Below are 115,343 nucleotides of genomic sequence, written 5' to 3' on the forward strand. Positions count from 1 at the left end.
GCTGTCCGGGGTCGCGCCCTCGAACACCCGGTACCAGCCCGGCAGTTCGTGCGCCGCCGCGTACCCGGCCGCACTGGTCAGCAGGGTGCCGCCGCGCCCGGCGAGCGCGGCGGCGAACTCGGCGTAGCGGGCCGAGGGCACCATCCAGCCCCGGTACCAGAGCGGGCCGCTGCCCTCCGGCACCTGCCGGACGGCCTCCCGGGCGTCCCCGCCGAGCAGCGCGTCGTGATCCACCAGGTGGTGCCGCCCGCCCAACTCCCGCAGCAGCCGGGCCTCCCAGGCGAAGTGCGGGTCGGGCCGGCGCGGGTTGAGCGGATCGGCGGGGAAGATGATCGCGGGTACACGCATGGCGGTCAGGGTACGGCCGGCGGGCGGGGCGGGGGAGCGGTCGGCACCGTGCCGGAATCCGCTCGACGCCCCCACCGGCCGCTGCGAGAGTGGTCCGATGCGAAAACTGCTGCGCCGCAAGCGCGTTCCCCGTCAGGCCGCCCGCACGGTGGTGCTGGACGGGGGCGGCTCGGTCTTCCTGCTCCGGTCCGACAACGACGAGGTGGGCGTGCACTGGACCATGCCGGGCGGCGGCCTGGAACCGGGGGAGACACCGCGGGAGGGCGCCCGCCGGGAACTCTGGGAGGAGACCGGCTGGACCGACCTCGAACCGGGCCCGCTGCTCTGCACCTGGGAGCACGACTTCACCTGGCACGGCACCCCGGTGCGCCAGCACGAGCACATCTACCTCACCACCGGCCCGCACCGCGGCCCGGTCGGCGACGTCAGCGCGGTGCACGCCACCGACCGCATCCTCGACTGGCGTTGGTGGACCCGGGCCGACCTCGCCGACGAGAACGCCGACGCGCTCTGGCCGCCCCGACTGCCGGAACTGCTGGACGCCGTGCGGGAGGGCTGGGCCGTCGACGGGCGTGCCCCGGTGCCGGTCGACCTGGGGTACGTCCCGAACGCCCCGGTGGTCCGCTGACGATCCGCTCGGCCGAGTGACGACGACCGGGCCGCCACAGGCGTCGGGGCCGCCACGGACGCTCGGGCCGCCGCGGACGGCGGGGCCGCCGCGGACGTCCGGGCAACCACAGGCGTCCGGCCTGCAGGGGCGGGGTCCGCTAGGGGCGTCCGCCCCGCCGACCCCGTCCGGCCGGGGTGGACTCCCAGCCGTGCAGGTCCAACTCCCGGTCGTGCAGCGCGCCGGGGTTCATCAGCACCGTCAGCCGGGCGGTGCCCAGCCGCTCGATGGTGAGCCCGGTCGCGGACAGCAGTTGCTCGGTCGGCACCGACACGGCGATGGCGGGCCGCCAGGACGGCAGGACGACCAGGCTGGTACCACGTCCGACCCGGACGGTGTGCGCCGCGACCCGGACCGGCGCCCGCTCCTCCGGCCGTCCGGCGGCCTCGGGCTGGCCGGGGCCGGAGCTGATCAGGATGCCCAGCGGCGGCTCGGCACGGCCGAGCCCGGCACCGGGGCCGGCCCCGGCCTCGACGACCCCACCGGCCGCCCAACCCGCACCCGCGCCCGCCCAGCCCGCGCCCGGCGGCACCCAGGCGGCCACCGCATCGGCGGCCGGAGCCGGTTGGAGGTTCGTGGCGCCGTGCGTCGGGGCGCCTTCGTGGGCTGCTCCGGGGCCGGTACGGAGATCGGCTCGGGGTGCCGTCCCGGCCGGGTCGGTCGCGGCCGTCTCCCGTGCGGCCGCCTCCTGCCCGGTCGGGGCCGACTGGGGGTGCATCCGGCGCAGTCGACGTGAGGGCGAGGGCCGCAACGGGCCGAGCCCGTGCGGCCGCTCGCGCACCGGACGCGGCAGCGCCACCGGGACCGGCACGGGCCCCGGCGTCGGCGCCGACTGACCGGAAGGCGCAGGCGCGGCCGCGAGCGCCTGGACGTCCCGCGCCCGACCCTCCTGCGGTGCGACGTCCGGCAGTTCGGCGTCCCGCACCGAGACCTCCCGCACCGCCGCATCCCGCACCGCCGCGTCGCGCGGCCCGCGCGGCTGCGGCACCGAGTCGTGCCGGGCGAGGCCGGACGGCTCCGCGTCGGCCGGGCCGGGGTCGGCGGCCGTCGTGATCGAGCAGCGCGCGGCGGGCGGAGGCGGGGCCCCGGCACCGTCCACCGGCGGGCACGGTCGGGACGGGTCGGTGGCGGTGGGGTGGAGCGAAGTCATCGGCGGGCCCTTCGGGGACGGTCCTGATGATCCTCCCGCACGGCGCGACCAGCTCCAAGCGTCATTTCAGGGCGTGTGCCCGCGGGATTCCGCCGCCCCTACGGGGCGTGGCCGCCCAACTGCCGGGCGCGACGGGTCCGCTGGGTTCCCGGGGTTTGCCGGGCGGAGCGTGCGGCGCCGGTCGCGCGCCTGGCGTGCACGCCTACGCGCCGACGCGCGGCCCCGGCGGAGCCCGTGGACGAATACCAACGAAGTGCAAAGAATCACCAAGAGTTGGTCTATTCAACATTTCGCACCCGCACTTAGAGTGCGCTGGTGTCTGATCAGCAGCTCTCAGAGCGCAGAGGTAGCGGCCGGGCAATGGCGCCCGGTGCTCCGCAGGGTGCCCCGGTCAGTGGCACCAGTGGTGAGCTCCCCGACCGGGGGACGGCGGGGGGAGCGGGGGACAAGGGCCTGCGGGGAGGCTCGGTCGGCCTGCTGGGCAGCGTGGTGCTGGGCGTGTCGACCGTGGCCCCGGTCTACTGCCTGACCGCGACGCTCGGCCCGACCGTCACCGCGGTCGGCGTGCAGATGCCCGCGGTGTTCCTGGCGGGCTTCCTGCCGATGCTGCTCGTGGCGTTCGCGTACAAGGAGCTGAACAAGGACTTCCCGGACTGCGGCACGTCCTTCACCTGGGCGGCCCGGGCGTTCGGCCCCCGGGTCGGCTGGATGGCCGGGTGGGGGCTGACCGTCGCCACCATCGTCGTGCTGTCCAACCTGGCCGGGGTGGCGACGGAGTTCCTCTACCTGATGCTCGGTGAGATGACGGGGAGCGGGTGGATCGCCGAGCTCGACCAGGACAAGGCCGTCCACCTGCTCACCGTGGTCCTGCTGATCGCCGGCGCCACCGCGATGAGCTACCGGGGGATGACGGCCACCAAGTGGTTCCAGTACGGCCTGGTCGGTCTCCAGCTCGCCGTCCTGCTGCTGTTCTCGGGCATCGCGGTCGGCAGGGCCGTCTCCGGCGGCCTGCCCGACTCGATCGGCTTCTCGCCCTCCTGGCTCGACCCGCTCCAGGTCGGCTCCTTCAGCGCGTTCACCGCGGGCCTGTCGCTGTCGATCTTCATGTACTGGGGCTGGGACACCTGCCTCACCATGAACGAGGAGACCCTCGGCAGCGCCAGGACGCCCGGCCGCGCCGCGATGATCTCGATGGTCACCCTGGTCGGCTCGTACCTGCTGGTCGCGGTCGCCGCGCAGATGTTCGCGGGCGTCGGCACCACCGGCACCGGCCTCGGCAACCCGGCGACCGCCGACAACGTCTTCGCCGCGCTCGCCCGTCCGGTGCTGGGCTCGCCGTGGAGCGTCCTGCTGTTCCTGGCCGTGGTCGCCAGCGCCGCCGCCAGCCTGCAGACCACCTTCATCCCGGTGGCCCGCACGCTGCTCGCGATGAGCGCCTACCGCGCGGTCCCGCCGCGCTTCGGCACCGTCCACCCGCGCTTCCGCACCCCCGGCTACGCGACCGTCGCGGCCGGCGTCGCGACCGCGGTGTTCTACGTCGGCATGAGTCTGATCAGCGAGAACGTCGTCCAGGACACCATCCTGGCGCTCGGTCTGATGATCTGCTTCTACTACGCGCTGACCGCCTTCGCCTGCGCCTGGTACTTCCGCCGCACCCTGCGCACCAGCCCGCGCGACCTCCTGCTCAGGGGCATCGCCCCGCTGCTCGGCGGCGTGCTGCTGACCGCCGTCTTCCTGCAGACCCTCACCGACGCCTGGTCCCCCGACTACGGCAGCGGCGCCGTCCTCGGCATCGGCTCGGTGTTCGTCATCGGCGTCGGCATCCTGCTCCTCGGCGCCGCGCTGATGACCTGGTACGGCCGCGTCCGGCCGGAGTTCTTCCGCGGCGAGACGCTGCGCGAGGACGCCTCCGCCCTCGTCGTCGAGGACTGACGCCACCGAGGACTGACGCCACCGAGGACCGGCGCCACCGGGGACCGACGCTACGATGGGCCGCATGAAGCGCTTCACGGGCCTGTGCTGGTGGCCGTCCTAGGACGGCCACCACGCTCGCCTGACCAGGGCCGTCCGGGATTTCGGACGGCCCTGACGCGTTTCTCCGCGGGACGGGCCCCGCGCCCCGGACGGCCGCAGCCACCACCGCAGCCGCACCGAGGAGAAACCCCGATGACCACCCAGGTACCCGCCCCGACCTCGACCTTCGACCCGGCCACCCAGCGCGTCCTGACCGGGGACCGCCCCACCGGGCCGCTCCACCTCGGCCACTACTTCGGCACCCTGCAGAACCGGGTCCGCCTCCAGGACCAGGGCGTCGACCTGTTCGTCCTGGTCGCCGACTACCAGGTGATCACCGACCGGGACGTCGCCGACCGGCTCGCCGAGCACACCGAGAACCTCGTCCTCGACTACCTCGCCGCCGGCGTCGACCCGGACCGCGCCACGATCTTCGCGCACAGCGCCGTCCCCGCCCTCAACCAGCTGATGCTGCCCTTCCTCAGCCTGGTCAGCGTCGCCGAACTGAGCCGCAACCCCACCGTCAAGGACGAGATCGCCCACTCCCGCCAGTCCGCCGTCAGCGGACTGATGTTCACCTACCCCGTCCACCAGGCCGCCGACCTGCTCTCCTGCAAGGCCACCCTCGTCCCGGTCGGCCAGGACCAGGTGCCCCACCTCGAAGTCGCCCGCACCATCGCCCGCCGCTTCAACGAGCGCTACCCGCACGCGGATGGCAGCGGCGTCTTCCCCGCCCCCCGGGCCCTGCTCTCCGACGCCCCGCTGCTCCTCGGCACCGACGGCGGCAAGATGAGCAAGAGCCGCGGCAACGCGATCACCCTCGGCGCCACCGAGGACGAGACCGCCCGACTGATCCGCGGCGCCAAGACCGACGCCGAACGCCGCATCGGCTACGACCCGACCGGCCGCCCGGAGGTCTCCAGCCTCGTCCTGCTCACCGCGCTGTGCCAGGAACGCGACCCCGAGACCGTCGCCGAGGAGATCGGGGACGGCGGCGCCGCCGCCCTCAAGCGCGCCGCCACCGAGGCCGTCAACGAGCACCTGCGCCCGCTGCGCACCCGCCGCGCCGAACTCGCCGCCGACCGCGGCCACCTGCGGCAGGTCCTGCGCGACGGCGCCGAGCGGGCCAACGCCGTCGCCGACGCCACCCTCGCCGAAGTCCGGGAGGTGATGGGCGCGATCGCCTGAAGGGCGCTCACCCCTCGGGCCGGGACGCCGCCGTACCGGACCCCGGTGCGTCAGCGGATCGGAACATCGAGCGGTCGATGCGAGGGCATATCGTCACGGGCGGCCCCGGCGTGTTCGAGGCCGCCCGAACGCTCGCACCCTCCCCACCTTCCCGAAAGGCGGACCGGCCCATGGCCCAGCACCCGACCCCACCCGGCCCGGGGCTGACCCGACCGCCGCACCTGCGCCCCGGCGACCACATCACCGTCGTCGCCACCAGCGGCCCGATCGACCCCGTGCGGCTCACCGCGGGCTGCGAGATCCTCCGTTCCTGGGGCCTGCGCGTCACCGTCGCCCCGCACGTCCTCGACACCCACCCCACCCTCGGCTACCTCGCCGGCACCGACGCCGACCGGGCCGCCGACCTCCAGGCCGCCTGGCTCGACCCCACCGTCGACGCCGTCATCTCCGCCCGTGGCGGCTACGGCGTCCACCGCATGGTCGACCTCCTCGACTGGACGGCCATGGCCGCCGTCCCGCCCAAGGCGTTCATCGGCTTCAGCGACGTCTCCTCCCTGCACGAGGCCTTCGCCCAGCGCCTCGGCCTCGCCACCCTGTACGGGCCGCTGGCCGCCGGCGCCGCCTTCGTCGACGACGGCCCCACCGCCGAGCACCTGCGCCGCACCCTCTTCGACCCGGCCGCCACCACCGTCCTCACCTCGCCCACCGCCACCCCGCTCGTCGGCGGCCGGGCCCGCGGCGTCACGGCCGGCGGGTGCGTCCACGTCCTCGCCGCCGAACGCGGCACCCCCGCCGCCCGGCCGTCCTTCGCGGGCAGCATCCTCGTCCTGGAGGACGTCAACGAGCACCCCTACCAGCTCGACCGCCTGCTCACCCAGTTCCTGCGCTCCGGCGCTCTGGACGGAGTCGCCGGCATCGCCCTCGGCTCCTGGGAGGGCTGCGGACGACCGGACCGGGTGCGGCAGGTGATGCTCGACCGCCTCGGGCCGCTCGGCATACCCGTGCTGTGGGAACTGGGCTTCGGCCACTGCCCGTCCAGCCTCACCGTCCCGCTCGGCGTCCCCGCCCTGCTCGACGCCGACGCCGGCACCCTCACCCTGGACCTGCCCGCCCTCGCCACACCCGCCCCCGCCACCCGCTGAGCGCACTAGGGTGCGGCCATGAACGAGGCCCAGCCCACCGCCCTCGCCCTCGGACTCCTCCGCGGCCCGGGCAGCACCGCCCGCACGATCCTCGGACTTGCCGGCCCGCCCGGCGCCGGCAAGTCCACCCTCGCCCGGCACCTGGTGGCCGAGATCGACCGCATCGAGGGCCCCGGCACCGCCGCCTACGTCCCCCTCGACGGCTTCCACCTCTCCGCCGCCCAGCTCGACCGCCTCGGCCTCGCCCACCGCAAGGGCGCCCCGGCCACCTTCGACGCCCACGGGTACGTCGCCCTGCTGCGCCGCATCGCCGAGGACCGCTTCCAGGACATCTACGTCCCCGACTTCGACCGCACCCTCGACGAACCCGTCGCGGCCCGCCACGTCGTCCACCCGCACACCCGTCTCGTCATCACCGAGGGCAACTACCTCGCCGCCGCCGACGCCCCCTGGCCGGACGCCCGCCGCCGGCTGCGCGAGCTCTGGTACGTCCACACCGACGACGCCGTCCGCGAGCAGCGCCTGCTGAGCCGCCACCGCGACGGCGGGCGCGACGAGACCGCCGCCCGCCGATGGGTCAGCGGCAACGACCACCCCAACGGCGAGTACGTGAAGGCCGGCCGCTCGCTCTGTACCCGGACCGTCTCCGGGAGTGACTTGCCCGCCGTGCCGGACAGGGGTAGTGTTCTCTAGTCGCTCGGCAGGGAGCACCGGACACGCATCTGCGCGGACGGTCCCGGAGCGGCCAATCCTTCGAAACACCACTTCCTGGTTCGCACTGGGTCGCGTTTGCGTTTTCGCGTCGCGGCAGGGTGCTTATTCGGTGTGCGCGTTTTATCGGATTGCGGTCGGACTCGGCTGGATTCGCTTTTCGGAGCGGGGATCGGCTAGAGTTTGAAACGTCGGACAGGGCGTCAAGCCCCGGAAGACACCGGCGAGTTGGATGACGAAGCCCCGGAAACGGAGCGGAAAACATCTGATAAGCTGGAAACACGAAAGAACGAAGCCCGGAGGGCCCGCTGGAAAGCGGCTCGAAGGAAGCGTCCGTTCCTTGAGAACTCAACAGCGTGCCAAAAGTCAACGCCAGATATGTTGACATCCCCGGCCTCAGGTTTCCTGGGGTTGGAGATTCCTTTTGAAATAAACACTAGCGAGGACGCAGTGCGCGGGGCCGCCCTATTCCGGTGGTTGCCGTGCCGCTCAACGCGGGTGTGGACCGGATTACCGGTAAACATTCACGGAGAGTTTGATCCTGGCTCAGGACGAACGCTGGCGGCGTGCTTAACACATGCAAGTCGAACGGTGAAGCCCTTCGGGGTGGATCAGTGGCGAACGGGTGAGTAACACGTGGGCAATCTGCCCTGCACTCTGGGACAAGCCCTGGAAACGGGGTCTAATACCGGATATGACCTGGGAGTGCATGCTCCTGGGTGTAAAGCTCCGGCGGTGCAGGATGAGCCCGCGGCCTATCAGCTTGTTGGTGGGGTAACGGCCCACCAAGGCGACGACGGGTAGCCGGCCTGAGAGGGCGACCGGCCACACTGGGACTGAGACACGGCCCAGACTCCTACGGGAGGCAGCAGTGGGGAATATTGCACAATGGGCGAAAGCCTGATGCAGCGACGCCGCGTGAGGGATGACGGCCTTCGGGTTGTAAACCTCTTTCAGCAGGGAAGAAGCGCAAGTGACGGTACCTGCAGAAGAAGCACCGGCTAACTACGTGCCAGCAGCCGCGGTAATACGTAGGGTGCGAGCGTTGTCCGGAATTATTGGGCGTAAAGAGCTCGTAGGCGGCCTGTCGCGTCGGATGTGAAAGCCCGGGGCTTAACCCCGGGTCTGCATTCGATACGGGCAGGCTGGAGTGTGGTAGGGGAGATCGGAATTCCTGGTGTAGCGGTGAAATGCGCAGATATCAGGAGGAACACCGGTGGCGAAGGCGGATCTCTGGGCCATTACTGACGCTGAGGAGCGAAAGCGTGGGGAGCGAACAGGATTAGATACCCTGGTAGTCCACGCCGTAAACGTTGGGAACTAGGTGTTGGCGACATTCCACGTCGTCGGTGCCGCAGCTAACGCATTAAGTTCCCCGCCTGGGGAGTACGGCCGCAAGGCTAAAACTCAAAGGAATTGACGGGGGCCCGCACAAGCAGCGGAGCATGTGGCTTAATTCGACGCAACGCGAAGAACCTTACCAAGGCTTGACATATGCCGGAAACATCCAGAGATGGGTGCCCCCTTGTGGTCGGTATACAGGTGGTGCATGGTTGTCGTCAGCTCGTGTCGTGAGATGTTGGGTTAAGTCCCGCAACGAGCGCAACCCTTGTTCTGTGTTGCCAGCATGCCTTTCGGGGTGATGGGGACTCACAGGAGACTGCCGGGGTCAACTCGGAGGAAGGTGGGGACGACGTCAAATCATCATGCCCCTTATGTCTTGGGCTGCACACGTGCTACAATGGTCGGTACAAAGGGCTGCGATGCCGCGAGGCGGAGCGAATCCCAAAAAGCCGGCCTCAGTTCGGATTGGGGTCTGCAACTCGACCCCATGAAGTTGGAGTTGCTAGTAATCGCAGATCAGCATGCTGCGGTGAATACGTTCCCGGGCCTTGTACACACCGCCCGTCACGTCACGAAAGTCGGTAACACCCGAAGCCGGTGGCCTAACCCGTAAGGGGAGGAGCCGTCGAAGGTGGGACCAGCGATTGGGACGAAGTCGTAACAAGGTAGCCGTACCGGAAGGTGCGGCTGGATCACCTCCTTTCTAAGGAGCACATAGCAGCTTCGGGCGAATGTCCCGGAGTGCTCGCTCATGGGTGGAACGTTGACTATTCGGCACAGGAAGAGATCGGATCGTTAGTACTGCCTTCGGGCGTGGAACGTGGTCTGGGATTGACTGTGTCGGGCACGTTGTTGGGTCCTGAGGGAACGGAAACGTTGTCTCAGTGGTTGCCGGTCCCATGCTTGTTGAGGTGGGTGACTGGTCGTTGTTTGAGAACTGCACAGTGGACGCGAGCATCTGTGGCCAAGTTTTTAAGGGCGCACGGTGGATGCCTTGGCACTAGGAACCGATGAAGGACGTGGGAGGCCGCGATAGGCCCCGGGGAGCTGTCAACCGAGCTTTGATCCGGGGGTGTCCGAATGGGGAAACCCGGCAGTCGTCATGGGCTGTCACCCGCTGCTGAACACATAGGCAGTGTGGAGGGAACGCGGGGAAGTGAAACATCTCAGTACCCGCAGGAAGAGAAAACAACCGTGATTCCGGGAGTAGTGGCGAGCGAAACTGGATGAGGCTAAACCTTGAGCGTGTGAGACCCGGCAGGGGTTGCGCTCAGGGGGTCGTGGGAATGAGCTTGATCGGTCTGCCGGCCGGTCGGCGAGTCAGAAACCGTATGGGTAGTCGAAGGACATGCGAAAGGTCCGGCGTAGAGGGTAAGACCCCCGTAGACGAAATCTGTACGGCTTGCTTGCTCATCTCCCAAGTAGCACGGGGCCCGAGAAATCCCGTGTGAATCTGGCGGGACCACCCGCTAAGCCTAAATATTCCCTAGTGACCGATAGCGGATAGTACCGTGAGGGAATGGTGAAAAGTACCGCGGGAGCGGAGTGAAATAGTACCTGAAACCGTGTGCCTACAAGCCGTGGGAGCGTCGTCAGTCGGCTTGCCGGCTGGCCGTGACTGCGTGCCTTTTGAAGAATGAGCCTGCGAGTTTGCGGTGTGTAGCGAGGTTAACCCGTGTGGGGTAGCCGTAGCGAAAGCGAGTCCGAATAGGGCGACTGAGTTGCATGCCCAAGACCCGAAGCGGAGTGATCTAGCCATGGGCAGGTTGAAGCGCGGGTAAGACCGTGTGGAGGACCGAACCCACCAGGGTTGAAAACCTGGGGGATGACCTGTGGTTAGGGGTGAAAGGCCAATCAAACTCCGTGATAGCTGGTTCTCCCCGAAATGCATTTAGGTGCAGCGTCACGTGTTTCTTGCCGGAGGTAGAGCACTGGATAGGCGATGGGCCTCACCGGGTTACTGACCTTAGCCAAACTCCGAATGCCGGTAAGTGAGAGCGTGGCAGTGAGACTGTGGGGGATAAGCTCCATGGTCGAGAGGGAAACAGCCCAGAACACCGACTAAGGTCCCTAAGCGTGTGCTAAGTGGGAAAGGATGTGGAGTCGCAGAGACAACCAGGAGGTTGGCTTAGAAGCAGCCACCCTTGAAAGAGTGCGTAATAGCTCACTGGTCAAGTGATTCCGCGCCGACAATGTAGCGGGGCTCAAGCACATCACCGAAGTCGTGTCATTGCAGCGTGAAGACCTAACGGTTGCTGTGATGGGTAGGGGAGCGTCGTGTGCCGGGTGAAGCGGCGGTGGAAACCAGTCGTGGACGGTATACGAGTGAGAATGCAGGCATGAGTAGCGATACAAGAGTGGGAAACTCTTGCGCCGATTGACCAAGGGTTCCTGGGTCAAGCTGATCTGCCCAGGGTAAGTCGGGACCTAAGGCGAGGCCGACAGGCGTAGTCGATGGACAACGGGTTGATATTCCCGTACCCGCTTTGAAGCGCCAACGCTGAACCTTCTGATGCTAAGCCCGTGAAGCCGTCCCGGAGCCTTCGGGCAAAGGGAAGTGGTGGAGCCGGTGACCCAACGGGGTAGTAGGTGAGCGATGGGGTGACGCAGGAAGGTAGTCCAGCCCGGGCGGTGGTTGTCCCGGGGTAAGGGTGTAGGCCGAGTGATAGGCAAATCCGTCACTCATTAAGGCTGAGACCTGATGCCGAGCCGATTGTGGTGAAGTGGATGATCCTATGCTGTCGAGAAAAGCCTCTAGCGAGTTTCATGGCGGCCCGTACCCCAAACCGACTCAGGTGGTCAGGTAGAGAATACCGAGGCGTTCGGGTGAACTATGGTTAAGGAACTCGGCAAAATGCCCCCGTAACTTCGGGAGAAGGGGGGCCATTCCTGGTGACGAGTCTTGCACTCTGAGCTGGGGGTGGCCGCAGAGACCAGCGAGAAGCGACTGTTTACTAAAAACACAGGTCCGTGCGAAGCCGTAAGGCGATGTATACGGACTGACGCCTGCCCGGTGCTGGAACGTTAAGGGGACCGGTTAGCTTTGATTCGTCGAGGCGAAGCTGAGAACTTAAGCGCCAGTAAACGGCGGTGGTAACTATAACCATCCTAAGGTAGCGAAATTCCTTGTCGGGTAAGTTCCGACCTGCACGAATGGCGTAACGACTTCTCGACTGTCTCAACCATAGGCCCGGTGAAATTGCATTACGAGTAAAGATGCTCGTTTCGCGCAGCAGGACGGAAAGACCCCGGGACCTTTACTATAGCTTGATATTGGTGTTCGGTTCGGCTTGTGTAGGATAGGTGGGAGACTGTGAAAGCCCAACGCCAGTTGGGTGGGAGTCGTCGTTGAAATACCACTCTGGTCGTGCTGGATGTCTAACCTGGGTCCGTGATCCGGATCAGGGACAGTGTCTGGTGGGTAGTTTAACTGGGGCGGTTGCCTCCTAAAGGGTAACGGAGGCGCCCAAAGGTTCCCTCAGCCTGGTTGGCAATCAGGTGTTGAGTGTAAGTGCACAAGGGAGCTTGACTGTGAGACTGACGGGTCGAGCAGGTACGAAAGTAGGGACTAGTGATCCGGCGGTGGCTTGTGGAAGCGCCGTCGCTCAACGGATAAAAGGTACCCCGGGGATAACAGGCTGATCTTCCCCAAGAGTCCATATCGACGGGATGGTTTGGCACCTCGATGTCGGCTCGTCGCATCCTGGGGCTGGAGTAGGTCCCAAGGGTTGGGCTGTTCGCCCATTAAAGCGGTACGCGAGCTGGGTTTAGAACGTCGTGAGACAGTTCGGTCCCTATCCGCTGTGCGCGTAGGAGTGTTGAGAAGGGCTGTCCCTAGTACGAGAGGACCGGGACGGACGAACCTCTGGTGTGCCAGTTGTTCTGCCAAGGGCATGGCTGGTTGGCTACGTTCGGGAGGGATAACCGCTGAAAGCATCTAAGCGGGAAGCCTGCTTCGAGATGAGCACTCCCACCTCCTTGAGAGGGTAAGGCTCCCAGTAGACGACTGGGTTGATAGGCCGGGTATGGAAGCCCTGTGAGGGGTGGAGTTGACCGGTACTAATAGGCCGAGGGCTTGTCCTCAGTTGCTCGCGTCCACTGTGTTGTTCTGAAACAACGACCGCCTTGCCGGCGGGTCGACAGTTTCATAGTGTTTCGGTGGTCATAGCGTGAGGGAAACGCCCGGTTACATTCCGAACCCGGAAGCTAAGCCTCACAGCGCCGATGGTACTGCAGGGGGGACCCTGTGGGAGAGTAGGACGCCGCCGAACAATTCTTCAGAAAAGGCCCACCCGGGTTCCCGGGTGGGCCTTTTCGCGTTTCCGGCGGCGAGTGGCGAACCCGCCCGCACCTCCTGAGTGCTGCTGTGACCACCTGCAGGTGGTGCTAGGTCCACCTCGGAACTGGGGTGTCATGGCCAGTGTGCGGACCCGGTGGTTCGTGAACACTGTGAGTCGACGATCGGTACCGGTATCAGGAGCTTCCGTGACGACGACAGAGACGCGAACGAGTGGTGCGCCGATGCGCACGCAGGCCGAGGCGGCGCTGGCTGCGGGCGGCCAGGCCCTGGCGCGGCTGGCGGTGCTGGTGCTGCGGGCGGCGCCCGGGTTCGTGCTGCCGCTGGTGGCCGGCTGGCTCGCGGCGGCGAGCACGGTGGGCATCCTGCAGCGCTTCGCCCTGGTCGTGCCCTGCGCCCTTGCAGCGGGGCTCCTGGGGATCGGTGCGGTGGGTGGCGCCCTGTTCGTCCGCCGGACGGCGGCCGGCACCCGGCGGCAGCTGGAGAACTGGTACGGGATCCGCATACCGGTGGTGTACCAGCCGCGTCCGGAGCTGGAGTCGGACGAGCGCGGGCACTGGTGGACGGGGTACTCCTACCACCGTTCGCGGTCGGTCGCGCAGCTCGCGCAGCTGCTGCACTGGGCGTTCCGGGACCGGGCGACCAGGAGCGAGATGCTCTGGCTGCTCGTCAACCCGGCGGCGGTGTTCGCACTGGCCGGGCCGGTGGCGTTCCTGCTGCTGTTCGGGGCGGCCTACGGCCTGGCCGGGCCGGAGGTCGGCGGCGGCTACGGCCCGTTGAACGGCCGGATGGTGTCGCTGGTGATCAACGGCGGGCTCGGGCTCGGCATGATCGCGGCCGGGGTGCTGCTCGCGCCGCACGCCGTGCGGGCGTACGCCACGGTGGCCCGCCGGGTGCTGGACCAGGACGGTCGGGCGACGCACGCCCAGCTGACCAGGCGGGTGGCCCGGTTGACCGAGACCCGGGCGGACGCGGTGGGCAGCCAGGCGGCCGAGCTCCGGCGGATCGAGCGGGACCTGCACGACGGCGCGCAGGCCCGGCTGGTCGCGATCGGGATGACCCTGAGCACCATCGAGCACCTGATGGACACCGACCAGACCGCCGCGCGTACTCTGCTCGCCGAGGCCCGGCAGTCCTCGGAGCGGGCCCTGCAGGAGCTGCGGGACCTGGTGCGGGGGATCCACCCGCCGGTGCTGGCCGAGCGCGGACTCGGCGACGCCGTCCGGGCGTTGGCGCTGGACAGCGCGCTGCCGACCGAGGTGTGCGTCAGCGTGCCGGAGCGGCTGCCGGCCCCGGTGGAGGCGGCCGTGTACTTCAGCATCTGCGAGCTGCTGGCCAACGCGGCCAAGCACTCGCGGGCGGACCAGGTGTGGGTGGACATCCTGTACCGGGCGGGATCCCTGCGGGTGACCGTGACGGACGACGGCATGGGCGTGGCCGATCCGTCGCGGGGGAGCGGACTGCGCGGCATAGAGCGGCGATTGGGTACCTTCGACGGTGTCCTCGCCATCGACAGTACGTCGGGCGGTCCGACCACCATCACCCTGGAGCTGCCGTGCGAGTTGTCCTCGCCGAGGACCTCTACCTCCTTCGCGAAGGTCTGATCAGGCTGCTGGAAGCGCACGGCTTCACCATCGCCGCGGCCGTCGAGACCGGTCCCGAGCTGCTGGACGCGTTGCTGACCCACCGGCCGGACGTCGCCGTGGTGGACGTGCGGCTGCCTCCGACGCTCACCGACGAGGGGCTGCAGGCCGCCCTCAAGGCGCGCCGGGAGATCCGGGGCCTTCCGGTCCTGGTGCTGTCCCAGCACGTCCAGCAGTTGTACGCGCGGGAGTTGCTGGCGGACGGCACCGGGGGGATCGGCTACCTGCTGAAGGACCGGGTGTTCAACGCGGGGCAGTTCATCGACGCGGTCCGCCGGGTGGCGGCCGGCGGGACGGCGATGGACCCTGACGTGATCGCGAAGCTGATGCACACCACCTCGCGCCGCCCGGGCCCGCTGCTGCGGTTGTCCCCGCGGGAGCGCGAGGTGCTGGAGCTGATGGCCGAGGGCTGCTCCAACTCGGCGATCGCCGCCCGGCTGTCGGTGAGCGACGGTGCGGTGGCCAAGCACATCGCCAACATCTTCACCAAGCTCGAGCTCGCCCCCGCTGAGGATGCCAACCGTCGGGTGCTCGCCGTCCTGACCTACCTCAACGGCACGGCGGGGCACGCCGCCTGACAGCTCGACCGGAAGCCCGCCGGGTGCCGAGGCGGGCGCCGAGTCGGGCGGGCCGCCGCTCGGGAGGCGGCCGGGCGGTGACGGTCCAGGCTGCGGAAACGCTGAAACAGGCGTACGAGTAAACTCCGATGAGCCGAGCCCGGAGGTCGCCCAGCCGTCCCGGAGGCCCGACCACCGACGACCGACCACGGGAGACCGGCGGTCGGCGGTCGGCAGTCGAGGCAGCGTACGGCAGCAGCCGACATCCAGGGGTTGATAGACGTAATGGCACGCCCAACGCTCACCAAGGCCCATCGCGGCCTGCTCGGCCTGGTCGCGGCCGGCGCCTGCATCATCTCGGGCATCGGCTTCGCGGGCTCCTACAACGCGGTGCGCGAGCTGGCGGAAAAGAAAGGTTTCGGCGCTTTCTCCTACGCCTTCCCGATCGGCGTCGACGCCGGCATCGTCGTGCTCCTCGCGCTCGACCTGGTGCTGACCTGGCTGCGGATCCCGTTCCCGATGCTGCGGCAGACCGCCTGGCTGCTGACCGTGGCCACCATCGCGTTCAACGCGGCGGCGTCCTGGGGCGACCCGCTCGGCATGGGGATGCACGCCGTCATCCCGGTGCTCTTCGTCGTCGTGGTCGAGGCCTCCCGGCACGCGGTCGGCCGGATCGCGGCGATCACGGCGGACCGCCACATGGAGTCGGTCCGGGTGATGCGCTGGATCCTCTCCCCGGTGCCGACCTTCCGGCTCTGGCGGCGGATGAAGCTGTGGGAGCTCCGCTCCTACGACGAGGTCATCCGGCTGGAGCAGAACCGCCTGGTCTACCGGGCGCAGCTGCGCTTCCGGTACGGCCGCGGCTGGCGGCGCTCGGCGCCGATCCAGGCGCTGCTGCCGCTCAAGCTCGCCAAGTTCGGCGTGCCGCTCGACCCGTCGCTGCTCGACCGGCTGGACGACGAAGGCCGGGAGCTCGAGGCCAAGGAGGTCGCGACGACGGCCCAGGCCGAGCTGGAGGCCGGGGAGCCGGAGCTCCAGGAGATCCAGGTGGCCGCGGCCATCGCCCCGGCGCAGGCGGCTGTGGTCGCGCAACCGCAGCACGCCCAGCAGGCCGTGCCGCCGCAGCACCCGCAGCACCCGCAGTTCCGCCCGGAACCCGGGCAGCCCCAGGCGCAGGTCCAGCCGCAGCAGCTTCCGCAGCCCCAGATCCAGCCCCAGCCCCAGGTCCAGGTGCAGCCCCAGGCCCAGCAGCCCCAAGCCACGGCCCCCGCCCCGGCGACGGTCCCGCCGGTGCCCGTGGAGGTGGCCGGCCCGGTGCTGGCGAAGCTGGCCGCGGTGCGCCGCCGTGCCGAGAACGAGCCGGCCGACGAGCCGGAGGAGACTCCGCAGCAGCGCGGCGAGGAACTGGACGTCTGGGCCGCACGCCAGGTCCGCCCCGCCGGCCACCGCCCCGACGCCGCCCCGGCGGCGCCCGCCGCGCCCGTGGCCCCCGCCCAGGCGAGCCCCGTTCCTGCGACCCCCGCCCCCGTCGACGTCGTCCCGGTGGCCCCCGCCGTCCGGACGCCCGCCAAGTCCTCGCCGTGGTTCAACGCGGGGGCCCCGGCGCCCGAGGAGTCGGCCGCTGTCCTCGCCGAGGAGCCGGCCGCCGCCGACCAGCCCGTCCCGGTTCCGGCGTCCGCGCACCTGGACCTCGACGTGGCGTACGAGGGCCTGCTCTCGTACATCGACAACAACGGCCACCAGCCCGACGCCCAGCGCCTCGCCGAGTGGCTCACCACGGAGCACGGCGTCACCGGCAAGGGGCCGGACGGCTCGGTCCACCCCAAGGAGGTCGCCGACCTCTACCCGAAGCTGAACGAGCGCTACCAGGCCGCCGGGAGGGACTGACCGACCGCCCATTGACGCCCGATCCGACCGGGACTACCTTCGCCTCAACAAATTGTTGAAGCGAAGGTTCGGCACGGGAGGCCACGATGGCGCAGGTCGAGGTCGGCGGTAACGGTCAGACGGGCGGAGCCTCCTTCTCCGCCGCCGCCCGCGCCGCCGTGGAGGCGCTGCTCGCCCCGGTCGACGCCGATCTGGCGCGCCGCTACCCGGGCGAGCGCGGCACCAGGCAGCCGGTGCACACCGTCTACGTCCCCGCCGACGCCTTCGGCGCCGACACCGTACGGGACTGGGGCCGCCGGGCGCTGGAGGCCTTCGACACCCACGCCGCCACCCCGGCCGAGCTGGCCCGCGCCCTCGGCGTCGCCGACGACGAACTGCTCGCCGACGTGCACGCCCGGGTCCGCGCCAAGCTGGAGCGCGAGCCGGTCGAGGACCTGCGGATCGACTTCGAGGACGGCTACGGCCCCCGCCCGGACGCCGAGGAGGACGCGGCCGCCGTCCGCGCCGCCGAGCTGGTCGCCGCCGCGGTGGCCGAGGGCTCCGCGCCGCCGTACGTCGGGATCCGGATCAAGTGCCTGGAGGCGCCCGTCCGCGCCCGCGGCATCCGCACCCTGGAGCTCTTCCTCGCCACCCTGCTGGCCGGCGGCGGCCTCCCGGACGGCCTGGTGCTCACCCTCCCCAAGGTCACCTACGCCGAGCAGGTCACCGCGCTGGTCCGGCTGCTGGAGGACTTCGAGCGCCGGGCCGCCCTGCCCGCCGGCCGGCTCGGCTTCGAGGTCCAGATCGAGACCACCCAGGCCGTCCTCGGCCCGGACGGCCGGGCCACCGTGGCCCGGATGATCGAGGCCGGCGAGGGCCGGGTCACCGGCCTGCACTACGGCACCTTCGACTACAGCGCCGCCTGCGGCGTCAGCGCGGCCCACCAGAGCATGGACCACCCGGTCGCCGACCACGCCAAGGCGGTCATGCAGGTCGCCGCGGCCGGCACCGGGGTCCGGCTCTCGGACGGCTCCACCAACGTGATCCCGACCGGCCCGACCGCGCAGGTGCACGCGGCCTGGAAGCTCCACCACGGCCTGGTCCGCCGCTCGCTGGCCCGCGCCTACTACCAGGGCTGGGACATGCACCCGGCGCACCTGCCGACCCGCTACGCCGCCGTCTACTCCTTCTACCGCGAGGGCCTGGGGCCCGCCGCCGCCCGGCTGGCCGCCTACGTCGCCAAGGCGGGCGGGGACGTGATGGACGAGCCCGCCACCGCCCGCGCGCTCAGCGGCTACCTGCTGCGCGGTCTGGACTGCGGCGCCGTCGACCCGGCCGAGGTCACCGCGCTGACCGGCCTCGACCGCGCCCGGCTGGACGCCCTGGCGGGTCGCTGATCCCCGGGCCGCTGATCGCCGGGCCGCTGATCGGCCGACCGCTGCTCCGCCCGCCACGCGCCAACTAGGCTGGCGGGGCCGCCCCGCCCACCGGGGCGGCCCCGCCCGCCGTCGCCGTTCCCGGGAGAAGCACCGCGCCATGTCCGCCACGCCGGAACCCACCGCCAGGCCGTACCTCACCATTCGGCGGGCCGGCAGCCACGAGATCGAGATCAAGAAGTCCCGCTTCATCTGCCACCTCGCCCGGGTCCGCGACGAGGACGAGGCGCAGGCCTTCATCGCGGGCATCCGCAAGCAGTACTGGGACGCCCGGCACAACTGCACCGCCTTCGTGGTCGGCGACGAGCAGCGCCGCGAGCGCTCCAACGACGACGGCGAGCCCGGCGGCACGGCCGGGGTGCCGATGCTGGAGGTGCTGCGCCGGCGCGGCCTGACCGACACCGTTGCCGTGGTGACCAGGTACTTCGGCGGGATCAAGCTCGGCGCCGGCGGCCTGGTCCGGGCGTACGGGAGCGCGGTGTCGGAGGCGGTCGACGAGATCGGCCTGCTGGAGCGCCGGCCGGTCGCCCTGCTCGCGGTGGCGGCCGACCACAGGCGCGCCGGGCGGGTGGAGAACGACCTGCGGGCGGCCGGGTACGCGGTGAGTGACCTCGCCTACGAGGTCGCCGGGGTGCGGATCGAGGTGGGCGTGCCGGAGCCGGAGGTGGCGGCGTTCCACACCTGGCTGGCCGAGGCGACCGGCGGCACCTCGGTGGCGGTCCCGGCCGGGCGGACGTACGTCGAGGTGCCGGTCTGACGGAACCGGCCCGGCGGTCGCCCCCCGTAGCCGAGGCGTCGCGCCACGCGGGAGACCGCTTGAACAGATTCACCCGAATGTAGGGACGTGTCCCGGAGTCGGAACTTCGGCTCCGGGTTGTGGCGTTTCCTGGGCAAGGTTCCGGCAGAACCGGACGAATGACCCATCGATGGAGGACACAGGACCCCACGCCGCACCACGGAGGTACGCGCATGACCTCAGCCCGCTTCCCGTCGCAGACCGGCGCCGACCCGGCCGGCCCCCGCGGGGCCGCGACGCCCTACCGGATGACCGTCACCACCGCCCTCCCGCACGCCGAGGCCGTCGCCCTGGCCGACGAGCACCTCGCCTCCTGGCTGAAGCAGGAGGGCTGCGAGGAGCCCCCGCCCGCCCGCCGTGCCGACACCGGCCGGGCCGCCACCGAACCGCGTCCGACCGAACCGCCGCCGACCGAACCATCCGGGGCCGAGCCGCCCGTGGCCGAACGCCTCCGCCTCGGCGACCGCGTCCTGCTCGACCGCGACCAGGGCCCGCTGCGCGGCGGCCGGGGAGCCGGCCGCTACGACCGCCGCCGCCTGCGCACCCCGGCCCCGCACGGCACCCGGCAGCTCACCCTCACCGTGGCCACCGCGGCCGGCGGCCCCACCTGGGTCCGGCTGGAGGCCGAGACGCACAGCACCGGCAGCGGCGTGCGCACCCCCTGCCGGGTGCCGGTGCCCGACCTGGCCTACTCCCTCCTCCCGCTGCTGGACGCCACGGACGGCCCGGCCGCCGTCCACCTCGCCCCGCAGGTGATCACGGCCGCCGGGGTGGACGGGCTGATCGACGAACTCTGCGACCCGGAGCGCCGGCTGCCCACCGTGGTCGCCAGCGTCCCGGCGCACCAGGAGCTCGACCGCTGGGTCGAGCAGGTGGTGCGCCCGCTCTGCCTGCAGCTGCCCGGCCTCGCCACCGCCTACGTGCTGGACGCCGACGCCCGGCTCGGGTTCAACGTCGCGCTGGAGTACCACAGCGTCTACGGCGGGGCGGTGCGCACCTACCTGCCCGAGGTCGACCCGGCCTCCCGGCAGGACGGTGCCCGGCACCCGGTGCTCGTCCGGGGCCGAATAGAGCAGGACGTGCGCCGTGCCGCCGGGCTGCTGGCGCGCGAGCCGCGCCGGCTCGCCGCCGAACTGCCGCTGCCACCGGCGCTCGCCGCCGTCCCGGTGCTGCGCGTCCCCCCGCCATCGGCTCCCGCCGCCCGCACCGGGCCGGCTGCCGCGTCCGGCCCGGCCGATGTCGCCGACGCGGCCGACGTCGCCGAACTGGCCGTGCTGGCGCGGGAGGAGCGGCAGGACCGGGCCGAACAGCAGGCCAGGGCCGACGAGTTGGAGCGCGTCCGGCGCACCCTGCGGCAGGAGCGCCGGGAGCACCGCGAGCGCACGGGCCGGCGCGAGGGCCACGAAGGGCGCCTGCGGTCCGCTGCCCGCGCCCTCACCGGCCGCCACTGCACCGTCCCGGGCGGCCCCGCCGGGCGCCCGGCCGCACCGCCGTCCGGCAGGTCCGCCGACCGCTCCGGCAAGCCCGCGACCTTCACCGAACTCATGGCCAGGCTGGCCGAGTTCCCGCTGCTCACCTTCACCGGCGACCAGAAGGCCGCGCTCGCCCTGGACGGGCTCCAGTGCACCGGCGCCGGCTGGGCCCGGCTCGCCTGGGACGGGCTGACCGCCCTCCAGGAGTACGCCGAGGCGGCCGTGCGCGGCTCGGCCGGCGGCGACTTCAAGCAGTGGTGCGAGCACACCCCGGCCGGCTGCCACCACTTCCCGCCGCGCAAGGCCGTGCGCGGGGAGTCCCGGACGGTGTTCAGCCACACCAAGTGGAAACGCGAACGGATGCTGCCGGTACCCGAGTCGGTGGACGCCTCGCGGCGCGCGTTCATGGGCGCCCACCTGCGGATCGGCGGCGGCCGCACCGCGCCCCGGCTGCACTACCTCGACGACTGCTCCGGCAGCGGCCGGATCTACGTCGGCTACATCGGCCTGCACCTGACCAACACCCGCACCAACTGACGCGCGGGGCCGTCCACCGCGGGGGCCGACCGGCCCGGGGGTCGGCCGGGATCGAGCGGTATCGAGCGGTACCGACCCGGAGACCTGGCTGACCACCGAGCCGGTTCGGTGGACAATGTCCGACAGGGGCGGGGCCGAAGGGCCTCCGGTCGCCCCGGGCAGGTGTCGGACGAGCATGGGGGAACGACGACCGATGCAGTACTCAGCAGACGGCCGGCCCGACGGCACCGCGACCGCGCAGTTCCCCCAACCGGGCTTCCTGGCCTCGGTGTTCCGCGACCTCGGCGTCGACCAGGACGCCGACCCGGACCGGGGCGCCGCCGAGCCGGGCGGCAGTGCCCCCGGCCCGGAGGGCACTGCCCCCGAACCGTACGGCGACGGCGCGCCCGGTGACGGCCCGTCCGGTTCCGAGCAGGAGGCGGTCGCGGCGCACGCCCGGGCCGCGGCCCTGACCCACCACCGCACGCAGACCGTCCGGACCGAGCACGACCGGCTGGCCGACCTGCTGCGCCGGGCCGCCCTGCCCGTCTCGGCCATGGACTTCGAGAGCCAGCTGCGCCACTACGAACCCCGCCCCTTCGCGGCGGACGGCCCCGGCCCGGACACCGAGGCCGAGCCCCGCTGGGAGGACTTCGCCCCCGCCGAGCCGCCCGCCGCCGACCCCGAGAGCGGCCCCTCCCGCCGCCTGCTGGACTCCGGCTACCAGCGCGAACTGGCCCAGGCCCGGCTCACCCACCAGCGCGCCCTGCGCGAGTTCCGCACCCGCCGGGCCGAGGCCGGCAGCCCGGCCGCCGACGACGCCAGGCGCGCCCACGAGGAGGCCGAGGAGGCCCGCGCCCGCGCCGTGCGCGAGTACAACGACAGCCTCGAGGAGTGCCGCCGGGCCTACCGGCAGGCCGAACCGGCCGCCGTCGAGTCGCTGCTGGAGCGGGCGCTGGCCGCGGCCGAGACCGCCACCCAGGACCTCCCGGCCCCGTGCCGGGCGGTCTTCCGGCCGCTCACCCGCACCGCCGTCCTCGACCTCGACCTGCCGCCGCTCGACCTGGTGCCCTCGCTCACCGGCTACCGGCTCGCCCCGGACGGCGAGATCACCCCCGTGCCGCGCCCGCCCGCCGACCGCGCCACCGACTACCTGCGGCTGGTCGCCCGGCTCGCCCTGCGCGCGCTGCAGGCGGCCGACGCCGTCGACACCGACGAGATACTCGCCGGGGTCGTCCTCAACGGCTGGCTGCGCGAGCCCGGTGCCGGCCGGCCCGGCACCGCCGAGCCGCTCTGCCTGGTCAGCGTGGACGCCGACCGCGACGCGCTGGCCCGCACCCGGCTGCTGCCGCCCGCCGCGCCGTACGAGGAACGCGACGACGAGGGCGTCTACGCCGACGCCGAGCAGGACGAGGCGCTCGTACGGCTGCGCCAGCTCGGCGCCGCCGTCACCCCGGACCCGTACGCCCGGACGGCCGTCCAGCCCGCCGCCCGGGCCGGCGCCGCGGTGCCCGCCGCGGCCGACCTGTCCGCCAACGAGTTCGCCCAGCTGGTGCGGGACCTGCTCACCCGGGGCGGTCTGACGGAGTGGAGCGTGCGGCTGCGCGGCCCGGCCGGACTGGTCGCCACCGCCGAAGGCACGCCCGGCAGCGCGCTGCCCGGCCGCTGGCTGGTCTGGGCCTCCCGGGACGCCGAACCGGTCGGCACCGACCACATCGCCACCCTCGCCGAGGGCGTCCGCGAGGAGTCCGTCGAGCGCGGCCTGCGGCTGACCACCGGCCGCTTCACCGACGAGGCCCTGGACCTCACCGCCGAGGAGAGCCACCGGCACATCCACCTGGTCGACGGCGACGGCCTGCGCGAACTCGCCCGCACCCACCTCGGCCTCCCGTTCGGCGCGGGTCACTAGGGCGTCAGGGCGTCAGGGCGTCAGGGCTTCCCCAGGGCTCCTGAGCTCCTGAGTCCCTGAGCTCCTGAGCCTGCCGGACCACCGGGCCCCGGCTCACCCCTACGGCCCGCCCGGCGCGCGCCGCACCACCGCCGACCGGAGGCTGAGGAGCGGGCCCGGCCGGACGGTACCCCGGCCGATCTCCGTCGAACGGCCGTCCGGTACGGTCGGCGGTCGGCCCGGCCACGGGCGGACCCCGGGGGGAGAGGCATGGGCAGAGCGCTCGGCAGACCGTACGACGGCACCAGGCAGACGGTCGGGCAGGCGGTCGGGCAGACGGCGGAGGCGGCCCGATGACCGCCGTGGCCGTCGCGGCCGGGGCCTTCCTGATGACGCTGATCGGCGGCTTCGTCGCCCAGCGCACCGGCGACCGCCGCCACCTGGTGCTCGGCTTCGCGGCCGGCCTGATGCTCGGCGTGGTCGCCTTCGACCTGCTGCCCGAGGCACTGCACCAGGCTCCCGACGAGGTGCACGGCGTCCCGCAGGCACTGCTGATGTTCGCGGCCGGCTTCCTCGCCATCCACGTCGTCGAGCGCGCCGTCGCCATCCACCGCGGTCACGAGGGCGAGTACGCCGAGCACAGCCACGGCGGCCACCAGCACGGGCCGCGCGAAGGGCAGCAGGGCATCGGCCTGACCGCCGCGCTCGCCCTGGTCGGGCACAGCGTGATGGACGGCTTCGCGATCGGCGCCGCCTTCCAGGCCGGCACCACGGTCGGCACCGTCGTCGCCATCGCCGTGGTGGCCCACGACTTCGCGGACGGCTTCAACACGTACACGATCACCCGGCTCTACGGGAACAACCGGCGGCGGGCGCTCACCCTGCTCGCGGCGGACGCCCTCGCGCCGGTCTCCGGCGCCGCGATCACCCTGGCCTTCACCATCCCGGAGCGCCTGCTCGGCCTCTACCTGGGCTTCTTCTCCGGCTTCCTGCTCTACCTGGCGACCTCCGACATCCTCCCCGAGGCGCACAGCCCGCACCCGTCCCGCAGCACCCTGCTCTGCACCCTCGCCGGGGTCGGCTTCATGTGGCTGGTGATCGGCCTCGCCAACTGAGGCGGGCCCCGTGGCCGCCTCCCCGGCGCCCGCCGGGGGCGGGCTCAGCGCGCCGCGCCGCCCGGGTGCGCGGGCCGGCGCGGCGGCCCGGCCGCGAGGAAGCGCGCCTCGGCGGAGCGCAGCACCCGCAGCAGCACCGCCTGGTCGGCGGGGCTGACCTCGCCGAAGTACTCCTGCGCCACCTCGTCCCGGACCCGCCCGATCCGCTCGACCGCCGCCCGTCCGGCCTCGGTGAGCAGGATCCGTACGGCCCGCCGGTCCGCCGGGTCCGGGCTGCGCTCGACCAGGCCGGCCTCCTCCAGCGCGTCGACCACCGTGGTCGCCGAGCGCGGGGCGATGTGCAGTTTGTCGGCGAGGTCGCTCAGCCGCATCGCGCGGTCCGGCAGCTCGCAGCCGGGCGCGTGCGCCAGCGTGCGCAGCGCCCGGGCCTGGCCGGGGGTGATGCCGTACGGGTCCAGGCGCTCGCCGGTGCGGCGGCGGATGCGTTTGATCGCCCTGGTCATCGCGTCGGCCAGCTCGGCGGCGTCCAGCTGCTCGCCGACCTGCTCATCGGCCTGCTCGCCGGCCCGCTCAGCAGCCTGCTCACCGGCCTGTTCACCCGTCCGGTCGTCGGCCCGGTCGACGGCTTCCGGGCGGCCGGCGGCGTGCGCCTGGTCGCCGGTCGGGGCGCCCGCCGGGTCGTCGGTCGGCGTGGTGGTCATGGGCGGTCTCCTCGGCAGGCGTCCGCCCAAGCGTATCGGCGCCGCTCCGGGACCCGTGGCCGGTGGTGGGCGAGCGCCGGGAAAGATGTTGAGCCAAGCTCAGTATCTGCGTTAGCTTGTCCTTCAGTGAGGGGACCCTAAGTTCCCTCCCCGAACCTGGAGGGCCCATGCCCCGCTCCGAGGCGCGCGTCGCCACCGACCGCCCCGCCCGCTACGCCAAGCAGCTCGCCGCCCACATGGGCCGCAAGATCGACGCCACCTTCTCCGAGGAGACCGGCCGCGGCACCCTCGTCTTCGGCGCCGGCACCGCCACCCTGGAGGCCCAGCCGGACGCCCTGCTGCTCGTCGTCGAGGGCGAGCGCGAGAACCTGCCCGGCCTGGAGGACGTCGTCGGCCGCCACCTCGTCCGCTTCGGCGCCCGCGACGAACTCGTCGTCGCCTGGCACCGCGACAACGGCGAGGCCGGCCTCGTTCACCGCAACGACGACCCCGAGGCCTGACGACCCCGGCCGCTCGGCCGGGGCAGCCACCGGTCGAGCGCCCACAGCACCAGCACGGCCAGGCACCAGCTGGCCACCACGTCCAACAGCCAGTGGAAGTCGCTCCACACCAGCCCCGCGCCCACCCCGAGCGCCAGCGCCACCGCGCCCGCCGTCAGCCCCCGGGCCGTCCGCGGCCCCGCCGCCCGGGCCAGCAGCAGCGCCGCCACCCCGTACGAGAGCGTCGCCGTCGCCGTGTGCCCGGACGGGTACCAGCCCCACTGCCCCGGCGTCAGCGGCTCCCCGAGCGGGCCCGGCCGGGCGAACGCCGCCTTCGCCGGCACCACCAGCAGCGGGATCAGCACCGCCGTCGCCGCGGCCGCCGGCAGCGGCCACCACCAGCGCGCCGCCCCCGCCCGCCGCCACCACCAGGACGCCAGCACGCCGCACGCCAGCAGCACCGGCACGGCGGGGACACCGCTGCCCAGGTCCGACAGGGCGTGGCCGAGCGGATCGAGGACGGCGTTCGGGCGGGCCGAGCGCACCGCGCCGCGCACCGCCCGGTCCAGCCCCAGCAACGGCCCGTCCACCACCACCTGCCAGGACACCAGCAGCAGCACCACCGCCGCGACCACCGGCACCGCCACCGAGCGGGCCGCCCGGCCCAGGGCAGCGGACAGCCGCCCCGGAGCAGGGGGGAGAGCTCCGGGGCGGCTTGGATGATCGCCGTTCCGTGCGCCCCGGGGGGTGTGGGTCGGACGGTCGGTCGATCGGTCTTCGGTGTGTGCCGACCCTCCCGGGTCGGCCTGGTTGTCCGTGCGGTGCGCCCGCGGGCCCCCCACCGGGGGCGGCTCCGCGGACGGCTCAGCCAGGGGCTGGGGCTCGCTGTCCATCCGTGATGACACTACGTCACCCGCCGTTCCCGTCCGAGCGCCTTCAGCGATTCCGCACATCATCTTCACCCTGCCCCGGGCAACCCCACGGCCGCCGAACCGGTCTTTTGCGCCGACCACCGGGGCGCCCCTCGCGCCCCTTGAGAAACCGAACGGCCCGCGAGGACCAGAGGTCCCCACGGGCCGTTCAGCGCTGTCCGGACAACCCTCCGGCGGGAGTCACCACCTGGTCGGCGGCGCCGCTCAGACGGCGGCGAACGCGCCCTCCAGGATGTCCAGGCCCTCGTTCAGCAGGTGCTCCGGCATCACCAGCGGCGGCAGGAAGCGCAGCACGTTGCCGTACGTGCCGGCGGTCAGCACCACCAGGCCCTCGGCGTGGCAGGCCTTCGCGATCGCCGCGGTGGCCTCCGGGTTCGGCTCCTTGCCGCCCGGCTTCACCAGCTCGACCGCGACCATCGCGCCGCGGCCGCGGACCTCGCCGACGATCTCGTGCTTCTCCTGGAGCGCCCGCAGACGGCCCAGCATGACCTCGCCGATCCGCTGCGCCTTGCCGTTGAGGTCCTGCTCCTTCATCGTCTCGATCGCGCCCAGCGCGGCCGCACAGGCCACCGGGTTGCCGCCGTAGGTGCCGCCCAGGCCGCCCGCGTGCGCGGCGTCCATGATCTCGGCGCGGCCGGTCACCGCGGCCAGCGGCAGACCGCCGGCGATGCCCTTCGCGGTCGTGATCAGGTCCGGGACGATGCCCTCGTCGTCACAGGCGAACCACTGGCCGGTGCGGCAGAAGCCGGTCTGGATCTCGTCCGCGACGAACACGATGCCGTTCGCCTTCGCGAACTCCACGATCGCCGGCAGGAAGCCCTTGGCCGGCTCGATGAAGCCGCCCTCGCCCTGGATCGGCTCGATGATGATCGCGGCGACGTTCTCCGCGCCGATCTGCTTGGTGATGACGTCGATCGCCTGCGCGGCCGCCTCGGCGGCGCAGTTCTCCGCGCCGGTCAGCCAGCGGTACGGGTAGGCCACCGGCACCCGGTAGATCTCCGGGGCGAACGGGCCGAAGCCCTGCTTGTACGGCATGTTCTTCGCCGTCAGGCCCATGGTCAGGTTGGTGCGGCCGTGGTAGCCGTGGTCGAACACCACGACGGCGGTGCGCTTGGTGTAGGCGCGGGCGATCTTCACCGCGTTCTCCACCGCCTCGGCGCCCGAGTTGAACAGCGCGGTGCGCTTCTCGTGGTCGCCCGGGGTCAGCTCGTTCAGCTGCTCGGCGACGGCCACGTAACCCTCGTACGGGGTCACCATGAAACAGGTGTGCGTGAACGCGGCCAGCTGCTCGCTCGCCCGGGCCACCACGGCCTCGGCGCTGTTGCCGACGTTCGTCACGGCGATGCCGGAACCGAAGTCGATCAGCGAGTTGCCGTCCACGTCCTCCAGCACCCCGCCGTTGGCGCGGGACACGTACACCGGCAGGGTGGTGCCGACACCGGCCGCCACCGCACCCAGCTTGCGGGCCTGCAGTTCCTGCGACTTCGGACCGGGGATCGCGGTGACCAGGCGGCGCTCCTGCGGGAGCGGCGTTGCGGCGCTCATGGGGTTCTCCAGACTTCTCGGCTCGGTGCTTCGCAGGCTACGGCCGCCCTCACCGGCCGGGCATGCGCCACTCGGTAGCACTGCGCCGTCCGACTTGTCCGGCACGGCCAGCACGAGCGGTGCGACTACCCGCAGGCCCGGCTCCACTACCCTGAGCGCGGGCGGGTCGCCGACGCGGCGGCATGGGTATGGCGGCACCGACTGCGGTCGGGCCGGGCGGGCGAGGGAGCGGGGCCGTACACATGGCACAGGACGGGGCACACCACCACCGCGAGCGCACCACCACCAGCCGCCCCCCGACCCCCCTCCCGCACCAGCGGCCGGGCGACCCGTCCACCCCGCCCTTCGACCTCGCCACCTGGGCCTGCGCCCCCCGCCCCGAGGCCGAACCGGGCGTCTTCCGGCTCGGCTACCGCCGGATCGACCCGGAACGGGCGGAGGCGGCGCGCGTCGCGACCTGGCCGCTGCTGCTGCGGGCGGTGCTCAACGCGGTGGTGGGGTGGTTGGCCTATCTCTACGGCACGCAGCTCCTGACTTACGTACTGGTGTGGTTCGGAGGGCAGACCGGCATCGGTCCGCTCGCCTCGCCCTCCGAGGCCGAGGCCATGCTCACGCTCCTTGTGGTCAATGCCCTCGTCATCGGCATCGTCATCAAGGTCTTCGGCCGGATGGGCCGTTGGCCCGAGGTGTGGCGCCGGTACGTGGCTCCGCTGCTGTCGCGGACGGTGACGCAGGAGGCGCCCGACCCGGTGGACGGGGCCGCCGGGGAGGCGGCCCGGCGGCAGGACCCGTGGGACGGGCTGCGGCAGGGCGGGGCGGCCGAGGCGGCGGTGCGGCTGGACGCGGAGCCGGTCGGGGACGTCGACTACGTGCGGATCCAGCGCGCCTGGGAGTCGGCGCAGGCGGACCGGGTGTTCGTGCCCGCGTTCGTCGATCAGGTGGCGGCGCGCGGGGCGGCGGCCTTCGCGCACCCGTCGGAGATGCGGGAGCTGCCCGGCCGCGCCGAGCTGCACGACCTGCTGCTGGGCCAGGTGCGGCTCGGTACCGCCCAGGACGTGCCGAAGAACCCGCTGGACCACCGGGCGGCCGGCTTCGCGCTGGACCCGGCGGTCCTGGGCACCTCGCTGCTGGCGGTCGGCCCGGCGGGCACCGGGAAGACGGCGCGGCTGGCGCGGCCGGTGGCGGAGGCGCTGTGCCTGCAGGCCCTGGCCGGTACCGCCTGTGTCGTCGTGGTCGGGGCGGCGGACGCGGATCTCGGCCCCGACGCCTGGTACGACGTGGTGATCGCGCCCGGAGATCCGGCCTCGGTGTACGGCCTGGACCTGTACGGCGCGGCGCGGGATCCGGACGAGGCGGCCGCCCGGCTGGCCGAGGCGCTGCTCCCGGACGAGCTGACGGCCCGCGCGGAGCACGCCCGCACCGCGCTGCAGCAGGTGGTGGGCCCGTTCCACGCCGCGTACGGCCGCTACCCGGGGGTGCGGGAGCTGCGGGCGCTGCTGGGCGGGGACCCGGACGTGCTGGCGGCCCTGGTGAAGGCGCTCGGGGTGGCCGGCCGGCTGGCCGCGTACGAGCGGGACCTGGAGCACCGGGAGCGCCAGCGCGGGCGGGCGGACGACCCGGGGGCGCTGCTGGCGGACCGGCTGGCACTGCTGGACCGACCCGCCTTCGAGGGCGCGTTCGCGACGGACGGCACCGGTCGGCCCCCCTTCGCGATGCGGGTGCTGGACCACCCGCTGCGGGTGCGGGTGAAGCTGCCGGAGCGCGGCAACCCGGAGGCCGCCCGGATGCTGTCGCGGCTGGTGGTGGGCCAGTTCGTGCAGGCGGCCGGGGTCCGTGAGGACCGTTCGCTGTTCGCCGGGCTGGTGGTGGACGACGCCTCGGCGGCGCTGGACGCGACGGCGGTGCGCGGGCTGCAGCGGATGCGCGGGGCGAACGCGGGGGCGGTGCTGCTGCTGCGCACCCTGGTGGACCTGCCGGAGGCGTTGCGGGCGCCGCTGTTCGGGGCGGTCGGGTGCCGGATGGCGTTCCCGGGGATCGCGCCGTGGGACGGCCGGCTGTTCTCGGAGGCCTGGGGGACGCACCTGGTGCAGGAGACGGCGGTCACCCACACCCCCGACACCTCCGGTGGTGTCATCAGGCGTGCCGGTCGGCTCGGGCGGAAGGCGCTGTCGGGGACGACGGCGCAGACGGAGTCGGTGACGACGCGGGACGTGGAGCGCTTGCGGTGGTCCCCGTCGGATCTGGCGCACGCGTTGCCGGCGGGGCACGCGGTGGTGTCGTTGACGGCGGTGTCGGGCGAGCAGGTGCCGCCGCTGCTGGTGGACCTGCGCGGCTGAACCGGAGCCGACCTCGGGCCCGGTCCGGGCCCGACCCGCCCCCGACCCGGGCCCGGCCCGCCGCGCCGGGCGGAAGTCGCCTTCGAGGTGGATTCGGCAGTGCGCGTTGTCCGGGGCGTCCATAATGAAGGGGAGAGACCCTCACCAGTCCCACGTCCCTCTCCTCGCCCGGCCGCAATGGCGCGGTCAGGTCGATCCTTCGAAGGTGCCATGCCCCCCACACTCGCCTCCGTCGTCCGCAACACCTCGCTCCATCTGACGGTTCTCGCCGGTGCGGACCACCTGGAGCGGCCGGTTCGCTGGGTGCACACCAGTGAGCTGGACGATCCGACGCCGTTCCTGGAGGGTGGCGAGCTGTTGCTCACCACCGGGATCAAGCTGGGCCGTACGGCGGCGCAGTTGCAGGCGTACGTGCACCGGTTGGCCGATGCCGGGGTGGTGGGGCTGGGCCTGGGCGTGGGGCTGTCGCACACGGAGGTGCCGCAGCCGTTGGTGGAGGCGGCGGCGCAGCGGGGGCTGCCGTTGCTGCGGGTGCCGGAGCCGACGCCGTTCATCGCGATCAGCAAGGTGGTGTCGGCGGCGCTGGCCGCGGAGCAGTACGAGGCGGTGACGACGAGCTTCGAGGCGCAGGAGGAGCTGACCCGGGCGGCGCTGGGCAAGGACGGCACGACGGCGGTGGTGCGCCGGTTGGCGGCGCGGCTGGGTGGCTGGGCGGCGCTGTACGACGGGTCGGGTGCGCTGTCGGTGGTGGCGCCGGACTGGGCGGCGCGGCGGGCGGGGCGGCTGGCGGCGGAGGTGGACCGGCTGCGTCGGCGGCCGGCGCCGTCGAGTGCCGCGCTGCAGGGGCGGTCGCCGGGGATAGACACGGCGGACGAGGACTACGTGGTGGTCCAGTCGCTGGGGGCGGACCGGCGGGCGCGGGGCTTCCTGGCGGTGGGGACCGAGGACCGGATCACGCCGACCGAGCGGTACGTGCTGAACGCGGCGGTGGCGCTGCTGACCCTGACGCTGGAGCGTTCGCGCGAGCTGCGGCAGGCGGAGGAGCGGATGGGCGCCGCGCTGCTGCGGATGGTGCTGGCCGGTGAGGTGGCGACGGCGCGCCAGGTGGCGGCGGGGCTGTTCGGGGGCCTGCCGGAGGGGACGGTGCGGGTCCTGGTGGCGGGGGCCGGGGCGGCGGCCGCGGATGCGGCGGAGGCGCTGGGCGAGCTGGGCGACCGGGCGGAGCAGGCGGGCGGCCGGGTCGGCGAGAAGCTGCTGGTGGCCCGGGGGGAGGGGGCGCACGGGCCGCGGCTGGTGGTGCTGGCGCTGGACAACGGTGCGGTGCACCGGGCGTGTCTGGGGGCGGTGGAGGAGCACGAGGGCCTGTCGCTGGGCGTGTCGGCGCCGGCGGCGCTGGAGGACGCGGGGACGGCGCACGCGCAGGCCGAGCGGGCGTTGGCGGTGGCGCTGCGCGGCGGCCGCCGTTCGGTGGACCACGAGGAGGTCGGCGCCGGGTCGCTGCTGCCGCTGTTGGGCGAGGAGGCGGTGACGGCCTTCGCGGAGGGGCTGCTGCGGCCGTTGCGCGAGCACGACCGGACGGCGCGCGGTGACCTGGTGGCCTCGTTGCGGGCGTGGCTGTCACGGCACGGGCAGTGGGACGCGGCGGCGGCCGATCTGGGGGTGCACCGGCACACGCTGCGGTACCGGATGCGCCGGGTCGAGGAGTTGCTGGGGCGTTCGCTGGACGACACGGACGTGCGGATGGAGCTGTGGCTGGCGCTGCGCTCCGGCGAGGAGTGAGCGGGGACCGGCCGCAGTCTGGACGGGATGGAGTGGCCCCGGAGCGGAACGCTCCTCGGCGGCCAATCCGGTCGGCGGACGGTCGCACCTACCCTCGGGTCAGGTCCCACTCCCGTGGGCCGTACGACGACGAGGAGAGGCCGGTACCACGGTGACCACCACGCACGATTTCTGGCTCGCCGGCCGCCGGGCGAGCGGCGACGCCGACTTCGAGGTGCACAACAGCTGGGACGGCCGGCTGGTCGGCCGGGTCAGCGTGCCGACCGCGGCGCAGGTCGAGGAGGCGCTGGACGCCGCCGTCGCCGCGCTGCCGGTGTTCGCCGCCACGCCGGCGCACCAGCGTGCCGCCGCGCTGGACCACGTGGCGAAGCGGCTGGCGGAGCGGACCGAGGAGATCGCCCGGCTGATCACCGCGGAGAACGGCAAGCCGATCAAGTGGGCCCGCGGCGAGGTCGGCCGGGCCGTGTCGGTGTTCCGTTGGGCCGCCGAGGAGGCGCGCCGCACCAACGGCGAGACGATGCGGCTGGACACCGACCCGGGCGGCGTGGGGCGCTTCGCGGTGGTGCGCAAGTTCCCGCGCGGCGTGGTGCTGGGGATCGCCCCGTTCAACTTCCCGCTGAACCTGGTGGCGCACAAGGTCGCCCCGGCGATCGCGGTGGGTGCTCCGATCATCCTGAAGCCGGCTCCGGCGACGCCGCTGTCGGCGCTGGTGCTGGGCGAGATCCTGGCCGAGACGGACCTGCCGGCCGGTTCCTGGTCGGTGCTGACGGTGCCCAACGACCGGATGCCGGCGCTGGTCCAGGACCGGCGCCTGCCGGTGATCTCCTTCACCGGTTCGGACAAGGTCGGCTACCAGATCATGGACTCGGTGCCGCGCAAGCACACCACCCTGGAGCTGGGCGGCAACGCCGCGGCCGTGGTGCTCGCGGACTGGTCCTCGGAGGCGGACCTGGACTGGGCGGCCACCCGGATCGCGATGTTCTCCAACTACCAGGGCGGCCAGTCCTGCATCTCGGTGCAGCGGGTGATCGCCGACGCGTCGGTGTACGACGCGCTGGTGGAGAAGGTGGTGGCCAAGGTGAAGGCGCAGGTCACCGGCGACCCGAACGACGACGCGACGGACGTCGGCCCGCTGGTGGACGAGAACGCCGCGAAGCGGGTCGAGTCCTGGGTGGAGGACGCGGTCGCCAAGGGCGCCAAGGTGCTCACCGGCGGCAGCCGCGAGGGCGCGACGTACGCCCCGACCGTGCTGGCCGAGCTGCCCGCGGACGCGATCCTGGCCAAGGCCGAGGTGTTCGGCCCGGTGCTGTCGCTGCACCGGGTGGACGGCGTGGACGAGGCCTTCGCGGCCGTCAACGACTCGCCGTTCGGCCTGCAGGCGGGCGTGTTCACGCACGACCTGCAGACCGCCTTCCGGGCGCACCGGGAGCTGGAGGTCGGCGGTGTGGTCATCGGTGACGCGCCGTCCTACCGCGCCGACCAGATGCCGTACGGCGGCGTCAAGGACTCCGGCGTCGGCCGCGAGGGCGTCAAGTACGCGATGGACGACTACACCGTCGAGAAGGTCATGGTCCTGACCGGTCTGGACCTCTGACCGGTACGGATCCCCGGAGGGCCCGGTCCACGCGGCGGACCGGGCCCTCCGTCGTGTGCGGGAGCACCCGGCGGTCAGCCGTCGTGGCCGGCGGCGGCCGCCACCGCCTCCTCGACGGTGGCGTTCCCGGCGACCAGTTCCAGGGTCTGCCCGGCGGTGCCCGGTTCGCGCAGCAGGGCGGCCAGGACGGCGGCGACGTCGGCCCGGTCGACGGCGCCGCGGTCGACGGAGGGGGCGAGGCGGACCAGGCCGGTGCCGGGGCCGTCGGTGAGCCGCCCGGGGCGCAGCACCGTCCAGTCCAGCGTGTCGCGGGAGCGGACGGCGTCGTCGGCGGCGCCCTTGGCGCGCAGGTAGGTCTCGAAGACCTCGTCGGTGGGGTGGCGGGCGGCGGCGTCGGCGCCCATCGAGGAGACCATGAGGTAGCGCCGGACTCCGGCGAGTTCGGCGGCGTCGGCGAGCAGGACGGCGGCGTCGCGGTCGACGGTGTTCTTGCGGGCGGCGCCGCTGCCGGGCCCGGCGCCGGCGGCGAAGACCACCGCGTCGGCGCCGGCGAGGAGTTCGGCGAGCTGCGCGGCGGTGGCGGTCTCCAGGTCGAGCAGCAGCGGTTCGGCGCCGGCCGCGGTGAGGTCGTGGGCCTGTTCGGGGCGGCGGATGATCCCGGCGGGGCGGTCGCCGCGGTCGGCGAGCAGCCGTTCCAGTTTCAGGGCGATCTGTCCGTGGCCCCCGGCGATGACGGTACGCATGGCTTCGACAGTAGTTCGGCCGGGCCCGGCCGTCCTGCGGGGTGTCGAGCGCAGGTCACAATGGGCGCATGACTTCGCTCGCCCACCCGCACCTGCGTTTCTCGCCCACCGTGGCGGACCCCTCCGGCCCCCGGGAGCTGGTGATCCTCGGTTCGACCGGGTCGATCGGCACCCAGGCCATCGACGTGGTGCTCCGCAACCCGGACCGTTTCCGGGTGGTCGCCCTGTCGGCGGCCGGCGGCCGGGTGGAGCTGCTCGCCGAGCAGGCGCTGCGGTTGGGCGTGCACACCGTGGCGGTGGCCGATCCGGCGGCCGAGCCGGCGCTGCGCGAGGCGCTGGCGGCGAAGGCCGCGGGTCGGGCGCTGCCGGCCGTGCTGGCGGGTCCGGACGCGGCGACCGAGTTGGCCGCGATGGAGTGCCATTCGGTGCTGAACGGCATCACCGGTTCGATCGGGCTGCGGCCGACGCTGGCCGCGCTGGAGGCGGGCCGGGTGCTGGTGCTGGCGAACAAGGAGTCGCTGATCGTCGGCGGTCCGCTGGTGAAGGCGGTGGCGGGGCCGGGGCAGATCGTGCCGGTGGACTCCGAGCACGCGGCGCTTTTCCAGGCGCTGGCCGGCGGCACCCGGGCCGAGGTCCGCAAGCTGGTGGTGACGGCGAGCGGCGGTCCGTTCCGTACCCGGACCAGGGAGCAGCTGGCCGGGGTGACCCCGCAGGACGCGCTGGCGCACCCGACCTGGGCGATGGGCCCGGTGGTCACGATCAACTCGGCCACCCTGGTCAACAAGGGCCTGGAGGTGATCGAGGCGCACCTGCTGTACGACGTGCCGTTCGACCGGATCGAGGTCGTGGTCCATCCGCAGTCGGTGGTGCATTCGATGGTGGAGTTCACCGACGGGTCGACGCTGGCGCAGGCCAGTCCGCCGGACATGCGGATGCCGATCGCGCTGGGCCTGGGCTGGCCGGACCGGGTGCCGGACGCCGCCCCGGCCTGCGACTGGACCAAGGCCGCGACCTGGGAGTTCTTCCCGCTGGACGACGAGGCGTTCCCGGCGGTGGAGCTGGCCCGCGAGGTGGGCACCCTGGGCGGTACGGCCCCTGCCGTCTTCAACGCGGCCAACGAGGAGTGCGTGGCGGCTTTCCTGAAGGGCGGCCTCCCCTTCACCGGAATCGTGGACACTGTGGCGAAGGTCGTGAGCGAGCACGGCGTGCCGGCGGCGGGAACTTCCCTGACCGTCGAGGACGTCCTGCACGCGGAGGACTGGGCCCGGGCCCGGGCGCGCGAGCTGGCGGCGGGCTGACGGCCCGGCCGAACGGCGGTCCGGCCCTCCCGCCGGGCCGCTGTCGGCGCAAGGCTTGCGGTAGGACGGTATGACGATCGGAGCGGCATGACGGAGGAGCAGCAGTGGTAGCGGTGATGACGGCGATCGGCATCCTGGTCTTCGTGGTGGGGCTGCTCGTCTCGATCGCCTGGCACGAACTCGGCCACCTCTCCACGGCCAAGCTGTTCGGCATCCGGGTGCCGCAGTACATGGTCGGCTTCGGCCCGACCATCTGGTCCCGCAAGAAGGGCGAGACCGAGTACGGGATCAAGGCGATCCCGTTCGGCGGGTACATCCGGATGATCGGCATGTTCCCGCCCGGCGAGGACGGCCGGATCACCAAGCGCAGCAGCTCGCCGTTCCGGACCATGATCGAGGACGCCCGCGAGGCCTCGTACGAGGAGCTGCAGGACGGCGACGAGCACCGGCTCTTCTACACCCGCAAGCCGTGGAAGCGCGTCATCGTCATGTTCGCCGGGCCGTTCATGAACCTGATCCTGGCGTTCGGGCTGTTCCTGACCGTGAACATGGGCTTCGGCGTGCCGAGCACCGTGCCGACCATCGGCTCGGTCTCCCAGTGCATCGTCAAGGCCGGCGAGCCGACCGACACCTGCCCGGTCGGCGCCGAGTTGACCCCGGCCGCCAAGGTCCAGTTGAAGCAGGGCGACAAGGTGCTCTCCTTCGACGGCGACCGCATCCGCGACTACGACCAGCTGCAGGCGGACATCCGCAAGTCGGCCGGCAGGACCGTGGCGATCGTGGTCGAGCGGGACGGGCAGCAGGTCACGCTGAGCCCGACGATCGCCGTCAACCAGGTGCAGAAGTACGACGCGAACGACCGGCCGGTCAAGGGCCAGACCGTCGAGGCCGGGTTCCTCGGATTCACTCCGAAGCGTGAAGTCGTCCAGCAGACCTTCGGGCAGTCCGTCGACCGGATGTACGACATGGCCGAGAACGGGGTGAGGTCGCTGGCCGCCCTGCCCGGCAAGATCCCCGGCCTGTGGAACGCCGTCGTCGGCGACGCCCCGCGCGACCCGGACTCCCCGATCGGCATGGTCGGCGCCGCCCGGGTCAGCGGCGAGGTCTTCTCGCTGGACATCCCCGGCAGCCAGCGGATCGCGTTCTTCGTGAACCTGCTGGCCGGCATCAACCTCTCGTTGTTCCTGTTCAACATGCTGCCGCTGCTCCCGCTGGACGGCGGCCACGTCGCCGGCGCGCTCTGGGAGTCGGTCCGCCGCGGCGTCGCCCGGGTGCTGCGCCGGCCGGACCCGGGCCCGTTCGACGTCGCCAAGCTGATGCCGTTCGCCTACGTGGTGGCGAGCGTCTTCATCGGATTCACCGTCCTGGTGATGATCGCCGACCTGGTGAATCCGGTGAAGATCAGCTAGGAGCTGCGGGTACCGCGGGTGTGCTCGGCCCCGACACCGTGCCGTACCGTGGAGGCCGGGTGCGCGATCCATCGCGTGCCCGGCCTCGGCCGTCCCTGCGGTCGGGCGGTCGACCACACCTCTACCCCGGGGAACCCTGCGCACATGACCGCGATCTCGCTCGGTATTCCGTCCCTGCCGCTCAAGCCGCTCGCCAAGCGCCGCTACTCCCGGCAGATCATGGTCGGCAACGTCCCGGTCGGCGGCGACGCCCCGGTCTCGGTGCAGTCGATGACCACCACGCTCACCTCGGACGTGAACGCGACGCTGCAGCAGATCGCCGAGCTGACCGCGTCCGGCTGCCAGATCGTCCGGGTCGCCGTCCCCTCCCAGGACGACGCCGACGCGCTGCCGATCATCGCCAAGAAGTCGCAGATCCCGGTCATCGCGGACATCCACTTCCAGCCCAAGTACGTCTTCGCCGCGATCGACGCCGGCTGCGCCGCCGTGCGCGTCAACCCGGGCAACATCAAGGCCTTCGACGACAAGGTCGGCGAGATCGCCAAGGCCGCCAAGGGCGCCGGGGTGCCGATCCGGATCGGCGTCAACGCCGGCTCGCTCGACAAGCGGCTGCTGGAGAAGTACGGCAAGGCCACCCCGGAGGCGCTGGTCGAGTCCGCGCTGTGGGAGTGCTCGCTGTTCGAGGAGCACGACTTCCGCGACATCAAGATCTCGGTCAAGCACAACGACCCGGTCGTGATGATCAACGCCTACCGCCAGCTCGCCGCCGCCTGCGACTACCCGCTGCACCTCGGCGTCACCGAGGCCGGCCCCGCCTTCCAGGGCACCATCAAGTCCGCGGTCGCCTTCGGCGCGCTGCTCGCCGAGGGCATCGGCGACACCATCCGGGTCTCGCTGTCGGCGCCGCCGGCCGAGGAGATCAAGGTCGGCAACCAGATCCTGGAGTCGCTCGGCCTGCGCCAGCGCGGCCTGGAGATCGTCTCCTGCCCGTCCTGCGGCCGCGCCCAGGTGGACGTCTACAAGCTCGCCGAGGAGGTCACCGCCGGCCTGGAGGGCATGGAGGTGCCGCTGCGCGTCGCCGTCATGGGCTGCGTGGTGAACGGGCCGGGCGAGGCCCGCGAGGCGGACCTCGGCGTCGCCTCGGGCAACGGCAAGGGGCAGATCTTCGTGAAGGGCGAGGTCATCAAGACCGTGCCGGAGTCGAAGATCGTCGAGACCCTGATCGAGGAGGCGCTCAAGCTCGCCGAGCAGATGCAGGCGGACGGCGTCGAGGCCGGGGCGCCGGTCGTCGTCGCGGGGGAGTGACCCCGTAGGTACGTGAGTTCTTCCGGAAGCGGGGCCGTCCGTTCGCGGACGGCCCCGCAGCCGTAGCCGGGTGGGGACACGGAGTAGGGTGCGGCCAGAGTCGTCTCAGTGAGGTGCTGTCTCGATGCTCGATCGAGGTGTGATGCTCCCCAGCTCGTTCCAGGCCGCGCGCGCCCTGGCGACCACGCGCGTGCTGGAGCCCGCCGATCTCGGGGAGGCCCTGGCCGTCCTGCACCGCGATCCGGTCGCCAACGCCTTCGTCGCGGCCCGGGTCGAGGCGGTCGGGCTCGACCCCTGGCGGCTCGGCGGGGAGATGTGGGGCTGGTACGACGCGGACGGCGTGCTCGACGCCCTCTGCTACGCGGGCGCCAACCTCGTCCTGGTCGACGCCGGGCCGCAGGCCGTCGCCGCCTTCGCCGAGCGGGCCCGCCGGCAGGGCCGGCGCTGCTCCTCGATCGTCGGGCCGGCCGCGGCGACCGCCGCCTTCTGGGCGCTGCTGGAGCGCAGTTGGGGGCCCGCGCGCGAAGTCCGGGCCCACCAGCCGCTGTTGGCCACCTCCTCGCCGTCCGCCGAGATCGCGCCCGATCCGCTGGTGCGCCGGGTGCGGCGGGACGAGGTCGAGACCCTGATGCCGGCCTGCGTGGCGATGTTCATCGAGGAGGTCGGGGTGTCGCCGCTGGCCGGCGACGGCGGGCTGCTCTACCAGGCCAGGGTGGCCGAACTCGTCGCCGCCGGACGGTCGTTCGCGCGGTTCGGGGAGGACGGGCAGGTGGTGTTCAAGGCCGAGGTCGGCGCCGTCACGGCCGGGGCCTGCCAGATCCAGGGCGTGTGGGTCGCGCCCGAGCACCGCGGGCAGGGCCTGTCCGAGACGGGCATGGCGGCGGTGCTGGAGGCCGCGCTGCGCGAGGTGGCGCCGGTGGTCTCGCTGTACGTCAACGACTTCAACCTGCGGGCCCGCGCGGCCTATCGGCGGGTGGGGTTCCGGGAGGTCGGGGCGTTCATGAGCGTGCTGTTCTAGGCCGGACAGGACCTGGCTCGCGAATCCGTCGCCGGGGCGCCCGGTCGGTAGTAACGTCCGGGGCATGGATCAGCTGACCGGGGTGACGATCGAGGCCATCGACCTCGCGGCCTGGGCGCCGCAGGCGCTGGACGTCCAGGCGGTGGCGTTCGGGCTCACGCCGGAGGAGGTCGCCGTCCGGCTGCACATCGTCGGGCGGCACGCCCAGCAGCCCGGGGTGATCGCGCTCGGAGCGATGAGCGGCGGGCGGCTGGTCGGTTTCGGGTACGGGATGCCCAACCAGCGCGAGCACTGGTGGAGCACGGTGATCGAGCCGTACCTGACGGCCAAGGGCCACGGGGACTGGCTGGACGGGGTGTTCGCGATCACCGAGCTGCACGTGCTGCCGGACTACCAGGGGCAGGGCATCGGCTCGCGGCTGATCCGCTCGCTGTGCGAGCGGTCGGGGCTGGACCGCAGCATCCTGTCGGCGATCGACGCCGAGACCCCGGCCCGCCGGCTCTACCGGGCGCTCGGCTACCGGGACTTGGCGCGGGCCGTGCGCTTCCCGGCGACGGACCGGCTGTACGCCGTGATGGGGGCGCCGCTGCCGCTGCGCGAGCCCACCGCCCGGTAGGTACCGCCCGGAGGAACGTCAGAGCGCCCCGGCGAACTCCAGGTACAGCTCGGCGTCCTCGGGGCGGGCCTCGGCGAGCGCGCGCAGCGCGAGGTCCACGGCGCGCAGCAGCGTCCAGCCGCGCAGGCGGTCCCGGTCCACCTCCAGGGCCTCGGAGAGCTGGGTGAGCCGGCGCCGGACGGCGGCGGGGGCGCCGGGGGAGCCGATCAGGGTGTCGGCCCGGTCCAGCGCGAGGCGGGCCAGGTCGTAGGCGCGCTCCCCGGCGAGCGGGCGCGGGTCGATCGCCAGCCAGGGGGCGCGGTCGGCGGCGAGGACGTTGCCGTGGTGGAAGTCGCCGTGCAGCAGGACGGTCTCGGCGCCCGCGTCGGCGGTGAGCTCCCCGGCGGTGGCCAGCGCCTCGGTGACCACCGCCCCGGCCTCGACGACGGCCGGGTGGTCCCGGTGCTCCGCGAGCCGGGCGGCGGTGTCGGCGGCCCGGTCGGCCGGCCCGGGGAGCGCGTGCCCCTCGGGGGGCGCCACCCAGAGCCGGTGGAGCAGGCTGGTCGCCTCCAGCATGGCCTTCGGCTCGGCCAGCGAGCGCAGCGGGACCTCGCCGTGCAGGCGCTCCAGCAGCAGCACGCCCTCGGCCGGGTCGGCGTCCAGCAGCAGGACGGCGCCGCGGCCGGCCCAGTGCGTGAGGGCGGTGTGCTCGTGCACCGTCTCGGGGGTCGGCAGGCCGGTCTTGAGGACGGCGGGGGAGAGGTCGTCCCGGTGGACGTAGGTGACCAGGCTGAGGCTGCCGCCGGGGTCGAGGGTGCGTTCCGGGGTGAGGTCCCAGCGGGCGAGGTGGGCGGCGACCCGCTCGGGGAGCCCGGCCAGCCAGCGGCGGCCGGGCTCCCCGTGGGCCGCGGTGACGGTGCGGGTCAGCCGGCTGGGGACGCTGAGGTGTGGTGTTGCTCCCGACATGCCCGGCCTTCCGGTTGGTGCTCCCCCACGGGTGGTGGTGGGTCCATTGTCGGCGATGACCGTCAGCTCGGGGCGCCCGTCGCCGTGGCGGAGGGTGTGGCGGCGGCGGTCGGCGCCGGTTCGGCGATGCCGGGGAAGGGCTGGCCGGGGGCGCCCCAGCGGCGGGCGCGGACGGCGCACTCGTGCAGGGCGGCGGCGGCGCCGGGCCGGTGCGGGGCGGGCAGCGCGGCGACCAGGTCGGCGTAGACGGTGGTCAGCCGGGTCTCCAGGTGGGCGGCGAGGCGGCCGGCGGCGGCCGGGTCGGTGACCGGGAAGGGCAGCTGGTAGCCGGCGGCGGCGGGCGCGGGGGTGGCGCCGAGACCGGTGACCAGGCGCTGCCAGACGTCGCGGCGGGCCTCGTGGGCGGCCAGGGCGGTACGGGCGTCGGCGCGCTGCTGGTCGTCGGGGAGGCGGGCGCCGACCACGCCGTAGCCGTAGACGGCGGCGTGCTCGGCGCCGAGGGCGCCCTGGAGGGCGGTGAGGGCGGCGGCCGGGGCCGGGCCGGGGGCGGCCGTGGCGCCGGCCGAGGGCGACGGCGACGCGGTGGGCGGGGCGGCCGGCGGGGTGGTGTCGCCGAGGTCGGCGGCCTGCAGCAGGTCGGCGGCGGCGACGGAGGCGAGCAGCCGGGCCAGGTCCGGACCGGCGGCACCGAGCTCGGCGAGGAGGGCCTGGGCGGCCTGCCGGGCCGCGGCGGCCGGGGTGGCGGGTGCGGCCGGGGTGGCGCCCGGGGCCGGGCTGCCGGACGCCGTGGTCGGGCCGGGCGTTCCGGTGGCCGGGCCGGACGACGCCCCGGTGGCGCCGGCGGGGAGCGTGTCGGCGAGCGCGGCGCGGTGCCGGATCGTTTCGCCGTGCAGTCGCTGGATCAGCGCGGTCTGCGGGCCGCCGGCCGCGAGCTGGGCGTCCTGGGCGGCCAGCAGGGCGTCGGTGGCGGCGACGGCGCGCAGCCGGACCGGGGCGTCCGGGTCGGGGGTCGCACCGGCCCCGCCGGGGCGGTCGGAGTCGTCGGTGCCGCTCGTGCAGCCGGTGAGGGTGAGCAGGCCGAGGGCGAGGAAGGTCCGTCGGCTGGGTGGCTGCATCGGGGTCACTCCGGGGGTGGGCACGGCAGGACGGCCTCCCCGCCCCTCGATGGCGTGAATGATTACAGAATCCACACGATTCGGGGCGGGAAAAAGGGGTGGGACGGGCCCGGCGGGCGGGTGTGAGCTTGCTCGCAGTGGGTGGCGAGCCGGCGGCGGGGGGCGGTCCGGAATCGGTGGTTGGGCACAGCACCGGCTAGGCTTTGGGCCGAGCTGCCGTGACCCGAGGGGCGCGGAGCGACCTTCTGACAACAGCAGACGCGGCCGAGGAGTCCACCCGGATGAGCACCACCCACACCGACCGGCTGCGCGCGTTGCTGGAGCCGCTGGCCACGCAGGCCGGACTGGACCTGGAGGACGTCAGGGTCACCAAGGCGGGCAACCGGCGGCAGGTCCAGATCGACGTCGACACCGACGAGGGCGTGGACATGGACGCCGTCGCCGAGTTCAGCCGGGTGGTCGGCGAGGCCCTGGACGCGTCCGACGTGATGGGCGAGGAGCCCTACCTGCTGGAGGTCGGTTCGCCGGGCGCGGAGCGGCCGCTGGCGCTGCCGCGGCACTGGCACCGGGCCGAGGGCCGGCTGGCCGCGATCCACCTGGTGGACGGCGGGGAGCTCGTCGCCCGGGTGCTGGCGGCGGACGAGGACGGCGCGCTGGTCGAGGTGCAGCCGGTGAAGGGGCGCGGCCGCCCCAAGGAGCGCCGGCTGGAGTACACCGAGGTCGCCCGGGCGCGCGTCCAGGTCGAGTTCAACCGCAAGGACGACGACGACCTCCTCGACGAGGAGGACGGCGGTGACGACGGTGCGCAGTGAACCGGGGGCCGGGCACAGCATTCAGAACGTGACGAAAGACGAGGAGGCGTAGCCGTGGACATCGACATGAGTGCCCTGCGCACGCTGGTCAACGAGAAGAACATCCCCTTCGACCTGCTGGTCGAGTCCATCGAGTCGGCCCTCCTCACCGCGTACCACCGCACCGAGGGCTCGCGCCGCCGGGCCCGGGTGCACCTGGACCGCAAGAGCGGCCACGTCACCGTGTGGGCGCTGGAGGACGCGGCCGAGCTGGACGAGGGCGTCGAGCCGAAAGAGTTCGACGACACCCCGAGCGGCTTCGGCCGGATCGCGTCCAGCATCGGCATCCAGGTGATGATGCAGCGCCTGCGCGACGCCGCCGACGACCAGACCTTCGGCGAGTACGCGGGCAAGGAGGGCGACATCGTCACCGGTGTCGTCCAGCAGGGCAACGACCCGAAGAACGTGCTCGTCGACATCGGCAAGCTGGAGGCCATCCTCCCGCCGCAGGAGCAGGTCCCGGGCGAGGACTACCGGCACGGCACCCGGCTGAAGTGCTACGTCGTCGCGGTGCGCCGCGGCGTCCGCGGTCCTTCGGTGACGCTGTCGCGCACCCACCCGAACCTGGTGAAGAAGCTGTTCGCGCTGGAGGTCCCGGAGATCGCGGACGGCAGCGTCGAGATCGCCGCGATCGCCCGCGAGGCCGGCCACCGCACCAAGATCGCGGTCTGGTCGCGCCGGGCCGGCCTGAACGCCAAGGGCGCCTGCATCGGCCCGATGGGCGCCCGGGTGCGCGCCGTGATGGGCGAGCTGCACGGCGAGAAGATCGACATCGTCGACTGGTCGGAGGACCCCCGCGAGATGGTCGCCTCGGCGCTGTCCCCCGCGCGGGTGACCAGCGTGGAGATCGTCGACCTGGCCCAGCGTTCCGCGCGGGTGATCGTGCCGGACTACCAGCTGTCGCTGGCGATCGGCAAGGAGGGGCAGAACGCCCGTCTGGCCGCCCGTCTGACCGGCTGGCGGATCGACATCCGACCGGACACCGAGGGCCAGCCGGAATCGGCGGGCGAGTAGTCGGTGTTGTTCCAGGCGCCCCCGCCGGTCCCCTCGGGATCTGCGGGGCGGCGCCATGTCGCTTCGGAGGGGTAGACTTGCCTTCGTCTGGCCGGACGCATGTCCGAGCACGCCCGGAACGCACCTGCGTGGGCTGCCGCAAGCGCGCGGCCAAGCACCAGCTGTTGCGTGTCACGGCGGTCGAGGGCGTCTGCGTCCCCGATCCCCGTGGCGCACTGCCGGGCCGGGGCGCGCATCTGCACCCCGATCAGGCCTGCCTCGACCTCGCGGTCCGTCGCAGGGCGTTCCCCCGGGCCTTCCGGCTCCAGGGGACGCTCGACACGGAACGGCTCCGCGGGTTCATCGAGGAGCGGGCAGGCGGAGCCGCTTAGGCGCGCTCCCGCGACGGCCGCCGCCCCGCGCGGCGGAGAACCACCGCAACAAGCACAGCGCTCGGGCAGCCGCGCGCCGTGCCACCAGTCAGGTACCTCGCGATGTGGAAGTAGGTCGAGATTGCGATGAGCACTCGATGAGTACGCGATGAGTACGCGATGGGTACGCCCATGAAGTAGCGACAGTCCGGCGGACGAGACCCCCGGACTCATAGACAGGAGTGAAGTGGCTAAGGTCCGGGTTTATGAACTCGCCAAGGAGCTTGGCTTGGAGAGCAAGGCCGTCATGGCCAAGCTCACCGAGCTCGGTGAGTTCGTCCGTTCGGCGTCCTCGACGATCGAGGCGCCGGTCGTGCGCAAGCTGACTGACGCGCTTGGTGTGGCCCCCACCTCTGGTGGAGCTGCCAAGCCTGGCCCGCGGAAGCCCGCGGCGCCCCAGCCCGCGGCAGGCGCCGCGGGTGCACCCAAGCCGGGTGCCCCGACCCCGGGTCCGCGCCCCAGCGCGACCCCCGGTCCCCGTCCGACCCCTGCGGCTGCCGCGGCTCCGGCCGCTCCGGCCGCCCCCGCCGCCGCGCCGCGTCCGGCCGGTGCGCCGACCCCGGGCCCGCGCCCGGCGGCGCGCCCCGCCGCCCCGGCGGCCCCGGCCGCGCCCGCGGCCGAGTTCTCCTCGCCGGCTCCGGCCGGTGACGCCCCGCGTCCGGCCGCCCAGGCCCCGCGTCCGGCGGCGCAGGCCTCCGGCGGTGCCCGTCCGGGCCCGCGTCCGGCCGGTCCGCGTCCGGGCAACAACCCGTTCACCTCGGGCAGCGCCACCGGCATGGCCCGCCCCGGCGACCGCCGTCCGGCCGCGCCGGGTGGCCGTCCGGGTGCCCCGGCCGGGCAGGGCGGCGACCGCCCGCGTCCCGGTGGCGACCGTCCGCGTCCGGCCGGTGCGCCGGGTGCCGGTGCCCCCCGTCCCGGTGGCGACCGTCCGCGTCCGGCCGGTGCGCCGGGTGCCGGTGCTCCCCGTCCCGGTGGCGCCCCGCGTCCGGGTGCCCCGGGTGCCGGTGCGCCGCGTCCGGGTGGCGCTCCGCGTCCTGACGGCATGCCCCGTCCGGCCGCGCCCCGCCCCGGTGGCCCGACCCCGTCCGGCATGCCGCGCCCGAACCCGGGCATGATGCCGCAGCGTCCGGCCGGCCCGCGTCCGGGCCCGGGTGGCCGTGGTCCGGGTGGCCCCGGCGGCCGTCCCGGTGGTCCGGGTGCCGGCGGTGCCCGTCCCGGCTTCCAGGGCCGTCCGGCCGGTCCGGGCTCGCGTCCGGCCGGTGGCGGCTTCGGCGGCCCCCGCCCGGGTGGCGGCGCTCCCGGTGGCGGCGGCGGCTTCGGCGGCCCGCGTCCGGGTGGCTTCGGCGGTCGTCCCGGCGGCCCGGGTGCCCGTGGTGGCACGCAGGGCGCCTTCGGTCGTGGCCCGGGCGGTCGCCCGGCTCGCGGTCGCAAGTCGAAGCGGGCGAAGCGCCAGGAGTACGAGGCCATGCAGGCCCCGTCCGTCGGCGGTGTGATGCTGCCTCGCGGCAACGGCCAGACCGTTCGCCTGTCGAGCGGCGCCTCGCTGATGGACTTCGCGGAGAAGATCAACGCCAACCCGGCCGCGCTCGTCTCCGTCATGTTCAACCTCGGTGAGATGGTCACCGCGACGCAGTCGGTCTCCGACGCCACGCTGCAGCTGCTGGCGGACGAGATGGGCTTCGTCCTGGAGATCGTCAGCCGGGACGACGAGGACCGCGAGCTGCTGGAGTCGTTCGACATCGACTTCGGCGCCGACGAGGGCGACGAGGACCAGCTGGCCCCGCGCCCGCCGGTCGTCACCGTCATGGGTCACGTCGACCACGGTAAGACCCGACTGCTGGACGCGATCCGCAAGTCCAACGTGGTGGCCGGCGAGGCCGGTGGCATCACCCAGCACATCGGTGCCTACCAGGTGGCGACGATGGTGAACGGCGAAGAGCGCCCGATCACCTTCCTCGACACCCCGGGTCACGAGGCGTTCTCCGCCATGCGTGCCCGTGGTGCCAAGTCCACCGACATCGCGATCCTGGTGGTCGCGGCCAACGACGGTGTCATGCCGCAGACGGTCGAGGCGCTGAACCACGCCAAGGCCGCCGGTGTGCCGATCGTGGTCGCCGTCAACAAGATCGACGTCGAGGGCGCCGACCCGACCAAGGTCCGCGGCCAGCTGACCGAGTTCGGCCTGGTGGCCGAGGAGTACGGCGGCGACACCATGTTCGTCGACATCTCCGCGCGCCAGGGTCTGAACATCGACCAGCTGCTGGAGGCCGTGGTCCTGACCGCGGACGCCTCGCTCGACCTGCGGGCCAACCCCGACCAGGACGCGCAGGGTATTGCGATCGAAGCCCACCTGGACAAGGGCCGCGGCGCCATGGCGACCGTCCTGGTCCAGCGCGGAACGCTGCGCGTCGGTGACTCGATCGTCGTGGGCGACGCCTACGGCCGCGTCCGCGCCATGCTGGACGAGAACGGCAACAGCCTCGCCGAGGCCGGCCCGTCCCGCCCGGTGCTGCTGCTCGGTCTGACCTCGGTGCCCCGCGCCGGCGACAGCTTCATCGTCGTCGACGAGGACCGCACCGCCCGCCAGATCGCCGAGAAGCGCTCGGCCCGCGACCGCAACGCCGCCTTCGCGCAGCGTCGGGTCCGGGTGTCCCTGGAGGACCTGGACAAGGCCATCGCCGCCGGCTCCATCGAGCAGCTCAACCTCATCATCAAGGGTGACGTCTCCGGTTCCGTCGAAGCCCTCGAGGACGCCCTCGTCAAGCTGGACGTGGGCGAGGAGGTCGAGCTCCGGGTCCTGCACCGCGGTGTGGGTGCCATCACCGAGTCCGACGTGGACCTGGCGATGGGCTCGGACGCCATCATCATCGGCTTCAACGTGCGCGCCGAAGGCCGTGCGCGCGCCGCGGCCGACAAGGAAGGCGTGGACGTCCGGTACTACTCGGTCATCTACCAGGCGATCGAGGAGATCGAGAACGCCCTCAAGGGCATGCTCAAGCCGGAGTACGAGGAGGTGCGCCTCGGCGCCGCGGAGATCCGCGAGGTCTTCCGCTCCTCCAAGTTCGGCAACATCGCCGGTGTCCTGGTCCGCGACGGCATCATCCGCCGCAACGCCAAGGCCCGCCTCATCCGCGACGGCAAGGTCGTGGCGGAGAACCTCTCCATCGAGGGTCTGCGCCGCTTCAAGGACGACGCGACCGAGGTCCGCGAGGGCTTCGAGGCCGGTGTCACCCTGGGGTCGTTCAACGACATCAAGGTCGAGGACGTCATCGAGACCTACGAGATGCGCGAGAAGCCGCGCGCCTAGTCGGTGTCAACCGGGGCCGGTCGACGGGTGGTATTTCCGTCGACCGGCCCCGGTCTCGCTGTGTAGGGTCCTCGGCGTCGGCCCGGTTCCGGGCCGGCGTCCCCGAGGCCTTCCAGGTCGGCGAGACCTGTCATACATGTTCGTGGGAACACTCACCTTCGACCTGCTGCTGGGCGACGTCCACTCGCTCAAGGAGAAGCGTTCGATCGTGCGGCCCATCGTGGCCGAACTGCAGCGCAAGTACAGCGTGTGCGCTGCCGAGACCGGGAACCAGGACCTGCACCGGCGGGCCGAGATCGGCCTGGCGGTGGTGTCCGGCGATGCCGGGTACGTCACCGAGGTCCTGGACAGCTGTGAGCGGTTGGTCGCCGGCCGCCCCGAGGTGCAGCTCCTCGCCGCGAGGAGGCGCTACCACAACGACGACGACGAATGAGGACCGTGGAGGCGTCGGCGGAAGTCGCCGTTCTCACACGGATCAGGACCGAGAGCGCCCGCAAGGCCGGGCGCGGGCCGGTACTTTGGGGCGTGGGCCCCGAACGGGCGCGCAGCTCGCCCGGGTACCGGGCCCATTGCACGAGGAGGCAACGTGACCGACACCGCTAGGGCGCGCAAGCTCGCCGACCGCATCCAGGTGGTCGTCGCCCAGACCCTGGAGCGGCGGATCAAGGACCCGCGGCTCGGGTTCGTGACCATCACCGACACCCGGGTGACCGGCGACCTGCGCGAGGCCACCGTCTTCTACACCGTCTTCGGTGACGAGACCGAGCGCGAGGCCACCGCGGCCGCGCTGGAGAGCGCCAAGGGCGTGATCCGCTCCGAGGTCGGCAAGATCGGGGTGCGCTTCACCCCGACGCTGACCTTCGTCGCGGACGCGCTGCCGGACAACGCCCGGAACATCGACGACCTGCTCGACCGGGCCAAGGCCATCGACGCGGCGGTGCGCACCACCGCCGCGGGCGCGACCTACGCCGGCGACGCCGACCCGTACCGGGTGCCGGCGTCCGAGCGTGACGACGAGGACGAGTAGTCATGGCGGGTGAGCCGGCGCGGGGCGCCTCGCGAACCGGTTCGACCACGGGGGCGTCCTCCACCAGCACGGTGGAGGGTGCCCTCGCGGCGCTCCCGGGGCCGCGCGCCGAGGAGAGCGGCCGCGAACTGGTCTGGCAGCAGGTGGTGGCGGAGATCGGCCGGGCGCGCTCGATCGACCTGATCTGCCACATCTGCCCGGACGGCGACGCGCTGGGCTCCTCGCTGGCCGCCGGGCTGGCGCTGCGCGCGCTCGGCAAGGAGGTGCGGGTCTCCTTCGGCGACGAGCCGCAGATCGTGCCCGAGTCGCTGGCCTTCCTGCCCGGCCAGGAGCTGATCGTGCCCGCCGCCGAGGTGCCCGAGGTGCCCGAGCTGGTGCTCTGCTTCGACGTGGCCGCGCAGAGCCGGCTCGGCCTGCTGCACGACAAGGCCTTCGCCGCGCCCGTCCTGGCGGTGTTCGACCACCACGCCTCCAACCCGGGCTTCGGCACCCACCAGCTGATCGACCCGGCCGCGCCGGCCACCGCCGTCCTGGTGGACGAGCTGCTGCGCCGGCTCGGCGTCGAGCTCGACCAGGACCTGGCCACCTGCCTCTACACCGGGGTCGCCACCGACACCGGCTCGTTCAAGTACCGGGCGACCACGCCCGCCACCCACGAACTCGCCGGGCGGCTGCTGGCCACCGGCATCCGGCACGACCTGATCTCCCGGCAGCTGTGGGACACCTCCTCCTTCGGCTACCTCAAGGTGCTCGCGGCCGCCCTCGACCGGGCCGTCTACGAGCCGGACGCGGCCGGCGGGCTGGGCCTGGTGTGGACCTGGGTGCCGTACGAGGACCTCGCGCTGTTCAGCGTCACGGTCGAGGAGATCGAAGGACTGATCGACGTGCTGCGCCGCCCCGCCGAGGCCGAGGTGGCGCTGGTGCTCAAGCAGGACCCGGACGGCACGCTGCGGGGCTCTTCGCGCTCCAAGGGCGCGGTGGACGTCGCCGCGGCCTGCACCGAGCTGGGCGGCGGCGGGCACGTCTTCGCGGCCGGGTTCAGCGCCCGGGAGGGCGTGGCCGCGGTGGTGGACCGGTTCCGGGCGGCGCTGCGGCCCGCCCACTGACGGTCCCGCGTTGACTATCCTGCGGTGACCGCACGGAACGGTTGACCGCACGGAGCACCTGACCGCACGGAACAACCGCTGGTTGAGAGAAAGAACTCGATGAAGCGCAAAGGCACCGGCCCGGACGGCCTGGTGATCGTCGACAAGCCCGAGGGCATCACCTCCCACGGGGTGGTCGCCAAGCTGCGGTGGCTGGCCGGGACGCGGAAGGTCGGCCACGCCGGCACGCTGGACCCGATGGCCACGGGCGTCCTGGTGATCGGCGTCGAGCGGGCCACCCGGCTGCTCGGCCACCTGATGCTGACGGCCAAGACGTACGAGGCGACCATCCGGCTCGGCCAGACCACGATCACCGACGACCGGGAGGGCGAGGTGACCGCCTCGACCCCGGCGGACGCCGTCACCCGGGAGGCGATCGACGCCGGGATCGCGGCGCTCACCGGCCCGATCATGCAGGTGCCGTCCAAGGTCAGCGCGATCAAGATCGACGGCAAGCGCTCGTACGCGCGGGTGCGCGAGGGCGAGGACTTCGAACTCGCCGCCCGGCCGACCACGATCCACTCCTTCACCGTGCACGGGCAGCGGGCGGCGGTGGCCGAGGACGGCACGCCGGTGATCGACCTGGACGTGACCGTCGAGTGCTCCTCCGGCACCTACATCCGGGCGCTGGCCCGGGACCTCGGCGCCGGGCTCGGCGTCGGCGGGCACCTGACCGCGCTGCGGCGCACCAAGGTCGGCCCGTACGGGGTGGAGTCGGCGCGCACCCTGGAGCAGCTCGAGGACTCCGTCACCGGCGACTCCGCCACCGGGCTGGAGGTGCTGCCGATCGCGCAGGCCGCGGCCGCCGCCTTCCCGCGCTGGGACCTGGACGAGTCCTCCGCCGAGAAGCTGTCGCACGGCGCCCGGCTGAAGGCGCCCGGGATGGGCGTGGACGGGCCGATCGCGGTGTTCGGGCCGGACGGGCGCTTCCTCGCCCTGGTCGAGGAGAAGGGCGGGCAGGCCAAGCCCGTCGCGGTCTTCGTCGGCTGACCTCCGCTCCCCGGAGGCCCCCCGCCTCCCTGACCCCCGCCCGGGATTCCACCCGGCGGGGGTCTCGGCGTTCCCGGGGGCGCGTTCACCCCTGCGGGGGAGCGCGCGAGGTGAACGCCGGTGGTGAGCGGCGCGGGCGCGGTCGGGCCGCCCCCACGCCGGGCAGGCTCCCCGCGGCGGCCGAACGACCGACAGGGGGAAGCGCCATGCCGGAGTTCCAGGAAGACGATCCGGGGCGGTACCTGCTGCACATCCGCGACCTCGCCGGGCGGCTGCACGGCCTCGGCTTCGTCGCCGACCCGCACGGCACCGTGCTGACCGCCCACCAGTGCGTCGCCGCCCTCGACCGGCTCGTCCTGCACACCCCCGGCGGCGAGACCCGGGTGCTCGGCCCGGACGCCGTCCTGCCGCTGCCCGGGCACGGCCTCGCCCTGCTGCGCACCGACGCGGTCGGCGGCCCGTCCGTCCCGCCGCTGCCGGTGGCCGCCGCCGGCGCCGGGCACGAGCTGCTGCTGCCCGCGCTGGCCGGCGCGGACGGCCGGGCGGTCGCGCTGCGCTGCGGGCTGCTCGGGGCCGCCGACGGCCTGCTGCTGCTCGACGTGCCGGTGGTCGGCGGCGTCGCGGTGCCGGCCGGCTCACCGGTGCTGGACGCCCGCAGCGGCGCCGTGGTCGCCCTGGCCCTGCCCGGGCCGCACGCCGCCCGGTACGGCGGCGCCCTGCCCGCGGTGCCCGCCGGCGGCGGCGCGGCGACGGCCGGGCCGCTGGCCGCCCTGCTGGCGCGCAACGCGGCGGCCGTGCCCGCGTACGGGGCGGCGCTCAACCTCGCCGGGGTCCTGCGGCTGGCCGCCGCGCAGACGGCGGCCGCCGACGCCGGGCCCGGCGGGGTGGCCGGGCTCGCCGCCGACCGGATCGACCGGCCGGACGGCCTGACCGGCGACGAACCCGAGGCCACCGTCACCGCGCTGGTCGGCGCCCCCGGCAGCGGCCGTTCCACCGAACTCGCCGCCCTCGCCGCCCGCCGCGCCGACGCCGCCCACCCGCTGCCCACCCTCTGGCTGCGCGGCGCCGACCTGCGCGCCGGGGACCGCTCGCTCGCCGAGCCCGTCGAACGCGCGCTGGCGGCCGCCGCCGCCGAGCTCGGCACCCCCGCCCCCGCGCCCGAACCCGTGGCGGCCCTGTGCGCCGCCGCCGGCCGTCCGCTGCTGATCGTCCTGGACGGCCCCGAGGAGGCCCCGGCCCCGCTGGACGGGCGGTGGCTGCGCGGCGCCGGGCAGTGGCTCACCGGCTGCGGGGCCCGGCTGCTGACCGCCTGCGGCGACCAGCTCGGGGAACGGCTCGCCGCCGAACCCTGGGGCCGCGGCCCCAGCCCCGCGCCCCGCCCGGACGACCCGGCCCCCGGCGGCGACCTGGCCGGCGCCCCCACCGTACGGATGGACGGCGGCGGCCCCGGCACGCCGACCCTGGCCCGGCACCGCCTCGGCCCGCTGCCCGCCGAGGCCGCCGACCGGCTGCGCCGCCGCCACGGGCTGCCGCCCGGCTGCCCCGGCGGCGCCGACGCCCGGCACCCGCTGGCCGTCCGGCTGGCCGGCGAACTGTGGGCCGAGGGCGTGCGCGGCGAACCGGCCCGCCGCGGCGAGCTCTTCGCCGCCCACCTGGACCTGCGCTGCCTGCGGATCGCCCAGCGGCTGGCCCAGCGGTCGACCCGGCAGACGACGGAGTGCGGCCGGCCGCGCCGCCCGGGCGCCCACCGCCGGGGCGCCGCCCCGCCCGCCGCACCCACCGGGCCGACGCCCGGGCGGGTTCGCCGGCTCGCCGCCGCGGTGGCCGGTCGGGTCCACGAGGCGGCCCGGCGGATGCTCGGCGCAGGGCCCGGCGGGCTCGGCCGCGACGCCTTCGAGGAACTGTTCCCGACCGAGGGCGGCTGGGCCGCGGCGGTGCTCGCCGAGGGCCTGCTCGTGCCCGCCGGGCCCGGATTCCGCTTCGCCCACGGGGAGTTCGCCGACTGGCTGCAGGGCCGGCACCTGGACCTGGACGCGGCACTGCGGCTGCTGCTCGGCGAGGCCGCGGACAGCACGCCGGACGGCGCGGCCAAGGCCGTTCCCCGGCACCGGATCGGCCCGGTCGCCGCCGCGCTGGCCCGGGTGGCCGAGACCTGGGGCGCGAGCGCCCTCGACCCGTGGCTGCACCGGATCGACCGCGCCCTCGACCTGCGCCCGCCCGGCAGCGAACCCGCCTGGTGGGCCGCCGCGTTGTTGGCCGCCGGGCTGGCCGCGAGCCCGGACCCGGCCGAACACCGCGAGCTGCTCGACCGGTTGGCCGGCCGGATCGTCGAACGGTCCGCCGGCGGCCCGGCCGCGCCGAGGACCGGGCCGACCTCGGCGGCGGACGGGCTCGACCGCTTCGGCCCGGCCTTCTGGACCGGACTCGGCCTGCCCCCGGAAACCGAACTCGCCCTGCTGCGCCGCCTGGTGGCCGCCGACCGGCCCGGCCGTCCGGGCTTCCTCGGCGCGGCGGCCGAACGGCTGCGCGCCGACCCCGTCGCGGTCTTCCCGCTGCTGTGCGCATGGTTCGAGGACCGCACCTCGCCCGTCGCCGCCGACCTCGCCCACGACCTGCTGCACGCCCACCGCCGGCTCGCCCTCGACGAGTTGGCCGACGCGCTGGCCGACGCCGCCCACCCCAGGGCGGACGCGCTGCTCACCGTCCTGGCCGCCGAGGAGCCCTCCGCGCTGTGCCGCGCCGTGGACCGCTGGAGCCACGACCGCAGGCCCGAACGGCACGTCGCGGCCGCCGCGCACGCCCTGCGGACGGCCCCGTACGCGACCGGGGCCGGCGCCGAACTGCTGCGGCACACCGCGTTGACCCTGCTCGCCCGCGAGGACGAGCCCGGCCTGCACGGCGCCGCACTGGCGCTGCTGGTCGGCGACCCGGCCACCCGGGCCGAGCACCTGCCCGCCGCGCTCGCCCGGCTGCGGGCCGGCGGCGACGCCTTCCTCACCCCGCGCGCGCTCGCCCCGGCCCTGGACGGCGACCCGGAGCCGGTGCTGGCCGCCCTCGCCGACGCGCTGTCGGCCCCCGGCGCGGCCGTCGCCGAGACGCTGCGGGTGCTCGCCGACGCCCGCACCCCGGTGGCCGCCCGGCGCGGCGCCGAACTCGCCGCCCGGCTGCTGCGCGAGCACCCGGCGCTGGCCGGCCCGGTCGCCGCCGACTACCTCGGCCGCCGGCTCGCCGCCGCGCCCGGCCACGTCGGGGGATCGGCCGCCCGGCTGCAGCTGCGGGTGCTGCTCGCCGCCGCGCTGGGCGCACGGGCCGCGGCGGTGCGGCGGCCGTTCGCCGAGGTGCTCTCCCGCCCGGTGCCCGACCCGGCGGCGGACGCGCTGCGCTGCGAGCTCCTGGACACCCTGCTCGCCGCCGAGACCGACCCGGCCGTCCTGACCGAAGCCGTCGAGCGGCTGGCCGAGCACTGCGCGGCCGAGAAGCCCGCCCGGGTGCGCGCCGTCCTGGCCCGCGCGACCCCCGCGCTGCCCGGCGCCGACGACCTGCTGGTGCGCTGCGCCGGCCGCTCGGCGGCCTTCGCCCGGCTGCTGGCCGACTGGCTGCTCGCCGACCCCCGGGAGGCCGCCCCGGCCGCGCCGGACGGCCCCGGGATGGCCCGGCTGAGGGCGCCGGCCGCGGCCGGACGCGACCCGCAGTACGCCGCCGCCGAGGCCGAGCGGGCGCCGCTCGTACCGGCGGTGCGCCCAATCCGTATTCCGGTGCCGGAGCCGGGGCGGGCGCATGGCACGCTATAGGGGTTCGGTTTTGGGCGTTTGAGCGTACGAGGGTACGCACCGTACGGACAAGGAGCGGTCGGGTGCAGCGCTGGCGTGGCCTGGAGGAGATCCCCGGTGACTGGGGGCGCAGCGTCGTCACCATCGGCTCGTTCGACGGTGTGCACCGCGGGCATCAGCTGATCATCGGACGGGCGGTCGAGCGCGCCCGCGAACTGGGCCTCTCCTCGGTCGTGGTGACCTTCGATCCGCACCCGCGCGAGGTCATCCGCCCCGGCAGCCACCCGCCGCTGCTCGCCCCGCACCCCCGCCGCGCCGAGCTGATCGCCGAGCTGGGCGTGGACGCGGTGCTGGTGCTGCCGTTCACCCAGGAGTTCTCCCAGGAGTCCCCGGAGGCCTTCGTCCAGCAGGTCCTGGTGGACGCGCTGCACGCCCGGGTCGTCATCGAGGGCCCCAACTTCCGCTTCGGGCACCGGGCCGCGGGGGACGTCGCGCTGCTCACCGAGCTGGGCCGGGCGGACGACTTCGAGGTCGAGGTGGTCGACCTTCAGGTGTCCGGCGCGGCCGGGGACGGCGAGCCGTTCTCCTCCAGCCTGACCCGCCGCCTGGTCGAGACCGGGGACATGGCCGGTGCCGGCGAGGTGCTCGGCCGCCCGCACCGGGTCGAGGGCGTGGTGGTGCGCGGCGCGCAGCGCGGCCGCGAACTCGGCTACCCGACCGCCAACGTGGAGACCGTGCCGCACAGCGCCGTCCCGGCGGACGGCGTGTACGCGGGCTGGCTGACCGCCGAGGGCGAGCGGATGCCGGCCGCGATCTCGGTCGGCACCAACCCGACCTTCGACGGCACCGCCCGCACCGTCGAGGCGTACGCCATCGACCGGGTGGGCCTGGACCTGTACGGGCTGCACGTGGCCGTGGACTTCCTGGCCTACCTGCGCGGGATGGAGAAGTTCGACTCCATCGAGGCGCTGCTGGACCGGATGGCCGACGACGTCAAGCGCGCCCGCGAGCTGACCGACGCCGGCTGACCCTGCGCACGGGAAGGGCCCGCCGACCGGATGGTCGGCGGGCCCTTTCGGCTCACTGCTGGGGGGCCTGCGGCGGGTAGCCGTAGCCGGGGCCCGGCTGCTGCGGCTGCGGGGCCCAGGGCGAGGGGGCGCCCTGCGGCGGCGGGTAGCCGTACCCGGGCGGCAGGGCCTGGCCGGGTTGGTGGGGCTGCGGCTGCTGCGGCTGGGGCTGGGGTGCCCACGGCGAGCCGGGGGCGGGCGGCGCGGTCTGCTGCTGGGCCGGGGCCTGCTGCGGTTCGACGTACGGCTGCGGCACGGCGGCCTGCGCCTGCTGCTGCCAGCCGGCCTGCTGGGCGGCCGCCTGCTGGGCCCGGGCGATGTCCTCGCCGACCAGGGTGGCCAGCTCGAAGTACGCCTCGCGGACCTTGGGCCGCATCATGTCGAGGTTGACCTCGGCGCCGGCCGCCAGGCTCTCGTCGAAGGGCACCACGACCACGCCGCGGCAGCGGGTCTGGAAGTGCGCGACGATGTCCTCGACCTTGATCATCTTGCTGGTCTCGCGCACCCCGGAGACCACCGTGATGCTGCGCTGCACCAGGTCCGCGTAGCCGTGCGCGGAGAGCCAGTCCAGGGTGGTGGAGGCGCTGGAGGCGCCGTCCACGCTGGGGGTCGAGACGATGATCAGCTGGTCGGCGAGGTCCAGCACCCCGCGCATCGCGCTGTACAGCAGGCCGGTGCCGGAGTCGGTCAGGATGATCGGGTACTGGCGGCCCAGCACGTCGATCACCTGGCGGTAGTCCGAGTCGTTGAAGGTGGTCGAGACCGCCGGGTCGACGTCGTTCGCCAGGATCTCCAGGCCGGAGTTAAGGTCCTGCGAGGTGAACTGACGGATGTCCATGTAGCTGCGCAGGTACGGGATGGCCGTCACCAGGTCGCGGATGGTCGCGCCGGTCTGGCGCTTGACCCGGCGGCCCAGGGTGCCGGCGTCCGGGTTGGCGTCGATCGCGATCACCTTGTCCTGGCGCTCGCTGGCCAGGGTCGCGCCGAGCGCGGTGGTGGTCGTGGTCTTGCCGACGCCGCCCTTGAGGCTGATCACCGCGATGCGGTAGCAGCTCAGCACCGGGGTGCGGATGATCTCCAGCTTGCGGGACTTCTCGGCGGCCGCGGCCTTGCCGCCGAACTGGAACCGCGGCTGCTGGCGCTGCTGCTTGGGCTGGCTGCGCAGCAGGCGGTCCGAGGACAGCTCGACGGCGGCGGTGTAGCCGAGCGGCGCGCCGTGCGCGGTCTGCTGCGGCGCGGCCGCCTGCTGGAACGCGGCGGGCTGGGCCGCCTCGGCGCCCTGCGGCGGCCAGGGCTGCTGCGGCTGCGCGGCCTGGGCGGCCTGGGCGGGCTGGCCGAGCGGCCCCGGCTGGGCCGGCGGCGGGTAGGCGCCGGGCTGCGGCCAGCCGCCCTGGCGCGGGTCGACCGGGACGGGCGGCGGCGTCGGAGCCTGCGGGGCCGGGGCCGGGGCCTGGGCCGCCTGCTGCTGCGCGGCGGCCTGCTGGGCGGCCCACGCGGCCATCGGGTCCGCCGGCGCGGGCTGGGCCGGGTCGGGGGACTGCGGGTAGCAGTTCGGCGGGTAGCCGTAGCCGGGCGCGGGCTCCGGGGTGTGGGCCGTCTGGCCAGGGGGGTAGCCGTAGCCGGGCGCGGGCTGCGGCACCGGGCCGCCGGGGGCGGCGGGTGCCTGCGGAGCCGGTGCCGGCGGCTGGACGACCGGGGGCTGGGCGGCCGGGGGCTGGGCCTGGGCCGCCGCCGGGTACGGCTGCGGCTGCGGCTGGGGCTGGGACTGCTGGTGCTGCACCACCGCCTCGGCGCTCGGCCACCCCGCCGCGCCGGCCGGCGGCTGCTCGGCGACGGGCGCAGCGGGCGCGACGGGCGCAGCGGGCACGACAGGTGCGGCGGCGGCAGCGGGCCCGGCGGCCGGCGAGGGCGCCGGGAACGGGACGTGCTGCGCCTCGGCCTGCACCGGCGGCACGGCCGCGGGCACGGGCGCGCCGGCACCGGCGGCAACAGCCGGGGCAGCGGCGGCGGCAGCCGGTTCGACGCCCGCGGCGGCGGCCGCCGCCGTCCCGGGCGCGGTCGGGGCCGGGGGAGCCGACTGGGGAGCCGGCTGGGGTACGGCCGGGGGCGCGGCCGCCCCCGAGACGTCCGTCTGCACGTACCAGGACGGGGGAGTGTAGTCAGGCGCGTCCGACCAGTCGTCGTCGTCCTCCGCCGCGTTGTCGCCGACGTAGACGCCGTCCCGATCGCTGCTCACTAGGGCTCCCTCGTGTTCGCCGCCGCTTGTTCAGCGGTGCCGTTGCCGCAACAAAGACTAGGCCGTTCGGCTGCCCCTGTTGAAGGCGGCTTCGGTTCCGAACCGGGATCGACCGGGACACAAGCGCCCCTCAGTCCATCCGGCGCGGGCCTCCGAGCACCTGCTGTTCGGCCTGCCCGGCCACGGCCCGGACGTACTGACGCCGCATCCGGGTGGTCCACAGGGTGAGGTCGTCGCCGAGGGTCGGCAGGGCGGCCACGTCCTCCGGGGGGAGCGACAGCACCCGGCCGACCAGCTCCGCCTCCTGCGGCATGATCCGCTGCACGCCGACCAGGTCGGCCGCGTTGAGCACCCGGGCCGCGTTCGGGCCGAGGTAGGGCAGCACGGTCAGCGTGGACTGCCAGGGCGCGGCGGAGAGCCGGCTGCGCGGCGGGCGGGCGCCGAGGTCGCGCACCACCAGCACCGGCGAGGCCACCGAGGCGCCCTGCGGGCCGAGCCGGCCGACCTGGTGCAGCGTCACGCAGGGCTGTCCGCCGCCGGCGGCCTGCGCCATCGGGCCCCACAGCTGACCGCGGGCCGTCTCCACGGCGACCCGGGCGCCGATCGCGGCGGCCCGCAGCGCGATGATCTGCGCCGTCCACACGCCGCCGACCAGCACCAGGTCGAAGGCGGTGGGGCGGAACAGGCCGAGCACCGCGGGCAGGCCCTGCGGGTCGACGCCGATCACCACGCCGTCGTCGCCGACCGGGAAGGCCAGCGCCGCGAGGTCCGCGGGCTCCAGCACGTGCTTCTCCCGTTTCGGGCCGCGCAGCCCGAAGCCGGGCAGGATGCGCGGCCGCACCCGGGGCCGCTCGGCGCCGGGCGTCGGGCCGGGCGCGGGGTAGGTCTGGTACGCCATCAGGACGCTCCTCCCAGCGGCAGGGTGGCGAGCACGCCGGGGGCCTGCTCCAGGTCGAGCCGGACGAGGCCGAGCCCGGCGGACTGCGCCCGGGTCTCCACCTGGCGGCCGAGCTGCCCGAGCTCGTCCTCGTTGCGCCCGGTGACCCGCAGGTGCCCGGTGACGGTGACGGAGCCGCCGGTGCCGTGCCCGGCGGTCAGGCTGAAGGTGCTGGCGAGCGCCGGTGAGCCGGTGATCAGGTTGACCAGGTCGGGTGCGGCGATCCGGCCGGCGCCGCCGCCGGGGCGGCTGAGCTGCGGCCAGCGGGAGATCCAGTAGGTGCTGTGCCAGCGGTCGTCGATCCGCCAGAACCGGTTGCCCTCCTGGGTGCGGCGGGTGGTGCCGGCGCCGCTGCCGGTGCCCTGGCGGCCGGCGACCGCGATCGGGTTGGCGCAGGTGGAGATGGCCAGGGCGGCGATCAGTTCGCGCTCGTCGAGCACGGTCGCGTTGAACCCGGCGCTGTTCAGCCGGCCCGCCAGCTGGTCGGTGACGCGCTTCAGCGCCCTGCGGGCGCCCTCCTCGCCGCCGCCGCGGGCCCGGACGGCGGCCGCGGCCCGCTCCGGGTCGAGCTTGAGCGCGATCCAGGTGAGCCGCAGCCCGGGGGTGGCGGTGCCGTCCGGGAGTTCGCGGTAGGCGCGGGCGGCCAGCGACTGCTCGGGCACGTGCGGGGCCGGGGCGGGCTGGGTGTGCTGCACCAACTGGACGGACTCCAGCGTGATGTCGTCCACGGTGAGCGCCGAGCAGACGACGTCCAGCGGCAGCGGAAGCGCGGTGCGCACCGGGCGCAGCGGCTGGTCCTTGGCCTGGACGAGCAGCACCGAGCTGAGGAACGTCCCGTCGCCGACCATGCCGGTCTCCCGGCGCACCGGCCGGCCGCCGAGGTCGGCCTCGGTGGCGTGGGTGCAGGTGCGCAGCGCCGGTTCGAGTTCCAGGGCGGGGGCGAGGGCCGGGTCGGTGCCGGCCGGCGGCAGCAGCGTACGGGCCTGCCGCTGCCGGGACTTGAGGGCCGAGCGGACGCGCAGCAGCTCCGGGACGGACCGGCCGCGCAGCCGGATCACGGCGAGCAGGAGCAGTACCAGGGAGACCGCGCCGAAGCCGGCCGCGACCGGGCGGCTGATCGTCCAGCCGACCGCGACGAGGGCCGCGGCGACCTCGACCAGCACCAGCTGGTGGAGCTTCAACCGGCCGCCGAGCAGCCCCGGCCGGGGGTTGACGCGGACCGTGACGGGCCCGCCGGCGGCGCCCCGCGGGCCGGTGCCGGCCGAGGGTGCCGCGGTGCTCGCGGGCGGGCCGCCGCGCCGTCCGCGGCCGGCGCGGCGCGGGCGTTCGGCCCCGGCCGCGGCTTCGGCCGCTTCCCCCGCGCCGGCGCGTCGTCGTCGAGCGGTCTGGTTCGGCATCCCCCGGTGGCCCCCTCTGACTCGGATGTCGCGGCCCGGCTGGCTGGCTCGTGGACCGTACCCGTACCGTACTCACCGTCCGCTGCCGCATCGTAGAGGGTTCGGGCCCGGTCCGGTCCAACGGGTGCGGGGCACGGGGCGGGCCGCCGGGCGGCGGTCCGGCGGGGCCGGCAGGGGCACGGCCGACAGGGGCAGGTCCGACAAGGGGGACGACGAGCACATGGCATCGCGCCGGGACGAGCTGAACGCGTACACCTTCGCCAGGAAGCGCACGGTGGGCGCGTTCCTGCTGCCCACCGGCGGCGGCAGTGACGAGGACGCGCCGCGCCCGGTCAAGGCGGTGCTGCCGAGCGTCCTGGTCGGGGCGCTGGTGGTCGCGGGCTTCGGGGTGTGGGGGGTGTTCAAGCCGAGCGCGCCGCTGCACTGGGACGAGGGCAAGGCGATCATCCAGGGCAAGACCTCGACCACCCGGTACGTGATACTGACCGACCCGGACGGGAGGACGAAGCGGCTGCACCAGGTGCTGAACATGTCCTCGGCCCGGCTGGTGCTGCCGGCCGGCGCCCAGGTGGTGGTGGTCGCCGACGAGGTGCTGGACCGCTACCCCAACCACGGCCCGACGATCGGGATCCCGTACGCGCCGGACAAGTTGCCGAGCCGGGACAACGCGGACAAGGCGATGAAGTGGTCGGTCTGCGACCGCCCGGGCTCGGACGACAAGCAGGAGACCGTCAACCAGGCGGTGTTCGTGGCGGCCGGTCAGGACGCGGCGGCGCTGGCCGCCAAGGACCGCATGCTCGGCCCGGACCAGCTGCTGCTGGTGCAGCAGGCGGACGATCAGCAGGTGTCCACCGCGCCGGCGCCCGGCCAGCCGGGCGCGGGCGCGGGCGCGGGCGCCGCGAGCGTGTTCCTGGTGGACGCGCAGGGCCGCAAGCACGAGATCGGCTCGCCGCAGTCGGACGCCAACGAGCGGAAGGCGCTGATCACCGCGGTGTTCGGGCCGAACGCGGTGCCGCAGCGGGTGAAGCGGGAGTGGCTGGACACCCTGCTGCCCGGCACCCCGGTCACCTTCCCGAAGGTCGAGGGCGCGGTCGACAGCCAGGGCGCCAACACCAAGGTGGAGCTGAACAACCAGGCCGACCGCCGGGTCGGCCGGCTGGTGCACTACCAGGACCGCCACTACGTGGTCGGCAAGGACCGGCTGTACCTGGTCACCCCGTTCCAGGCCGAGCTGATCCGGCAGAACCCGGCGTACCAGATGCTCTACAAGTACGACCAGGACCAGAAGCCGCGCAGCGACGAGATGACCCCGGCCGACCAGGCGAAGAACAACAGCGACGTCCGGCTGCCGGACACCGCGGCGGACTGGCCGCTGAAGTCCGGTGCGCCGGTGAACAACTGGCAGGCCCCGCAGGACGCCCGGCTGGTGGTGTGCAGCACCTTCGACGGGGTCGCCGAGGACGGCAAGACGTCCCGGCGCAGCGTCTGGGCCGGGACGGCGTACCCGGCGCGGTACGACAACGGCGCCGGCGCGGCCTACGTGACCCCGGGGCACGGCCTGTTCTACCGGGCGATGGACGCCGGCGCCGGCGGCTCGGGCACGGACTTCCTGATCACCGAGACCGGCCTGCGCTACGCGGTGCCGTCCAACGGCGACGGCGGCGGCCCGGCCGGCCCGCCGTCCGGCCCGCCGAAGACGCCGACGGCGAAGCCGACCACCGCGCCGCCGGCCCCGGGCGACCCGCAGCAGCCGCCGCAGCAGCAGGACGAACCGGGCGGCAACCAGGCCCGGTTGGGCTACCAGGGCGTCCAGCCGCTGCCGGTGCCGCACGAGTGGTCGAACCTGGTGCCGGCCGGTCCGCCGCTGACCGCGAAGAGCGCCGCGCAGCCGCAGAACGCCTGAGCGGCCAAGCGGCGCAACGGAATTGGCCGGTGTGTCATGGTCTGGTAACCGGTCGGTGCTCGGTGTTGGGCGAGTTGCGTGTGCCGACTACAGTGCTGCTGGCATCACAAGGGTGATGTGACGGGTGGGCCGCTCCGGGCCCCTCCGTGCACACAGTGTTTCTCATGGGGGACGGTGGAGCATGGGTCAGTTCACGATGACAGCACAGGAGATGACGGAGTTCGCCAAGCAGATCGGCGAGGCGATCCACAAGATCGAGGGGGAGCAGACCAAGCTCCACAACACGGTCACCAACATCGGCGGCGGGTGGAAGGGCCAGGCGGCCACCGCCTACACGAACCTGCAGACCCAGTTCAACGACGACATCAAGGCGCTGAACCAGTCCCTCAACGCGATCAAGGACGCGATCGAGCGGACCACCGCGCACTACGCCCAGACCGAGGCCGAGCAGCAGGACCAGTTCCGGCCGCAGAGCTGATCACGGCGCCCGCCGTCGCGCCGATCGCCGCTCCGCTCCGCTCCGTCGCTCCACCGGATGCCCGCCGCCCACCGCGCGGGCGCCCGTTCCTCGTCTAGGGAGACACCGTGTCCGACCAGATCCACGTCAACTTCGAGACCCTCCACCACGCTTCGGAGGAGGTCAAGAACGTCGCCTCGCGCATCGACCACCTGCTGAACGACCTCAAGGGCAACGTCAAGAAGATCTCCGGCAGCTGGGTGGGCAAGGCCCAGGAGGGTTACCAGGCCCACCAGACGCAGTGGGACACCCGCGCCGCCCACCTGCAGAGCGTCTGCAAGCAGATCGCCGACGCGCTGGAGAGCGCCGCGGTCAGCTACCGGCAGACCGAGGACGCCAACGCCAAGAACTGGAGCTGATCCCGCGTCCCCCGAAGGGGGGAAGCGGGCAGGGGGCGGGCACCCGGATCCCGGGGCCCGCCCTTCGGTGCGCCCGGCAGGAACGGCCCAGACCCGCCCAGTGGGGGAGCGAGATGAGGAGCGACAGGGTGTCCGGACGCCGGTACCGGAAGGCGGCCGCGGCGTTCGCCGCGCTCGCGGTGCTCGGCGGCCCGCTCGCCGCGCCGGCCCGTGCGGACGGGCCGGGCCTGGCCGCCGTGGGCGACTGCCCGAAGAACGCCCCGGACGTGCCGACCGTGCCGTGGTCGCTGCAGCGCCTGCTGCTCGACGAGCTGTGGCAGGGCGGGCGGACCACCGGCAGCGGCGTGGCGGTCGCGGTCATCGACACCGGGGTGGACGACCGCAACCCGCAGCTGAAGGACAAGGTGCTGGCGGGCTCCAACCTGCTGGTCAACCCGGAGACCAAGCAGCCGATCGACGCCACCACCGCCAAGGACGACCCGGTCGGCCACGGCACCAAGGTGGCCGGCATCATCGCCGCCCGCCGCGTCAGCCAGAGCGGCTTCGTCGGCCTCGCTCCCGACGCCCAGATCTACTCGGTCCGGCAGAACGACAGCGAGGGCCACGGCGACGTCTCCAGCCTGGTGGCGGCCGTCAACGAGGCCGTCGCCGTCAAGACCAGGGCCCCGGACAAGGGCGGCCCGGTCAACGTCCAGGTCATCAACATCTCCCAGGACGTGCGCGGCGCCGGCGACAGCCACTTCGGCGGCTACCAGGAGCTGAAGGCCGCGATCCAGCACGCCGAGGACGCCGGCGTCGTGGTGGTCGCCTCCACCGGCAACGACGGCAAGGAGGGCGACACCTACCCGGGCGCCTTCCCGACCGTCCTCGCGGTCGGCGCCTCCGACCGCAACAACGAGCGCGCGCCGTTCTCCCAGTACGGCGACTTCGTGAAGGTCGCCGCGCCCGGCGTCGACATGCTCTCCACCGTCCCCGGCGGCGGCCAGTGCGTGGACCAGGGCACCAGCTTCGCCGCCCCCTACGTCTCCGGGCTGGCCGCGCTGCTGAAGGGCGCGCATCCGGACTGGTCGCCGGCGCAGGTGCGGGCCTGGATCGAGCAGACCGCCCAGCGCACCCAGCGCGAGCCGGACCGGTTCACCGGCTGGGGCGTGGTGGACCCGGTCCGGGCCGTCACCAAGGCGCCCGCCGTCGCGCCGACCGCGGCCGTCCCCGAGGCGCCCGTCCAGCTGGCCGCCGCCCCGATCGTGCCGCAGCCGGTCGGCCTCGGCGAGACCCAGGCCGACCGCGACGGCCGCACCGCGACGTACGTGCTCGGCACCGGCGCGCTGCTGGTCGCGCTGCTCGTCGGCGGCGGCGTGGTGCTGCGCGACCGCCGCCGCGCGGCAGAACGGAAACTGACGGTGTAACACCCCATCCCACCCGCCGCATCAAACAGGTGTCGGAGCGGGGCGGACCAACGGGGGGCAGTGCGCATGGGGTGGATCGGGAACGGCCGGGAGGCCAAGGACGCCGAGTTCCTGGAACTCGTGTCCAGCCGCACCGGCCACCTGTACCGCTCGGCCTGCCTGCTCACCAGCGGCGACACCCACTACGCCGAGGACCTCGTCCAGGAGGCCCTCAGCCGGATGTACGTCCTGTGGCGGCGCAGCGCGTGGACCGGCCGGTCCCGGATCGACAACCCGGCGGCCTACACGCACACCGTGATGGTCCGCGCCTTCCTGGCGCAGCAGCGCCGCCGTTCCAGCGGCGAGCGCCCCACCGACGCCCTGCCGGAGCCGGAGGGCCGGGAGGACTCGGACAGCACGCTGCGGCTGACCCTCCTCGACGCGCTCGGCCGGCTGTCGGCGAAGGACCGCGCCGTCCTGGTGCTGCGGTACTGGGAGGACCGCAGCGTCGAGGAGACGGCCGAGGTGCTGCACGCCTCCTCCGGCGCCGTCCGGACCCGCACCACCAGGGCGTTGGCCAAGCTGCGCACGCTGCTCGGCGACTCGCTGGGCGAACTCGCCGGCCGTTGAAGCCCGTGGGGCCGACCCGGGTGGCCGCGCCGGGGGCGGCGGACCGGTTCCCGAACATCCATGACGCAAGGAGAAGGTGATCATCCATGTCCGAAAACGAGAAGTTCGAGGACGATCTGCTCGTCGCCATGACCCGCACCGGCGAGGGGTTCCGCACCGAGCAGGGCGAGTTGGTGGCCGGCGGCTACCAGCGCGGCCGCCGCCGCTGGCGTCGGCGCTCGACCGCCGCGGTGGTGGGCGGCGCGGCCGCGCTGGCCCTGGTGGGCGGTGGCGCCGTCTACCTGACCGGGTCGCCGGCCAAGGACGCGGCCCCGGTGGCGGCCGCGGCCGCCCCGAGCGGCTCGGCGGGGCTCACCCCGGCCGCCTCGCCGTCCGCGGCGAGCGCGTCCGAGGCCCCGGCGGCGCCGCCGGTCAGCGGTGACGACGTGGTGGCCGCCTTCAAGGCGCTGCTGCCCGCGGGCCAGACCTTCGACGCCAAGGGCACCGGCACCGAGCCGCCGGCCGGCAAGCCGTACGGCGGCGGCATCTCGGCGACGGCCTCGCTGGTCTTCGACGACGGCCACGGCAAGGCCGCGATGGGCATCTCGCTCGGCCGCCTCGGGGACAACGACCCGAACCGGTCGCAGAACACCTGCCCGGACAAGAAGCTCGTCCCGTACGACGCCTGCACGGCGACCACCCTGCCGGACGGGTCCACGCTGACCGTCTTCCAGGGCTACGAGTACCCGGACAAGCACGTCTCGACCAAGTGGTGGAACGCCAAGCTGATCGGCAAGGACGGCCGCCAGATCGAGCTGTCCGAGTGGAACTCGGCGGCCGAGAAGGACGCGGCGGACAGCCGTACGGCGCCGCCGCTGTCGCCGGAGCAGCTGAAGGCGATCGTGACCGACAAGTCCTGGGACAAGGTCGTCGCCTCGATCCCGGAGCCGAAGCCGGTCAGGACGCGGGACACCGGCAAGGAGTACAGCGCGCAGGAGATCCTGCAGATCACCGCGAAGCTGCTGCCGAGCGGGCTGCGGGAGACGGAGGTCAACGACAAGGGCTACGGCTACGCCAACTTCGTGCTGGACGACGGCAAGGGCAAGTCCCTGGTCGAGGTCAACGTCCAGGACTGGGGCCACAACGAGGTGACCAAGGAGCAGGTGTTCGGCAACGCCGAGACGAAGCCGGACGGGTCCAAGGTGGTCGTCCGCAAGCAGCCGGGCAACCCGGCCGGCTGGATCGTCGACGCCCTGCACCCGGACGGCACCCGGGTGGTGGTCGCCGCGTACAACAGCGGCAGCCAGCGCACCCCGGCGACCCGCACCACCCCGGTGCTGACCGACGAGCAGCTGCAGACGATCGCCCTCAGCCCGGAGTGGAAGCTCAAGAAGTAGCCGCCGCCCGGACGCGGCGGTGCCCCGGGCTGGGGGAGGCCCGGGGCACCGCCGTGTGGGGGGTGGGGATGGTCAGGACTGCTGCTGGTCCTCGGGGAGGGTGATCACCCAGCGGGTCTCCTGCCGGGGGCGCAGGTAGAACAGCCAGTAGAGGGTGGCGGCGGCGGTGATGCCGCCGGTCCACAGCAGCGGCTCGGCGGCGAGCTTGGTCATGATGTAGAGCAGCACGCCGATCAGCAGGACGGGGATGACCGGCCACAGCGGCATCCGCCAGGCGGCGGCGTGCTTGTGGTGGGCGCGGCGGGACAGCAGCGAGGCGACCGCGACCAGCAGGTACATCGCGGTGACGGCGACGCCGGTGATGTTGCTGAGCAGCTCGCCCTTGACGAAGCAGAGCGCGGCGCCGGGCAGGCCGACCGCCAGGGTGGCGACCCACGGGGAGCCGAACCGGCCGAGGGTGCCGAAGGCCTTGTTGACCGGCTCCGGCCAGGCCTTGTCGCGGGCGGAGGCGAACAGCACCCGGGAGTTCTGGATCACCATGACGATGCCGGCGTTGATGATGGCCAGCGCGATGCAGAGGCTGATGAAGGTGCCGACCGCGGAGTTGCTCCAGGCGGTGACCATGGCCGAGATGTCGCCGGCGGCCAGGGTGTCCAGGTCGGGGGCGCCCATGGTGATGGCGGCGACCGGGATCAGGATGATGGCGCTGGAGAGGCCGAGCGTCCACAGCACGGTGCGGGAGACGGTGCGGCGGGGGTTCTCCAGCTCCTCGGACAGGTAGACGGCGGTGGAGAAGCCCTGGGTGACGAACAGGGCGATGCCGAGCGCGCCGACGATGGCGCCGATGCCGACCGGGTTGACGGCGCCGTGGTCCCCGGCGACCACGCCGTGCAGCAGGCTCGGGTGGTCGGGGTTGGTGTGGGCGAAGCCGAGCACGGAGACGACGGCGGCGGCGACGACCTCCAGGACCAGGAAGACGCCGGTGATCCAGGCGTTGGCCCGCAGGTCGAGCAGGCCGGCCAGGGTGGCGGCCAGCATCACCGCGGCGCCCGCGATCGGCTTGGGGACGTCCAGGACGGGTGCCAGGTACTCGGCGGTGCCGAGGGCGATGACCGAGGGGACGATCATCACCACGATGAGTGACTGGACGAAGACCAGCCAGCCCATCAGCCGTCCGGCCAGGGTGCCGACCATCGCGTACTCGCCGCCGGCGCTGGGGATCAGGGTGCCGAGCTCGGAGTAGCAGAAGGCGACGGCGACGCAGAGCACCGAGCCGATGGCGATGGCCAGGGCGGTCGCGCTGCCGATGCCGGCGAACAGCTGCGGCACGATCACGAACAGCGTCGAGGCCGGGGTGACGCAGGACAGCGTGAGGAGCGTGCCGCCCACGACGCCGATCGAGCGCTTGAGCTGCTGGGGGGCACCCGCGTCGGCCGCCTGGGCGGTCACGGACTGTGGCGGGCGAAGCGTGTCGGTCATGTGGCTTCCGATCGGCTCTGTGCGGTCCTGGGATGGGAGCGGTATCGCCTCCGCTGGCTGGCTGCTCGGGTCCTGGTCAGTGCGCTCCCGGGCCGCAATGGAACCGTGGCGTATGGAGCGCGTCAACGCCGCGACCGCTTCGGATTCCGTTGCGGACAGGCGCATGAACATGCGATCCGAAGATCACGTTCGGTCATCGCACTGTTTGTCCGACTTGTTACTTTGGCCGCCGTGCATCTGAATCCAAGGTGAACGTCGAATTGCGCTCCGGAATTCAAAGGCGTCGGCCGGGCGGACGGCGATACGCCCAGGTGGCCGCGCGTGCCCCCGGAGCCGCACCGGCCGGGTACGGGAACCGCAGCCCTCGCCCGGAAAGATCTCTGTAACGTTTCAGCACCCGAGACGCCGAAGGGGCCGGACCTCCCGGGCCCGACCCCTTCCGCTCACTGTCCGTAGCCGCCGGCGGAGGCCGGACGGCGGCGGACACCCGTCACGTCACCGGCAGCCAGCCCGTCTGGACCATCTGCCCGGCGCTCACCCGGCGTGACACGTACACCCCGCGGCCCGGCGGCAGCGCCTGCGGCCGGACGGTGCCCAGCAGCGCGCCCTCGTCCCGGTTCCCGGACAGGATCACGCCCTGCCCGCCCAGCTCGCGCATCCGCTGCAGCACCGGCTCGTACAGCGAGCGCCCGGCGCCGCCCGCGCTGCGGGCCACGATCACCCGCAGGCCGATGTCCCGGGCGAACGGCAGGAACTCCGCCAGCGGCGCCAGCGGGTTGCCCGAGCTCGTCGCGACCAGCTCGTAGTCGTCGACGATCACGAACATGTCCTTGCCGCTGTACCAGCTGCGGTTGCGCAGCTGCTCGGCCGTCACGTCCGGGCCCGGCAGCCGGCGCGAGCAGGCCCCGCGCAGCATCTCCACGATCGCCGACATGGCCGGCTGCGCGGCCGCGTACTCCACCAGGTACTCCTGCGGCACGGTGCCCAGCAGGGCGCGCCGGTAGTCGCCGATCACGATGCCCGCCTGCTCCGGCGTGTAGCGCTCGGTGATCTGCTTGACCAGCATCCGCAGCAGCGCGGACTTCCCGGACTCGGTGTCGCCGAACACGATGAACAGCGGGTCCGTCTCGAAGTTGACGAACACCGGCGCCAGCTCGGCCTCGTCCACGCCGAAGGACACCCCGCGCTCCGGGTGCTCGGAGCCCTTCGGCAACGACGTCCCGTCCAGCACGGCCGGCAGCATCCGCACCTGCGGGGCGCGCGGCCCCGCCCAGGCCCCGTCGACCGCGGCGACCAGCGCGGCCACCCCGTCCTGCAGGTCCTCCACCGAGGAGGAGCCGTCCAGCCGCGGCAGGCCGCCCAGGAAGTGCAGCCGCTCCGCGGTGATGCCCCGCCCGGCCAGCGGCGGCACGTTCTGCGCCACCCGGCGGTCCACCTCGGACTCCATCGAGTCGCCGAGCTTCAGCTCGGTGCGGTTCTGCAGCAGGTCCTTCAGCGCCGGGCGCACCTCCGCGTACCGCGCGGCGGTGATCACCAGGTGGACGCCGTAGCCGAGGCCGCGCTGGGCGATGTCGGCGATCACCGGCTCCAGCGCGTCGAACTCCTGCTTGAAGGTGTTCCAGCCGTCGATCATCAGGAACACGTCGCCGAACGCCTCGTCCGGCAGCTGACCGGCCGCCCGGCGGGCCCGGTAGGTGGCGATGGTGTCGATCCCGGTGGCCCGGAACAGCTCCTCGCGCCGGTTCAGCACCCCGTGCACCTCGGACACCATCCGGCGCACCTTGTCCACGTCCAGGCGCCCGGCCACCCCGCCGACGTGCGGCAGCCCGGCCAGCGAGCCGAAGCTGCCCGCACCGAAGTCCAGCAGGTAGAACTGCACCTCGCGCGGGGTGTGGGTGAGCGCGAACGAGGCCACCGTGGTGCGCACCACCGTCGACTTGCCCGAGCGCGGGCCGCCCACGACCAGGCCGTGGCCGGCCGCCCCCGCGTAGTCGACCTCCAGGATGTCCGTCTTCTGCTCGCGCGGCTTGTCCACGACGCCGATCGGCACCCGCAGCCGCCCGCCCGGGTACCCGGGCGCGGTCAGGCCGCGCTCCGGCACCACCTGCAGCGGCGGCAGCAGGTGGTCCAGGCTCGGCGCGTCCGCCAGCGGCGGCAGCCACACCTGGTGCGCCGCCGGGCCCTGGCCGGCCATCCGGTGCACGAACACGTCCAGCACGGTGTCCACCAGCGCGTCGTCCTGCTCCTGGACCGGCGGCGCCTCCTCCTCCACCGGGTCCGGCAGCTCCACGTACGCCGCGGTGAACTCCACCGGCCTGGCGTTCAGCCGCCGCCCGCCCGTCGACCGCTGCTGGCCCGGCGCCCGGTACGGCCCCGAGACGTACGCGGCCTTGAACCGGTCCATCACGTCCTCGCCGAACTTCAGGTAGCCGACGCCCGGCACCGGCGGCAGGTGGTACGCGTCCGGCACGCCGATCGCCGCCCGCGACTCGGCCGCCGAGAAGGTCCGCAGACCGATCCGGTACGACAGGTAGGTGTCCAGGCCGCGCAGCTTGCCCTCCTCCAGACGCTGCGAGGCCAGCAGCAGGTGCACGCCCAGCGACCGGCCGATCCGGCCGATCTGGATGAACATCTCGATGAAGTCCGGCTTGGCGGTGAGCAGTTCGGAGAACTCGTCGATGATCAGCACCAGCGAGGGCAGCGGGTCCAGTGCCGCGCCGGCCGCCCGGGCCCGCTCGTACTCGTGGATGTTGGCGTAGTTGCCGGAGCGGTGCAGCAGCTCCTGGCGGCGGTGCAGCTCGCCCTCGATCGCGTCCCGCATGCGGTCGACCAGGGTGAGCTCGCCCTCCAGGTTGGTGATCACCGCCGAGGTGTGCGGCATGTCCGCCATGCCGGAGAAGGTCGCGCCGCCCTTGAAGTCGGCGAGCACGAAGTTCAGCGTCTCCGAGGAGTGCGTCATCGCCAGCGCCAGCACCAGGGTGCGCAGCAGCTCCGACTTGCCGGAGCCGGTCGCGCCCACGCACAGGCCGTGCGGGCCCATGCCCTCCAGCGCGGCCTCCTTGATGTCCAGGTAGACGTGCTCGCCGTTCGCCCCCACCCCGATCGGCACCCGCAGCCGCTCGTGCTGGGCGCGCGGGCGCCAGCTGCGCGCCACGTCGAAGGAGCCCGGATCGCCGGAGCTCATCATGTCGGTGAAGTCCAGGTTCGACAGCAGCGGCTCGTCGTCGCCGCCCGCCGAGATCCGGTACGGCGCCAACTGCCGCGCCAGCGCCTCCGACTGCCACGTCGACAGCAGGTCCGGCTTGCCGGTGTACGTCGCCCCGGAGGCCGAACGCAGCACCAGCTCCTCGGAGTTGACCGTCACCATCAGGTGCCCGCTCGGCTCGTCCACGTCACCCGGGACGACCTCGATGACGGTCACCCCGTGCAGGCCCTCCGGGCTCGCCAGCAGCGAGTCGTGCGGCACCCCGGCTCCGTCCATGACGACCACCAGGTGCGGCTGGTCCTGCGCCGGCGCCGCGTCCCGGACGAACCGCTGGCGGCCGGACAGCTCGTCCTGCAGCAGGTACTCCAGCTTACCCAGGTCGTGCGCGGTCAGCCGGCGCGAGCCCGCGCCGTCACCCTCCTTGCGGTGCTGGTTGTGCGGGAGCCACTTCGTCCACTCCCACTCCTCGGCCGCGCCCGGCGCCGCCGCCACCGCCACCAGCAGGTCGTCCGGCGAGTGCAGCGTGGTCAGCTGGGCGATCATCGCGCGCACGTTGCCGTACACCGCGTCCGGCTCCCCGCACACCGTGATGTGGTAGAAGGCCCGCAGCGACACCGCCAGCGGCAGGTCCTGCAGGGTGCCGTGCGCCTTCAGGAAGGAGTGCATCGCCGCCGCCGACAGCGGCTCCAGCTCGTCCATCGGCGCGGTCTGCGGCGCCACCAGCGGCGTCGACAGCTGCACCGGCCCCAGGCCCACCCGGATCTGCGCGAAGTCGCCGTCCCCGGAGCGCCGCTCCCACAGCCGCCGCCCCTCCGCCACGATCGACCACAGCTGGTCCGGCGCCGGATTCAGGAACAGCAGCGCCCCGCGCTGGCTCTCCGCCGTGCGGCGCACCTGGCGGCGCATCTGCTGCAGGTATTTCAGGTAGTCGCGCCGCTCGTCCGCCAGCGCCGTCGAACCGCCCTTGCGGGCCCGCACGACCTGCGCCAGCACCATGCCCAGCGTCGAGGCGATCATCAGACCGCCCATGATCTTCATCGGGGCCTGGGCGCCGGGCGAGAAGAAGAACACCGCCGACCCGCCCATGCCGAGCATCGGCAGGATGCTCATCAGCCAGTCCTCGCCGCCCTGCCGGGGCAGCTCCGGCGGCGTCTCCAGCACCACCGGATCGTCCGGCACCGCCGGCGGATAGGCCCTGGCCGGGCGCTTGACCGTGATCACACCCATGTGACATCCACCCCGCGGCGTCGATCGATCACTTCGGCATCAGCCCTCACGCAACTGGACTCGTACGGACCGGACCCGTACGGCTCGTACGGGATCCCGAGACCGACGAACCCCGCCCCCCACGCGCAGGGGCCGATCCTAACGGTCGCCCCCGCACCGCCCGCCACGGCCCGGCCCCGACCGGCCCCAACCGGCCCCGGCACCGGGCACGAACCGACCCGGTAGGGTAACGCCGCGCCAACTCGCGGACCGGCGGACCCAGTTCCCCGGCCCCCGCGCAGCAGCCACACCGAGCGCCGCCGGACCGCGGCCGTCAACGAGGGGGAGCGCCCAGTGCGTCGAAGGAACGAGGGGCGGCCATGACGAGCCCCGCCGCGACCGGCTACTGCCGGGTCACCGTCGTCGCCCCGGACCGCCGGATCGACGTCGCCCTGCCCGAGGACGTCCCGCTCGCGGACGTCTACCCCGAGGTGCTGCGGCTCGCCAACCAGAGCCAGCCCGAAGGCGCCCCGACCGGCTTCCACCTCGTCCGCCGCGACGGCACCGTCCTCGACAGCGGCCTGCCGCTCGCCGCCCAGCAGGTCCGCGACGGCGACCTCCTCGCGCTGCGCCCGTTCGCCGAATCCCTCCCGCCCGCCGTCTACGACGACGTCGCCGACGCCATCGCCAGCGCCGTCCAGGCCGACCACCGGTTCTGGACCGCCGAACTCATGCGCGGCTTCGGCCTCATCGGCGCCGGCGTCCTGCTCGCCCTGCTCGGCTTCGCGCTCTGGTTCTCCGACCTGCGCCACGACATGCACGGCCTGCCCGGCGTCCTGGCCGGCGTCACCGCCGTCGTCCTCACCGCCCTCGCCGGCGTGCGCGCCCGGGTCTACCAGGACGCCCACGCCGCCCTCGCCCTCGGCCTCGGCGCCCTGCCGCACGCCCTGATCGGCGGCAGCGGCGTCCTCGCCGTCGCCCACCCCGGGGACGGCCCCGGCCGCCTCCAGTTCCTGGTCGGCTGCGTCGCCGTCCTCGTCCTCTCCGTCCTCCTCGTCGGCCTGCTGCCCAGCATGGACGCGGTGTTCGTCGCCGCCGCCCTGGTCGCCGCCGCCGGCACCCTCGCCACCTTCACCGCCGTCCTGATGCCCCGCACCCCGGCCGCCGACATCGCCGCCGTCACCGGCGTCGCCGCCGTCGCCGCGATCGGCTTCCTGCCCGGCCTGTCCGCCCGCTTCGCCCGGCTCCCGGTCGGCTTCAGCGCCCCCGGCCAGACCCGCACCCGCAGCCGCGACTACGACGAGGAGGCCGAGCGCGCCGAGGCCGTCCAGTACGAGCGGATCGCCCAGCAGGCCCGCCGCGGCCACGAGGTGCTCGTCGGCCTGGTCGGCGGCTGCGCCGCCGTCGTCGTCGGCGCCTGCGCCGTCCTCGGCTTCTCCGACCGCACCTACCCGGAGCTGCTCGCCCTCGCCCTCGGCCTGGCCGCGATGCTGCGCGCCCGGCTGTTCCGCTACACCGCGCAGGTGCTCGGCCTCACCGTCGCCGGCCTGCTCGGCCTGTGCCTGCTGATCGTCGGCCTGTCCCTGCACACCCCCCAGTTCGTACTGCGCGCCGCCGGCTCCACCACCGAGCTCGACCTGCGAACCATCTGGCTCGGCGCCTCCATCGCCTTCGGCGCCGCACTGCTCACCGCGATCGCCCTGGTCGTGCCCCGGCTCGGCGTCTCCCCGTTCTGGGGGCGGGTGCTGGACCTGGTCGACAGCCTCACCCTGATCTCGCTCGTCCCGCTCGCGCTCGCCGTCCTGGACGTCTACCGGCTGGTGCGCGGCGCCACCGGCTGACCGCCCGCCGCACGTCACCCACCAGTGCCTCCCACCCGCCGACCGGCCGGGTGGGAGGCACTGGTACGCTTGGCCTTCGAGCGCAGCCGTGTGTCCACCCACTCCGTGGGACGCCGACCGCGGCCCGCGCTCACGACACCGAGTTCTCGATGAGTCCTGTGTTGTCGACCAGGACCGCTCGGTAGACCTTGAAGGAGTTGCAGTGGCTCTCGCCTCTGACGTCAAGAAGCAGATCATCGCCGAGTTCGGCCAGAAGGAGGGCGACACCGGCTCCCCCGAGGTTCAGGTGGCCATGCTCTCCCGCCGCATCTCGGACCTGACCGAGCACCTGAAGATGCACAAGCACGACCACCACTCGCGTCGTGGCCTGCTGATCCTGGTCGGCCAGCGCCGCCGTCTGCTGCAGTACCTGGCCAAGAAGGACATCGAGCGCTTCCGTACGCTCGTCGACCGCCTGGGCATCCGCCGCGGTGCCGCCGGTGGCGCCCGCTAGTCACGCCGCTCGGGGCGGCTCCCCACACCGGGGAGCCGCCCCTCGCGCGTATGTCGCGGCCCCCGGGCCGCGGCGCCCGGACATAACAACTCGCGCGCACCTCCCCAGGTGGCCGAGGATTGCACCGTAGGGTTGTGGGCATGCCGGGTGATGGCGCAGCAGCGCGCCACCCGGGCAGAAGGACCCGAACCCCCCGCGGGACGAAGGCTTCAAACGGAAGCCGCCCGCATCCGAGAGAGCGTCCAGACGCGGACCGCCCCCGGCCCGGCAGCCGTAGCCGCCGGTCCTCGGTAGTGGCCCCCGGAAGCCCCGCAGACGAGCGGGGCGCCCCGGAGGCTTCGATCGAAGACCGGCCCGACTGCCGCCCTCCCTGACAGGAGGGCCCGGGCCCACGTGCAGGCAAGCGCGGGGACGCTCTCCCGGAGACGTACGAAAGAGGAGATCTTCCAGGTGGAAGAGAACGTGTTCTACGCCGAGGCCGTGATCGACAACGGCACCTTCGGCACCCGTACCATCCGCTTCGAGACCGGCCGCCTGGCCCGTCAGGCCGCCGGCTCCGCCGTGGCCTACCTCGACGACGACACCATGGTGCTGTCGGCCACCAGCGCGTCCAAGCAGCCGAAGGAGCACTTCGACTTCTTCCCGCTGACCGTGGACGTCGAGGAGCGGATGTACGCCGCCGGCCGCATCCCCGGCTCGTTCTTCCGTCGCGAGGGCCGGCCCTCCGAGGACGCGATCCTCACCTGCCGCCTGATCGACCGCCCGCTGCGCCCGTCCTTCGTCAAGGGCCTGCGCAACGAGGTCCAGGTCGTCTGCACCGTCATGGCGCTGAACCCGGACCACCTGTACGACGTGGTCGCCATCAACGCCGCCTCCGCCTCCACCCAGCTGGCGGGCCTGCCGTTCTCCGGCCCGATCGGCGGCGTGCGCGTCGCGCTGATCAACGGCCAGTGGGTCGCCTTCCCGACCCACAGCGAGCTGGAGGCGGCCGTCTTCGACATGGTCGTCGCCGGTCGCGTCCTGCCGGACGGCGACGTCGCGATCATGATGGTCGAGGCCGAGGCCACCGACAAGACCATCAAGCTGGTCGAGGGCGGCGCCGAGGCGCCGACCGAGGAGGTCGTCGCCGCCGGTCTCGAGGCCGCCAAGCCCTTCATCAAGGTGCTGTGCGCCGCCCAGGCCCAGCTGGCCGCCCAGGCCGCCAAGCCGACCGGCGAGTTCCCGGTCTTCCTGGACTACCAGGACGACGTCCTCGCCGCCCTGACCGCCGCCGTCAAGGACGAGCTGGCCCAGGCCCTCACCATCGCGGGCAAGCAGGAGCGCAACAACGAGCTCGACCGCGTCAAGGCGCTCGCCGCCGAGAAGCTGCTCCCCGAGTTCGAGGGCCGCGAGAAGGAGATCAGCGCCGCCTACAACGCGCTGACCAAGAAGACCGTCCGCGAGCGCGTCATCAAGGACAAGGTCCGCATCGACGGCCGCGGCGTCACCGACATCCGCACCCTGGCCGCCGAGGTCGAGGCCATCCCGCGCGTCCACGGCTCCGCCCTGTTCGAGCGTGGCGAGACCCAGATCCTGGGCGTCACCACCCTGAACATGCTCCGGATGGAGCAGCAGCTCGACACGCTCTCCCCGGAGACGCGTCGCCGCTACATGCACAACTACAACTTCCCGCCGTACTCGGTCGGCGAGACCGGTCGCGTGGGCGCCCCCAAGCGCCGCGAGATCGGCCACGGCGCGCTGGCCGAGCGGGCGCTCATCCCGGTGCTCCCGACCCGCGAGGAGTTCCCGTACGCCATCCGCCAGGTCTCCGAGGCGCTCGGCTCCAACGGCTCCACCTCGATGGGCTCGGTCTGCGCCTCCACCATGTCGCTGCTGAACGCCGGTGTGCCGCTGAAGGCCGCCGTCGCCGGCATCGCCATGGGCCTGATCTCCCAGGACATCGACGGCGAGACCCACTACGTCACGCTGACCGACATCCTCGGTGCCGAGGACGCGTACGGCGACATGGACTTCAAGGTCGCCGGTACCCGCAACTTCATCACCGCGCTGCAGCTGGACACCAAGCTCGACGGCATCCCCGCCTCGGTGCTGGCCGCCGCCCTGAAGCAGGCCCGCGACGCCCGCCTGCACATCCTCGACGTGATGAACGAGGCCATCGACTCCCCGGACGAGATGTCCCCGAACGCGCCGCGCATCATCACCATCAAGATCCCGGTGGACAAGATCGGTGAGGTCATCGGCCCCAAGGGCAAGATGATCAACCAGATCCAGGAGGACACCGGCGCCGAGATCACGATCGAGGACGACGGCACCATCTACATCGGTGCCGCCGACGGCCCGGCCGCCGAGGCCGCCCGCACCACGATCAACCAGATCGCCAACCCGACCATGCCGGAGGTCGGCGAGCGCTACCTGGGCACCGTGGTCAAGACCACGACGTTCGGCGCGTTCGTGTCGCTCATGCCGGGCAAGGACGGCCTGCTGCACATCTCGCAGATCCGCAAGCTGGCCGGCGGCAAGCGCGTCGAGAACGTCGAGGACGTCCTCGGCGTCGGCGCCAAGGTGCAGGTCGAGATCGCCGAGATCGACCCGCGCGGCAAGCTCTCCCTCATCCCGGTCGTCGAGGGCGAGGAAGGCGGCGAGGCCGCTTCCGAGTGAAGCGCCGCTAGCTGACCCTTGCGGCCCGTACGCCTCCCGGCGTGCGGGCCGCACCCTGTTGTCCCCGCGCTCTGCTGTCCCCCGCAGTCCGTCGTTCCCGCGTTCGTCCGCACGGTGACCGCCCCCGTGCGCTTCTCTGGAGGTACCCCGTGGCCCAGGCCCCGGCCGCGACGCAGCGTCCCGGCACCACCCGGACCCTGCTCAAGGGCGTCGACGGCGCCGGCACGGTGCGCCGCACCGTCCTCCCCGGCGGCCTGCGCGTCGTCACCGAGACCCTGCCGACAGTGCGCTCCGCGACCTTCGGCATCTGGGTCGGCGTCGGCTCGCGGGACGAGACCCCGCAGCTCAACGGCGCCACCCACTACCTGGAGCACCTGCTCTTCAAGGGCACCGAGCGGCGCAGCGCGCTGGACATCTCGGCGGCCCTCGACGCGGTCGGCGGCGAGATGAACGCCTTCACCGCGAAGGAGAACACCTGCTACTACGCCCGGGTGCTCGACACCGACCTGCCGCTGGCCGTCGACGTGGTCTGCGACATGCTCACCGGCTCGCTCATCCGCCCCGAGGACGTCGACGCCGAGCGCGGCGTCATCCTCGAGGAGATGGCGATGGCCGAGGACGACCCGGGCGACGTGGTCCACGACCTCTTCGCCAAGGTCCTCTTCGGCAGCGGCCCGCTCGGCCGCCCGATCCTCGGCACCCAGGAGACCATCAAGTCCCTCACCCGGGACCAGATCGCCGGTTTCTACCACCGCCGCTACCGTCCCGAGCACCTCGTCGTCGCCGCGGCCGGCAACCTCGACCACCGCAAGGTCGTCAAGCAGGTCGAGCGGGCCTTCGCCCCGGTACTGGCCCGCTCCACCGCCGCCCCCGCCGAGGCCCGCCGCGGCGTCAAGGCGGTGCGCACGGCCGGCCGGGTCGAGGTGCTCAACCGCTCCACCGAGCAGGCCCACCTGGTGCTGGGCGTGCCCGGGGTGCCCCGGCACGACGAGCGCCGCTGGGCGATGGGCGTGCTCAACGCGGCCCTCGGCGGCGGCATGAGCTCCCGGCTGTTCCAGGAGGTCCGGGAGAAGCGCGGCCTCGCCTACTCGGTCTACTCGTACTCCTCGTCCTACGCGGACAGCGGCCTGTTCGGCATCTACGCCGGCTGCCAGCCCAAGCGCGTCGAGGAGGTGCTGCGGATCTGCCGCGCCGAGCTCGCCAAGGTCGTCGCCGAGGGCATCACCGAGGAGGAGCTGCAGCGGGCGATCGGCCAGATCTCCGGCTCCACCGTGCTCGGCATGGAGGACACCGGCTCGCTGATGAACCGCATCGGGAAGGCCGAGCTCAGCTACGGCCACCACCTGTCCGTGGACGACATGCTGGAGCGGATCGCGGCGGTCACCCTGGAGGACGTCCACGCGGTCGCCCGTGATGTGCTGGGCGCGTACCGGCCGTCGCTGGCGCTGATCGGTCCGGTCAACGACAAGCGGGCCGCCAAGCTCGCCGATCTGCTGGTCTGAGACCGGCTGGTGTGAGAGGAACTTCGCTATGACGCTGCGTGTCGCCGTGATCGGCGCCAAGGGGCGGATCGGCTCCGAGGCCGTCAAGGCCGTCGAGGCCGCGCCGGACATGGAGCTGGTGGCCACCCTCGGCCGCGGCTCCCGGCTGGAGGAGCTGACCGAGGCCGGGGCGCAGGTCGCCGTCGAGCTGACCCACCCGGACTCGGTGATGGGCAACCTCGACTACTGCGTCCACAACGGCATCCACGTGGTGACCGGCACCACCGGCTGGGACGACCTGCGGCTGTCCGAGCTGGAGGGCTGGCTCGTCCCGGCCGAGGCGACCGGACGCCCGCCGCTGCCCGTCGGCGTCCTGATCGCGCCGAACTTCTCCATCGGCGCGATCCTCGGGATGAAGTTCTCCCAGATCGCGGCGAAGTACTTCGAGTCGGTCGAGGTGGTCGAGCTGCACCACGACCGCAAGGCCGACGCCCCCAGCGGCACCGCCACCCGCACCGCCCAGCTGATCGCCGCCGCCCGCGCCGAGGCCGGCCGCCCGAAGCAGCAGGACCCGACCACCCACAGCCTGCCCGGCGCGCGCGGCGCCGACGTGGACGGGGTGCCGGTGCACGCCGTGCGGCTGCGCGGCCTGCTCGCCCACCAGCAGGTGATGTTCGGCGACACCGGCGAGACGCTCACCATCCGGCACGACTCGCTGCACCACAGCAGCTTCATGCCGGGCATCCTGCTGGGCGTGCGCAAGGTCGTCGAGACCCCGGGCCTCACCTTCGGCCTCGAACACTTCCTGGACCTGTGAGCCCCGAATGACCTCTCGTACCGGCTTCTTCGTCCTGTCCGCCGTGCTGCTGCTGGTCTCGCTGATCTGCGTGCTGGAGGGCGTCCAGCTGATCGCCACCGGCAAGCCGCTCGGCATCGGCATCGGGATCTGCGCCTTCGTGATCCCGATGATCGGCGTCTGGTTCCTGCGCCAGACCGTCCGCTTCGGCCGGGACAGCGAACGGCTCGCCCGCGAGCTGGAGGCCGAAGGCGGCCTGCCGGTGGACGAGTTGAAGCGCACCACCGGCGGACGGATCGACCGCGCCTCCGCCGACGCGGTCTTCGCCCGCCGCCGGAGCGAGGCGGAGGCCGCGCCCGGCGACTGGCGGGTCTGGTTCCGCCTCGCCGTCGCCTACGCCGACGCCGGCGACACCCCGCGCGCCCGCACGACCATGCAGCACGCCATCAAGCTGCACCGCACCGAACCCGCAAGGAGTAACGCGTGAGCGACGAACCGACGGCCCCCAGCTTCCGGGGAGACGTGACGGTGGAGCTGGTCCGCAGCGCCGCCGCCGACTCGGACGTCATCTGGGCGGCCCGCGTCTCGACCGCGGGGGAGCAGTCCCTGGAGGCGGTCCAGCAGGACCCGGAGAAGTCCAAGGGCCTGATCAACTTCCTGATGCGCGACCGGCACGGCACCCCGTTCGAGCACAACTCGATGACCTTCTTCATCAGCGCGCCGATCTTCGTGTTCCGCGAGTTCCACCGGCACCGCAGCGGCTGGTCGTACAACGAGGAGTCCGGCCGCTACCGCGAGCTGCAGCCGGTCTTCTACGTCCCCGCCGAGGACCGCAAGCTCGTCCAGCACGGCCGCCCGGGCAAGTACGAGTTCGCCGAGGGCACCCCCGAGCAGCACAGGACCACCACCGGGGCGATGGAGGCCGCGTACCGCGAGTCCTACGCCCGCTACCAGGAGATGCTGGCGGCCGGCGTGGCCCGCGAGGTGGCCCGCGCGGTGCTGCCGGTCGGCCTGTTCTCCTCGATGTACGCGACCTGCAACGCCCGCTCGCTGATGCACTTCCTCTCGCTGCGCACCAAGCGGGAGAACTCGGCGGTGCCGTCCTTCCCGCAGCGCGAGATCGAGATGGTCGCCGAGCAGATGGAGGAGCAGTGGGCCCGGCTCATGCCGCTCACCCATGCGGCCTTCGAGAAGCACGGTCGGGTCGCCCCCTGACCTGGGACGACGGGCATCCGGCAGAGTGTCTGGCATGTCTGGATTGCGGCTTTTCTGACCGCTCCCTACATTCGTGAACACGGATTCCGGTGCTGACCGAACCCCCGAGCGGGCAGCACCGGAATCCCATGTCCGCGCCCGTCCGACCCGTTTCACCTGTCCGAACCCTGGACCGGCATGGGGACCGCCCCACCGCCTACGAGTAGTTTTGGACGCATGGCTCCGACCTCCACCCCCCAGACCCCGTTCGGCCGGGTCCTGACCGCCATGGTCACCCCGTTCACCGCCGACGGCGGGCTCGACCTCGACGGCGCCCAGCGCCTCGCCACGCACCTCGTCGACTCCGGCAACGACGGCCTCGTCGTCAACGGCACCACCGGTGAGTCCCCGACCACCAGCGACGCCGAGAAGGCCCAGCTCGTCCGCGCCGTGGTGGAGGCGGTCGGGGATCGCGCCCACGTGGTGGCCGGCGTCGGCACCAACGACACGCACCACAGCGTCGAGCTGGCCCGCCAGGCCGAGGCCGCCGGCGCGCACGGCCTGCTGGTCGTCACCCCGTACTACAACAAGCCCCCGCAGGAGGGCCTGTACCGGCACTTCACGCAGGTCGCCGACGCCACCGGCCTGCCGGTCATGGCGTACGACATCCCGGGCCGCAGCGGCGTCGCGCTGAGCCACGAGACGCTGGTCCGGCTCGGCGAGCACCCGCGGATCGTCGCCAACAAGGACGCCAAGGGCGACCTCGGCGCCGCCGCCTGGGCGATCGCCCGCTCGGACCTCGCCTGGTACTCCGGCGACGACATCCTCAACCTGCCGCTGCTGTCGGTCGGAGCCGCCGGTGTCGTCAGCGTCGTCGGGCACGTCGTCGCCGGCGAGCTGAAGACGATGATCGAGGCCTACCTGGCGGGCGATGTGGTCAAGGCCACGACGATCCACCAGGGCCTGCTCCCGGTCTTCAGCGGTATGTTCCGCACGCAGGGCGTGATCCTCACCAAGGCCGCACTGGAGCTCCAGGGCCTGCCCGCCGGCCCGCTGCGGCTGCCGCTGGTCGGTGCGACGCCCGAGGAGATCGCGCGATTGAAGAAGGATCTCGCCGCAGGCGGGGTACACCTGTAGCAGACACGGACGTGCGCGCCCCGGCTCGCCGGACCCTCACGGGCCCGCCGCTGGACCGGACCGAAGGCGCGAGAGCACAGACCCAGTAGGAAGAACGACACTGAGTACGCACGCCATATGTCTCCGGGGGAGGACCCCGGGCATATGGCGTGCGTCGTGAGGAGAGTCTTTTGAGCCACCCGCACCCCGAACTCGGAGCACCGCCCGCCCTGAAGGAGGGCGTCCTCCGCATCACCCCGCTCGGCGGCCTCGGCGAGATCGGCCGCAACATGACGGTCCTCGAATACGGGGACCGCATGCTGATCGTTGACTGCGGCGTCCTCTTCCCCGAGGACGAGCAGCCCGGCGTGGACCTGATCCTCCCGGACTTCAGCTACATCCGGGACCGCCTCGACAAGGTCGACGGCATCGTCCTCACCCACGGGCACGAGGACCACATCGGCGCCGTCCCGTTCCTCCTCCGGGAGAACCCGGACATCCCGCTGATCGGCTCGAAGCTGACCCTCGCGCTGATCGAGGCCAAGCTCGCCGAGCACCGCATCCGGCCGTACGTGCTGGAGGTCAAGGAGGGCCAGCGCGAGCGCATCGGCCCGTTCGACTGCGAGTTCATCGCCGTCAACCACTCCATCCCGGACGCCCTCGCCGTGGCCGTCCGCACCCCCGCCGGCATGGTCGTGGCCACCGGTGACTTCAAGATGGACCAGCTGCCGCTGGACGGCCGCCTCACCGACCTGCCGACCTTCGCCAAGCTGGCCGAGGAGGGCATGGACCTGCTGCTGGTGGACTCCACCAACGCCGAGGTCCCCGGCTTCATCCCGCACGAGCGCGACATCTCGGCGGCGCTGCGAAACGTTTTCGCGAACGCGGACAAGCGCATCATCGTCGCCTCCTTCGCCAGCCACGTGCACCGCATCCAGCAGGTCCTGGACGCCGCGCACGAGTACAAGCGCAAGGTCGCCTTCGTCGGCCGCTCGATGGTCCGCAACATGGGCATCGCCCGCGACCTCGGCTACCTGAAGGTCCCCGGCAACATGGTCGTGGACGTCAAGCAGCTGGACGACCTCCCGGACAAGGAGGTCGTGCTGATCTGCACCGGCTCGCAGGGCGAGCCGATGGCGGCGCTGTCCCGGATGGCGAACCGCGACCACCAGATCCGCATCGTCGAGGGCGACACCGTGGTGCTCGCCTCCTCCCTGATCCCGGGCAACGAGAACGCCGTCTACCGGGTGATCAACGGCCTGACCCGCTGGGGCGCCAAGGTCGTGCACAAGGGCAACGCCAAGGTGCACGTCTCGGGCCACGCCTCGGCCGGCGAGCTGCTGTACTTCTTCAACATCTGCAAGCCGCGCAACCTGATGCCGGTCCACGGCGAGTGGCGGCACCTGCGGGCCGCCGCCGAGCTCGGCATCGCTACCGGCGTGCCGCGCAACCGGGTCGTCATCGCCGAGGACGGCGTCTGCGTCGACCTGGAGAAGGGCGTCGCCCGGATCGTCGGCAAGGTGCAGGCCGGGTACGTCTACGTGGACGGCTCCTCGGTCGGCGACATCACCGAGGCCTCGCTCAAGGACCGCAAGATCCTCGGCGAGGAGGGCTTCATCTCGGTCTTCGTCGCGGTCGACTCGACCAACGGCAAGATCGTCGGCCGCCCGACCATCCAGGCCCGCGGCTCCGGCATCGACGACAACGCCTTCGTGCCGGTCGTCTCCAAGCTGCAGGAGGCCCTGGACCGCTCGGCGAGCGACGGGGTGCTCGAGCCCCGCCAGGTGCAGCAGCTGGTCCGCCGGACCATCGGCAAGTGGGTGGCGGACAACTACCGCCGCCGGCCGATGATCCTGCCGGTCGTCGTCGAGGTCTGATCCTCGTTCGGCCCCTGCCGACCTCGGTTTGACGTGGGGCGGCCCGGTGCGTAATGTTCTCCGGGTTGCCCCACGGGACGAGCCCCAAGGAAGTACTCGAATCGAAATTCGAGAACGACCGGGAAAACGGACCGAGAAACTCTGATAGAGTTCGGGAGCGCCGAAAGGCGAAAGCCAAATCGGATGAATGAAACTCCGGAAAACGGAGCGGAAAACATCTGATAAGCTGGAAACACGAAAGAACGAAGCCCGGAGGGCCCGCTGGAAGGCGGCTCGAAGGAAGCGTCCGTTCCTTGAGAACTCAACAGCGTGCCAAAAGTCAACGCCAGATATGTTGACATCCCCGGCCTCAGGTTTCCTGGGGTTGGAGATTCCTTTTGAAATAAACACTAGCGAGGACGCAGTGCGCGGGGCCGCCCTATTCCGGTGGTTGCCGTGCCGCTCAACGCGGGTGTGGACCGGATTACCGGTAAACATTCACGGAGAGTTTGATCCTGGCTCAGGACGAACGCTGGCGGCGTGCTTAACACATGCAAGTCGAACGGTGAAGCCCTTCGGGGTGGATCAGTGGCGAACGGGTGAGTAACACGTGGGCAATCTGCCCTGCACTCTGGGACAAGCCCTGGAAACGGGGTCTAATACCGGATATGACCTGGGAGTGCATGCTCCTGGGTGTAAAGCTCCGGCGGTGCAGGATGAGCCCGCGGCCTATCAGCTTGTTGGTGGGGTAACGGCCCACCAAGGCGACGACGGGTAGCCGGCCTGAGAGGGCGACCGGCCACACTGGGACTGAGACACGGCCCAGACTCCTACGGGAGGCAGCAGTGGGGAATATTGCACAATGGGCGAAAGCCTGATGCAGCGACGCCGCGTGAGGGATGACGGCCTTCGGGTTGTAAACCTCTTTCAGCAGGGAAGAAGCGCAAGTGACGGTACCTGCAGAAGAAGCACCGGCTAACTACGTGCCAGCAGCCGCGGTAATACGTAGGGTGCGAGCGTTGTCCGGAATTATTGGGCGTAAAGAGCTCGTAGGCGGCCTGTCGCGTCGGATGTGAAAGCCCGGGGCTTAACCCCGGGTCTGCATTCGATACGGGCAGGCTGGAGTGTGGTAGGGGAGATCGGAATTCCTGGTGTAGCGGTGAAATGCGCAGATATCAGGAGGAACACCGGTGGCGAAGGCGGATCTCTGGGCCATTACTGACGCTGAGGAGCGAAAGCGTGGGGAGCGAACAGGATTAGATACCCTGGTAGTCCACGCCGTAAACGTTGGGAACTAGGTGTTGGCGACATTCCACGTCGTCGGTGCCGCAGCTAACGCATTAAGTTCCCCGCCTGGGGAGTACGGCCGCAAGGCTAAAACTCAAAGGAATTGACGGGGGCCCGCACAAGCAGCGGAGCATGTGGCTTAATTCGACGCAACGCGAAGAACCTTACCAAGGCTTGACATATGCCGGAAACATCCAGAGATGGGTGCCCCCTTGTGGTCGGTATACAGGTGGTGCATGGTTGTCGTCAGCTCGTGTCGTGAGATGTTGGGTTAAGTCCCGCAACGAGCGCAACCCTTGTTCTGTGTTGCCAGCATGCCTTTCGGGGTGATGGGGACTCACAGGAGACTGCCGGGGTCAACTCGGAGGAAGGTGGGGACGACGTCAAATCATCATGCCCCTTATGTCTTGGGCTGCACACGTGCTACAATGGTCGGTACAAAGGGCTGCGATGCCGTGAGGCGGAGCGAATCCCAAAAAGCCGGCCTCAGTTCGGATTGGGGTCTGCAACTCGACCCCATGAAGTTGGAGTTGCTAGTAATCGCAGATCAGCATGCTGCGGTGAATACGTTCCCGGGCCTTGTACACACCGCCCGTCACGTCACGAAAGTCGGTAACACCCGAAGCCGGTGGCCTAACCCGTAAGGGGAGGAGCCGTCGAAGGTGGGACCAGCGATTGGGACGAAGTCGTAACAAGGTAGCCGTACCGGAAGGTGCGGCTGGATCACCTCCTTTCTAAGGAGCACATAGCAGCTTCGGGCGAATGTCCCGGAGTGCTCGCTCATGGGTGGAACGTTGACTATTCGGCACAGGAAGAGATCGGATCGTTAGTACTGCCTTCGGGCGTGGAACGTGGTCGGGGATTGACTGTGTCGGGCACGTTGTTGGGTCCTGAGGGAACGGAAACGTTGTCTCAGTGGTTGCCGGTCCCATGCTTGTTGAGGTGGGTGACTGGTCGTTGTTTGAGAACTGCACAGTGGACGCGAGCATCTGTGGCCAAGTTTTTAAGGGCGCACGGTGGATGCCTTGGCACTAGGAACCGATGAAGGACGTGGGAGGCCGCGATAGGCCCCGGGGAGCTGTCAACCGAGCTTTGATCCGGGGGTGTCCGAATGGGGAAACCCGGCAGTCGTCATGGGCTGTCACCCGCTGCTGAACACATAGGCAGTGTGGAGGGAACGCGGGGAAGTGAAACATCTCAGTACCCGCAGGAAGAGAAAACAACCGTGATTCCGGGAGTAGTGGCGAGCGAAACTGGATGAGGCTAAACCGTTTGGTGTGAGACCCGGCAGGGGTTGCCAATCGGGGTCGTGGGAATGAGCTTGATCGGTCTGCCGGCCGGTCGGCGAGTCAGAAACCGTATGGGTAGTCGAAGGACATGCGAAAGGTCCGGCGTAGAGGGTAAGACCCCCGTAGACGAAATCTGTACGGCTTGCTTGCTCATCTCCCAAGTAGCACGGGGCCCGAGAAATCCCGTGTGAATCTGGCGGGACCACCCGCTAAGCCTAAATATTCCCTAGTGACCGATAGCGGATAGTACCGTGAGGGAATGGTGAAAAGTACCGCGGGAGCGGAGTGAAATAGTACCTGAAACCGTGTGCCTACAAGCCGTGGGAGCGTCGTCATCAGCTTGCTGGCTGGCCGTGACTGCGTGCCTTTTGAAGAATGAGCCTGCGAGTTTGCGGTGTGTAGCGAGGTTAACCCGTGTGGGGTAGCCGTAGCGAAAGCGAGTCCGAATAGGGCGACTGAGTTGCATGCCCAAGACCCGAAGCGGAGTGATCTAGCCATGGGCAGGTTGAAGCGCGGGTAAGACCGTGTGGAGGACCGAACCCACCAGGGTTGAAAACCTGGGGGATGACCTGTGGTTAGGGGTGAAAGGCCAATCAAACTCCGTGATAGCTGGTTCTCCCCGAAATGCATTTAGGTGCAGCGTCACGTGTTTCTTGCCGGAGGTAGAGCACTGGATAGGCGATGGGCCTCACCGGGTTACTGACCTTAGCCAAACTCCGAATGCCGGTAAGTGAGAGCGTGGCAGTGAGACTGTGGGGGATAAGCTCCATGGTCGAGAGGGAAACAGCCCAGAACACCGACTAAGGTCCCTAAGCGTGTGCTAAGTGGGAAAGGATGTGGAGTCGCAGAGACAACCAGGAGGTTGGCTTAGAAGCAGCCACCCTTGAAAGAGTGCGTAATAGCTCACTGGTCAAGTGATTCCGCGCCGACAATGTAGCGGGGCTCAAGCACATCACCGAAGTCGTGTCATTGCAACGTAAGGCCTAACGCTGTTGTGATGGGTAGGGGAGCGTCGTGTGCCGGGTGAAGCGGCGGTGGAAACCAGTCGTGGACGGTATACGAGTGAGAATGCAGGCATGAGTAGCGATACAAGAGTGGGAAACTCTTGCGCCGATTGACCAAGGGTTCCTGGGTCAAGCTGATCTGCCCAGGGTAAGTCGGGACCTAAGGCGAGGCCGACAGGCGTAGTCGATGGACAACGGGTTGATATTCCCGTACCCGCTTTGAAGCGCCAACGCTGAACCTTCTGATGCTAAGCCCGTGAAGCCGTCCCGGAGCCTTCGGGCAAAGGGAAGTGGTGGAGCCGGTGACCCAACGGGGTAGTAGGTGAGCGATGGGGTGACGCAGGAAGGTAGTCCAGCCCGGGCGGTGGTTGTCCCGGGGTAAGGGTGTAGGCCGAGTGATAGGCAAATCCGTCACTCATTAGGCTGAGACCTGATGCCGAGCCGATTGTGGTGAAGTGGATGATCCTATGCTGTCGAGAAAAGCCTCTAGCGAGTTTCATGGCGGCCCGTACCCCAAACCGACTCAGGTGGTCAGGTAGAGAATACCGAGGCGTTCGGGTGAACTATGGTTAAGGAACTCGGCAAAATGCCCCCGTAACTTCGGGAGAAGGGGGGCCATTCCTGGTGACGAGTCTTGCACTCCGAGCTGGGGGTGGCCGCAGAGACCAGCGAGAAGCGACTGTTTACTAAAAACACAGGTCCGTGCGAAGCCGTAAGGCGATGTATACGGACTGACGCCTGCCCGGTGCTGGAACGTTAAGGGGACCGGTTAGCTTTGATTCGTCGAGGCGAAGCTGAGAACTTAAGCGCCAGTAAACGGCGGTGGTAACTATAACCATCCTAAGGTAGCGAAATTCCTTGTCGGGTAAGTTCCGACCTGCACGAATGGCGTAACGACTTCTCGACTGTCTCAACCATAGGCCCGGTGAAATTGCATTACGAGTAAAGATGCTCGTTTCGCGCAGCAGGACGGAAAGACCCCGGGACCTTTACTATAGCTTGATATTGGTGTTCGGTTCGGCTTGTGTAGGATAGGTGGGAGACTGTGAAAGCCCAACGCCAGTTGGGTGGGAGTCGTCGTTGAAATACCACTCTGGTCGTGCTGGATGTCTAACCTGGGTCCGTGATCCGGATCAGGGACAGTGTCTGGTGGGTAGTTTAACTGGGGCGGTTGCCTCCTAAAGGGTAACGGAGGCGCCCAAAGGTTCCCTCAGCCTGGTTGGCAATCAGGTGTTGAGTGTAAGTGCACAAGGGAGCTTGACTGTGAGACTGACGGGTCGAGCAGGTACGAAAGTAGGGACTAGTGATCCGGCGGTGGCTTGTGGAAGCGCCGTCGCTCAACGGATAAAAGGTACCCCGGGGATAACAGGCTGATCTTCCCCAAGAGTCCATATCGACGGGATGGTTTGGCACCTCGATGTCGGCTCGTCGCATCCTGGGGCTGGAGTAGGTCCCAAGGGTTGGGCTGTTCGCCCATTAAAGCGGTACGCGAGCTGGGTTTAGAACGTCGTGAGACAGTTCGGTCCCTATCCGCTGTGCGCGTAGGAGTGTTGAGAAGGGCTGTCCCTAGTACGAGAGGACCGGGACGGACGAACCTCTGGTGTGCCAGTTGTTCTGCCAAGGGCATGGCTGGTTGGCTACGTTCGGGAGGGATAACCGCTGAAAGCATCTAAGCGGGAAGCCTGCTTCGAGATGAGCACTCCCACCTCCTTGAGAGGGTAAGGCTCCCAGTAGACGACTGGGTTGATAGGCCGGGTATGGAAGCCCTGTGAGGGGTGGAGTTGACCGGTACTAATAGGCCGAGGGCTTGTCCTCAGTTGCTCGCGTCCACTGTGTTGTTCTGAAACAACGACCGCCTTGCCGGCGGGTCGACAGTTTCATAGTGTTTCGGTGGTCATAGCGTGAGGGAAACGCCCGGTTACATTCCGAACCCGGAAGCTAAGCCTCACAGCGCCGATGGTACTGCAGGGGGGACCCTGTGGGAGAGTAGGACGCCGCCGAACAATTCTTCAGAAAAGGCCCACCCGGGTTTCCGGGTGGGCCTTTTCGCGTTTCCGGGCACCGGCCGCACCCTGCGGAAAGCCTGCGGAGAGTCGGCGGAGCCCCCCCGACCGGCCCCCGCCGACCGGCTGGTTCGCCGTCAATATGCCGCTAAAACCCCGCGATCAGCGCACTGATCAGCGGAATATCGCCTCCCACGCCGTAGTCTCGAAGGGGAGGGGAACAGGTGTCCGGGGGTGGCTCCCCGGCTGGGCCGGATCAAGAATGGTGCTCATGGGACGAGGCAGGCTGCGCATCTACCTCGGGGCTGCCCCCGGGGTCGGCAAGACGTACGCCATGCTCGCCGAGGCGCACCGGCGGCAGGAGCGTGGCACGGACGTCGTGGTGGCGTTCGTGGAGGACCACGGCCGGCGGCGCACCGCGGACCTCGTGGCCGGGCTGGAGGTCGTGCTGCGGCAGCAGGTGCTGCACCGGGGGGCCAGGTTCTCCGAGATGGACCTGGACGCGGTGCTGGCCCGCCGCCCGCAGGTGGCGCTGGTGGACGAGCTCGCCCACACCAACATCCCGGGCTGCCGCAACGCCAAGCGCTGGCAGGACGTCGAGGAGCTGCTGGCCGCGGGCATCGACGTGATCTCGACCGTGAACGTCCAGCACCTGGAGTCGCTGGGCGACGCCGTCGAGGGCATCACCGGGGTGCGGCAGCGGGAGACCGTGCCGGACGAGGTGGTGCGGCGGGCGGACCAGATCGAGCTGGTCGACATGTCCCCGCAGGCGCTGCGGCGCCGGCTGGCGCACGGCAACGTGTACCTGCCGGAGAAGATCGACGCCGCGCTCGCCAACTACTTCCGCCCGGGCAACCTGACCGCGCTGCGCGAACTGGCGCTGCTGTGGACGGCCGACCGGGTGGACGAGTACCTGCAGAAGTACCGGGCCGAGCAGGGCATCGAGGGCACCTGGCAGGCCCGGGAGCGGATCGTGGTCGGCCTGACCGGCGGCCCCGAGGGGGCGACGCTGATCCGCCGGGCGGCCCGGATCGCCGCCCGGGTCTCCGGCGGTGAACTCCTCGCCGTGCACATCTCCCGCTCGGACGGCCTCGCGGGCTCCGGCTCTCCGCAGACGCTGATCGAGCAGCGCGCCCTGGTGGAGAGCCTCGGCGGCAGCTTCCACAACGTCCTCGGCGACGACCCGGCCGCCGGGCTGCTGGACTTCGCCCGCGGCGTGAACGCGACCCAGATCGTGCTGGGCACCAGCCGCCGACCCGGCTGGCAGTACCTGTACGGGCCGGGCGTGGGCACCCTGGTCACCCAGAAGGCCGGAGACATCGACGTCCACATGGTCACCCACGAGCACGCCGGGCACGGGCGCCGCGGCAAGATCCCCGTCCGCAGGATCACCGACCTGGGCCGCACCCGGACCGTCGCCGGCTGGCTGACCGGCCTGGCCGGGCCGCCGCTGATGGCGATCGTGCTGACCGCGATCGGCGGGCTGGGCCTGTCCACCGACATGCTGCTGTTCCTGTCGCTGACGGTGCTGGCCGCGCTGGTCGGAGGGCTGCTGCCGGCCATCGGCTCGGCGCTGGTCGGCTCCTCGGTGCTGAACTACTACTTCACGCCGCCGGTCCACACCTTCACCATCAACGAGCCGCAGAACATCATGGCGGTGGCGATCTTCACGGTGGTCGGCATCTCGGTCGCCTCCGTGGTCGACCTGGCCGCCCGGCGCACCCACCAGGCGGCCCGCGCCCAGGCCGAGGCGCAGACGCTCAGCGCGCTGGCCGGCACGGTGCTGCGCGGCGCCCCGAACGGGGACGGCGTGCTGACCGCGCTGATGGAGCAGGTGCGGGAGACCTTCGGGCAGGAGAGCGCCGCACTGCTGGAACGGCCGGACCCGCTGGGCCCCTGGGCGGCGGTGGCGAGCGCCGGGCCGCACCCGCCCGGGCGGCCGGAGGACGCCGACGTGGACGTCCCGGTCGGCGACAGCCTGGCGCTGGTGCTGCGCGGCCGGGTGCTGCCCGGCGCGGACCGCCGTCTGCTCGGGGCCTTCGCCGCGCAGGCCGCGGTGGTGCTGGAACGCCGCCGGCTGGCCCGGGAGGCGGCCGCCGCGCGGCGGGAGGCCGAGGGCAACCGGATCCGCACCGCCCTGCTCGCCGCCGTCTCGCACGACCTGCGGACCCCGCTGGCCGGCATCAAGGCCTCGGTGAGCTCACTGCGCTCCGACGACGTCGAGTGGGGCCCGGAGGACGAGGCCGAGCTGCTGGCCGGCATCGAGGCCGGGGCGGACCGGCTCGACCACCTGATCAACAACCTGCTCGACATGAGCCGGCTGCAGACCGGCACCGTCACCCCGCTGATCCAGGAGACCGACCTCGACGAGGTGGTGCCCTACGCGCTCGGCGGCGTGCCGCCGGAGGCCGTACGGCTGGAGGTGCCGGAGACCCTGCCGATGATCCGGGCGGACGGCGGCCTGCTGGAGCGCTCGCTCGCCAACCTCGTCGAGAACGCCGTCAAGTACAGCCCGGACGGCGTGCGGGTGCTGGTCAAGGCCGACGCGCTGCACCAGATCGGCGGGCCCGGCCGGGTCGAGCTGCGGATCGTCGACCGCGGCCCGGGAGTGCCGGAGGACGCCAAGGAGCGGATCTTCGCGCCGTTCCAGCGCTACGGCGACGCGCCGCGCGGCGCCGGCGTGGGCCTCGGGCTCGCGGTGGCGCGCGGCTTCGTCGAGGCGATGGACGGCACCGTCACCGCCGAGGACACCCCGGGCGGCGGCCTCACCATGGTCGTCAGCCTGCCCGCCGCCGAGCGGCCGCCCGAGCCGGCCCGAGCGGGCGGACCGGGCGACCCGGGCGGCCCCGGCGAACCCACCGACCCGGGCGAGCCGGCCGGCGACGGCCGCGACCCGCTCTCGCACCTGATCACGTGACACCCGGCGGCGCACCGGCCCGATCCGGCCGGACGCCCCGCCGACCAGATGGCCCCCAGTCCGAACGTCAGACAGCCCCGAAAGGCGGAGCCCGAACATGACCCGGGTCCTCGTCGTGGACGACGAACCGCAGATCGTCCGCGCGCTGGTGATCAACCTCAAGGCCCGCAAGTACGAGGTCGACGCGGCCCACGACGGCGCCGGCGCCCTGGAACTCGCCGCCGCCCGCCACCCCGACGTCGTCGTCCTCGACCTGGGCCTGCCCGACATGGACGGCGTCGAGGTGATCCGCGGCCTGCGCGGCTGGACCCGGGTGCCGATCATCGTGCTGTCCGCCCGGCACGCCTCCGACGAGAAGGTCGAGGCCCTGGACGCCGGCGCCGACGACTACGTCACCAAGCCCTTCGGCATGGACGAGCTGCTCGCCCGGATGCGGGCCGCCGTGCGCCGCGCCGAGCCCGTCGCCGGGGAGGACGACTCGCTGGTCGTCACCGAGAGCTTCACCGTCGACCTCGCCGCCAAGAAGGTCAACCGGGACGGCACCGACGTCCGCCTCACCCCGACCGAGTGGCACCTGCTCGAGGTGCTGGTCCGCAACGCCGGACGGCTGGTCAGCCAGACCCAGCTGCTCCAGGAGGTGTGGGGCCCCGCCTACCGCACCGAGACCAACTACCTGCGGGTCTACCTCGCCCAGCTGCGCCGCAAGCTGGAACGCGACCCCTCGCACCCGCGCCACTTCATCACCGAACCGGGCATGGGATACCGCTTCGAGAGCTAGTTCGGGACCGATCCGAGGGCGCCCCCGGCGGTCGAACGGCCTGCCGCCGGGGGCGGCGGAACCGGTACCCTTCCGGCATGAGTGGTGACAAGAACGGCGACCAGCCGCCCGGCCGCCTGCGCCGGATGCTCAGCCGGCTGACCTCCTCGACCGAGGAGCTGCAGGCCGAGGAGCTGCGCCAGGAGAGCGCGGCCGAGGCGGGCAGCCGGCGGATCGCCGACTGCGCCGACCGCGAGCTGGTCACCGTCGCCGGCACGCTGCGCACGGTGACGCTGCGCCCCCGGGCCGGGGTGCCCGCCCTGGAGGCCGAACTCTTCGACGGCACCGAGGCGCTGGACATGGTCTGGCTGGGCCGTCGCTCGATCGCGGGCATAGAGCCCGGCCGCCGGCTGGTCGCCAGCGGCCGGATCAGCCACGCACGCGGGCGCCGCGTGCTGTTCAACCCCCGATACGAGCTGCGTCCGGTCGGACACGGGAGCGAGTCAGCGTGAGCAACCAGCCCGGCGGAGACGCCGCCACCCAGCTCGGATCCGACGCCGCGGAGGAGGCCGCCCGCCGGGCCGCCGCCTCCAAGGAGGCCGCCGACACCGTCCTGCAGGCCTTCGGCGGCGTGCGCGGCATGATCGACATGACGCTGCCCGGCCTGGTCTTCATCGTCACCTACAACATCACCCACCAGGTCAGCGCGGCCGCCTGGGCCGCGCTCGGCCTGAGCGCGCTGTTCGTGGTGGCCCGGCTGGCGCGGCGGGAGACCATCCAGCACGCCTTCAGCGGCGTGTTCGGCGTCGCCCTCGGCGCCTGGATCGCCATGAAGAGCGGCAAGGCCGAGGACTTCTACCTGCCCGGCCTGCTCTGGAACGTCGCCTACTGCGCCGGCTTCGCGGTCTCCGCCCTGGTCCGCTGGCCGATGATCGGCCTGATGCTCGGCCCGATCACCGGCGAGATGTTCACCTGGCGCAAGGAGAACCCCGGCCGCTTCGCCGCCTACACCAAGGCGACCTGGGCCTGGGTGGTCATCATGGGCCTCAAGCCGGTGATCCTCTTCCCGCTGTACTTCACCCACAACGTCAACCTGCTCGGCTGGCTGAAGGTCGCCCTCGGCATCCCGCCGATGCTGCTGGCGATGTACGTCACCTGGCAGATCCTGCTGAAGGCGCCGCCGCCGATCAAGGCGCAGCTGGACGACGAGGAGGAGCCGGCGAAGTAGCCGCTCCCGCCCGCGCACGGCGAAGGGCCCGCACCCACCCGGGTGCGGGCCCTTCGCCGTACCGCCGGGCCCTACTGGGCGCCGGAGGACGAGGACAGCAGGTCCTCCAGCTCCTCCTCGCGCTCCTGCGCTGCGACGAAGAGCAGCTCGTCGCCGCCCTCCAGGGTGTCGTCCTTGCCCGGCACCAGCACCCGGCCCTCGCGGATGATGGTCACCAGCGCGGTGTCCTGCGGCCAGGACACGTCGCCCACCCGGGTGCCGACCAGCTCCGCGTCCGCGGCCAGGGTCAGCTCGACCAGGTTGGCGTTGCCCTGGCTGAAGCGCATCAGGCGGACCAGGTCGCCGACGCTGACCGCCTCCTCGACCAGGGCGGACATCAGGCGCGGGGTGGACACGGCCACGTCCACGCCCCAGGACTCGTTGAACAGCCACTCGTTCTTCGGGTTGTTCACCCGGGCGACGACCCGCGGCACCGCGTACTCCGTCTTGGCGAGCAGCGAGACGACCAGGTTGACCTTGTCGTCGCCGGTCGCGGCGATCACCACGTGGCAGCGCTGCAGCGCCGCCTCGTCCAGCGAGGTGATCTCGCAGGCGTCGGCCAGCAGCCACTCCGCCATCGGGACCCGCTCCACCGAGATGGAGTTCGGGTTCTTGTCGATCAGCAGGACCTCGTGGCCGTTCTCCAGCAGCTCGCCCGCGATCGAGCGGCCCACGGCACCGGCCCCGGCAATGGCGACCCGCATCAGTGACCCTCCTCCTTCGGCCCCTGCGCGAACGCGGCCTCCACGGCCGTCAGGTCGGCCCGGCGCAGCATCACGTGCACCAGGTCGCCTTCCTGCACCACCATCTGCGGCGAGGGCAGCACGCCCTCGCCGAGCCGGGTGACGAACGCCACCCGGGCGCCGGAGGCCTCCTCCAGCCTGCCGATCCGCTGGCCGACCCAGCTCGGGTCGTACGCCACCTCGGCCAGCTGGACGCTGCCGCTCGGGTCCTGCCACAGCGGCTCGGCGCCGCTCGGCAGCAGCCGGCGCAGCATCTGGTCGGCCGTCCAGCGGACCGTCGCCACGGTCGGGATGCCCAGCCGCTGGTACACCTCGGCGCGGCGCGGGTCGTAGATGCGGGCCGCGACGTTCTCCACGCCGAAGGTCTCCCGGGCCACCCGCGCGGCGATGATGTTCGAGTTGTCGCCGCTGGAGACCGCGGCGAAGGCGCCCGCCTCCTCGATGCCCGCCTCGCGCAGGGTGTCCTGGTCGAAGCCGACACCGGTCACCCGGCGGCCGTTGAACCCGGCGCCCAGCCGGCGGAACGCGGTCGGGTCCTGGTCGACCACGGCCACCGAGTGGCCCTGTTTCTCCAGAGCGCGCGCGAGGGCCGAGCCCACGCGGCCGCAGCCCATGATGACGATGTGCACCGGCGCTACCTCACGCGTTCCGTAGGGGTCTTGACCTGCGCAAACACCGCTCATCTCCGTTTCCCGCCCCGACTGGCTCCGGGGCGAGTGCTCGTGTGGGGGACCGGCTCGGCAACGTCCGACCAGCTGTCGACGACGCCGGACAGCGGTCGACAACGACAGTGTTGCCCGCCGGCTCGTATCCGACACGCTAGCCGGTCCACCGAACACAGTCGCGATGAAGGGGGGTGACTCCGGCGCGCGTCCGCGGGTGGAGCCCCTACGATTCCTTAACGTGCCTATGCCGACAGACCTTCCGAAACGCATCCTGATCGGGCGCGCCCTGCGCAGCGACAAACTCGGGGAGACACTCCTCCCCAAGCGGATCGCGCTGCCCGTCTTCGCCTCGGACGCGCTCTCCTCGGTCGCGTACGCCCCCGAGGAGATCCTGCTCACGCTGTCCGTCGCGGGCGCCTCGGCGATCCACTTCTCGTGGCAGATCGGCGTCGTCGTGGCGATCGTGATGCTCGCCGTCGTCGCCTCCTACCGGCAGAACGTCCACGCCTACCCCAGCGGCGGCGGCGACTACGAGGTCGCCACCGTCAACCACGGGCCCAACGCCGGCCTCGTGGTCGCCGCCGCGCTGATGGTCGACTACGTGCTGACCGTCGCCGTCTCCACCACCTCCGGCGTCGCCAACGTCGTCTCCGCCGTCCCCGCGCTACGCGGCCACGAACAGCTCGTGTCCGTCGTCGTGATCGTGCTGCTGATGGGCATGAACCTGCGCGGCGTGCGCGAGTCCGGCAGCGCCTTCGCCGTCCCCACCTACGCCTTCATGATCGGCGTGGTCGGAATGGTCGGCTACGGCTTCGTCCGGCACTTCCTGCTCGGCCAGGACATGCCCGCCGAGAGCTCCGGCTTCACCCTCGAGGCGACCCCCGGGAACGGCTCGCTGGCCGGTTTCGCGATGGTCTTCCTGCTGCTCAAGTCCTTCTCCTCCGGCTGCGCCGCGCTCACCGGCGTGGAGGCGATCTCCAACGGCGTGCCCGCGTTCCGCAAGCCCAAGAGCAAGAACGCGGCCACCACCCTGCTGATGATGGCCAGCATCGCCGTGGTGATGTTCATGGGCATCATCTGGCTGGCCCGCCTCACCGGCGTCCAGATGGCCGAGAACCCGGCCGAGCAGCTGACCGGGGCGGCCCCCGACTACCACCAGAAGACCGCGCTGGCCCAGATCAGCGAGGCCGTGTTCAACAACTTCACGCCCGGCTTCTACTTCGTCGCCGCCGTGACCGGCCTGATCCTGGTGCTCGCCGCCAACACCGCCTTCAACGGCTTCCCGGTGCTCGGCTCGATCCTCGCCCAGGACCGCTACCTGCCCCGCCAGCTGCACACCCGCGGCGACCGGCTGGCCTTCTCCAACGGCATCATCCTGCTGGCGATCGCCGCGATGGTGCTCGTCGTCGCCTTCGACGCCGACCCCAACCGGCTGATCCAGCTGTACATCGTCGGCGTCTTCGTCTCCTTCAACATGAGCCAGTCCGGGATGATCCGGCACTGGACCAGGCTGCTGCGCGGCGAGACCGACCCGGCGAAGCGGCGCCACATGCAGCGCAGCCGGGCGATCAACGCCTTCGGCCTGGTGATGACCATGGCCGTGCTGATCGTCGTCCTGGTCACCAAGATCAGCCACGCCTGGATCGCGATCGCCGCGATGGTCGTGCTGTACGTGATGATGAAGGGCATCCGCCGCCACTACGACCGGGTCTCCGAGGAGCTGACCGCCGTCGACGACCCGGACGACACGGCGCTGCCCACCCGGGTGCACGCCGTCGTGCTGGTCTCCAAGCTGCACAAGCCGGCGCTGCGCGCCCTCGCCTACGCCCGCCTCGCCCGCCCCCACACGCTGGAGGCGATCACCGTCAACGTCGACCCGGAGGACACGGCGGCGCTGCGGCAGGAGTGGCACGAGCGGGGCATCGAGGTGCCGCTCAAGGTGCTGGACTCGCCGTACCGGGAGATCACCGGACCGGTGCTGGACTACGTGAAGAACCTGCGCCGGGCCAGCCCGCGCGCCGTGGTGTCGGTGTACATCCCCGAGTACGTGGTCGGCCGCTGGTACGAACACCTGCTGCACAACCAGAGCGCGCTGCGGCTCAAGGGGCGACTGCTGTTCAAGCCCGGTGTGATGGTCACCTCGGTGCCGTGGCAGCTGGAGTCCTCGGAGCGGCGCCGGCCGCAGAAGGCCTGGTCGGCGCCGGGCGCCGTCCGGCGTGGCGAGCCGCGGGCGCCGAAGGCCGTACAGTCGAAGGATTCCGTGCGCACCGGTTCGAACCCCGGCGCCCCCACCGACCGCAGCAAGGACTCCGCCCAGTGACCCGCAACACTCCGTCCCGCTCCTCCGGCGCCTCCGGCAAGGGCAAGGGCGCCCGTCGGGGCGGCTCCCAGCCCGGGCAGGTCGCCCGGCCGCGCTGGGGCCGGCCGGCCCGCCCGGAGGCCACCGACCGTGACGGGCTGACGGCGCGCACCGCGCCGGTCGTGCCGGGGGAGCCCGAGGCCCGCGGGGCCGAGAAGCCCGCGAAGGCCGCGAAGCCTGCGAAGGCCGAGCGTCCGGCCCGGGCCGAGAAGGGGCCCAAGGGCGAGCAGCCGGCGAAGGCCGGCAAGGGCGCCGCGGGCGGCGGTGCGCGCAAGGCGCCGCGCAAGCAGGCGGTGCGGCCGCCGAAGGCGCTGCGCACGGCCGGTGACGCGGCCCGACCGCAGCGGCCGCAGGCGCCGTCCGGGGACCCGCTGGTCGGCGAGCGGTACGAGGTCGAGGTCGGCCCGGTCGCGCACGGCGGCGGGCACTGCGTGGCCCGGCACGAGGGCCGGGTGCTGTTCGTCCGGCACGCGCTGCCCGGCGAGCGGATCGTCGCGCAGGTGACCGAGGGCACCACCACCTCGCGGTTCCTGCGGGCCGACGCCGTGGAGGTCCTGGAGCCCGCCAAGGAGCGGATCGAGGCGCCCTGCCCGTTCTCCGGGCCCGGCAAGTGCGGCGGCTGCGACTGGCAGCACGTCACCCCGGGCGGGCAGCGCAAGCTCAAGGCCGCGGTGCTGACCGAGCAGCTGGCCAAGCTCGCCGGGCTCACCCCCGAGCAGGCCGGCTGGGACGGCAGCGTCGAGCCGGTCGGCGGCAAGCTGCCGGCCGGGCAGGTGCCGGCCTGGCGCACCCGGGTGCAGTACGCGGTGGACGCGGCGACCGGCAAGGTCGGGCTGCGCAAGCACCGCTCGCACGAGGTGCAGCCGATCGACCGCTGCCTGATCGCCGCCGAGGGCGTCACCGAGCTCGGCATCGAGGCCCGCGACTGGCCGGGCGTGGCCACCGTCGAGGCGGTCGCCGCGACCGGCTCCTCGGACCGCCAGGTGGTGCTCACCCCGCGCGACGGCGCGCAGCTGCCTATCGTCGAACTGGACAAGCCGGTGTCGATCGCCCGGGTGGACGACCACGGCGGCCTGCACAAGGTGCACGGGCGCTCCTTCGTGCGCGAGCGGGCCGCCGGGCGGACCTGGCGGGTCAGCAACGGCGGCTTCTGGCAGATCCACCCCGAGGCGCCCGACACGCTCGTCGACGCCGTGCTGGACGGCCTGGACCCGCAGTGGGGCGAGAACGCGCTCGACCTGTACTGCGGCGTCGGCCTGTTCGCGGGCGCGCTGGCCGACCGGGTCGGCGAGGACGGCGCGGTGCTCGGCATCGAGTCCGCCAAGCAGGCGGTGGAGGACGCCCGGCACAACCTGGCCGCGCTGGAGAACGTCCGGATCGAGTGCGACCGCGTCGAGACGCTGCTGCCGCGCACCGGCATCACCGCCACCGACCTGATCGTCCTCGACCCGCCGCGCGCGGGCGCCGGGCGGGAGACCGTCGCCCACCTGGTCGGCCTGGAGGCGCGCCGGATCGCGTACGTGGCCTGCGACCCGGCGGCGCTCGCCCGGGACCTGAAGTTCTTCCGCGAGGGCGGCTACCGGCCGGTGTCGCTGCGGGCCTTCGACCTGTTCCCGATGACCCACCACTTCGAGTGCGTGGCGATCCTGGAGCCGGCCGGGGAGTGACCCCCTGCGGGTCGTGCGGGTCGCGCGGGTTGTGCGGGTCGTGGGACTCGTGCGAGTCGTGGGAGTCGTGGGAGGAGGCGGTCACCCGTGCCGGGTGGCCGCCTCCTCGGCGTTCGGACCGCGCGGTTACCCGTTGTGCTCCTCCTCGTCGGCGCTGTGCGGAAGGTCGATGCCGTGCTGGGCGGCGAGCCGGAGGAGCCCGGCGATCCGCCCCTCGTACGCCTGGACGCCGTCGGCGTCCCCTTCCGCCCGGGCCACCGCGAGGTCCTGCCGGGCCCGGGCGAGCTGCTCGCGCAGCTCCTGGTCGAACATGGCTGTCATCTGCCGGCCTCCGCACCGGTCGGTGCCGCTCGGGGGAACGCTCAGGACAGTTCAGAGTCCCGGATGCTGAAGGACTCTTCAAGTCTCCCGCGCCCGGGCGGGCCGGGGCTCGGGCATGCGGTGGGCAATGCGCCGGTAAAAGATGGCGCCGGCGCGGCCTCCCGACCCCCGGAGGGGTCTTGACGAGGCAATTCGCGGGGGTGAAGGTAAGCCGCTGACATGTCATGTGTGCCGTTGCACCGCGCCGTTGCACCGCGCCGTGGCGTCGCCCGCCGCCGGCGGCAGCCGCCCCGCGACGCAGGCCGGGGCCGGCCGGTGCGTGAGGGGGAGCGTCATGGAGCTGGAGCTGCGGCACCTGCGCGTGCTGTGTGCCATCGCCGACACCGGGAGCGTCGGCCGGGCCGCCGTGCTGCTCGGCGCCTCGCAGCCGGCGACCAGCACCCAGCTGCGCCGGATCGAACGCCACCTGGGGGCGCCGCTGTTCGAACGCACCGCGGTCGGCGTCGCGCCGACCGGCTTCGGCATCGAGGTGGTCGCCGCCGCGCGGGACCTGCTCACCCGCGCCGACTGCCTGGGCCGCCGCCCGGACGCCTCCGCCGGGCCCGCCCCGCGCGAACTGCGGCTGGCGGCGACGATCTCGCCGATCCTGCCCGGGCTGGTCACCCGGGCCCGGCACCAGCGGCCCGGGCAACGCCTCACGCTGACCTCCGTCTACCGCTCCTCGGACATCGTCGACCTGCTGGAGCGCGGCGAGGCGGACGCGGCCGTCGCCGTCGACTACCCGGGCCGGGAGCTGCGCCACTCGCCGGCCGTCGCGCACCGGGGCATCGTCACCGAGCCCGCCTTCGTCGCGCTGCCCGCCGGCCACCGGCTGCGGCACCGCACCGAGGTGGCGCTGGCCGACCTCGCCGAGGAGGACTGGTTCCTGACCCCCGACGACGGGGCCGGCTGGCACCGGGTGTTCCACGGGGCGTGCGCGGCGGCCGGGTTCGCGCCGGCGACCGTCCACGAGTTCCTCGGGGGCCGGCTGGAGCTGCAGGAGATGATCGCGGCCGGGCTCGGCATCTCCGTCGTCCAGGCGACCACCCGGCCGCTCGCCGACGTGGTGGTCAAGCCGCTCGCGGGCACCCCGATCTGGTGCCGGCAGCTTCTGGTCTGGCGGCCGGCCGGGGTGGGCGGGGAGGTGGTGGAGACGCTGTTCGGGGCAGCGGCCGCGGCGTACCGGGACCTGATCGCGGCGGCGCCGGCCTTCCAGGCGTGGGCGGCGCGGACGTACCGGTCCTGACGGGCCGGGGGCCGGCGGGCGGGCGCGTGCGGTCGGGCGCGTGCGGGTGGGTGTGCGGCGGGCCGTCGGCCAGGTGGGGCCCGGTGTTATGGCCCGTGTTATGCCCAGCCTGCGTCATGTCATATGACCTGTGACATTGTTCTGGCCTCCTGTGGCTGGCAGGATCATGCCGCGTTCCCCCCCTCGCCGCCTCGGCAGTCCTCCAGCGCCTCCCCCACAGGAGAAGGGCCCCCACCAGTGCGCCAACGGATACCCCTCCCCACCATGCTGGCCGGCCTCGTGGCCGGCTGTTGCGCCGCCGCCGCCACGCTGCTGCCGGCCCAGGCCTTCGCCGCCCCCGGTGCCCCCGGTGCCGCCGCCGCTGACCGGCCGTCGGCCGGAGCCCGGCCCGCGGCCGACCCCGGCTCCGACGTCCCGAAGCCCCTCGGGGCCTTCCTCGCGGCCGACCCGTCCGAGGCCGTCGCGCCCGCCGCGAAGCCGCTGCCGCCCGCGCTGCTCGGCCAGGTCGTCATGGGCCAACCGGCCGGCACCGCCGTGCAGACCTCGGCCCGCCCGCTGACGCGTCAGGCGCCGCCCGCCGCACCGGCACCCAAGCAGGCCGCCGCCGCCCGTACGAACCCGGCCGAGCGCACGGCCGCCGCCGCCACCTGCACGCCGGCGGACTTCGGCAGCCGCAGCGGGGCCGACCTGGTCTCCTTCGTCACCGGCTCGACCACGGACTGCGTCAACACCCTGTTCAACGTCACCGGCACGGACGCGGGCAGCATCTTCAAGGAAGACAAGATGCTCACCGTCACCAAGGCCCTCCAGGCCCAGGCGGCCGGCTACACCGGCGACAACTCCACCGGCATCCTGCAGCTGGTGCTCTTCCTGCGGGCCGGCTGGTACGTGCAGTCCAACAACGCGGGCGCCGTGGGCCCGTACGACGCGGCGCTGACCAGTGCGTCCAAGGGCGCCCTCGACGCGTTCTTCGCGAGCTCGCACTGGACCGACGTCACCGACGCCAACGGCGTCGTGCTCAACGAGGTCCTGGTGCTCACCGACAGCGCCAACCTGCAGGGCAGCTACCTCGGCGTCTACAAGAAGGTGCTGACCAGCTACAACAACTCGTACAACGCCTACCCGAAGATGCTCAAGGCGGTCAACGCGGTCTTCAGCGCGCCGCTGTGGCGCGGCAACTGGAACCCCGACTTCGTCCGGGCCGTCACCGCCGACCCGAGCATCGCCACCACCCTCGGGAACTTCGCGCTGGCCCACAAGGACCTGCTCGGCACCGCCAACGAGTACCTGGACGTCAACGCCGGCAACGACCTCGGCCGGATGGCCGGCGACGGCCCGGCCGTCGAGGCGGCGGTCAAGGCGCAGGTCAAGGCGGTCCTCGACGGCGTGCAGATCACCGGCCCCACCGGTCCGCTGTACGTCCACACCGCCTACAACGCCAACACCTACGACCCCGGCCTGTGCTCCTACTACGGCACCTGCAACCTGCCGGCGAAGCTGACCGCGGCCGTCCTGCCCAACCAGCTGGTCTGCGACAACCGCACCATCCTCACCGAGTCGCTGTCGCCCGCCGACCTCTCCGCGGTCTGCACCAGCCTGCGCGGCGAGGACGGCTTCTTCCACAACCTGGTGAAGGACAACGGCCCGGTCCCCGGCCAGTACGACAAGACCATCACCCTCGGGATCTTCGCCAACCGGGCCGACTACCTGACCTACTCCTGGGCGATCTTCAACAACTCCACCGACAACGGCGGACAGACCGTCATGGACCCGACCGACCCGAACAACCAGGCCGTGTCGGTGATGTACCTGAAGTCCTACAACGACGGCTTCACCGCCAACGTGTGGAACCTCAACCACGAGTACACGCACTACCTCGACGGCATCTACGACATGAAGGGCAACTTCTCCACCGAGATCTCCGTCCCGGACATCTGGTGGATCGAGGGCGTCGCCGAGTACGAGTCCTACGCCTACCGCGGCACCACCGACACCCAGGCGATGAGCGAGGCCGCGACCCACCGGTACAAGCTCAGCACCGTCTTCCAGAACACCTACGCCAACTCGGACACCGTCCGCACCTACCCGTGGGGCTACCTCGCCGTCCGGTACATGTTCGAGAAGCACCCGGCCGACATCTACGCGATGCTGCAGCACTTCCGCACCGGTGACTACCAGGGCGGCTACGCGGTCTACAACGGCCTCGGCACCCGCTACGACGCCGACTTCGACGCCTGGCTCGACAGCTGCGCCGCCGGCGCCTGCTACGCGGCCGGCCCGACCGCGCTGTTCGACCAGGCCGTCAACGGCGCGGCCGTGACGCTGAGCGACAAGTCCGTGCAGACCGGCTCCGGCCGGATCGTCTCCTGGCACTGGACCTTCGGCGACGGCGCGTCCTCCGACCAGCAGAACCCGGTCCACAGCTACGCGGCCGCCGGCACCTACACCGTCGCGCTGACCGTCACCGACGACACCGGCCGCACCGCGAGCACCCCGACCTCGGTCACCGTCACCGCCGGCACCGGGACCACCCTGCCGACCTGCTCCGACCCGCGCGCCGATGCGCTCGGCCAGAACTGCTCCCGGGCCAACCTGTCCGCCACCGCCGGCAACCTGAAGTACTTCTACGTCTACCTGCCGGCCGGCACCAGCACCCTGAAGATCAACGCCTCCGGGGGCACCGGCACCGCCTACCTGTACTACAACGACGGCACCTGGGCCTCGCCGAACGCCTTTACCGCCTCGTCCACCCAGGCCGGGACGGCGCAGAGCATCACGGTCAGCAACCCGACCGCCGGGTACCGGTACGTGAGCCTGTACGCGAACACCGACTTCAGCGGGGTGACCGTCTCCACCCAGTTCTGATCCGGACCCTCCTCCGGTCCTCCGGGCCGGGCCCGTGGCAGCCGCCGCGGGCCCGGCCCTTCGAGTGTGCCCGGGTGCGGGCTGGGCGGTCGGCCCGGCTGTTCGGGTGTCGTGGGTGCGGGTGACGGGCAGGTTGCCCAGGGGCGTGCGGGAGGTGTGCCGGCGGTGAGCGCGCGCCCTTGTTGTGCTAGCGCATCGGCGCTAGCTTGAACGACATGGGCAAGAAGCAGCTGAACGTGCGGGTCGACGCGACGACCGCAGAGATGGCCCGGGAACGGGCGGAGCAGCAGGGGATCAGCATGAACCAGTACATCGAACGCCTGGTCCAGCAGGACATGGGCGAGTCCGGGCGGGCCTTCGTCGACGCCGCCGCGCAGTTCATGAAGGAGTACGAGACCGCCTTCCTCGCCGAGTTCGGGGAGCCGGGCGACCTCCAGGACGTGCGCCGTTGAAGCTGGAGGTCGACCTCTCGTGGCTGCTCATGACCGCCGAGCAGTACACGCCCGGTGACCCGCAGGTCACCGACTACGGCTCGCTGCTCGCGGCCGTCACCCGGCACCAGGCCGAGATCTTCGACATCGCCGTCTACCCCGAACCGCAGGACCGCGCCGCCGCGTTGATGCACCAGCTGATCCGGGTGCCGGCCCTGGAGAAGACCAACGAGCTGTTCGCGACCGCCGTCGCCTACGCCTACCTCGTCGCCAGCGGCTGCACCGTCGCCACCACCGCCCGCGAGGTGCGCAGCCTCTCCCGGGCCATCCGGGAAGGGCGGCTCGGGGTCTCCGGGGTCGCCGAGCGGCTGGCCGCGTGGGTGGTGGACGAGGCCGAGGGGGAGGGGGTCAGCGGGGCGGAAGACGAGGACGACGACTGAGCGCCGCCGTCCGCGTCGTCCGTGCTGTTCACGTTGTTCGTGCTGTTCGTGCTGTTCGTGCTGTTCGTGCTGCCCGGGTGCTCAGTGGGCGGGCTCGGCGGGCTCGGCCGGCTCGGCGATCAGGGCCGTCGCGAACGGGCGGAAGCCGATCCGGCGGTAGATCCGGGCGACGTCCTCGTCGGCGGCCGACAGGAACACCGTCCGCACGCCGTTCGCCCGCGCGTGCGCGACCAGCGCCGCCGTGACGGCCAGGCCCAGCCCGCGCCGGCGCGCCGCCGGGAGCGTGCCGACCCCGGCGACCTCGGTGACCGCGCCCACCGGGTTGTGCTGGCCGGCGCACAGCACCTCGCCGCCCGCCGTGGCGGCGGCCATCGCGGTGGTGCCGGCGGCGATCCGCCGCGCGACCTGCTCCACCCGGCCCTCGGCCGTCAACTTCGCGGCCACCTCGGGCAGTTCGGCCGTACCGGCGGTGCCGATGGCGGTGCCCGGCTCGCCGAAGGCCAGGTGCGGGACGGCCGCCGCGGCCGCCAGCTCGGGCGCGTCCGCCGACAGCACCCGCACCTGCGTGCCCTCCGGGAGCTCCGGCATCGCGGCCGGCTCGTCCTGCGGGCCCAGCACCAGCAGCGGGTGCTCGTGCACCGCCAGCCCCGCCGCCTCCACCGCCGCCCGCAGCGCCGGGTTCTGCTCGGCCACCCACTCGAAGGCCTCCGGCGCGCCCAGCTCGCGCTGCCGCTCCAGCACCCGGCGGACGTCCTCGGCGGTCGCGGCCGGGCCGTCGTGGCCGAGCGTCGGGCGGGCGTAGTACGGCCAGCCGACGCCGTCGCGGACGAACAGGGTCAGCGGGCCGAAGTCCTCGGTGCGGGCGGCGGCGCGGGGCACGGCGTCGTAGTAGCGCTCGATCTCGTCGAGCAGGGCCGGGTCGGGAGCATGATCAACAGGAGTCACGGCGTGCATCCAAGCAGGCACCCGGGCGGGCCGCCACCGTTTTGGGCGGCGCGGTGCGGCGGTGTCGCCCCGGGCTCCGGCGCGGGCGCGCGGCGGCGGACCCCCCTTGGCGGCGGATTGGCGGGCTCATGGCGGGCTCATGAAGGGCTCTTGGAGGGCTCTTGGGGGAGCCTTGGCCTCCGATTGTTGCCGAACGATTACCGGCTCGCAGCGATCTTGCCCGTAAACCCCGTGGCATGCTGAAGCCTTTCCGGCTCCGCCGGAGGGGGACGGCGGCGAATCACGCGAGGCGAGGCAAGGGGGGAAGTCAGGCCCATGAGGCTCTGCTTTCTGGTGGAGGAGCACTACCGGCGCGACGGCATGCCGCTCGACGTGGCGCGCCAACTCACCGCGTGGGGGCACCGGGTGGACGTCCTGCGCCCCGGCGACTCGCTGCTCGCGGTCTCCGAGGCCGTGCGGGCCGGCAGCCACGACGCCTGGGTGCTCAAGACCGTCTCCGGCGGGCCCGGACTGACCCTGCTGGAGGCGGCCGCCGCCGTGGGCCTGACCACCGTCAACGACGTCCGCTCCATCCGCGGCGTCCGGGACAAGGCGCTCGCCTCGGTCATCGCCCGCACCCGCGGCCTGCCCGTCCCCGTCACCTACGCCGCCGCCCGCTGGGAACGGCTCGCCGAGATACCCGTCGCCGAGTACCCGCTCGTCGTCAAGCCCGCGGACGGCAGCTCCGGACGGGCCGTCCACCTCGTGCCGAGCCCCGACCACCTGCTCGACCTCGGGCCGGCCCTCGCCGGGGAGGGGCTGCTGATCGCGCAGCCGTACGTGCCCAACTCCGGCACGGACCTGAAGGTGTACTGCGTCGACGGCGAACTCTTCGCGACGGAACGTTCCTCCCCGCTGCACCCCGGGCAGGGCGTGCGCGAGCGGCAGGTGCCGCTGCCCGCGGAGGTGGCGCGGATCGCCGCACAGGTCGGCGAGGTGTTCGGGCTCGACCTGTACGGCGTGGACGTGCTGCTCGGGCCGGACGGGCCGGTGGTCGTGGACGTCAACGACTTCCCGAGCTTCCGGCAGGTGCCGGACGCCGTGGCGCGGGTCGCCCGGGCGGTGCTGCGGCTCGCGCGCAGCGGCACCGCGGTGACCGTGCCGGGTGGCCTGGTGCCCGCCGAACAGTCCTTCGCCTACGGGGAGTTGGGGGCCGCGCTGTGAGGGTCGGGCTGATCGCCGCGGATCCGGGGCACCCGGTGCTCGCGGCCGTCGCGGGGCTGCTGGAGGGGCGGGGGTGCGAGGTCGTGCACGTCGCGCCGGCGGGGGGTGCGGGGGGCGCGAGGGATGCGGGGGTCGCGGGGGAGCTCGTCGATGTGTGCCTGCTGAAGGCCCGGACCGGGCCCGCGCTGGCGCTGGCGCGGGAGTGGGAGCGGCGCGGCGTGCCGGTGGTCAACTCGGCGGCGGCGACGGAGCTCTGCCAGGACCGGGTGCGGATGGCGGACCTCGCCCGCTCCGCCGGGCTGCCCTTCGTGCCGACCGCGGTCGGCGGCCGGATGGCCGAACTCACCTGGCAGGGACGTCCGTTCGTGGTCAAGAGCCGGCACAGCCGGCGGCACGACCTGGTCGCGCTGGTCGACGGCGAGGCGCGGCTGCGGGAACTGGCCGCGCGGTGGCCCGAGGAGCCGGTCGTCACCCAGCCGTTCGTGCCGGGGACGGGCTGGGACCAGAAACTGTGGGTGGTCGACGGGCAGGTGTTCGCGGCCCGGCGGCGCTCCGAACTCGCGGCCCCCGATGGCGGGCCGGAAGGCGGCGAGGGGTGGGTGCCGTCCGCCGGGCGGACGGCGCTCGCGCTGCGGGTGGGGGAGGTGTTCGGGCTCGACGTCTACGGGGTCGACCTGCTCGACGGGCCGGACGAGCCGGTAGTCGTCGACGTCAACGCCTTCCCCGGCATCCGTGGGCAGGCGGGCGCGCCGCAGGCGCTCGCCGCACTGGCGCTGCGCGTGGGGGCGGGCGTCGGGGGCGCTGGGGCCGGCGTCGGGGCGGGCGTCGGGGCGGGCGTCGGGACTGGCGGCGTCGGCTGAAGGTTAGGCTGGCTGGTCAGGGCCCCGGAGCCGTACGGCCCCAGAGAGAAGACGGAACGTTGCTGCAGGACATCGAGCACCACCTGGCCTGCCCGCACTGCGCGCAGGCCCTCACCCGGCACGAGCGCACCCTGCGCTGCCCCGCCGGGCACAGCTTCGACCTCGCCAAGCAGGGATACGTCAGCCTCCTCGCCGGCGACGCCCACACCGGCACCGGCGACACCGCCGACATGGTCGCCGCCCGCGCCGACTTCCTCGCCGCCGGACACTACCGGCCCATCGCCGACGCCCTCGCGCAAGCCGCCGCCGAAGCGCTGGCGCAGACCGCCGGAGACGACCGGCCGGGCGGCGACGGGCTGGGTGGCGACGGGCTGATCGCCGACCTCGGCGCCGGCACCGGCCACTACCTGGCGCACGTCCTCGACGCGCTGCCCGGCCGGGCCGGCGCCGCCCTCGACATCTCCAAGTACGCGCTGCGCCGCGCCGCCAAGGCCCACCCCCGGATCGGCGCCGTGGTCTGCGACGCCTGGCGGCCCCTGCCGCTGCTCGACGGCGCCGCCGACCTGATGCTCAACGTCTTCGCGCCGCGCAACGGGCCCGAGATCCACCGCGTGCTGCGCCCCGGCGCCACCCTGCTGCTGGTCTCGCCGACCGCGCGGCACCTGCGCGAACTCGTGGACGCGCTCGGGCTGTTGTCGGTCGACGAGGACAAGCAGCGGCGGATCGACGAGAAGCTCGGCCCGTACCTGGCGCCGGCCGGGCGGCGGGAGATCGAGTTCACCCTGCGGCTCGGGCCGGCGGACGTGCGGACCGTCGTCGGGATGGGGCCCAGCGCCTGGCACACCGATCCGGACGCCCTCGCGGCGGCGCTGGGCGCGCTGCCGGAGCCGGTCGAGGTGACGGCCTCGGTGACGGTGGCTGCCTACCGGCGCTGAGCGCCCGTCCGGGCGGGACACCGGTCCGGGCGGATCACCGGTTCGGGTGCGGGCCGTCAGCACCCGGTCGGCGGGGGCGCCACGTTGGGATGAACCTGTTCGTGCAGGCACGTTTCTGTCGGGTGGCCTGCGGCTAACGTCCGACCCGTGAACCGCGACGCCAGTCGGCCCGCCGCGCCGGCCCACCCCCGACCGTCCGCCCCGGAATCCGCCCGGCCGTCCGCGCCGGCGGCCGACCGACCGCCGCTGCCGGAATCCGCCCGGCAGTCCGCGCCGGAACCCGAGCAGCCGCCGGTGCCGCGCCCGACCGTCGAGGAGCTCCGGCTCACCTCGTTCAAGTCCTACCGGCGTGCGACGCTGCCGCTCGCGCCCCTCACCGTCCTGCACGGCCCCGCCGGCGTCGGCAAGTCCAACGCCCTCGACGCGCTCGCCGTCCTCTCCCGGCTCGCCCTCGGCGAGGAGATCGCCGGCTCCCTCAACGGCCTGCCCGACCGCACCGGCCCGCTCGCCACGCCCGTCCGCGGCGGCCTCGACGGATGCCTCCCGCACGGGCGCGAGGCCATCGGCCTCGGCTGCACCGTTCGCTCGCCGCACGGCACGATCCGGCTCGACCTCGTCATCCGCGCCGACGAACCGGTCCGGATCGTGCGCGAGACGCTCACCCTCGACGGCCGCACCCTCGTCGAGACCGGGGAACAGGACGTGCGCCGCCGGCGCGTCAACGTCTGCTGGCACAACGACACCCGGCAGGGCGACATCCGGGCGCCGCTGCCCAGCAGCACCATGATCACCGCGCAACTGCCGCTGCGGGTCGCCGGCTCCTCGCGCGGCGAGCGCAAGGTCCTCGCCGCCGTCGAGGACCTGCTCACCGCGCTGCGCGAGGTCTTCCCCCTCCACCCCGTCCCCGCCCTCATGCGCGGCTGGGCCAGGGCCGACCCGCAGGCCCGGCTGCGCAGCAACGCCGCCAACATCTCCGCCGTCGTCGACCGGCTCAGCAACGAATGCCCGCGCCGGTACGGCAAGCTGCTGCGGGTCGCGCAGGCCGCCGCGCCGTACGCGCTGCTCGGGATCGACCTCGACCACCGGGACACGGCGGCCGGGCGGCGCGTCCTCGCCGTCTTCGACGAGGGCGTTCGCGGGCGCACCCGGGCCGACCAGGCCTCGGACGGCATGCTGCGCCACCTCGCGTTCGCCGCGGTGCTGCTGACCGGTGCCGGGGTGCTCGACCTCGACGTGGCCGCCGAGGTGCCGTGGGCGCACCGGCAGCTCACCGTGCTCGCCGAGGACCTCGGCTCCGGGCTCTCCACCGAGCAGGCCGCGTCGCTGCTGCGGCTGGCGCGCGACATGTCGGGGCGCAACCAGTTGCGGGTCCTGGCGGCGCTGCAGGAGCCGGCCGCGGCGCGCGAAGCGCTCGGGGGCGGGGGCGGGCGCGGGGCGCTGCTGGTGGAGTGCCGGCGGGACCCGGGCTCGGGGGTCACCGTGCTGCGGCCGGAGCCGGCCCGGGTGCCGGCGCAACGGGCGGTGGGAGCGGATGCGGTAGACCTGGGGGAATGAGCGAACGAGAGACGGGGGCGGCCGGGCCGTCCACCGGTGCGGCGGGGGCCTCGGGGGCCGGCGGCCCGACCCTGGAGGCGCTGCGGCAGCGGCTGGTGGACTTCGCGGCGGCCCGGCGGTGGGAGCCCTTCCACACCCCGAAGAACCTGGCGGCGGCGCTGAGCGTGGAGGCGGGCGAGCTGCTGGAGATCTTCCAGTGGCTCACGCCCGAGCAGGCGGCCGAGGTGATGTCGGACCCGGAGCGGGCCCACCGGGTGCGCGACGAGGTCGCGGACGTCCTCGCGTACCTGGTGCAGTTCTGCACGGCGGTCGGGGTGGACCCGCTGGAGGCGCTCGCGGCCAAGATCGAGCGGAACGAACACCGCTTCCCGGTGCCCGGCGCGGCGGCCGACGTCAACTCGGACGTGAGCGACCAACCCGTGTGAGGGACGAAGTTATCCACAACCCCGGAGTTGTCCACAGGTTCCGGGATGGTGGATGCGGGCCCGCGCCGATTTCCGCACGCTTTCGCCGTGACCACCTGACCCGCCCCTCGGCGGCGGTGGTCGACGGCGAAACGCGAGCGAGAGGAGCGGTGTCCATGGAGGCGCTGCGCATGATCAAGACGGCTCGGCACGCGCTGGCCTCGGCCAGACACGTGCCGGACGTGCTGGCCGAGGCGCGGCAGGCCGCGCTGCTCACCGAGGCGGTGGGCGCCAGGCTGGCGGAGCTGGACGACGACGAGCTGACCGGGCTCGGCCAGCAGCTCTCCGAGGCGGGAGCGCACGCGGCGGTCTGCCTGGACCGCTCGGTCGTGCGGGCCGCCGTGGTGAGCGGCGGGCGGGCCGGTCGGCTCACCGAACTCGGCGACCTGGGGCCGACCCTGGGTGCGCTGGACGGGCTGCTGCGGGACGTCGGGGAGACGCTGGTGGTGCTGGCCTGCGGGGCCGACACCGAGAGCATCTACTGGACGTGCATCGACGGTGTCGACGCGGTATCGGACTGCCAGGACCTGGCGGAGCGGCTGCGGAAGGCGGCGGGCCGGGGCGCGGGAGAGGAGAGCACGGTGCTCGGCGGGGCCGCCGAGGCGGAGCGGGCCGGGCGGGGGTCGCCCTTACTGGAGGTCCGGCTCGGCCCGCCGGGTGAGGAGGGGAAGGAGGCGCCGGACTACCGGGTGCCCGGCGCGGCCGGAGCGTCGGAGGTGTCGGTGCCGGTGGGGTAGCCGGCGGCGCCGCGGGGGCCGGGAGACTGGAGCTCGGCGAGGTCCGCGGTCACCGAGGCGAGCAGTTCCTGCATCTGTTCGAGCAGGCTCTTGGGCGTGCTGCTCGGGAGCTGCGGCGTGGCAGACGGTTCGGACATGACGGGACCTCTTCGGATCGGTAGTGCAGTGTGAAACGGCCGACGGTGGCTCGGCCGTTGCGGCGGGGGTGGCTGATGCCCGGCCACCGTGGGCAGGCGCCCCCGCCGCAGCACTCAACGAACCGCTCCGGGGGCCGGTCACCGGCTGCCACCCGATGTGGTCCAACTCCGATACGGGGTAAGCCTCCCGGGTGATCCGGGGTTGCTGCCGCAGGGCGGCCTGCGTTAGGCGCCGAGTGGGCGAGGCGGGCAGGTAGGCGGGCATGTAGGCGGGCGGGTAGGCGAGCGCGCGCGAGTGGGTGAGGCGGGCGGCGGACAAGTGGGTGAGGGCGGCGGCCCGCGGGCGGAGGGTGGAGGGAAGGGCGCGCTCAGGACGGCCCGCGGTGTCTGCTCGGCGCCGGGCGGGGCCCGGCGCCGAGCAGCAAGGGAAGGGCGGGTGGAGGGAGAGGGCAAATATTGGGCCTCGGCGCCGCGGGCCCGCGGCGCCGAGGCCCTGGGAAGAGCGGTCCTGCGGCGTGGTGCCCGCCCTCGGGGATGGCCTCGGCTCTGCAAGGTGCGGTGATTGCAGGCGCCCAGGGGTTCGCCGCCCCGCGCGGTGGCGCGGGGCGGCGGGATGAGCCCTCCATGCGCACTCGTGGGTTGGTGGCTGCTGGGCGCTGGCGTGCCCGGCGCCCAGCAGCCCGGAGGAGGTGGTGCGGCGGCTTTGGGGTGGCGGCTTGGGGCGGTGGGTGGGCAGGGGGTGGGGGAGGGGGGAGGGGCCAAGGAAATGCGAGAGGGGCAAATGTTGGCCCCGGCGCCGCCAGTTCGCGGCGCCGAGGCAGGAAGGCCTCGGGGTGGGCGGTGTCCGTCCGCCGATGTTGGGGCGACTCGGGGTGAAAATTGGCCCTTGGTGCCGCGGGTTGCGGCACAGGGAGCCAGAGGGCCCCTCAGGGGGTAGCCGGTTCGGGGCGGGGTGCGGCTTGCGGTTCTCGCGCGGGCCGATCGGTGGGTGCCGCTGAAAAGCTGAGCCGCCTGGCCCTCAACCCATGAGGGGCGAAAATTGGCCCCCGGGCGGACGGGCCGTGGCAGCCGGCGTCAACCTCGCGCCGCGCTGTTGGGCCGACCGTGCGAAGGTGTTCAACTTCCCGATCCCGCACGGTGGATGATCATGCCCGCGGCGTTGGTAGCGTCGGCAGACGGCCGCGGTGGGACGGCGGCCGCGCGCGAGTGTCGACACACCTGAGAGAGGGTCACATGGCTCCCAAGACGATCCGCCGTGCCGTCATCCCGGCGGCGGGGCTGGGCTCCCGGCTGCTGCCCATGACCAAGGCGACCCCGAAGGAGATGCTGCCGGTCGGGGACAAGCCGGTGATCGAGCACACCGTCCGGGAGCTGGTGGATTCCGGCGTCACCGACATCACCATCGTCGTGTCGGGCGACAAGAGCCTGATCCAGGAGCACTTCCGCCCCAACCCGGTGCTGGTCGAGCAGCTGCGCCGGGACGGCAAGGCGGCGTTCGCGGACGCCGTCGAGGAGATCGGGGAGCTGGCCCGCAAGGGCCACATCAGCTACCTCTACCAGCAGGGCCCGTACGGCAACGGCACCCCGGTGCTGAACGCGGCGCGGCACTTCGGGGACGAGCCGTTCCTGGTGCTGTGGCCGGACGACGTGTTCGTCGCCGAGGTGCCCCGCGCGCAGCAGCTGGTCCGGGCGTACGAGCAGACGAACGCGCCGGTGCTGGCGCTGATGCCGATGGCGCCGGAGGACTCGTACCGCTACGGCGTGCCGGTGGTGAAGGAGGACCTCGGCGGCGGGTCGCTGCGGATCAGCGGCCTGGTGGAGAAGCCGAAGCCGGCCGACGCGCCGTCCGCCTACGCGGCCATCGGCGGCTACGTGGTCACCCCGGGCATCGTCGACGAGATCCGCGAACTCACCCGCCGCTGGCACGAGAAGCCGGAGGACGAGGTGTACCTGACCGACGCGATCAACGCCTACGCGGCCCGCCGCGCCGTGTACGGGCAGGTCATCGACGGCACCTGGTACGACACCGGCAACCCCGTCGCCTACCTGCGCGCCCAGTTCGCCACCGCCCTCGCCGACCCCGAGTACGGGCCGGAGCTGCGCCGCCTCGCCGCCGAACTCACGCCCGACGAAGGGTGATTCGCGAACGCCGCCGTCCCCCGGACGAGTGAAGCCGGGTGCCGCGCCGCCGCCCGGCAGGCCAGACTGGGGCGATGCGTGAGGACGAGGACGAGTCGCTGGCGGAGTGGGCCGCGCGGCGGGAGCAACGGCGGCGCCCGGTCGGGAAGTTGCGGGCGGTGCGGCTGGCGGACGGGCAGCGCGTCGGCGCCCACGTGACGCCGGACGAGCCGCGACTGATCATGCGCTGGGACGGCTACCAGTGGCTGCCCGACGCGGTGGTGGAGGACTACGCCGCCGCGCAGCGGGCGCTGTACGGCGTCGAGGGCGACGGCGTGGTGAGGTCGGACGGGTCGACCCCGGGCCATCCGACACCGGGCCTCCCGACCCCGGGCCACCCGACCCCGGGTCGGCAGGACAAGGCGCCGGGCCGCCACCGCAAACCGTCCTGAAGCACCCGGGAGAGCGAACGGGCCCGGCCGCCGGGAATTCGGCGTCCGGGCCCGGGATCCGGTGCCCCGAAGGTCAGTTGTGCGCGTGCAGGTCGGCGTTCAGGCCGCCCCAGGAGCCGGAGCGGGCGATGACCTCGACCGCGCCGGTCTGCGAGTTGCGGCGGAACAGCAGGTTGTCCTGCCCGGACAGCTCGACGGCCTTGGCGACCGTGCCGTCCGGGGTGGTGACCCGGGTGCCGGCGGTGACGTACAGGCCGGCCTCGACGACGCAGTCGTTGCCGAGCGAGATGCCGATGCCCGCGTTGGCGCCGAGCAGGCAGCGCTGGCCGACCGAGACGACCTGCTTGCCGCCGCCGGACAGGGTGCCCATGATCGAGGCGCCGCCGCCGATGTCGCTGTGGTCGCCGACGACGACGCCCGCGCTGATCCGGCCCTCGACCATCGAGGTGCCGAGGGTACCGGCGTTGAAGTTGACGAAGCCCTCGTGCATCACGGTGGTGCCGGCGGCCAGGTGCGCGCCGAGCCGGACGCGGTCGGCGTGCGCGATGCGCACCCCGCCCGGGGCGACGTAGTCGGTCATCCGCGGGAACTTGTCGACGCCGTACACGGCCAGCTGGCCGCCCTGGGCGCGCACCGCGAGGCGGGCCTGCTCGACCTGGTCCACCGGGACGGGGCCGATGCTGGTCCACGCGACGTTGGCGAGCAGCCCGAAGATGCCGTCCAGGTTCTGCCCGTGCGGCTGGACCAGGCGGTGGCTGAGCAGGTGCAGCCGCAGGTAGACGTCGTGCGTGTCGAGGGGCTTCTCGTCGAGCGAGGCGATGGTGGTGCGCACGGCGACGACCTCGACGCCGCGGCGGGCGTCGGTGCGCAGTGCCTCGGCGGCGCCGGCGCCGAGCTCGGCCTCGGCCTGCTCGGCGGTCAGGCGGACGGTGCCGGCCGGGCCGGGCTCGTCGGCCAGCGCGGGGGCCGGGTACCAGGTGTCGAGGACGGTGCCGTCGGCGGCGATGGTGGCCAGGCCGGTGGCCACG

The 115,343-nt window shown here is 72.6% G+C and carries 84 protein-coding genes and 6 rRNA genes (2 of these 90 only partly in view); 71 read left to right on the plus strand and 19 right to left on the minus strand.

Annotated features, from left to right (window positions below; translation table 11 throughout):
* On the minus strand, positions 1–348 hold the beginning of the coding sequence (locus AB2U05_RS21645) for an ATP-grasp domain-containing protein (protein ID WP_369183994.1). Its footprint begins 576 nt before the window's first position; only the first 348 of its 924 coding nucleotides appear in the window; its start codon is at positions 346–348; its stop codon lies beyond the left edge, outside the window.
* Between the two features lie 97 nt (positions 349–445).
* On the opposite strand from AB2U05_RS21645, the gene AB2U05_RS21650 reads away from it, so the two are divergent.
* The gene (locus tag AB2U05_RS21650; RefSeq protein WP_045711482.1) at positions 446–976 is read left to right on the plus strand and encodes an NUDIX hydrolase; all 531 of its coding nucleotides are present in this window, start codon (positions 446–448) and stop codon (positions 974–976) included.
* Between the two features lie 139 nt (positions 977–1,115).
* Here AB2U05_RS21650 and AB2U05_RS21655 read toward each other — a convergent pair whose 3' ends face one another.
* Entirely contained in the window at positions 1,116–2,165 is a 1,050-nt protein-coding gene (locus tag AB2U05_RS21655; RefSeq protein ID WP_369183995.1) for a hypothetical protein, read from the minus strand.
* 360 nt (positions 2,166–2,525) lie between these two features.
* Between AB2U05_RS21655 and AB2U05_RS21660 the strand changes: the two genes are divergently transcribed.
* From AB2U05_RS21660 to AB2U05_RS21730, 15 genes are all read left to right on the plus strand, one after another.
* Positions 2,526–4,097, plus strand: coding sequence for an APC family permease (locus tag AB2U05_RS21660; protein ID WP_369183996.1), 1,572 nt, complete (start codon positions 2,526–2,528; stop codon positions 4,095–4,097).
* 234 nt (positions 4,098–4,331) lie between these two features.
* Positions 4,332–5,366, plus strand: coding sequence for a tryptophan--tRNA ligase (gene trpS, locus AB2U05_RS21665; RefSeq protein WP_369183997.1), 1,035 nt, complete (start codon positions 4,332–4,334; stop codon positions 5,364–5,366).
* A 170-nt stretch (positions 5,367–5,536) separates the two neighbouring features.
* On the plus strand, positions 5,537–6,508 hold the full coding sequence (locus tag AB2U05_RS21670) for an LD-carboxypeptidase (protein WP_045711486.1): 972 nt from the start codon (positions 5,537–5,539) through the stop codon (positions 6,506–6,508).
* An 18-nt stretch (positions 6,509–6,526) separates the two neighbouring features.
* Positions 6,527–7,201 carry a nucleoside/nucleotide kinase family protein gene (locus AB2U05_RS21675; protein WP_369183998.1) on the plus strand — a complete coding sequence of 225 codons (675 nt, stop codon included), beginning with the start codon at positions 6,527–6,529 and terminating at the stop codon, positions 7,199–7,201.
* Between the two features lie 541 nt (positions 7,202–7,742).
* Positions 7,743–9,266 (plus strand): 16S ribosomal RNA (locus AB2U05_RS21680).
* 259 nt (positions 9,267–9,525) lie between these two features.
* Positions 9,526–12,646 (plus strand): 23S ribosomal RNA (locus AB2U05_RS21685).
* Between the two features lie 71 nt (positions 12,647–12,717).
* Positions 12,718–12,834: ribosomal RNA gene (gene rrf / locus AB2U05_RS21690) — 5S ribosomal RNA — on the plus strand.
* Together the 16S, 23S and 5S rRNA genes form the textbook arrangement of a ribosomal RNA operon.
* Positions 12,835–13,084: 250 nt before the next feature.
* A complete protein-coding gene (locus AB2U05_RS21695) occupies positions 13,085–14,464 on the plus strand; it encodes a sensor histidine kinase (protein ID WP_369183999.1) in 1,380 nt (459 codons plus the stop codon).
* A complete protein-coding gene (locus AB2U05_RS21700; protein WP_045702969.1) occupies positions 14,416–15,081 on the plus strand; it encodes a response regulator transcription factor in 666 nt (221 codons plus the stop codon). Before AB2U05_RS21695 ends, AB2U05_RS21700 begins: the two co-directional genes overlap by 49 nt.
* Positions 15,082–15,345: 264 nt before the next feature.
* Positions 15,346–16,947 carry a DUF2637 domain-containing protein gene (locus AB2U05_RS21705; RefSeq protein WP_369184000.1) on the plus strand — a complete coding sequence of 534 codons (1,602 nt, stop codon included), beginning with the start codon at positions 15,346–15,348 and terminating at the stop codon, positions 16,945–16,947.
* An 86-nt stretch (positions 16,948–17,033) separates the two neighbouring features.
* Complete coding sequence (locus tag AB2U05_RS21710; protein ID WP_045702965.1) at positions 17,034–18,323, plus strand: aldolase/citrate lyase family protein; 1,290 nt, start codon at positions 17,034–17,036, stop codon at positions 18,321–18,323.
* A 139-nt stretch (positions 18,324–18,462) separates the two neighbouring features.
* Positions 18,463–19,119: a YigZ family protein gene (locus AB2U05_RS21715; RefSeq protein WP_369184001.1), complete on the plus strand. Its 657-nt coding sequence runs from the start codon at positions 18,463–18,465 to the stop codon at positions 19,117–19,119.
* A 212-nt stretch (positions 19,120–19,331) separates the two neighbouring features.
* Positions 19,332–21,167: a hypothetical protein gene (locus AB2U05_RS21720; RefSeq protein ID WP_369184002.1), complete on the plus strand. Its 1,836-nt coding sequence runs from the start codon at positions 19,332–19,334 to the stop codon at positions 21,165–21,167.
* Positions 21,168–21,360: 193 nt separating this feature from the next.
* The gene (locus tag AB2U05_RS21725; RefSeq protein ID WP_369184003.1) at positions 21,361–23,055 is read left to right on the plus strand and encodes a restriction endonuclease; all 1,695 of its coding nucleotides are present in this window, start codon (positions 21,361–21,363) and stop codon (positions 23,053–23,055) included.
* A 332-nt stretch (positions 23,056–23,387) separates the two neighbouring features.
* Complete coding sequence (locus AB2U05_RS21730; RefSeq protein ID WP_369184004.1) at positions 23,388–24,149, plus strand: ZIP family metal transporter; 762 nt, start codon at positions 23,388–23,390, stop codon at positions 24,147–24,149.
* Between the two features lie 44 nt (positions 24,150–24,193).
* Here AB2U05_RS21730 and AB2U05_RS21735 read toward each other — a convergent pair whose 3' ends face one another.
* Positions 24,194–24,850: a MarR family winged helix-turn-helix transcriptional regulator gene (locus tag AB2U05_RS21735; RefSeq protein WP_369184005.1), complete on the minus strand. Its 657-nt coding sequence runs from the start codon at positions 24,848–24,850 to the stop codon at positions 24,194–24,196.
* A 167-nt stretch (positions 24,851–25,017) separates the two neighbouring features.
* Between AB2U05_RS21735 and AB2U05_RS21740 the strand changes: the two genes are divergently transcribed.
* On the plus strand, positions 25,018–25,350 hold the full coding sequence (locus AB2U05_RS21740) for a DUF2218 domain-containing protein (RefSeq protein ID WP_045702959.1): 333 nt from the start codon (positions 25,018–25,020) through the stop codon (positions 25,348–25,350).
* Here AB2U05_RS21740 and AB2U05_RS21745 read toward each other — a convergent pair.
* Together AB2U05_RS21745 and gabT are read right to left on the minus strand one after the other, a co-directional pair.
* The gene (locus AB2U05_RS21745) at positions 25,323–25,976 is read right to left on the minus strand and encodes a phosphatase PAP2 family protein (RefSeq protein WP_369184006.1); all 654 of its coding nucleotides are present in this window, start codon (positions 25,974–25,976) and stop codon (positions 25,323–25,325) included. The two genes, AB2U05_RS21740 and AB2U05_RS21745, sit on opposite strands and share 28 nt — an antisense overlap.
* 489 nt (positions 25,977–26,465) lie before the next feature.
* Entirely contained in the window at positions 26,466–27,806 is a 1,341-nt protein-coding gene (gabT, locus tag AB2U05_RS21750) for a 4-aminobutyrate--2-oxoglutarate transaminase (RefSeq protein ID WP_369184007.1), read from the minus strand.
* 242 nt (positions 27,807–28,048) lie between these two features.
* Here gabT and AB2U05_RS21755 point away from each other — a divergent pair, with 242 nt between their 5' ends.
* From AB2U05_RS21755 to AB2U05_RS21765, 3 genes are all read left to right on the plus strand, one after another.
* Entirely contained in the window at positions 28,049–30,142 is a 2,094-nt protein-coding gene (locus tag AB2U05_RS21755) for an ATP-binding protein (protein WP_369184008.1), read from the plus strand.
* A gap of 210 nt (positions 30,143–30,352) precedes the next feature.
* Positions 30,353–31,921, plus strand: coding sequence for a PucR family transcriptional regulator (locus tag AB2U05_RS21760; protein WP_045702951.1), 1,569 nt, complete (start codon positions 30,353–30,355; stop codon positions 31,919–31,921).
* 151 nt (positions 31,922–32,072) lie between these two features.
* Entirely contained in the window at positions 32,073–33,515 is a 1,443-nt protein-coding gene (locus AB2U05_RS21765) for an aldehyde dehydrogenase family protein (protein WP_369184009.1), read from the plus strand.
* Positions 33,516–33,589: 74 nt separating this feature from the next.
* On the opposite strand, the gene AB2U05_RS21770 is transcribed toward AB2U05_RS21765, so the two are convergent.
* Positions 33,590–34,258 (minus strand): NAD(P)-binding oxidoreductase, encoded by a 669-nt coding sequence (locus tag AB2U05_RS21770; protein WP_369184010.1) that lies wholly within the window; start codon positions 34,256–34,258, stop codon positions 33,590–33,592.
* A 68-nt stretch (positions 34,259–34,326) separates the two neighbouring features.
* On the opposite strand from AB2U05_RS21770, the gene dxr reads away from it, so the two are divergent.
* The 5 genes from dxr (at position 34,327) to AB2U05_RS21795 (ending at position 39,904) form a co-directional block, all read left to right on the plus strand.
* On the plus strand, positions 34,327–35,556 hold the full coding sequence (gene dxr, locus AB2U05_RS21775) for a 1-deoxy-D-xylulose-5-phosphate reductoisomerase (protein ID WP_045702944.1): 1,230 nt from the start codon (positions 34,327–34,329) through the stop codon (positions 35,554–35,556).
* Between the two features lie 104 nt (positions 35,557–35,660).
* Positions 35,661–36,965: an RIP metalloprotease gene (locus tag AB2U05_RS21780; RefSeq protein ID WP_369184011.1), complete on the plus strand. Its 1,305-nt coding sequence runs from the start codon at positions 35,661–35,663 to the stop codon at positions 36,963–36,965.
* Between the two features lie 144 nt (positions 36,966–37,109).
* Positions 37,110–38,270, plus strand: a complete 1,161-nt coding sequence (ispG, locus tag AB2U05_RS21785) for a flavodoxin-dependent (E)-4-hydroxy-3-methylbut-2-enyl-diphosphate synthase (RefSeq protein ID WP_045702940.1) — start codon at positions 37,110–37,112, stop codon at positions 38,268–38,270.
* Positions 38,271–38,412: 142 nt separating this feature from the next.
* The gene (locus AB2U05_RS21790; RefSeq protein WP_045702938.1) at positions 38,413–39,288 is read left to right on the plus strand and encodes a GNAT family N-acetyltransferase; all 876 of its coding nucleotides are present in this window, start codon (positions 38,413–38,415) and stop codon (positions 39,286–39,288) included.
* A gap of 64 nt (positions 39,289–39,352) precedes the next feature.
* Positions 39,353–39,904 carry a GNAT family N-acetyltransferase gene (locus AB2U05_RS21795; RefSeq protein WP_045702936.1) on the plus strand — a complete coding sequence of 184 codons (552 nt, stop codon included), beginning with the start codon at positions 39,353–39,355 and terminating at the stop codon, positions 39,902–39,904.
* Positions 39,905–39,922: 18 nt separating this feature from the next.
* Here AB2U05_RS21795 and AB2U05_RS21800 read toward each other — a convergent pair whose 3' ends face one another.
* Both AB2U05_RS21800 and AB2U05_RS21805 read right to left on the minus strand, forming a co-directional pair.
* Positions 39,923–40,849, minus strand: coding sequence for an aminoglycoside phosphotransferase family protein (locus tag AB2U05_RS21800; protein WP_045702934.1), 927 nt, complete (start codon positions 40,847–40,849; stop codon positions 39,923–39,925).
* Between the two features lie 62 nt (positions 40,850–40,911).
* Entirely contained in the window at positions 40,912–41,481 is a 570-nt protein-coding gene (locus AB2U05_RS21805; RefSeq protein ID WP_045702971.1) for a ferritin-like domain-containing protein, read from the minus strand.
* 764 nt (positions 41,482–42,245) lie between these two features.
* On the opposite strand from AB2U05_RS21805, the gene rimP reads away from it, so the two are divergent.
* The 10 genes from rimP (at position 42,246) to AB2U05_RS21855 (ending at position 55,506) form a co-directional block, all read left to right on the plus strand.
* Entirely contained in the window at positions 42,246–42,776 is a 531-nt protein-coding gene (rimP, locus tag AB2U05_RS21810; RefSeq protein WP_045702932.1) for a ribosome maturation factor RimP, read from the plus strand.
* A 54-nt stretch (positions 42,777–42,830) separates the two neighbouring features.
* The gene (gene nusA, locus AB2U05_RS21815) at positions 42,831–43,829 is read left to right on the plus strand and encodes a transcription termination factor NusA (protein ID WP_045702930.1); all 999 of its coding nucleotides are present in this window, start codon (positions 42,831–42,833) and stop codon (positions 43,827–43,829) included.
* A gap of 77 nt (positions 43,830–43,906) precedes the next feature.
* Positions 43,907–44,200 (plus strand): YlxR family protein, encoded by a 294-nt coding sequence (locus AB2U05_RS21820; protein ID WP_078860788.1) that lies wholly within the window; start codon positions 43,907–43,909, stop codon positions 44,198–44,200.
* A 226-nt stretch (positions 44,201–44,426) separates the two neighbouring features.
* A complete protein-coding gene (gene infB / locus AB2U05_RS21825; RefSeq protein ID WP_369184012.1) occupies positions 44,427–47,546 on the plus strand; it encodes a translation initiation factor IF-2 in 3,120 nt (1,039 codons plus the stop codon).
* Positions 47,547–47,682: 136 nt separating this feature from the next.
* Positions 47,683–47,979, plus strand: coding sequence for a DUF503 domain-containing protein (locus AB2U05_RS21830; protein WP_045702389.1), 297 nt, complete (start codon positions 47,683–47,685; stop codon positions 47,977–47,979).
* A 153-nt stretch (positions 47,980–48,132) separates the two neighbouring features.
* Positions 48,133–48,573 carry a 30S ribosome-binding factor RbfA gene (gene rbfA, locus AB2U05_RS21835; protein WP_045702392.1) on the plus strand — a complete coding sequence of 147 codons (441 nt, stop codon included), beginning with the start codon at positions 48,133–48,135 and terminating at the stop codon, positions 48,571–48,573.
* Positions 48,574–48,575: 2 nt separating this feature from the next.
* On the plus strand, positions 48,576–49,679 hold the full coding sequence (locus tag AB2U05_RS21840) for a bifunctional oligoribonuclease/PAP phosphatase NrnA (protein WP_078860732.1): 1,104 nt from the start codon (positions 48,576–48,578) through the stop codon (positions 49,677–49,679).
* 99 nt (positions 49,680–49,778) lie between these two features.
* Positions 49,779–50,708, plus strand: a complete 930-nt coding sequence (gene truB / locus AB2U05_RS21845; protein WP_045702394.1) for a tRNA pseudouridine(55) synthase TruB — start codon at positions 49,779–49,781, stop codon at positions 50,706–50,708.
* 206 nt (positions 50,709–50,914) lie between these two features.
* Positions 50,915–54,499: a serine protease gene (locus AB2U05_RS21850; protein WP_369184013.1), complete on the plus strand. Its 3,585-nt coding sequence runs from the start codon at positions 50,915–50,917 to the stop codon at positions 54,497–54,499.
* A gap of 62 nt (positions 54,500–54,561) precedes the next feature.
* A complete protein-coding gene (locus AB2U05_RS21855; protein WP_045702396.1) occupies positions 54,562–55,506 on the plus strand; it encodes a bifunctional riboflavin kinase/FAD synthetase in 945 nt (314 codons plus the stop codon).
* A 52-nt stretch (positions 55,507–55,558) separates the two neighbouring features.
* Here AB2U05_RS21855 and AB2U05_RS21860 read toward each other — a convergent pair whose 3' ends face one another.
* The 3 genes from AB2U05_RS21860 to eccE form a co-directional block, all read right to left on the minus strand.
* Positions 55,559–57,781: a MinD/ParA family protein gene (locus AB2U05_RS21860; protein WP_369184014.1), complete on the minus strand. Its 2,223-nt coding sequence runs from the start codon at positions 57,779–57,781 to the stop codon at positions 55,559–55,561.
* 130 nt (positions 57,782–57,911) lie between these two features.
* Positions 57,912–58,679: a hypothetical protein gene (locus AB2U05_RS21865; RefSeq protein ID WP_045702400.1), complete on the minus strand. Its 768-nt coding sequence runs from the start codon at positions 58,677–58,679 to the stop codon at positions 57,912–57,914.
* Positions 58,679–60,115 carry a type VII secretion protein EccE gene (gene eccE / locus AB2U05_RS21870; RefSeq protein ID WP_369184015.1) on the minus strand — a complete coding sequence of 479 codons (1,437 nt, stop codon included), beginning with the start codon at positions 60,113–60,115 and terminating at the stop codon, positions 58,679–58,681. The genes AB2U05_RS21865 and eccE overlap by 1 nt, the downstream gene beginning before the upstream one ends.
* A 220-nt stretch (positions 60,116–60,335) precedes the next feature.
* On the opposite strand from eccE, the gene AB2U05_RS21875 reads away from it, so the two are divergent.
* The 6 genes from AB2U05_RS21875 to AB2U05_RS21900 all read left to right on the plus strand — a co-directional run bounded on the left by AB2U05_RS21875 (position 60,336) and on the right by AB2U05_RS21900 (position 66,285).
* On the plus strand, positions 60,336–62,018 hold the full coding sequence (locus AB2U05_RS21875; protein WP_369184016.1) for a type VII secretion protein EccB: 1,683 nt from the start codon (positions 60,336–60,338) through the stop codon (positions 62,016–62,018).
* Between the two features lie 196 nt (positions 62,019–62,214).
* On the plus strand, positions 62,215–62,496 hold the full coding sequence (locus tag AB2U05_RS21880) for a WXG100 family type VII secretion target (protein WP_369184017.1): 282 nt from the start codon (positions 62,215–62,217) through the stop codon (positions 62,494–62,496).
* Positions 62,497–62,603: 107 nt separating this feature from the next.
* Positions 62,604–62,894, plus strand: coding sequence for a WXG100 family type VII secretion target (locus AB2U05_RS21885; protein ID WP_045702406.1), 291 nt, complete (start codon positions 62,604–62,606; stop codon positions 62,892–62,894).
* Between the two features lie 128 nt (positions 62,895–63,022).
* On the plus strand, positions 63,023–64,300 hold the full coding sequence (gene mycP, locus AB2U05_RS21890; protein ID WP_369184018.1) for a type VII secretion-associated serine protease mycosin: 1,278 nt from the start codon (positions 63,023–63,025) through the stop codon (positions 64,298–64,300).
* Positions 64,301–64,366: 66 nt separating this feature from the next.
* Positions 64,367–64,909: a SigE family RNA polymerase sigma factor gene (locus tag AB2U05_RS21895; RefSeq protein ID WP_045702410.1), complete on the plus strand. Its 543-nt coding sequence runs from the start codon at positions 64,367–64,369 to the stop codon at positions 64,907–64,909.
* Between the two features lie 86 nt (positions 64,910–64,995).
* The gene (locus AB2U05_RS21900) at positions 64,996–66,285 is read left to right on the plus strand and encodes a hypothetical protein (RefSeq protein WP_369184019.1); all 1,290 of its coding nucleotides are present in this window, start codon (positions 64,996–64,998) and stop codon (positions 66,283–66,285) included.
* Between the two features lie 72 nt (positions 66,286–66,357).
* Here the strand turns inward: AB2U05_RS21900 and AB2U05_RS21905 are convergent, their stop codons facing one another.
* Together AB2U05_RS21905 and eccCa are read right to left on the minus strand one after the other, a co-directional pair.
* Positions 66,358–67,764: an APC family permease gene (locus AB2U05_RS21905; protein ID WP_045702414.1), complete on the minus strand. Its 1,407-nt coding sequence runs from the start codon at positions 67,762–67,764 to the stop codon at positions 66,358–66,360.
* A 490-nt stretch (positions 67,765–68,254) separates the two neighbouring features.
* Positions 68,255–72,196 (minus strand): type VII secretion protein EccCa, encoded by a 3,942-nt coding sequence (gene eccCa, locus AB2U05_RS21910; RefSeq protein WP_369184020.1) that lies wholly within the window; start codon positions 72,194–72,196, stop codon positions 68,255–68,257.
* A gap of 359 nt (positions 72,197–72,555) precedes the next feature.
* On the opposite strand from eccCa, the gene eccD reads away from it, so the two are divergent.
* The 16 genes from eccD (at position 72,556) to AB2U05_RS21990 (ending at position 94,095) form a co-directional block, all read left to right on the plus strand.
* Positions 72,556–74,016 carry a type VII secretion integral membrane protein EccD gene (eccD, locus tag AB2U05_RS21915; protein WP_045702418.1) on the plus strand — a complete coding sequence of 487 codons (1,461 nt, stop codon included), beginning with the start codon at positions 72,556–72,558 and terminating at the stop codon, positions 74,014–74,016.
* A gap of 202 nt (positions 74,017–74,218) precedes the next feature.
* Positions 74,219–74,509 (plus strand): 30S ribosomal protein S15, encoded by a 291-nt coding sequence (gene rpsO / locus AB2U05_RS21920; protein WP_045702420.1) that lies wholly within the window; start codon positions 74,219–74,221, stop codon positions 74,507–74,509.
* 450 nt (positions 74,510–74,959) lie between these two features.
* Positions 74,960–77,167: a polyribonucleotide nucleotidyltransferase gene (locus tag AB2U05_RS21925; protein ID WP_045702422.1), complete on the plus strand. Its 2,208-nt coding sequence runs from the start codon at positions 74,960–74,962 to the stop codon at positions 77,165–77,167.
* Between the two features lie 149 nt (positions 77,168–77,316).
* Positions 77,317–78,669, plus strand: coding sequence for a pitrilysin family protein (locus AB2U05_RS21930; RefSeq protein ID WP_045702424.1), 1,353 nt, complete (start codon positions 77,317–77,319; stop codon positions 78,667–78,669).
* Between the two features lie 28 nt (positions 78,670–78,697).
* The gene (gene dapB / locus AB2U05_RS21935; protein WP_045702426.1) at positions 78,698–79,465 is read left to right on the plus strand and encodes a 4-hydroxy-tetrahydrodipicolinate reductase; all 768 of its coding nucleotides are present in this window, start codon (positions 78,698–78,700) and stop codon (positions 79,463–79,465) included.
* A gap of 7 nt (positions 79,466–79,472) precedes the next feature.
* Positions 79,473–79,931, plus strand: a complete 459-nt coding sequence (locus AB2U05_RS21940; RefSeq protein ID WP_045702428.1) for a membrane protein — start codon at positions 79,473–79,475, stop codon at positions 79,929–79,931.
* A complete protein-coding gene (gene thyX / locus AB2U05_RS21945) occupies positions 79,928–80,659 on the plus strand; it encodes an FAD-dependent thymidylate synthase (protein ID WP_045702430.1) in 732 nt (243 codons plus the stop codon). The genes AB2U05_RS21940 and thyX overlap by 4 nt, the downstream gene beginning before the upstream one ends.
* A gap of 216 nt (positions 80,660–80,875) precedes the next feature.
* Positions 80,876–81,775, plus strand: coding sequence for a 4-hydroxy-tetrahydrodipicolinate synthase (gene dapA, locus AB2U05_RS21950; protein ID WP_045702432.1), 900 nt, complete (start codon positions 80,876–80,878; stop codon positions 81,773–81,775).
* Positions 81,776–81,945: 170 nt separating this feature from the next.
* Entirely contained in the window at positions 81,946–83,631 is a 1,686-nt protein-coding gene (locus AB2U05_RS21955) for a ribonuclease J (RefSeq protein WP_045702434.1), read from the plus strand.
* Positions 83,632–84,107: 476 nt separating this feature from the next.
* Positions 84,108–85,631: ribosomal RNA gene (locus AB2U05_RS21960) — 16S ribosomal RNA — on the plus strand.
* Positions 85,632–85,890: 259 nt separating this feature from the next.
* Positions 85,891–89,005 (plus strand): 23S ribosomal RNA (locus AB2U05_RS21965).
* Positions 89,006–89,076: 71 nt separating this feature from the next.
* Positions 89,077–89,193 (plus strand): 5S ribosomal RNA (rrf, locus tag AB2U05_RS21970).
* Between the two features lie 271 nt (positions 89,194–89,464).
* Positions 89,465–92,110, plus strand: coding sequence for an ATP-binding protein (locus tag AB2U05_RS21975; RefSeq protein WP_369184021.1), 2,646 nt, complete (start codon positions 89,465–89,467; stop codon positions 92,108–92,110).
* Positions 92,111–92,207: 97 nt separating this feature from the next.
* Positions 92,208–92,888 (plus strand): response regulator, encoded by a 681-nt coding sequence (locus tag AB2U05_RS21980; protein WP_045703856.1) that lies wholly within the window; start codon positions 92,208–92,210, stop codon positions 92,886–92,888.
* Between the two features lie 77 nt (positions 92,889–92,965).
* Positions 92,966–93,379, plus strand: a complete 414-nt coding sequence (locus AB2U05_RS21985) for an OB-fold nucleic acid binding domain-containing protein (RefSeq protein ID WP_045703858.1) — start codon at positions 92,966–92,968, stop codon at positions 93,377–93,379.
* Complete coding sequence (locus tag AB2U05_RS21990) at positions 93,376–94,095, plus strand: DUF3159 domain-containing protein (protein ID WP_045703860.1); 720 nt, start codon at positions 93,376–93,378, stop codon at positions 94,093–94,095. The genes AB2U05_RS21985 and AB2U05_RS21990 overlap by 4 nt, the downstream gene beginning before the upstream one ends.
* A gap of 71 nt (positions 94,096–94,166) precedes the next feature.
* Here the strand turns inward: AB2U05_RS21990 and AB2U05_RS21995 are convergent, their stop codons facing one another.
* A complete protein-coding gene (locus AB2U05_RS21995) occupies positions 94,167–94,838 on the minus strand; it encodes a TrkA family potassium uptake protein (RefSeq protein WP_045703862.1) in 672 nt (223 codons plus the stop codon).
* Positions 94,838–95,506 (minus strand): TrkA family potassium uptake protein, encoded by a 669-nt coding sequence (locus AB2U05_RS22000; RefSeq protein WP_045703865.1) that lies wholly within the window; start codon positions 95,504–95,506, stop codon positions 94,838–94,840. The genes AB2U05_RS21995 and AB2U05_RS22000 overlap by 1 nt, the downstream gene beginning before the upstream one ends.
* A 274-nt stretch (positions 95,507–95,780) precedes the next feature.
* On the opposite strand from AB2U05_RS22000, the gene AB2U05_RS22005 reads away from it, so the two are divergent.
* Entirely contained in the window at positions 95,781–97,862 is a 2,082-nt protein-coding gene (locus tag AB2U05_RS22005) for an APC family permease (protein WP_107073170.1), read from the plus strand.
* A gap of 350 nt (positions 97,863–98,212) precedes the next feature.
* The gene (locus tag AB2U05_RS22010; RefSeq protein WP_045703891.1) at positions 98,213–99,568 is read left to right on the plus strand and encodes a class I SAM-dependent RNA methyltransferase; all 1,356 of its coding nucleotides are present in this window, start codon (positions 98,213–98,215) and stop codon (positions 99,566–99,568) included.
* A gap of 126 nt (positions 99,569–99,694) precedes the next feature.
* Here AB2U05_RS22010 and AB2U05_RS22015 read toward each other — a convergent pair whose 3' ends face one another.
* A complete protein-coding gene (locus AB2U05_RS22015) occupies positions 99,695–99,889 on the minus strand; it encodes a hypothetical protein (protein ID WP_157882263.1) in 195 nt (64 codons plus the stop codon).
* A 334-nt stretch (positions 99,890–100,223) separates the two neighbouring features.
* On the opposite strand from AB2U05_RS22015, the gene AB2U05_RS22020 reads away from it, so the two are divergent.
* The 4 genes from AB2U05_RS22020 to AB2U05_RS22035 all read left to right on the plus strand — a co-directional run bounded on the left by AB2U05_RS22020 (position 100,224) and on the right by AB2U05_RS22035 (position 104,910).
* The gene (locus AB2U05_RS22020) at positions 100,224–101,174 is read left to right on the plus strand and encodes a LysR family transcriptional regulator (RefSeq protein ID WP_045703871.1); all 951 of its coding nucleotides are present in this window, start codon (positions 100,224–100,226) and stop codon (positions 101,172–101,174) included.
* Between the two features lie 264 nt (positions 101,175–101,438).
* A complete protein-coding gene (locus AB2U05_RS22025) occupies positions 101,439–104,039 on the plus strand; it encodes a collagenase (protein WP_369184022.1) in 2,601 nt (866 codons plus the stop codon).
* 215 nt (positions 104,040–104,254) lie between these two features.
* A complete protein-coding gene (locus AB2U05_RS22030; RefSeq protein ID WP_045703875.1) occupies positions 104,255–104,491 on the plus strand; it encodes a toxin-antitoxin system HicB family antitoxin in 237 nt (78 codons plus the stop codon).
* Complete coding sequence (locus tag AB2U05_RS22035) at positions 104,488–104,910, plus strand: hypothetical protein (RefSeq protein ID WP_045703877.1); 423 nt, start codon at positions 104,488–104,490, stop codon at positions 104,908–104,910. Before AB2U05_RS22030 ends, AB2U05_RS22035 begins: the two co-directional genes overlap by 4 nt.
* An 81-nt stretch (positions 104,911–104,991) precedes the next feature.
* On the opposite strand, the gene AB2U05_RS22040 is transcribed toward AB2U05_RS22035, so the two are convergent.
* Positions 104,992–105,855 (minus strand): GNAT family N-acetyltransferase, encoded by an 864-nt coding sequence (locus AB2U05_RS22040; RefSeq protein WP_369184023.1) that lies wholly within the window; start codon positions 105,853–105,855, stop codon positions 104,992–104,994.
* A gap of 315 nt (positions 105,856–106,170) precedes the next feature.
* Between AB2U05_RS22040 and AB2U05_RS22045 the strand changes: the two genes are divergently transcribed.
* From AB2U05_RS22045 to AB2U05_RS22070, 6 genes are all read left to right on the plus strand, one after another.
* The gene (locus AB2U05_RS22045) at positions 106,171–107,058 is read left to right on the plus strand and encodes an ATP-grasp domain-containing protein (RefSeq protein WP_045711022.1); all 888 of its coding nucleotides are present in this window, start codon (positions 106,171–106,173) and stop codon (positions 107,056–107,058) included.
* Positions 107,055–107,918: a RimK family alpha-L-glutamate ligase gene (locus AB2U05_RS22050; protein WP_369184024.1), complete on the plus strand. Its 864-nt coding sequence runs from the start codon at positions 107,055–107,057 to the stop codon at positions 107,916–107,918. Before AB2U05_RS22045 ends, AB2U05_RS22050 begins: the two co-directional genes overlap by 4 nt.
* 59 nt (positions 107,919–107,977) lie before the next feature.
* Entirely contained in the window at positions 107,978–108,853 is an 876-nt protein-coding gene (locus tag AB2U05_RS22055; protein ID WP_369184025.1) for a putative RNA methyltransferase, read from the plus strand.
* A gap of 147 nt (positions 108,854–109,000) precedes the next feature.
* A complete protein-coding gene (locus AB2U05_RS22060; RefSeq protein WP_369184026.1) occupies positions 109,001–110,407 on the plus strand; it encodes an ATP-binding protein in 1,407 nt (468 codons plus the stop codon).
* The gene (locus tag AB2U05_RS22065; protein WP_369184027.1) at positions 110,404–110,832 is read left to right on the plus strand and encodes a nucleotide pyrophosphohydrolase; all 429 of its coding nucleotides are present in this window, start codon (positions 110,404–110,406) and stop codon (positions 110,830–110,832) included. The genes AB2U05_RS22060 and AB2U05_RS22065 overlap by 4 nt, the downstream gene beginning before the upstream one ends.
* 155 nt (positions 110,833–110,987) lie before the next feature.
* On the plus strand, positions 110,988–111,608 hold the full coding sequence (locus tag AB2U05_RS22070; protein WP_052707716.1) for a DUF6099 family protein: 621 nt from the start codon (positions 110,988–110,990) through the stop codon (positions 111,606–111,608).
* Here AB2U05_RS22070 and AB2U05_RS22075 read toward each other — a convergent pair.
* A complete protein-coding gene (locus AB2U05_RS22075; RefSeq protein WP_045703887.1) occupies positions 111,554–111,745 on the minus strand; it encodes a hypothetical protein in 192 nt (63 codons plus the stop codon). The two genes, AB2U05_RS22070 and AB2U05_RS22075, sit on opposite strands and share 55 nt — an antisense overlap.
* A gap of 1,233 nt (positions 111,746–112,978) precedes the next feature.
* Here AB2U05_RS22075 and AB2U05_RS22080 point away from each other — a divergent pair.
* Together AB2U05_RS22080 and AB2U05_RS22085 are read left to right on the plus strand one after the other, a co-directional pair.
* Complete coding sequence (locus tag AB2U05_RS22080; RefSeq protein ID WP_045696904.1) at positions 112,979–113,884, plus strand: UTP--glucose-1-phosphate uridylyltransferase; 906 nt, start codon at positions 112,979–112,981, stop codon at positions 113,882–113,884.
* A 74-nt stretch (positions 113,885–113,958) separates the two neighbouring features.
* Positions 113,959–114,315 (plus strand): DUF6087 family protein, encoded by a 357-nt coding sequence (locus AB2U05_RS22085; RefSeq protein WP_369184028.1) that lies wholly within the window; start codon positions 113,959–113,961, stop codon positions 114,313–114,315.
* Positions 114,316–114,388: 73 nt separating this feature from the next.
* Here the strand turns inward: AB2U05_RS22085 and dapD are convergent, their stop codons facing one another.
* Positions 114,389–115,343 carry the 3' portion of a 2,3,4,5-tetrahydropyridine-2,6-dicarboxylate N-succinyltransferase gene (gene dapD / locus AB2U05_RS22090; protein ID WP_045696900.1) on the minus strand. Its footprint extends 38 nt past the window's final position, so only the last 955 of its 993 coding nucleotides appear in the window; its start codon lies off the right edge, out of view — the gene reads right to left on this strand; the stop codon is at positions 114,389–114,391.

Source organism: Streptomyces sp. Y1 (assembly GCF_041053115.1).
GTDB classification, from domain to species: domain Bacteria; phylum Actinomycetota; class Actinomycetes; order Streptomycetales; family Streptomycetaceae; genus Kitasatospora; species Kitasatospora rubellomurina.

Bases quoted from the DNA above. Each gene is read 5' to 3' on its own strand.
- AB2U05_RS21650 (WP_045711482.1), top strand. From the start codon at position 446: ATGCGAAAACTGCTGCGCCGCAAGCGCGTTCCCCGTCAGGCCGCCCGC.
- AB2U05_RS21655 (WP_369183995.1), bottom strand. From the start codon at position 2,165: ATGACTTCGCTCCACCCCACCGCCACCGACCCGTCCCGACCGTGCCCG.
- AB2U05_RS21660 (WP_369183996.1), top strand. From the start codon at position 2,526: ATGGCGCCCGGTGCTCCGCAGGGTGCCCCGGTCAGTGGCACCAGTGGT.
- trpS (WP_369183997.1), top strand. From the start codon at position 4,332: ATGACCACCCAGGTACCCGCCCCGACCTCGACCTTCGACCCGGCCACC.
- AB2U05_RS21670 (WP_045711486.1), top strand. From the start codon at position 5,537: ATGGCCCAGCACCCGACCCCACCCGGCCCGGGGCTGACCCGACCGCCG.
- AB2U05_RS21675 (WP_369183998.1), top strand. From the start codon at position 6,527: ATGAACGAGGCCCAGCCCACCGCCCTCGCCCTCGGACTCCTCCGCGGC.
- AB2U05_RS21695 (WP_369183999.1), top strand. From the start codon at position 13,085: ATGCGCACGCAGGCCGAGGCGGCGCTGGCTGCGGGCGGCCAGGCCCTG.
- AB2U05_RS21705 (WP_369184000.1), top strand. From the start codon at position 15,346: ATGGCACGCCCAACGCTCACCAAGGCCCATCGCGGCCTGCTCGGCCTG.
- AB2U05_RS21710 (WP_045702965.1), top strand. From the start codon at position 17,034: ATGGCGCAGGTCGAGGTCGGCGGTAACGGTCAGACGGGCGGAGCCTCC.
- AB2U05_RS21715 (WP_369184001.1), top strand. From the start codon at position 18,463: ATGTCCGCCACGCCGGAACCCACCGCCAGGCCGTACCTCACCATTCGG.
- AB2U05_RS21720 (WP_369184002.1), top strand. From the start codon at position 19,332: ATGACCTCAGCCCGCTTCCCGTCGCAGACCGGCGCCGACCCGGCCGGC.
- AB2U05_RS21725 (WP_369184003.1), top strand. From the start codon at position 21,361: ATGCAGTACTCAGCAGACGGCCGGCCCGACGGCACCGCGACCGCGCAG.
- AB2U05_RS21730 (WP_369184004.1), top strand. From the start codon at position 23,388: ATGACCGCCGTGGCCGTCGCGGCCGGGGCCTTCCTGATGACGCTGATC.
- AB2U05_RS21735 (WP_369184005.1), bottom strand. From the start codon at position 24,850: ATGACCACCACGCCGACCGACGACCCGGCGGGCGCCCCGACCGGCGAC.
- AB2U05_RS21740 (WP_045702959.1), top strand. From the start codon at position 25,018: ATGCCCCGCTCCGAGGCGCGCGTCGCCACCGACCGCCCCGCCCGCTAC.
- gabT (WP_369184007.1), bottom strand. From the start codon at position 27,806: ATGAGCGCCGCAACGCCGCTCCCGCAGGAGCGCCGCCTGGTCACCGCG.
- AB2U05_RS21755 (WP_369184008.1), top strand. From the start codon at position 28,049: ATGGCACAGGACGGGGCACACCACCACCGCGAGCGCACCACCACCAGC.
- AB2U05_RS21760 (WP_045702951.1), top strand. From the start codon at position 30,353: ATGCCCCCCACACTCGCCTCCGTCGTCCGCAACACCTCGCTCCATCTG.
- AB2U05_RS21770 (WP_369184010.1), bottom strand. From the start codon at position 34,258: ATGCGTACCGTCATCGCCGGGGGCCACGGACAGATCGCCCTGAAACTG.
- dxr (WP_045702944.1), top strand. From the start codon at position 34,327: ATGACTTCGCTCGCCCACCCGCACCTGCGTTTCTCGCCCACCGTGGCG.
- ispG (WP_045702940.1), top strand. From the start codon at position 37,110: ATGACCGCGATCTCGCTCGGTATTCCGTCCCTGCCGCTCAAGCCGCTC.
- AB2U05_RS21790 (WP_045702938.1), top strand. From the start codon at position 38,413: ATGCTCCCCAGCTCGTTCCAGGCCGCGCGCGCCCTGGCGACCACGCGC.
- AB2U05_RS21795 (WP_045702936.1), top strand. From the start codon at position 39,353: ATGGATCAGCTGACCGGGGTGACGATCGAGGCCATCGACCTCGCGGCC.
- AB2U05_RS21800 (WP_045702934.1), bottom strand. From the start codon at position 40,849: ATGTCGGGAGCAACACCACACCTCAGCGTCCCCAGCCGGCTGACCCGC.
- rimP (WP_045702932.1), top strand. From the start codon at position 42,246: ATGAGCACCACCCACACCGACCGGCTGCGCGCGTTGCTGGAGCCGCTG.
- AB2U05_RS21830 (WP_045702389.1), top strand. From the start codon at position 47,683: ATGTTCGTGGGAACACTCACCTTCGACCTGCTGCTGGGCGACGTCCAC.
- AB2U05_RS21840 (WP_078860732.1), top strand. From the start codon at position 48,576: ATGGCGGGTGAGCCGGCGCGGGGCGCCTCGCGAACCGGTTCGACCACG.
- truB (WP_045702394.1), top strand. From the start codon at position 49,779: ATGAAGCGCAAAGGCACCGGCCCGGACGGCCTGGTGATCGTCGACAAG.
- AB2U05_RS21850 (WP_369184013.1), top strand. From the start codon at position 50,915: ATGCCGGAGTTCCAGGAAGACGATCCGGGGCGGTACCTGCTGCACATC.
- AB2U05_RS21865 (WP_045702400.1), bottom strand. From the start codon at position 58,679: ATGGCGTACCAGACCTACCCCGCGCCCGGCCCGACGCCCGGCGCCGAG.
- eccE (WP_369184015.1), bottom strand. From the start codon at position 60,115: ATGCCGAACCAGACCGCTCGACGACGACGCGCCGGCGCGGGGGAAGCG.
- AB2U05_RS21875 (WP_369184016.1), top strand. From the start codon at position 60,336: ATGGCATCGCGCCGGGACGAGCTGAACGCGTACACCTTCGCCAGGAAG.
- AB2U05_RS21880 (WP_369184017.1), top strand. From the start codon at position 62,215: ATGACAGCACAGGAGATGACGGAGTTCGCCAAGCAGATCGGCGAGGCG.
- AB2U05_RS21895 (WP_045702410.1), top strand. From the start codon at position 64,367: ATGGGGTGGATCGGGAACGGCCGGGAGGCCAAGGACGCCGAGTTCCTG.
- AB2U05_RS21900 (WP_369184019.1), top strand. From the start codon at position 64,996: ATGTCCGAAAACGAGAAGTTCGAGGACGATCTGCTCGTCGCCATGACC.
- AB2U05_RS21905 (WP_045702414.1), bottom strand. From the start codon at position 67,764: ATGACCGACACGCTTCGCCCGCCACAGTCCGTGACCGCCCAGGCGGCC.
- eccCa (WP_369184020.1), bottom strand. From the start codon at position 72,196: ATGGGTGTGATCACGGTCAAGCGCCCGGCCAGGGCCTATCCGCCGGCG.
- eccD (WP_045702418.1), top strand. From the start codon at position 72,556: ATGACGAGCCCCGCCGCGACCGGCTACTGCCGGGTCACCGTCGTCGCC.
- dapB (WP_045702426.1), top strand. From the start codon at position 78,698: ATGACGCTGCGTGTCGCCGTGATCGGCGCCAAGGGGCGGATCGGCTCC.
- AB2U05_RS21940 (WP_045702428.1), top strand. From the start codon at position 79,473: ATGACCTCTCGTACCGGCTTCTTCGTCCTGTCCGCCGTGCTGCTGCTG.
- dapA (WP_045702432.1), top strand. From the start codon at position 80,876: ATGGCTCCGACCTCCACCCCCCAGACCCCGTTCGGCCGGGTCCTGACC.
- AB2U05_RS21975 (WP_369184021.1), top strand. From the start codon at position 89,465: ATGGGACGAGGCAGGCTGCGCATCTACCTCGGGGCTGCCCCCGGGGTC.
- AB2U05_RS21980 (WP_045703856.1), top strand. From the start codon at position 92,208: ATGACCCGGGTCCTCGTCGTGGACGACGAACCGCAGATCGTCCGCGCG.
- AB2U05_RS21985 (WP_045703858.1), top strand. From the start codon at position 92,966: ATGAGTGGTGACAAGAACGGCGACCAGCCGCCCGGCCGCCTGCGCCGG.
- AB2U05_RS21995 (WP_045703862.1), bottom strand. From the start codon at position 94,838: ATGCGGGTCGCCATTGCCGGGGCCGGTGCCGTGGGCCGCTCGATCGCG.
- AB2U05_RS22015 (WP_157882263.1), bottom strand. From the start codon at position 99,889: ATGACAGCCATGTTCGACCAGGAGCTGCGCGAGCAGCTCGCCCGGGCC.
- AB2U05_RS22020 (WP_045703871.1), top strand. From the start codon at position 100,224: ATGGAGCTGGAGCTGCGGCACCTGCGCGTGCTGTGTGCCATCGCCGAC.
- AB2U05_RS22025 (WP_369184022.1), top strand. From the start codon at position 101,439: ATGCTGGCCGGCCTCGTGGCCGGCTGTTGCGCCGCCGCCGCCACGCTG.
- AB2U05_RS22030 (WP_045703875.1), top strand. From the start codon at position 104,255: ATGGGCAAGAAGCAGCTGAACGTGCGGGTCGACGCGACGACCGCAGAG.
- AB2U05_RS22045 (WP_045711022.1), top strand. From the start codon at position 106,171: ATGAGGCTCTGCTTTCTGGTGGAGGAGCACTACCGGCGCGACGGCATG.
- AB2U05_RS22065 (WP_369184027.1), top strand. From the start codon at position 110,404: ATGAGCGAACGAGAGACGGGGGCGGCCGGGCCGTCCACCGGTGCGGCG.
- AB2U05_RS22070 (WP_052707716.1), top strand. From the start codon at position 110,988: ATGGAGGCGCTGCGCATGATCAAGACGGCTCGGCACGCGCTGGCCTCG.
- AB2U05_RS22075 (WP_045703887.1), bottom strand. From the start codon at position 111,745: ATGTCCGAACCGTCTGCCACGCCGCAGCTCCCGAGCAGCACGCCCAAG.
- AB2U05_RS22080 (WP_045696904.1), top strand. From the start codon at position 112,979: ATGGCTCCCAAGACGATCCGCCGTGCCGTCATCCCGGCGGCGGGGCTG.
- AB2U05_RS22085 (WP_369184028.1), top strand. From the start codon at position 113,959: ATGCGTGAGGACGAGGACGAGTCGCTGGCGGAGTGGGCCGCGCGGCGG.